111 protein-coding genes, 1 other RNA gene and 1 riboswitch (2 of these 113 cut by a window edge) are annotated in these 108225 nt (G+C 67.4%); of the genes, 61 read left to right on the top strand and 51 right to left on the bottom strand.

What is annotated here, in order from left to right; translation table 11 throughout:
* Positions 1-164, top strand: partial view of a DUF1269 domain-containing protein gene (locus ACWIGM_RS28030; RefSeq protein ID WP_454029248.1) — the end only. Its footprint begins 391 nt before the window's first position; 164 of the gene's 555 nt are visible here — the last part of the coding sequence; its start codon lies off the left edge, out of view; it ends in the stop codon at positions 162-164.
* An 18-nt stretch (positions 165-182) separates the two neighbouring features.
* On the opposite strand, the gene ACWIGM_RS28025 is transcribed toward ACWIGM_RS28030, so the two are convergent.
* Together ACWIGM_RS28025 and dapD are read right to left on the bottom strand one after the other, a co-directional pair.
* On the bottom strand, positions 183-776 hold the full coding sequence (locus tag ACWIGM_RS28025) for a hypothetical protein (RefSeq protein WP_454029247.1): 594 nt from the start codon (positions 774-776) through the stop codon (positions 183-185).
* 11 nt (positions 777-787) lie between these two features.
* Positions 788-1630 carry a 2,3,4,5-tetrahydropyridine-2,6-dicarboxylate N-succinyltransferase gene (gene dapD / locus ACWIGM_RS28020; protein WP_454029246.1) on the bottom strand — a complete coding sequence of 281 codons (843 nt, stop codon included), beginning with the start codon at positions 1628-1630 and terminating at the stop codon, positions 788-790.
* Between the two features lie 208 nt (positions 1631-1838).
* Between dapD and ACWIGM_RS28015 the strand changes: the two genes are divergently transcribed.
* A complete protein-coding gene (locus tag ACWIGM_RS28015) occupies positions 1839-2126 on the top strand; it encodes a hypothetical protein (protein ID WP_454029245.1) in 288 nt (95 codons plus the stop codon).
* Positions 2127-2133: 7 nt separating this feature from the next.
* On the opposite strand, the gene recR is transcribed toward ACWIGM_RS28015, so the two are convergent.
* The 4 genes from recR to ffs form a co-directional block, all read right to left on the bottom strand.
* Positions 2134-2739, bottom strand: coding sequence for a recombination mediator RecR (gene recR / locus ACWIGM_RS28010; protein ID WP_454029418.1), 606 nt, complete (start codon positions 2737-2739; stop codon positions 2134-2136).
* 106 nt (positions 2740-2845) lie between these two features.
* Positions 2846-3166: a YbaB/EbfC family nucleoid-associated protein gene (locus ACWIGM_RS28005; protein ID WP_454029244.1), complete on the bottom strand. Its 321-nt coding sequence runs from the start codon at positions 3164-3166 to the stop codon at positions 2846-2848.
* Between the two features lie 15 nt (positions 3167-3181).
* Positions 3182-5035: a DNA polymerase III subunit gamma/tau gene (locus ACWIGM_RS28000; protein WP_454029243.1), complete on the bottom strand. Its 1854-nt coding sequence runs from the start codon at positions 5033-5035 to the stop codon at positions 3182-3184.
* Positions 5036-5141: 106 nt separating this feature from the next.
* Positions 5142-5238, bottom strand: an RNA gene (ffs, locus tag ACWIGM_RS27995) — signal recognition particle sRNA small type.
* 234 nt (positions 5239-5472) lie between these two features.
* Between ffs and rpmH the strand changes: the two genes are divergently transcribed.
* From rpmH to ACWIGM_RS27965, 6 genes are all read left to right on the top strand, one after another.
* A complete protein-coding gene (gene rpmH / locus ACWIGM_RS27990) occupies positions 5473-5607 on the top strand; it encodes a 50S ribosomal protein L34 (protein ID WP_038364779.1) in 135 nt (44 codons plus the stop codon).
* Positions 5608-5662: 55 nt separating this feature from the next.
* Positions 5663-6046 (top strand): ribonuclease P protein component, encoded by a 384-nt coding sequence (gene rnpA / locus ACWIGM_RS27985; RefSeq protein ID WP_454029242.1) that lies wholly within the window; start codon positions 5663-5665, stop codon positions 6044-6046.
* 40 nt (positions 6047-6086) lie between these two features.
* Complete coding sequence (gene yidC / locus ACWIGM_RS27980; RefSeq protein ID WP_454029241.1) at positions 6087-7973, top strand: membrane protein insertase YidC; 1887 nt, start codon at positions 6087-6089, stop codon at positions 7971-7973.
* A 137-nt stretch (positions 7974-8110) separates the two neighbouring features.
* Positions 8111-8743: a CatB-related O-acetyltransferase gene (locus tag ACWIGM_RS27975; protein ID WP_454029240.1), complete on the top strand. Its 633-nt coding sequence runs from the start codon at positions 8111-8113 to the stop codon at positions 8741-8743.
* A 9-nt stretch (positions 8744-8752) separates the two neighbouring features.
* Positions 8753-9418: a ribosome biogenesis GTP-binding protein YihA/YsxC gene (gene yihA / locus ACWIGM_RS27970; protein ID WP_454029239.1), complete on the top strand. Its 666-nt coding sequence runs from the start codon at positions 8753-8755 to the stop codon at positions 9416-9418.
* Positions 9419-9453: 35 nt separating this feature from the next.
* Complete coding sequence (locus ACWIGM_RS27965; protein ID WP_454029417.1) at positions 9454-9738, top strand: hypothetical protein; 285 nt, start codon at positions 9454-9456, stop codon at positions 9736-9738.
* 13 nt (positions 9739-9751) lie between these two features.
* Here ACWIGM_RS27965 and ACWIGM_RS27960 read toward each other — a convergent pair whose 3' ends face one another.
* Entirely contained in the window at positions 9752-10822 is a 1071-nt protein-coding gene (locus tag ACWIGM_RS27960; protein ID WP_454029238.1) for a LacI family DNA-binding transcriptional regulator, read from the bottom strand.
* 112 nt (positions 10823-10934) lie between these two features.
* Here ACWIGM_RS27960 and ACWIGM_RS27955 point away from each other — a divergent pair, with 112 nt between their 5' ends.
* From ACWIGM_RS27955 to ACWIGM_RS27935, 5 genes are all read left to right on the top strand, one after another.
* On the top strand, positions 10935-11951 hold the full coding sequence (locus ACWIGM_RS27955) for a TRAP transporter substrate-binding protein (protein ID WP_137882857.1): 1017 nt from the start codon (positions 10935-10937) through the stop codon (positions 11949-11951).
* A 33-nt stretch (positions 11952-11984) separates the two neighbouring features.
* On the top strand, positions 11985-13862 hold the full coding sequence (locus ACWIGM_RS27950) for a TRAP transporter large permease (protein ID WP_454029237.1): 1878 nt from the start codon (positions 11985-11987) through the stop codon (positions 13860-13862).
* A 22-nt stretch (positions 13863-13884) separates the two neighbouring features.
* A complete protein-coding gene (locus ACWIGM_RS27945) occupies positions 13885-14424 on the top strand; it encodes a VOC family protein (RefSeq protein ID WP_454029236.1) in 540 nt (179 codons plus the stop codon).
* A gap of 130 nt (positions 14425-14554) precedes the next feature.
* Positions 14555-15829 (top strand): ribulose-bisphosphate carboxylase large subunit family protein, encoded by a 1275-nt coding sequence (locus tag ACWIGM_RS27940; protein WP_454029235.1) that lies wholly within the window; start codon positions 14555-14557, stop codon positions 15827-15829.
* A 2-nt stretch (positions 15830-15831) separates the two neighbouring features.
* Positions 15832-17118, top strand: a complete 1287-nt coding sequence (locus tag ACWIGM_RS27935) for a four-carbon acid sugar kinase family protein (RefSeq protein WP_454029234.1) — start codon at positions 15832-15834, stop codon at positions 17116-17118.
* A gap of 12 nt (positions 17119-17130) precedes the next feature.
* Here the strand turns inward: ACWIGM_RS27935 and ACWIGM_RS27930 are convergent, their stop codons facing one another.
* Positions 17131-17454, bottom strand: coding sequence for a hypothetical protein (locus ACWIGM_RS27930; protein ID WP_454029233.1), 324 nt, complete (start codon positions 17452-17454; stop codon positions 17131-17133).
* 222 nt (positions 17455-17676) lie between these two features.
* On the opposite strand from ACWIGM_RS27930, the gene ACWIGM_RS27925 reads away from it, so the two are divergent.
* The 3 genes from ACWIGM_RS27925 (at position 17677) to ACWIGM_RS27915 (ending at position 21088) form a co-directional block, all read left to right on the top strand.
* Complete coding sequence (locus ACWIGM_RS27925) at positions 17677-19200, top strand: serine hydrolase domain-containing protein (protein ID WP_454029232.1); 1524 nt, start codon at positions 17677-17679, stop codon at positions 19198-19200.
* A complete protein-coding gene (locus tag ACWIGM_RS27920) occupies positions 19197-20780 on the top strand; it encodes an ABC transporter substrate-binding protein (protein ID WP_454029231.1) in 1584 nt (527 codons plus the stop codon). Before ACWIGM_RS27925 ends, ACWIGM_RS27920 begins: the two co-directional genes overlap by 4 nt.
* Before the next feature lie 86 nt (positions 20781-20866).
* Complete coding sequence (locus tag ACWIGM_RS27915) at positions 20867-21088, top strand: hypothetical protein (protein WP_454029230.1); 222 nt, start codon at positions 20867-20869, stop codon at positions 21086-21088.
* Positions 21089-21090: 2 nt separating this feature from the next.
* Here the strand turns inward: ACWIGM_RS27915 and ACWIGM_RS27910 are convergent, their stop codons facing one another.
* Entirely contained in the window at positions 21091-21468 is a 378-nt protein-coding gene (locus ACWIGM_RS27910; RefSeq protein WP_454029229.1) for a hypothetical protein, read from the bottom strand.
* A gap of 120 nt (positions 21469-21588) precedes the next feature.
* On the opposite strand from ACWIGM_RS27910, the gene ACWIGM_RS27905 reads away from it, so the two are divergent.
* From ACWIGM_RS27905 to ACWIGM_RS27885, 5 genes are all read left to right on the top strand, one after another.
* Entirely contained in the window at positions 21589-22710 is a 1122-nt protein-coding gene (locus ACWIGM_RS27905; protein ID WP_454029228.1) for an anhydro-N-acetylmuramic acid kinase, read from the top strand.
* A 33-nt stretch (positions 22711-22743) separates the two neighbouring features.
* Positions 22744-23322, top strand: a complete 579-nt coding sequence (gene rfbC, locus ACWIGM_RS27900; protein ID WP_454029227.1) for a dTDP-4-dehydrorhamnose 3,5-epimerase — start codon at positions 22744-22746, stop codon at positions 23320-23322.
* Entirely contained in the window at positions 23319-24374 is a 1056-nt protein-coding gene (rfbB, locus tag ACWIGM_RS27895; protein ID WP_454029226.1) for a dTDP-glucose 4,6-dehydratase, read from the top strand. The genes rfbC and rfbB overlap by 4 nt, the downstream gene beginning before the upstream one ends.
* A gap of 81 nt (positions 24375-24455) precedes the next feature.
* Positions 24456-26615 carry a protein-disulfide reductase DsbD family protein gene (locus tag ACWIGM_RS27890; RefSeq protein ID WP_454029225.1) on the top strand — a complete coding sequence of 720 codons (2160 nt, stop codon included), beginning with the start codon at positions 24456-24458 and terminating at the stop codon, positions 26613-26615.
* 44 nt (positions 26616-26659) lie between these two features.
* Positions 26660-27298: a redoxin domain-containing protein gene (locus ACWIGM_RS27885; protein ID WP_454029224.1), complete on the top strand. Its 639-nt coding sequence runs from the start codon at positions 26660-26662 to the stop codon at positions 27296-27298.
* Between the two features lie 163 nt (positions 27299-27461).
* Here ACWIGM_RS27885 and ACWIGM_RS27880 read toward each other — a convergent pair whose 3' ends face one another.
* From ACWIGM_RS27880 to ugpB, 5 genes are read right to left on the bottom strand one after another with little or no spacing between them, the layout of a single operon-like run.
* Positions 27462-28541: a sn-glycerol-3-phosphate import ATP-binding protein UgpC gene (locus ACWIGM_RS27880; RefSeq protein WP_454029223.1), complete on the bottom strand. Its 1080-nt coding sequence runs from the start codon at positions 28539-28541 to the stop codon at positions 27462-27464.
* 7 nt (positions 28542-28548) lie between these two features.
* The gene (gene ugpE, locus ACWIGM_RS27875) at positions 28549-29397 is read right to left on the bottom strand and encodes a sn-glycerol-3-phosphate ABC transporter permease UgpE (protein ID WP_454029222.1); all 849 of its coding nucleotides are present in this window, start codon (positions 29395-29397) and stop codon (positions 28549-28551) included.
* The gene (locus ACWIGM_RS27870) at positions 29397-30155 is read right to left on the bottom strand and encodes a creatininase family protein (protein ID WP_454029221.1); all 759 of its coding nucleotides are present in this window, start codon (positions 30153-30155) and stop codon (positions 29397-29399) included. Before ACWIGM_RS27870 ends, ugpE begins: the two co-directional genes overlap by 1 nt.
* The gene (gene ugpA, locus ACWIGM_RS27865; protein WP_454029220.1) at positions 30155-31036 is read right to left on the bottom strand and encodes a sn-glycerol-3-phosphate ABC transporter permease UgpA; all 882 of its coding nucleotides are present in this window, start codon (positions 31034-31036) and stop codon (positions 30155-30157) included. Before ugpA ends, ACWIGM_RS27870 begins: the two co-directional genes overlap by 1 nt.
* A gap of 60 nt (positions 31037-31096) precedes the next feature.
* Positions 31097-32413 carry a sn-glycerol-3-phosphate ABC transporter substrate-binding protein UgpB gene (gene ugpB / locus ACWIGM_RS27860; RefSeq protein ID WP_454029219.1) on the bottom strand — a complete coding sequence of 439 codons (1317 nt, stop codon included), beginning with the start codon at positions 32411-32413 and terminating at the stop codon, positions 31097-31099.
* Positions 32414-32616: 203 nt separating this feature from the next.
* Between ugpB and ACWIGM_RS27855 the strand changes: the two genes are divergently transcribed.
* The 3 genes from ACWIGM_RS27855 to ACWIGM_RS27845 are packed head-to-tail and all read left to right on the top strand — an operon-like array spanning position 32617 to position 35757.
* Positions 32617-33795, top strand: coding sequence for a fumarylacetoacetate hydrolase family protein (locus ACWIGM_RS27855; RefSeq protein WP_454029218.1), 1179 nt, complete (start codon positions 32617-32619; stop codon positions 33793-33795).
* Positions 33792-34727, top strand: a complete 936-nt coding sequence (locus ACWIGM_RS27850) for a carbohydrate kinase family protein (RefSeq protein ID WP_454029217.1) — start codon at positions 33792-33794, stop codon at positions 34725-34727. Before ACWIGM_RS27855 ends, ACWIGM_RS27850 begins: the two co-directional genes overlap by 4 nt.
* A 10-nt stretch (positions 34728-34737) precedes the next feature.
* Positions 34738-35757, top strand: a complete 1020-nt coding sequence (locus ACWIGM_RS27845; RefSeq protein ID WP_454029216.1) for a proline racemase family protein — start codon at positions 34738-34740, stop codon at positions 35755-35757.
* A gap of 5 nt (positions 35758-35762) precedes the next feature.
* On the opposite strand, the gene ACWIGM_RS27840 is transcribed toward ACWIGM_RS27845, so the two are convergent.
* Positions 35763-36158: a hypothetical protein gene (locus ACWIGM_RS27840; RefSeq protein WP_454029215.1), complete on the bottom strand. Its 396-nt coding sequence runs from the start codon at positions 36156-36158 to the stop codon at positions 35763-35765.
* 126 nt (positions 36159-36284) lie between these two features.
* Here ACWIGM_RS27840 and ACWIGM_RS27835 point away from each other — a divergent pair, with 126 nt between their 5' ends.
* A complete protein-coding gene (locus ACWIGM_RS27835) occupies positions 36285-37991 on the top strand; it encodes a hypothetical protein (RefSeq protein ID WP_454029214.1) in 1707 nt (568 codons plus the stop codon).
* Here ACWIGM_RS27835 and thiE read toward each other — a convergent pair whose 3' ends face one another.
* From thiE to ACWIGM_RS27760, 15 genes are all read right to left on the bottom strand, one after another.
* Positions 37992-38660, bottom strand: a complete 669-nt coding sequence (gene thiE, locus ACWIGM_RS27830) for a thiamine phosphate synthase (RefSeq protein WP_454029213.1) — start codon at positions 38658-38660, stop codon at positions 37992-37994.
* Entirely contained in the window at positions 38657-39424 is a 768-nt protein-coding gene (locus tag ACWIGM_RS27825) for a hydroxyethylthiazole kinase (protein ID WP_454029212.1), read from the bottom strand. The genes thiE and ACWIGM_RS27825 overlap by 4 nt, the downstream gene beginning before the upstream one ends.
* Before the next feature lie 39 nt (positions 39425-39463).
* Complete coding sequence (locus ACWIGM_RS27820; protein WP_454029211.1) at positions 39464-40435, bottom strand: HesA/MoeB/ThiF family protein; 972 nt, start codon at positions 40433-40435, stop codon at positions 39464-39466.
* Between the two features lie 13 nt (positions 40436-40448).
* Positions 40449-41219 carry a thiazole synthase gene (locus tag ACWIGM_RS27815; RefSeq protein WP_454029210.1) on the bottom strand — a complete coding sequence of 257 codons (771 nt, stop codon included), beginning with the start codon at positions 41217-41219 and terminating at the stop codon, positions 40449-40451.
* A gap of 4 nt (positions 41220-41223) precedes the next feature.
* The gene (thiS, locus tag ACWIGM_RS27810; RefSeq protein ID WP_454029209.1) at positions 41224-41421 is read right to left on the bottom strand and encodes a sulfur carrier protein ThiS; all 198 of its coding nucleotides are present in this window, start codon (positions 41419-41421) and stop codon (positions 41224-41226) included.
* Positions 41390-42391 (bottom strand): glycine oxidase ThiO, encoded by a 1002-nt coding sequence (gene thiO, locus ACWIGM_RS27805; RefSeq protein ID WP_454029208.1) that lies wholly within the window; start codon positions 42389-42391, stop codon positions 41390-41392. Before thiO ends, thiS begins: the two co-directional genes overlap by 32 nt.
* A 5-nt stretch (positions 42392-42396) precedes the next feature.
* The gene (gene thiC, locus ACWIGM_RS27800; protein ID WP_454029207.1) at positions 42397-44274 is read right to left on the bottom strand and encodes a phosphomethylpyrimidine synthase ThiC; all 1878 of its coding nucleotides are present in this window, start codon (positions 44272-44274) and stop codon (positions 42397-42399) included.
* A 77-nt stretch (positions 44275-44351) separates the two neighbouring features.
* Positions 44352-44456, bottom strand: a riboswitch (TPP riboswitch).
* Between the two features lie 103 nt (positions 44457-44559).
* A complete protein-coding gene (locus ACWIGM_RS27795; protein WP_126114324.1) occupies positions 44560-44760 on the bottom strand; it encodes a hypothetical protein in 201 nt (66 codons plus the stop codon).
* A gap of 67 nt (positions 44761-44827) precedes the next feature.
* Complete coding sequence (locus tag ACWIGM_RS27790; protein WP_454029206.1) at positions 44828-45118, bottom strand: hypothetical protein; 291 nt, start codon at positions 45116-45118, stop codon at positions 44828-44830.
* 117 nt (positions 45119-45235) lie between these two features.
* Positions 45236-47356 carry an OmpA family protein gene (locus ACWIGM_RS27785; protein ID WP_454029205.1) on the bottom strand — a complete coding sequence of 707 codons (2121 nt, stop codon included), beginning with the start codon at positions 47354-47356 and terminating at the stop codon, positions 45236-45238.
* 118 nt (positions 47357-47474) lie between these two features.
* The gene (locus ACWIGM_RS27780; RefSeq protein WP_454029204.1) at positions 47475-48368 is read right to left on the bottom strand and encodes a polysaccharide deacetylase family protein; all 894 of its coding nucleotides are present in this window, start codon (positions 48366-48368) and stop codon (positions 47475-47477) included.
* Between the two features lie 14 nt (positions 48369-48382).
* Positions 48383-50092, bottom strand: a complete 1710-nt coding sequence (locus ACWIGM_RS27775; RefSeq protein ID WP_454029203.1) for a dipeptide ABC transporter ATP-binding protein — start codon at positions 50090-50092, stop codon at positions 48383-48385.
* A gap of 127 nt (positions 50093-50219) precedes the next feature.
* Entirely contained in the window at positions 50220-51098 is an 879-nt protein-coding gene (locus tag ACWIGM_RS27770) for an ABC transporter permease (protein ID WP_454029202.1), read from the bottom strand.
* Positions 51098-52069 carry an ABC transporter permease gene (locus ACWIGM_RS27765; RefSeq protein ID WP_454029201.1) on the bottom strand — a complete coding sequence of 324 codons (972 nt, stop codon included), beginning with the start codon at positions 52067-52069 and terminating at the stop codon, positions 51098-51100. The genes ACWIGM_RS27770 and ACWIGM_RS27765 overlap by 1 nt, the downstream gene beginning before the upstream one ends.
* 23 nt (positions 52070-52092) lie before the next feature.
* A complete protein-coding gene (locus ACWIGM_RS27760; RefSeq protein ID WP_454029200.1) occupies positions 52093-52794 on the bottom strand; it encodes a creatininase family protein in 702 nt (233 codons plus the stop codon).
* Between the two features lie 94 nt (positions 52795-52888).
* Between ACWIGM_RS27760 and ACWIGM_RS27755 the strand changes: the two genes are divergently transcribed.
* The 11 genes from ACWIGM_RS27755 to ACWIGM_RS27705 all read left to right on the top strand — a co-directional run bounded on the left by ACWIGM_RS27755 (position 52889) and on the right by ACWIGM_RS27705 (position 64883).
* Positions 52889-53440 carry a MarR family winged helix-turn-helix transcriptional regulator gene (locus tag ACWIGM_RS27755; protein WP_454029199.1) on the top strand — a complete coding sequence of 184 codons (552 nt, stop codon included), beginning with the start codon at positions 52889-52891 and terminating at the stop codon, positions 53438-53440.
* Positions 53437-55041, top strand: a complete 1605-nt coding sequence (locus ACWIGM_RS27750; RefSeq protein WP_454029198.1) for an ABC transporter substrate-binding protein — start codon at positions 53437-53439, stop codon at positions 55039-55041. The genes ACWIGM_RS27755 and ACWIGM_RS27750 overlap by 4 nt, the downstream gene beginning before the upstream one ends.
* Before the next feature lie 154 nt (positions 55042-55195).
* Positions 55196-56143: an isoaspartyl peptidase/L-asparaginase family protein gene (locus tag ACWIGM_RS27745; protein WP_454029197.1), complete on the top strand. Its 948-nt coding sequence runs from the start codon at positions 55196-55198 to the stop codon at positions 56141-56143.
* Positions 56140-57180 carry a ketopantoate reductase family protein gene (locus tag ACWIGM_RS27740; protein WP_454029196.1) on the top strand — a complete coding sequence of 347 codons (1041 nt, stop codon included), beginning with the start codon at positions 56140-56142 and terminating at the stop codon, positions 57178-57180. The genes ACWIGM_RS27745 and ACWIGM_RS27740 overlap by 4 nt, the downstream gene beginning before the upstream one ends.
* Entirely contained in the window at positions 57153-57908 is a 756-nt protein-coding gene (locus ACWIGM_RS27735; RefSeq protein WP_454029195.1) for an SDR family NAD(P)-dependent oxidoreductase, read from the top strand. The genes ACWIGM_RS27740 and ACWIGM_RS27735 overlap by 28 nt, the downstream gene beginning before the upstream one ends.
* 125 nt (positions 57909-58033) lie before the next feature.
* Positions 58034-59164, top strand: a complete 1131-nt coding sequence (locus ACWIGM_RS27730; RefSeq protein WP_454029194.1) for a TIGR03364 family FAD-dependent oxidoreductase — start codon at positions 58034-58036, stop codon at positions 59162-59164.
* Positions 59161-60000 (top strand): phosphonoacetaldehyde hydrolase, encoded by an 840-nt coding sequence (gene phnX, locus ACWIGM_RS27725; protein WP_454029193.1) that lies wholly within the window; start codon positions 59161-59163, stop codon positions 59998-60000. The genes ACWIGM_RS27730 and phnX overlap by 4 nt, the downstream gene beginning before the upstream one ends.
* A 215-nt stretch (positions 60001-60215) precedes the next feature.
* Complete coding sequence (locus ACWIGM_RS27720) at positions 60216-61424, top strand: ABC transporter substrate-binding protein (RefSeq protein WP_454029192.1); 1209 nt, start codon at positions 60216-60218, stop codon at positions 61422-61424.
* Positions 61425-61534: 110 nt separating this feature from the next.
* Positions 61535-63424 (top strand): ABC transporter permease, encoded by a 1890-nt coding sequence (locus ACWIGM_RS27715; RefSeq protein ID WP_454029416.1) that lies wholly within the window; start codon positions 61535-61537, stop codon positions 63422-63424.
* The gene (locus ACWIGM_RS27710; protein ID WP_454029191.1) at positions 63421-64182 is read left to right on the top strand and encodes an ABC transporter ATP-binding protein; all 762 of its coding nucleotides are present in this window, start codon (positions 63421-63423) and stop codon (positions 64180-64182) included. Before ACWIGM_RS27715 ends, ACWIGM_RS27710 begins: the two co-directional genes overlap by 4 nt.
* Positions 64179-64883 (top strand): ABC transporter ATP-binding protein, encoded by a 705-nt coding sequence (locus ACWIGM_RS27705; protein WP_454029415.1) that lies wholly within the window; start codon positions 64179-64181, stop codon positions 64881-64883. Before ACWIGM_RS27710 ends, ACWIGM_RS27705 begins: the two co-directional genes overlap by 4 nt.
* A gap of 193 nt (positions 64884-65076) precedes the next feature.
* On the opposite strand, the gene ACWIGM_RS27700 is transcribed toward ACWIGM_RS27705, so the two are convergent.
* The 5 genes from ACWIGM_RS27700 to ACWIGM_RS27680 are packed head-to-tail and all read right to left on the bottom strand — an operon-like array spanning position 65077 to position 68136.
* On the bottom strand, positions 65077-65874 hold the full coding sequence (locus ACWIGM_RS27700) for a MetQ/NlpA family ABC transporter substrate-binding protein (RefSeq protein WP_454029190.1): 798 nt from the start codon (positions 65872-65874) through the stop codon (positions 65077-65079).
* Positions 65875-65919: 45 nt separating this feature from the next.
* On the bottom strand, positions 65920-66585 hold the full coding sequence (locus ACWIGM_RS27695) for a methionine ABC transporter permease (RefSeq protein WP_126114307.1): 666 nt from the start codon (positions 66583-66585) through the stop codon (positions 65920-65922).
* Entirely contained in the window at positions 66575-67684 is a 1110-nt protein-coding gene (locus tag ACWIGM_RS27690) for a methionine ABC transporter ATP-binding protein (protein ID WP_454029189.1), read from the bottom strand. Before ACWIGM_RS27690 ends, ACWIGM_RS27695 begins: the two co-directional genes overlap by 11 nt.
* A gap of 7 nt (positions 67685-67691) precedes the next feature.
* Positions 67692-67886, bottom strand: a complete 195-nt coding sequence (locus tag ACWIGM_RS27685; RefSeq protein WP_454029188.1) for a hypothetical protein — start codon at positions 67884-67886, stop codon at positions 67692-67694.
* Positions 67887-67896: 10 nt separating this feature from the next.
* Positions 67897-68136: a hypothetical protein gene (locus ACWIGM_RS27680; RefSeq protein ID WP_100959978.1), complete on the bottom strand. Its 240-nt coding sequence runs from the start codon at positions 68134-68136 to the stop codon at positions 67897-67899.
* A 469-nt stretch (positions 68137-68605) separates the two neighbouring features.
* On the opposite strand from ACWIGM_RS27680, the gene ACWIGM_RS27675 reads away from it, so the two are divergent.
* Positions 68606-69319: a hypothetical protein gene (locus tag ACWIGM_RS27675; protein ID WP_454029187.1), complete on the top strand. Its 714-nt coding sequence runs from the start codon at positions 68606-68608 to the stop codon at positions 69317-69319.
* Positions 69320-69322: 3 nt separating this feature from the next.
* Here ACWIGM_RS27675 and ACWIGM_RS27670 read toward each other — a convergent pair whose 3' ends face one another.
* A complete protein-coding gene (locus tag ACWIGM_RS27670) occupies positions 69323-69538 on the bottom strand; it encodes a hypothetical protein (RefSeq protein ID WP_454029186.1) in 216 nt (71 codons plus the stop codon).
* Positions 69539-69661: 123 nt separating this feature from the next.
* On the opposite strand from ACWIGM_RS27670, the gene ACWIGM_RS27665 reads away from it, so the two are divergent.
* From ACWIGM_RS27665 to ACWIGM_RS27650, 4 genes are all read left to right on the top strand, one after another.
* On the top strand, positions 69662-70048 hold the full coding sequence (locus ACWIGM_RS27665) for a SpoIIAA family protein (RefSeq protein ID WP_454029185.1): 387 nt from the start codon (positions 69662-69664) through the stop codon (positions 70046-70048).
* A gap of 91 nt (positions 70049-70139) precedes the next feature.
* Positions 70140-70436 carry a hypothetical protein gene (locus tag ACWIGM_RS27660; RefSeq protein WP_454029184.1) on the top strand — a complete coding sequence of 99 codons (297 nt, stop codon included), beginning with the start codon at positions 70140-70142 and terminating at the stop codon, positions 70434-70436.
* Between the two features lie 645 nt (positions 70437-71081).
* Positions 71082-71546 (top strand): GIY-YIG nuclease family protein, encoded by a 465-nt coding sequence (locus tag ACWIGM_RS27655; protein ID WP_454029183.1) that lies wholly within the window; start codon positions 71082-71084, stop codon positions 71544-71546.
* A 324-nt stretch (positions 71547-71870) separates the two neighbouring features.
* On the top strand, positions 71871-72401 hold the full coding sequence (locus tag ACWIGM_RS27650) for a hypothetical protein (RefSeq protein ID WP_454029182.1): 531 nt from the start codon (positions 71871-71873) through the stop codon (positions 72399-72401).
* A gap of 129 nt (positions 72402-72530) precedes the next feature.
* Here ACWIGM_RS27650 and uvrB read toward each other — a convergent pair whose 3' ends face one another.
* Positions 72531-75191 (bottom strand): excinuclease ABC subunit UvrB, encoded by a 2661-nt coding sequence (uvrB, locus tag ACWIGM_RS27645; protein ID WP_454029181.1) that lies wholly within the window; start codon positions 75189-75191, stop codon positions 72531-72533.
* 140 nt (positions 75192-75331) lie between these two features.
* On the opposite strand from uvrB, the gene ACWIGM_RS27640 reads away from it, so the two are divergent.
* On the top strand, positions 75332-78772 hold the full coding sequence (locus tag ACWIGM_RS27640) for a class I SAM-dependent DNA methyltransferase (protein ID WP_454029180.1): 3441 nt from the start codon (positions 75332-75334) through the stop codon (positions 78770-78772).
* Between the two features lie 5 nt (positions 78773-78777).
* Here ACWIGM_RS27640 and ACWIGM_RS27635 read toward each other — a convergent pair whose 3' ends face one another.
* Both ACWIGM_RS27635 and ACWIGM_RS27630 read right to left on the bottom strand, forming a co-directional pair.
* Entirely contained in the window at positions 78778-79122 is a 345-nt protein-coding gene (locus ACWIGM_RS27635; protein ID WP_454029179.1) for a hypothetical protein, read from the bottom strand.
* On the bottom strand, positions 79119-79340 hold the full coding sequence (locus ACWIGM_RS27630) for a hypervirulence associated TUDOR domain-containing protein (protein WP_454029178.1): 222 nt from the start codon (positions 79338-79340) through the stop codon (positions 79119-79121). Before ACWIGM_RS27630 ends, ACWIGM_RS27635 begins: the two co-directional genes overlap by 4 nt.
* Positions 79341-79414: 74 nt before the next feature.
* Between ACWIGM_RS27630 and ACWIGM_RS27625 the strand changes: the two genes are divergently transcribed.
* The 3 genes from ACWIGM_RS27625 (at position 79415) to ACWIGM_RS27615 (ending at position 81877) form a co-directional block, all read left to right on the top strand.
* Positions 79415-79861, top strand: coding sequence for a tetratricopeptide repeat protein (locus tag ACWIGM_RS27625; RefSeq protein ID WP_454029177.1), 447 nt, complete (start codon positions 79415-79417; stop codon positions 79859-79861).
* 93 nt (positions 79862-79954) lie between these two features.
* Positions 79955-81313, top strand: a complete 1359-nt coding sequence (locus ACWIGM_RS27620) for an esterase-like activity of phytase family protein (protein ID WP_454029176.1) — start codon at positions 79955-79957, stop codon at positions 81311-81313.
* A gap of 201 nt (positions 81314-81514) precedes the next feature.
* Positions 81515-81877, top strand: coding sequence for an SPW repeat protein (locus tag ACWIGM_RS27615; protein WP_454029175.1), 363 nt, complete (start codon positions 81515-81517; stop codon positions 81875-81877).
* 48 nt (positions 81878-81925) lie between these two features.
* On the opposite strand, the gene ACWIGM_RS27610 is transcribed toward ACWIGM_RS27615, so the two are convergent.
* From ACWIGM_RS27610 to ACWIGM_RS27585, 6 genes are all read right to left on the bottom strand, one after another.
* Positions 81926-83158, bottom strand: coding sequence for a COG3904 family protein (locus tag ACWIGM_RS27610; protein ID WP_454029174.1), 1233 nt, complete (start codon positions 83156-83158; stop codon positions 81926-81928).
* Between the two features lie 153 nt (positions 83159-83311).
* Positions 83312-84250: an aldo/keto reductase gene (locus ACWIGM_RS27605; RefSeq protein ID WP_454029173.1), complete on the bottom strand. Its 939-nt coding sequence runs from the start codon at positions 84248-84250 to the stop codon at positions 83312-83314.
* A gap of 113 nt (positions 84251-84363) precedes the next feature.
* Positions 84364-84921, bottom strand: a complete 558-nt coding sequence (locus tag ACWIGM_RS27600; RefSeq protein ID WP_454029172.1) for an ATP-binding protein — start codon at positions 84919-84921, stop codon at positions 84364-84366.
* An 8-nt stretch (positions 84922-84929) separates the two neighbouring features.
* Complete coding sequence (typA, locus tag ACWIGM_RS27595; protein ID WP_454029171.1) at positions 84930-86753, bottom strand: translational GTPase TypA; 1824 nt, start codon at positions 86751-86753, stop codon at positions 84930-84932.
* A 135-nt stretch (positions 86754-86888) separates the two neighbouring features.
* On the bottom strand, positions 86889-87545 hold the full coding sequence (locus ACWIGM_RS27590; RefSeq protein ID WP_454029170.1) for an SdpI family protein: 657 nt from the start codon (positions 87543-87545) through the stop codon (positions 86889-86891).
* Positions 87542-87847, bottom strand: coding sequence for an autorepressor SdpR family transcription factor (locus ACWIGM_RS27585; RefSeq protein WP_454029169.1), 306 nt, complete (start codon positions 87845-87847; stop codon positions 87542-87544). The genes ACWIGM_RS27590 and ACWIGM_RS27585 overlap by 4 nt, the downstream gene beginning before the upstream one ends.
* 137 nt (positions 87848-87984) lie before the next feature.
* Here ACWIGM_RS27585 and ACWIGM_RS27580 point away from each other — a divergent pair, with 137 nt between their 5' ends.
* Together ACWIGM_RS27580 and ACWIGM_RS27575 are read left to right on the top strand one after the other, a co-directional pair.
* Positions 87985-88443, top strand: a complete 459-nt coding sequence (locus tag ACWIGM_RS27580) for an Rrf2 family transcriptional regulator (protein ID WP_454029168.1) — start codon at positions 87985-87987, stop codon at positions 88441-88443.
* Entirely contained in the window at positions 88421-89323 is a 903-nt protein-coding gene (locus tag ACWIGM_RS27575) for an NAD(P)/FAD-dependent oxidoreductase (RefSeq protein ID WP_454029167.1), read from the top strand. The genes ACWIGM_RS27580 and ACWIGM_RS27575 overlap by 23 nt, the downstream gene beginning before the upstream one ends.
* Before the next feature lie 7 nt (positions 89324-89330).
* Here the strand turns inward: ACWIGM_RS27575 and ACWIGM_RS27570 are convergent, their stop codons facing one another.
* Positions 89331-89666, bottom strand: a complete 336-nt coding sequence (locus ACWIGM_RS27570) for a hypothetical protein (RefSeq protein ID WP_454029166.1) — start codon at positions 89664-89666, stop codon at positions 89331-89333.
* A 72-nt stretch (positions 89667-89738) separates the two neighbouring features.
* The gene (locus tag ACWIGM_RS27565) at positions 89739-90992 is read right to left on the bottom strand and encodes a TAXI family TRAP transporter solute-binding subunit (protein WP_454029165.1); all 1254 of its coding nucleotides are present in this window, start codon (positions 90990-90992) and stop codon (positions 89739-89741) included.
* Positions 90993-91122: 130 nt separating this feature from the next.
* On the opposite strand from ACWIGM_RS27565, the gene ACWIGM_RS27560 reads away from it, so the two are divergent.
* The 11 genes from ACWIGM_RS27560 (at position 91123) to ACWIGM_RS27510 (ending at position 100440) form a co-directional block, all read left to right on the top strand.
* Complete coding sequence (locus tag ACWIGM_RS27560; RefSeq protein WP_454029164.1) at positions 91123-91806, top strand: phosphoribosylanthranilate isomerase; 684 nt, start codon at positions 91123-91125, stop codon at positions 91804-91806.
* Positions 91803-93020: a tryptophan synthase subunit beta gene (trpB, locus tag ACWIGM_RS27555; RefSeq protein WP_454029163.1), complete on the top strand. Its 1218-nt coding sequence runs from the start codon at positions 91803-91805 to the stop codon at positions 93018-93020. Before ACWIGM_RS27560 ends, trpB begins: the two co-directional genes overlap by 4 nt.
* 29 nt (positions 93021-93049) lie before the next feature.
* Positions 93050-93772 carry an SIMPL domain-containing protein gene (locus ACWIGM_RS27550; protein ID WP_454029162.1) on the top strand — a complete coding sequence of 241 codons (723 nt, stop codon included), beginning with the start codon at positions 93050-93052 and terminating at the stop codon, positions 93770-93772.
* Positions 93773-93908: 136 nt separating this feature from the next.
* Positions 93909-94646: an SIMPL domain-containing protein gene (locus ACWIGM_RS27545; RefSeq protein WP_454029161.1), complete on the top strand. Its 738-nt coding sequence runs from the start codon at positions 93909-93911 to the stop codon at positions 94644-94646.
* An 87-nt stretch (positions 94647-94733) separates the two neighbouring features.
* Entirely contained in the window at positions 94734-95417 is a 684-nt protein-coding gene (locus ACWIGM_RS27540; RefSeq protein ID WP_454029160.1) for a winged helix-turn-helix transcriptional regulator, read from the top strand.
* Positions 95414-95800 carry a DUF488 domain-containing protein gene (locus ACWIGM_RS27535; RefSeq protein ID WP_454029159.1) on the top strand — a complete coding sequence of 129 codons (387 nt, stop codon included), beginning with the start codon at positions 95414-95416 and terminating at the stop codon, positions 95798-95800. The genes ACWIGM_RS27540 and ACWIGM_RS27535 overlap by 4 nt, the downstream gene beginning before the upstream one ends.
* Before the next feature lie 81 nt (positions 95801-95881).
* A complete protein-coding gene (locus ACWIGM_RS27530) occupies positions 95882-96817 on the top strand; it encodes a PLP-dependent cysteine synthase family protein (RefSeq protein ID WP_454029158.1) in 936 nt (311 codons plus the stop codon).
* 44 nt (positions 96818-96861) lie between these two features.
* Entirely contained in the window at positions 96862-97710 is an 849-nt protein-coding gene (gene trpA / locus ACWIGM_RS27525) for a tryptophan synthase subunit alpha (protein WP_454029157.1), read from the top strand.
* Positions 97711-97745: 35 nt separating this feature from the next.
* On the top strand, positions 97746-98645 hold the full coding sequence (gene accD / locus ACWIGM_RS27520) for an acetyl-CoA carboxylase, carboxyltransferase subunit beta (RefSeq protein ID WP_454029156.1): 900 nt from the start codon (positions 97746-97748) through the stop codon (positions 98643-98645).
* Between the two features lie 34 nt (positions 98646-98679).
* The gene (locus tag ACWIGM_RS27515; RefSeq protein WP_454029155.1) at positions 98680-100002 is read left to right on the top strand and encodes a bifunctional folylpolyglutamate synthase/dihydrofolate synthase; all 1323 of its coding nucleotides are present in this window, start codon (positions 98680-98682) and stop codon (positions 100000-100002) included.
* 24 nt (positions 100003-100026) lie between these two features.
* Positions 100027-100440, top strand: coding sequence for a hypothetical protein (locus ACWIGM_RS27510; protein ID WP_454029154.1), 414 nt, complete (start codon positions 100027-100029; stop codon positions 100438-100440).
* An 8-nt stretch (positions 100441-100448) separates the two neighbouring features.
* On the opposite strand, the gene ACWIGM_RS27505 is transcribed toward ACWIGM_RS27510, so the two are convergent.
* Entirely contained in the window at positions 100449-101282 is an 834-nt protein-coding gene (locus ACWIGM_RS27505; protein ID WP_454029153.1) for an alpha/beta hydrolase family protein, read from the bottom strand.
* Between the two features lie 109 nt (positions 101283-101391).
* On the opposite strand from ACWIGM_RS27505, the gene ACWIGM_RS27500 reads away from it, so the two are divergent.
* Positions 101392-102237: an aldo/keto reductase gene (locus ACWIGM_RS27500; RefSeq protein WP_454029152.1), complete on the top strand. Its 846-nt coding sequence runs from the start codon at positions 101392-101394 to the stop codon at positions 102235-102237.
* On the opposite strand, the gene ACWIGM_RS27495 is transcribed toward ACWIGM_RS27500, so the two are convergent.
* Both ACWIGM_RS27495 and ACWIGM_RS27490 read right to left on the bottom strand, forming a co-directional pair.
* Complete coding sequence (locus ACWIGM_RS27495; RefSeq protein WP_454029151.1) at positions 102234-103169, bottom strand: acetamidase/formamidase family protein; 936 nt, start codon at positions 103167-103169, stop codon at positions 102234-102236. The two genes, ACWIGM_RS27500 and ACWIGM_RS27495, sit on opposite strands and share 4 nt — an antisense overlap.
* Before the next feature lie 20 nt (positions 103170-103189).
* Complete coding sequence (locus ACWIGM_RS27490) at positions 103190-104284, bottom strand: DMT family transporter (RefSeq protein WP_454029150.1); 1095 nt, start codon at positions 104282-104284, stop codon at positions 103190-103192.
* A 243-nt stretch (positions 104285-104527) separates the two neighbouring features.
* On the opposite strand from ACWIGM_RS27490, the gene ACWIGM_RS27485 reads away from it, so the two are divergent.
* Positions 104528-105622 carry an AbrB family transcriptional regulator gene (locus tag ACWIGM_RS27485; RefSeq protein WP_454029149.1) on the top strand — a complete coding sequence of 365 codons (1095 nt, stop codon included), beginning with the start codon at positions 104528-104530 and terminating at the stop codon, positions 105620-105622.
* Between the two features lie 59 nt (positions 105623-105681).
* Here ACWIGM_RS27485 and ACWIGM_RS27480 read toward each other — a convergent pair whose 3' ends face one another.
* Positions 105682-106482: a WecB/TagA/CpsF family glycosyltransferase gene (locus ACWIGM_RS27480; protein WP_454029148.1), complete on the bottom strand. Its 801-nt coding sequence runs from the start codon at positions 106480-106482 to the stop codon at positions 105682-105684.
* Positions 106483-106851: 369 nt separating this feature from the next.
* Between ACWIGM_RS27480 and ACWIGM_RS27475 the strand changes: the two genes are divergently transcribed.
* Positions 106852-108225, top strand: the 5' portion of a protein-coding gene (locus ACWIGM_RS27475) for an undecaprenyl-phosphate glucose phosphotransferase (RefSeq protein WP_454029147.1). It continues 84 nt past the right edge of the window; only the first 1374 of its 1458 coding nucleotides appear in the window; the start codon lies at positions 106852-106854; its stop codon lies beyond the right edge, outside the window.

Here is a 108225-nt window from a genome sequence, read left to right as displayed (position 1 = left end):
TCGAGGCGATCACGGGCACCGGCGGCGTCGTGCTCAAGACCTCGCTCGATCATTCGCAGGAGCAGAAGCTGCGCGACGCGCTCGCCGCCTCGCCAGCGGCCCAGCGCCAGGAACTGCCGTCCGCTTCGACCGAGCCGACCCCGAATCCGATCCCCGGCGCCTGAGGCTAGGCTCGGCTTCCGCTATCGCCGCTTGAAGCTCTGCTTGGCGATGGTGAGCGTGACGGTGCGGCCGGTCTCGGCCGACCCTTCCATGCTGTGGGCCTTGAGCTCTGCGCCGACGCCGGTGAGCCGCAGCCCGGCCGGATCGTCGGGCAGGCTCCAGCTCTGCGTGTCGGCATGGAAGGTCAATGGCAGGTCGAAGCGCCCGCTGGCGCCGGCCAGGAAGGCGTTGATCTGGCCGACCGTGCCGGCCTTGGTCTGGTCGAGCCTGACGCGATAGAGCGCGCGCCGGCCGATCAGATCGAGCTCGACACCGACGACGAGATGCTCGGCCGGATGGCGGGTGAAGATGCTGGTCGAGGAGACGCTGCGGCGGTCGATCGTGGCTTCAGCGCTCATGCGCGCGACGCCGCCGGCATCGGTCGACAGGCGCTGGCCTGCGTCCGGGGCGCTGGCTTCGGCCTCAGAGCCGATCGCAACCCTGACAGCATGGCCGGCGAGCGGCTTGCCGGCCTCGTCGACGAGCTTCAGGGTGAGCTTGACCGGCTCGGCCCGCACCGTCGCTGCCGTCAGGGAGAACAGGGCGAAGGCGGCGGCGCTCAGGGCAATCTTCATCACCCGGCGTTTCAGTCGCGCAGCAATTCGTTGATGCCGGTCTTGGCGCGGGTCTGGGCGTCGACCGTCTTGACGATCACGGCGCAATAGAGCGAGGGGCCAGGCGTGCCGTCGTTCAGCGGCTTGCCGGGCAGCGAGCCGGCGACGACTACCGAATAGGGCGGCACCTTGCCGACATGGACCTGGCCGGTGGCGCGATCGACGATCTTGGTCGTGGCCGAGATGAACACGCCCATGGCCAGCACCGAGCCCTCGCCGACGACGACGCCCTCGACCACCTCGGAGCGGGCGCCGATGAAGCAATTGTCCTCGATGATCGTCGGGTTGGCCTGCAGCGGCTCGAGCACGCCACCGATGCCGACGCCGCCGGAAAGGTGCACGTTCTTGCCGATCTGGGCGCAGGAGCCGACCGTCGCCCAGGTGTCGACCATGGTGCCGGAATCGACATAGGCACCGATGTTGACGAAGGACGGCATCAGGATGACGTTCGGCCCGAGATAGGAGCCCTTGCGCGCCGCAGCCGGCGGCACGATGCGGAAGCCGGCGGCGCGGAAGCGGTTCTCGCCCCAGCCGGCGAACTTCGAGGGCACCTTGTCCCAGAACACGCCCTCGCCGGGGCCGTGCGCCATGATCTCGTTGTCGGCGAGGCGGAAGGAGAGCAGCACCGCCTTTTTCAGCCATTGATGCGTGACCCATTCGCCGCCGATCTTCTCGGCAACGCGCGCCTGCCCGGAATCGAGCAATTCGATCGCCTGCTCGACCGCCTCGCGGACCGCGCCCTTGGTGCTGATGCCGATCTCGGCCCGGTTCTCCCAGGCGGCGTCGATGGTGGCGGCGAGATCGGTCAGGGACATGGGCGGCTCTCTCGTCACGGTCGGCCTTGTGCCGACTATCCACGTCTTGCGGCGTGGATGAAAAGGGGAAGATGTGGGTGCCCGGGACGGGCCCGTGCATGACGAGGGTGAGCGATGGCGGAAGCCTGCGGCTCCGTCAAGGCAAAGCGGAACGCGAGCGGCCCAGGCATGTTACAATGCTGAGTGGCTAACCGTACTGGAGGCGAAGATGACCCGGATCCTGATCGCTCTTCTCGCCCTCATCCTGATGGGAACCGCGCTCGCCCAGGCACGGCCGCAATCGCCAGCGCGCAGTTGCGCCGCCAATCGCCAGAGCGTCATCGCCAATGGCGCGATCGTGCTCGGCACCGGCGGCTATACCTATGACCGCTTCGTGGCCCATCGCGGCTTCTGCCAGTTCGATGAAATTGCCGATCCGGCCTGGGTGCCCGCGCGCGATACGCCGCAATGCTTCGTCGGCTATCGCTGCAAGAACGCCTCGCCTTGGGACGACTGAGACGGGTTCAAAAGCCCGTGCGCTGACGGATCGCCGCCGCCAGCGTGCCATCGTCGAGATAGTCAAGCTCGCCGCCAACCGGCACACCGTGGGCGAGCTTGGTCACCTTGACCTCGAGATGCGCCAGGAGGTCGGTGATGAAATGCGCCGTGGTCTGGCCTTCGACCGTGGCGTTGAGCGCGAGGATGACTTCCTTGATCGCCGGATCGGAGGCACGCGCGACCAGCGCATCGAGCGAGAGGTTCTCGGGCCTTATGCCGTCGAGCGCCGAGAGCACGCCGCCGAGCACATGATAGCGCCCGCCGACCGCGCCGGAGCGCTCCAGCGCCCAGAGATCGGCGATATCGGCGACGACGACGATCAGGCTCTCGTCGCGGCGCGGATCGCGGCAGAGCCCGCACGGGTCGCTGGTATCGACATTGCCGCAGGTCGAGCAGACGACGATGCGTTCGCGCGCCACCGCCATCGCTTCGGCCAGCGGGCCGAGCAATTGCTCGCGCTTCTTGACGAGGTGGAGCGCGGCGCGCCGGGCCGAGCGCGGACCCAGGCCCGGCAGCTTGGCCAGGAGCTGGATCAGGCGCTCGATCTCGGGGCCGGCGATGGTTTTCGACATGGCTCTATAGGGCGTCATGGCCAGCCTCGGGCCGACCATCTCGGGACAAGAGGGTTCGTCTGCGAGAGATGCTCGGGTCAAGCCCGAGCATGACGGTGCTACCGGCTCAGAACAGCTTCATGCCGGGCGGGATCGGCAGGCCGCGGGTGACCTCGGCCATCCGCTCCTGCACCGAACGCTCGGCCTTGTTGCGAGCGTCGTTGCTGGCGGAGATGACGAGGTCCTCGAGGATCTCCTCCTCGCCCTGAACCATCAGGCTCGGGTCGATCTTCACCGATTTCAGCACGTTCTTGGCGGTCATCACCACCTTGACCAGCCCGCCGCCGGCCGAGCCCTCGAATTCGAGTGTCTCGAGCTGGGCCTGCATCTCGGCCATCTTCTTCTGCATGTCCTGCGCCTGCTTCATCAGGCCCATCATGTCGCGCATGGCGGCGCTCCCTTATCAGTTGTCGGTCCAGAATTCGACGCCGTCGAAATCGGGCTCGCTGTCGTCGAAAAGCGGCTCGATTTCGGGCAGGTCATCGTCACCGCCTGCGGCCGCTGCAGGCGCTTCAGCCTCCGCCGCGCGCGGATCGCGGACGTCGATGATGCGCGCGCCCGGGAAGCGCTCCATCACGGCGCGCACGGCCGGATGGTTGGCGGCGTCGTTCTCGCGCTTGTCGCGTGCTGCCGCCGCCTGCTCGCGCAGGGTCGCCGTACCCTCGGCGTTGACGACGGCGACCAACCAGGTCTGGCCGGTCCACTCCTTCAGCCGCTTCGACAGATCGTTGGCGAGCATGCGGTTGCCGTGCTCGGCGAGCGCGAACTCGATCCGTCCCTGCTCGAAGCGCACCAGGCGGACATCGCGCTCGAGCGCCAGCTTCATGGTGATGTCGCGCTGGCGCGAGGCGAGTGCGACGACCTCTTCGAAGCTCTGCGGCTGCGGCAGGGCGCTGGCGCGCGTCTGCGCGACAGGCGCCGCGGCGAGCATCGGATTAGCGCTGGCGAGCACGGGGCGGGCCGCCAGCGCGGTCGCGCCGCCGCCAGAGGGCGGGCGCGGCGCGGCGGAGCCGTTTCCACCGACGGCCCCGCTGCCGTCGCGCAGCATCCTGAGCGCCTCGTCGGGCGTCGGCAGGTCGGCGGCATGGGCGAGACGCACCAGCGCCATCTCGGCCGCCATCACCGGCCGATCGGCCTGGCGGACCTCACTGACCGCCTTCAGCAGCATCTGCCAGGCCCGCGCCAGCACGCGGACCGACAGGCGCTGGGCAAAGTCGGCGCCGCGCACGCGTTCGGCCTGCGAGAGGCTGTTGTCCCTGGCGGCCTCAGGCACGAGCTTGAGGCGGGTCACCAGATGGCTGAACTCGGCGAGATCGGAAAGCACGACGGCGGGGTCGGCGCCGGCATCGTATTGCGCCCGAAGCTCGGTCAGCGCTCCGGCGATGTCGCCCTTCATCACCAGTTCGAACAGATCGATGACGCGCGCCCGGTCGGAGAGGCCGAGCATGTTGCGGACTTCGTCCAACGTGATCCTGCCGCCGGCATGGGCGATCGCCTGGTCGAGGATCGAGAGCGAATCGCGCACCGAGCCCTCGGCGGCCCGCGCCACCGCGGCGAGCGCCTCCTCCTCGGCCTCGATGCCCTCCGCCCGGCAGATCCTGTCGAGATGCCCGACCAGGAGCGCCGCATCGACGCGGCGCAGGTCGAAGCGCTGGCAGCGCGACAGTACCGTGACCGGAACCTTGCGGATCTCGGTGGTGGCGAAGATGAACTTGGCGTGCGGTGGCGGCTCCTCCAGTGTCTTCAGGAAGGCGTTGAAGGCGCCTCCCGAAAGCATGTGGACCTCGTCGATGATGTAGACCTTGTAGCGCGCGCTGGTCGGCGCGTAGCGCACCGCGTCATTGATCTGGCGGACATTGTCGACGCCGTTGTTCGAGGCGGCGTCGATCTCCATCACGTCGATGTGGCGGCCCTCGACGATCGCCTGGCAATGCACGCCGAAATTCGTGAGATCGGTGGTCGGCGCGCCGCTGCCGTCGGGGTTCTGGAAATTCAGGGCCCGGGCCAGGATGCGCGCCGTCGTGGTCTTGCCGACGCCGCGCACGCCGGTCAGCATCCAGGCCTGCGGGATGCGGCCGGCCGCGAAGGCATTGGTCAGCGTCCGGACCATGGCGTCCTGGCCGATCAGGTCGCCAAAATGCGCCGGCCGGTACTTGCGCGCCAGGACGCGATAGCCGGCGGGTGCTGCGGCCGGGGCTGGCGCCGGAGCCATGCCGGGGAAACCCGGCTCGTCGGCGGGGACGGTCTCGTCGGTCATGCCCCTGCTTTCGCCAATCGCGGCGCGGCGGTCAACGCCGCATCTGCCGCAGGCGGCGCGAACACGTCAGCAATGTGAGAATAAGGCGCTTCGCGAGCGGCGCTGAAGTAGGAGGTTGGACGAAGACCCGTTCGGTCTCGTTACGGCTGCTTCCTTCCGGACCTGACCGGGTTGGCGAGTGAGACGTCCCTCGCCAACCTCCCGAGCGCTATATCGTCGCTTTGGCGGGCGAGCGCAAGTCCGCGGCAAAATGCGCCGCTGCGACGGCGCGGCGCAGGCGTTTCGGCATTGACTTGGGCTGTCCCATCCGCCATAAGCCCGCGACCTGCGCTGCCTACCGGGCTGCGCGGACCCTTTTTGCATGACAGGCCTGGCTGGCATCGGCTTTCCTGCGAAAGCTGTGCTCGCCCTGCCGATCAAGGCCCCGGAGACGGACCGTGAAGAGAACCTATCAACCCAGCAAGCTGGTGCGTAAGCGCCGCCACGGCTACCGCGCCCGCATGGCGACCAAGGGCGGCCGCAAGGTCATTGCCGCCCGTCGCGCCCACGGCCGCAAGCGTCTGTCGGCCTGATGAGCTCAAGGCGCGCGGTCAAGGCGCGCCCGTTCCGGAAGACTGGCCAACCGCCATGCGCCTCGCCCGTCTGACGCAACGCAAGGACTTTCTCGCGGCGGCCGAGCACGGCCGCCGTTTTCGTTCGTCCGCCTTCACCGCGCAAGTCCTCGACAAGCCGGAGCAGGAAAGCCTGCGCCTCGGGCTGACCGCCTCGCGCAAGACCGGCAACGCCGTGGTGCGCAACCGCATCCGCCGGCGCCTGCGCGCTGCCGCCGCGCTCGCTTTGGCGGAGCAGACCGGCAAGCCCTGCGACCTCGTGATCGTCGCGCGGCCCGAGACCGTGAACGCAGCATTCGCGGTCATGGTCGACGACATTGCGGTCGCGCTCGACCGTGCCCGCCCGAGCAGCGGCAAGCGCCGCCCCGATCGGCGCTCATCTCCGCGCCAAGCCTCATAAGGCCCGCCAGGGCCGCCAGCGAGACCGTTTTCAGACGATGATGAAAGAAGACAACCGCAACCTGCTGCTGGCGATCACGCTCTCGGTCGTCGTGCTGCTCGGCTGGCAGTATTTCTACGGCCTGCCGCAGGCCGAGAAGCAGAAGCAGATCGCCCAGCAGAACCAGCAGACGCAGAGCCAGCAGGCGACGCAGCCCTCCGGGGCGCCGACCGCCTCCGGCGCCGCTCCGGCGCCCGGCACTGCGCCGGCGCAGCCCGGCCAGGCTCCGGTCACGGCGGCCCCTGCCGCCGCGACCCGCGAGGCGGCGCTCGCCGCCGGTCCGCGCCTCAAGATCGACACGGGGAAGATCGCCGGCTCGCTCTCGCTGACCGGCGCGCGCATCGACGACATCTCGCTCAAGGCCTATCACGAGACGGTCGACCCGAAGAGCCCGATCATCGTGCTGCTCTCGCCGGCCGGCGGCCCGAACGCCTACTATTCCGATTTCGGCTGGGTCGCCGGGCCGGGCGCCAATGTCCCGCTTCCGAACGCCAATACGGTCTGGAGCGCCGACAGCGATGTCCTGACCTCGGCCAAGCCGGTGACACTCACCTGGGACAACGGCCAGGGCCTCACGTTCAAGCGCACCATCGCGGTCGACGACAACGCCATGTTCTCGATCCGCGACGAGGTCGAGAACAAGGGCACGAACCCGGTCTCGCTCTATCCCTATGGCCAGGTCGTGCGCGTCGGCAAGCCGGCGACGCTCGGCTACTACGTGCTGCATGAGGGCATGATCGGCTCGCTCGGCGAGCAGGGCCTGCAGGAATACACCTACGACGCCATCGACAAGGAGCCGGCGCTCGGCTCGGCGACGCATGGCAAGGCCTGGAAGGATGTCGTCGGCGGCTTCGTCGGCATCACCGACAAGTACTGGGCCGCCGCCGCGATCCCGGACCAGGGCAAGAAGTACGAAGGCCGCTATTCCTCGGTGCAGACCGGCTCGGTGCGCACCTACCAGGCCGATTTCCTCGGCGAAGCCGTCAATGTCGCGCCGGGTGCTTCGGCCAGCGCCTCCTCGCGCCTGTTCGCCGGCGCCAAGGAAGTCGCGGCGATCGACGGCTACGAGAAGAACCAGGGCATCAAGCGCTTCGAGCTGATGATCGACTGGGGCTGGTTCTATTTCATCACGAAGCCGATGTTCTACGTGATGGACTGGGTCTACAAGCATGTCGGGAATTTCGGCATCGCGATCCTGGTCGTGACCGTCCTGCTGAAGGGCCTGTTCTTCCCGCTCGCCAACAAGTCCTACGCCTCGATGGCGAAGATGAAGGCGGTTCAGCCGGAGATGATGGCGATCCGCGAGCGCTATGCTGACGACAAGATGAAGCAGCAGCAGGCGCTGATGGAGCTGTACAAGACGCAGAAGATCAACCCGCTCGCCGGCTGCTGGCCGGTGCTGGTGCAGATCCCGGTCTTCTTCGCGCTCTACAAGATCCTGTTCATCACCATCGAGATGCGGCACGCGCCGTTCTACGGCTGGATCAAGGACCTCGCCGCGCCCGATCCGACCAATCTCTTCAATCTGTTCGGCGCCCTGCCGTTCACGCCGCCGGCCATGCTGCATCTCGGCATCTGGCCGATCCTGATGGGCATCACGATGTTCGTGCAGATGAAGATGAACCCGGAGCCGCCGGATCCGGTCCAGAAGATGATGTTCACCTGGATGCCGGTGTTCTTCACCTTCCTGCTCGGTTCGTTCCCGGCCGGCCTGGTGATCTACTGGACCTGGAACAACCTGCTATCGGTGACGCAGCAAGGCTTCATCATGAAGAAGCACGGCGTCAAGATCGAGCTCTGGGACAACATCAAGGCCATGTTCGGCAAGAAGCCGGCCGCGGCTGGCGCCGTAACCGCGCCCAAGCCGGCGAACAGCAACAAGAAGTGAGGTGGCGGGGCGAGAGCCCCGACCGCACGACATGAAACGCCGGATCCCTCCTGGGCTCCGGCGTTTTGCGTTTGCTGCCAGGCTTGCGCCGCCTCGCGGCTTGTCCCTGATGATGGCGATGTGCTTAGTGCCGGGCCATGCCTCTTCCCGACCCGAAAACACGCCATCCGATCGCCGGCTGGAAGGGCACGGCCTTCCTCAAGGCCGTCGTCGACCATCCGCTCGTCGAGGTCGGCGACTACTCCTACTATGACGACTCGCGCGGCCCGGAGCATTTCCTCGCCCGCTGCGTGCGCTATCATTTCGACTTCATCGGCGACCGGCTGATCATCGGTAAATTCGTCGCCATCGCCCAGGCGGCGCAATTCATCATGAACGGCGCCAACCATCCGATGGGCGGCTTCTCGACCTATCCGTTCGGCATGTTCGGCTTCGAGAACGTGCCCGACTTCACCCGCGACGGCCTGGCCCTGCGCGGCGACACCGTGATCGGCAACGATGTCTGGATCGGCCGCGAGGCGGTGATCATGCCCGGCGTCAGCATCGGCGACGGCGCGATCATCGGCACCCGCGCCCAGGTTTCGCGCGACGTGCCGCCCTATGCCGTGGTGGTCGGCAATCCCGGCCGCGTCATGAAGCTACGCTTCCCGCCGGATGTCATCGCAGCACTGCTCGAGATCCGCTGGTGGGACTGGGAGGCGGAAAAGATCGCGCGCAACCTGCCCTTGATCGCCGGCGCGGACATCGACGCGCTGCGCGCCGCCGTGTAGGCAAAGGCGATGACCTCAGATCAGACCACGCCCTTCAGCGACGACGAACTCGAATCCGCCCGAAAACTGTTCGAGGGCCCATGGGACTTCGTCTGGGCCTCGACCCGGATCGACGACCTGCCGCCCATGGTCGGGCAGGAGATCGCCTTCGCCGGCCGTTCCAATGTCGGCAAGTCGAGCCTGATCAATGCGCTCACCCGCCGCAACGCGCTGGCGCGGACCTCCCACACGCCGGGCCGCACCCAGCAGCTCAACTTCTTCCGCCAGGTCGGCCATGACGAGCGGCTGACCATCGTCGACATGCCCGGCTATGGCTATGCCGCCGTCGGCAAGGAGAAGGTCGCGGCCTGGACGAAGCTGATCCACGATTATCTGCGCGGCCGCGCCAATCTGATGCGCGTCTACGTGCTGATCGACGCCCGCCACGGAATCAAGGATGTCGACGGGGACGTGCTGGAAACGCTCGACAAGGCCGCCGTCTCCTATCAGGTGATCCTGACCAAGGGCGATGCGCTCAAGAAGTCCGAGCAGGAGGCGGTGATCGAGGCGACCGCCGCGACGATCAAGCGCCGGCCCGCTGCCTTCCCTGAGGTGCTGCTGACCTCCAGTGAGAAAGGTCTCGGCATCCCCGAGTTCCGGGCGGCGATCGCAAGGGCGCTGGCCGAGCGGGCATAGCTATCCGCCGATCCCCACTGATTTCGGAGGAGGATATCCTGAAGGCGGTGACAGACAGCGCGGCAGCGGCAGATGGCGGCTCGCTCGCCTTGTTCGTCGAGCATGCGGACGGGACGGCCGAGACCTTCGTCATCAATCGCTCGATCGCGAGCCGCGGAACGGCCTCCTACAACAAGGTGTCGTCGAACCTGCGTGTTCTCACTCCGGCCGATTGCCTGGGTATCGCGGTCGCACTCGAAGCGCTGTTGCACGAAACACCGGACATTCACCCGGTCGGCGAATTCATCGGCGCATTGAGGGCGATGGGACGAGCGGAGTAGAGCCCGGACCGCTTCAAGGCAGGTTCTCGCGCAGCACGATCTCGATGCCGGGCCGGGCCGTGCCCTCCGCCGCCGGCCGGCCGGCGCGTAAGTTTGCGAAGATCGCAACGCAGCTCATCAGCGTCGCCAGCGGCTGCTGGGTGATCACCGCGTCCATGGTGCCGTCGACGAGCAGGCCGCGCGTCTCCGGCGTCAGGCCATGGCCGACGAAGACCACGTCCTGCCGCCCGGCTTCCTTCAGCGCCCGGGCAATGCCCTCCGGCCCGCCGCCGATATTGTAGATGCCGGCCAGGTCCGGATGCTGGCCGAGCAGGGTCTTGGTCTGGCGGTAGTTCTTGGCCTCGTCGTCATGGCCTTCGCGCAAGCCGACGACCTCGATGTCCGGATAGAGTTCCTCGAACAGGTGCAGGAAGCCCATCTCGCGCTCCTCGTGGGCGCGATAGCTCAGGCTGCCGGCGATCATCGCGACTTTCGCCCGGCGCGGGCCGATGAAGCGGGCGATGAGCTGGCCGGCGGTGCGCCCGGCAGCGCGGTTGTCGAGGCCGACATAGGCGGCGCGGGCGGTGTTGGCGATGTCCGAGATCAAGGTGACACTCGGCACGCCGCGCTCGGCGAGGGCATCGACCGCCTCGCGCACGGTTGGGTGCTCCAGCGCCATGAAGGCGATGCCGTCGACCTCGCGGCCGATGCGCCGGAGCTCATGGGCGAGCAGTTCCGGCTTGAAGCTCTCGATATGCTCGACCCGGGCCCGCATGTTGAACGAGGCCAGCTGGTCCTGCGACCCCGCGATCAGCCGGCCGAGCAGGCCGAGGAAGCGATTGTTTCCGGCCGGCAGCAGGAAGGCGAGCCGCAAGGGGCGGAGCGCGCTCGCCGGCAGCGTGCCCTCCATGACATAGCCGAGCTCGCCCGCCGCCTTCAGTACGCGCTGGACGGTCGCAGGCCGCACGCCCGGGCGCTGGTTCAGCACCCGGTCGACGGTCGCAGTCGAGACCCCGGCGAGGCGCGCGACATCCTCGACCCGCGCCATCTGGCGGCGGCGGGGGAGCGCGTTCTCCTCGTCAGGATTGCGGATCGGCGCATTCATTCAATCAAAAACCATCAGAAAATGAGCTTGAAGACCATCAGACGCGATTTCTATGCTGGGCGTCAAGCACTCAAGAGCGATCAACTCGCATCAGCCGTCCAGGGAGGACATCATGACCGGACCGAGCCGCCGCACGCTCATCAAGGGCCTCGCCGCCGCCCCCGCCGCATCGCTGATCGGCATGCCGATGATCGCGCGGGCCGCCGAGATCGAGCTGAAATACGGCAACAACCTGCCGCTCAGCCATCCGCTCAACATCCGCGCCCAGCAGGCGGCCGAGCGCGTCGCCAAGGAGACGAACGGGCGGGTCGAGATCAAGATCTTCCCGAACAACCAGCTCGGCGGCGACACCGACATGCTGAGCCAGGTCCGCAATGGCGGGATCACCTTCTTCACCCCGTCGGCGCTGGTGATCGCGACGCTGGTGCCGGTCGCGGCGATCAACGCGGTCGGCTTCGCCTTCGCCGATTACGACCAGGTCTGGAAGGCGATGGACGGGCCGGTCGGCGCGCATGTCCGCGCCGCGATCGAGAAGGTCAATCTCTATGCCTTCGAGAAGATGTGGGACAACGGCTTCCGCCAGATGACCACCTCGGGCAAGGCGATCGAGCAGGCGGCCGACATGGCCTCGCTCAAGATCCGCGTGCCGGTCTCGCCGCTCTCGATCTCGATGTTCAAGGCGCTCGGCGCTGCCCCGGCCAGCCTGCAGTTCTCCGAGGTCTATTCGGCGCTGCAGACCAAGGTGGTCGATGCACAGGAGAACCCGCTGCCGATCATCCAGGTCGCCAAGCTCTATGAAGTCCAGAAGAGCTGCGCGGTCTCGAACCATATCTGGGACGGCTTCTGGTTCATCGCCAATGGCCGCGCCTGGAAGGGCCTGCCGGCGGACATCCAGAAGATCGTGGCGTCCGCGATCAACGACGCCGGCGTCGCCCAGCGCGGCGACATCAAGAGCCTCAACGATACCGTGCAGGCTGATCTGCAGTCGAAGGGGCTTGCCTTCAACAAGACCAACCCCGACAGCTTCCGGGCCAAGCTCCGCGACGGCGGGTTCTACAAGGAATGGCAGGAGCGCTTCGGCGCCGAGGCCTGGAGCCTGCTCGAGGGAGCGGTCGGCAAGCTCGCCTGAGGCTTGCCGGAACCGACATCCCGGGGAAACACCATGGACGCTCACGCCGCCACTTTGCCGCCGCCGGCCGCGCCGGCGACCGGCCTCGGTCGCCTCGCGGACAGGCTCGACCGCGCCGTCGGCACGGTGGTCGAGCTCGTCGCGGCTGTGCTGGTCCTCGCCGAGATCATCATCCTCGGAGCGGGCGTCACCGCCCGCTACGCCTTCCACGCCCCTTTGGTCTGGTCGGACGAGCTCGCTTCGATCCTGTTTCTCTGGCTCTCCATGCTCGGCGCGGTCGTGGCCCTGCGCCGCGGCGAGCATATGCGCATGACCGGGCTCGTCACCCGCGTCGGCCCGCAGGCGCGCCTCCTGCTCGAAGCACTCGCGATCACCGCGGCGATCGCCTTTCTGGTGATGATCCTGCCGGATGCGCTGGACTACGCCGAGGACGAGCGTTTCATCGTCACCCCCGCGCTGGAGATCGCCAATTCCTGGCGCGCCGCCGCGCTGCCGATCGGCATCGTGCTGATGCTGTTCGCCGCCTTCTGCCGGCTGCTGCGCTTCGGCGCCTGGAAGACGGTCGCGCTGGCGATCGGCACCACCGTGGCCCTCATCATCCTGTTCTGGCTCCTCGGGCCAGTGCTTAAGCCGCTCGGCAAGCTCAACCTTGTGATCTTCTTCGTCGGCGTCGTCGCGGCGAACGTCTTCGCGGGGGTGCCGATCGCCTTCTCCTTCGCGCTCGCCACCTTCGGCTACCTCTCGCTGACGACCTCGACGCCGATGGTGGTGATGGTCGGCCGACTCGACGAGGGCATGAGCCATCTCATCCTGCTCGCCGTGCCGCTGTTCATCTTCCTCGGCGCGCTGATCGAGATGACCGGCATGGCCCGCGCCATGATCCAGTTCCTGGCCTCTCTGCTCGGCCATGTCCGCGGCGGCCTGTCCTATGTGCTGGTCGGCGCGATGTACCTGGTCTCGGGCATCTCAGGCTCGAAGATCGCCGACATGGCCGCGATCGCGCCGGTGCTGTTCCCGGAGATGCAGAAGCGCGGCGCCAAGCCCGGCGACCTCGTCGCGCTGCTCTCGGCGACCGGCGCGCAGACCGAGACGATCCCACCCTCGATCGTGCTGATCACCATCGGCTCGGTCACCGGCGTCTCGATCGCGGCGCTCTTCACCGGCGGCATGCTGCCGGCCGTCGTGCTCGGCATCGCGCTCTGCTTCGTCGTCTGGTGGCGCAACAGGGGCGAAGATCTCAGCCACGTCACCAAGTACTCGAAACGCGAGATCGGCAGGCTCTGTCTAATCGCGGCGCCGGCGATCGCGCTGCCCTTCGTCATCCGCGCCGCCGTCGTCGAGGGGGTCGCCACCGCGACCGAGGTCTCGACCATCGGCATCGCCTATGCGGTGCTGGCGGGCATCCTGATCTACCGGCAATTCGACTGGCGCCGGCTCAAGCGCATGCTGGTCGACACGGCATCGCTCACCGGCGCGATCATCTTCATCATCGGCTGTGCCACCGCTATGGCCTGGGGCCTGACGCAATCGGGTTTCTCGCAGGACCTCGCCAAGGTCATGGCGGCAGTTCCCGGCGGCACCTGGGGCTTCCTCGCCATCTCGATCGTCGCCTTCGTCATCCTCGGCAGCGTGCTCGAAGGCATCCCGGCGATCGTGCTGTTTGGGCCGCTGCTCTTCCCGATCGCCAAGCAGATCGGCGTGCACGAGGTGCATTATTCGATGGTCGTGATCTTCGCGATGGGCATCGGGCTTTTCGCTCCGCCCTTCGGCGTCGGCTATTACGGCGCCTGCGCGATCTCGAAGATCAATCCCGACGAGGGGCTGAAATACATCTGGGCCTATGTCGCGGCCCTGCTGGTCGGCCTCGTCATCGTCGCCGCCGTGCCGTGGTTCTCCATCGGCTTCCTCTAGGCATTTTCGCAGGAAAGCACCCATGAGCCGTCATTTTGGCCAGATCCGTCAGGCCGGCTATGTCGTCCCCGATATCGAGGCGGCAATGGACTATTGGAGCCGGGTGCTCGGCGTCGGGCCGTTCTTCTACAATCCCAAGGTTCCGATCAGGAACTACCGCTACAAGGGTGAGGCCTATGAGCCGCACAACTCGGTGGCGCTCGCCAATTCCGGCCCGCTGCAGATCGAATTGATCCAGTGCCGCAATGCAGTGCCGTCGATGTACAAGGACTTCACCGATGCCGGCCATAGTGGCCTGCAGCATGTCGCCTACTGGACTTCGGACTATGACGCCGACCTGGAGCGGCTGCTGGCCGAGGGCTTCCAGCCGGTGATGTCGGGCGAGGTCGGCGAGCGCGGCCGCTTCATCTATTTCGACACGCATTACCACCCCGGCACGGTGATCGAGCTCTCTGAGGTCGCCGGCCCCAAGGGCGAGATGTTCCGGCTGATCCGCGAGGCGGCCGAGAGCTGGGATGGCAAAGATCCGGTGCGGCCGTTCCCCGACCTCAGCAAGCTCTGAGCGATCATGGCGCCCTCCCGTCATTGCGAGGAGGCGAAGCCGACGAAGCAATCCAGAAGGATTGCGCGAGACCTCCTGGATTGCTTCGCTACGCTCGCAATGACGGGGGCGGCGACTTCGGAACATGACCATGTCTGCTGAACGGTTCGACGCCACCTATCTGATCGAGACGCCGCTCGATCCGCGCAAGGTCGCGGACGTCATGGCCGGCGAGCAGTCGAGCGGGACCTTCACCCGCGTCGCCGGCGAGACCGACGAACTGCGCGACCGCACCCGCGCCGCCGTCGTCGCGGTCGAGGAACTCGATAGCGCAGCCGAGCCAAGCCTGCCCAATGCCTGGCTGGTGCGGAAGGGCGTAGAAGGTCCGTGGCGCCGCGCCAGGATCACGCTCTCCTTCCCGGTCGACAATGTCGGGGCCAACCTGCCGACGCTGGCCTCGATCGTCGCCGGCAACCTGTTCGATCTCGGCGAGGTCACAGGCCTCAGGCTCGAGAGCATGGCTCTGCCCGCCGCCTATCGCCGCCTCTTCCCGCTGCCGACCCGCGGCATCGCCGGCACCCGTCGGGCGACCGGCGTGATTGATGGCCCGATGATCGGCTCGATCATCAAGCCCAATGTCGGCCTGCGCCCCTATGAGACTGCAGAATTGGTCGGCCGGCTCTGCGCCGCCGGGCTCGACTTCATCAAGGATGACGAGATCTCGGCCGATCCGGTGCATGCGCCACTGGCCCAGCGGGTGCCTGCGGTGATGGCCGCGGTGCGCCGCCATCAGGACCGCACCGGCAAGGCGGTGATGGTCGCCTTCAATATCACGGCCGAGACCGACCAGATGCGCCGCCATGCCGAGCTGGTCGAGCGTGAGGGCGGCTCCTGCGTCATGGTCAGCCTGAACTGGTGCGGTTTTTCGGCGGTCGAGACCCTGCGCCGCTCGACCAGCCTTGCCCTGCACGGCCACCGCAACGGTTTTGGCGCGCTATCGCGCCATCCGCTGCTCGGCATCGGCTTCCAGGCTTACCAGACGCTGTGGCGACTGACCGGCGTCGACCACATGCATGTCCATGGTTTGCAGGGCAAATTCGCGCAGGAGGACGAGGAGGTGGTGACCTCCGCCAGGGATTGCGTGACGCCACTGACTGACGGAATCGACGACCGCGTCCTGCCAGCCTTCTCCTCCGGGCAATGGGCCGGCACGGCGCAAACGACCTGGGACGCGATCGGCCATGACGACCTCCTGTTCATGGCCGGCGGCGGCATCCTCGCCCACCCCGCCGGGCCGGCGGCCGGCGTCGCCAGCATCCGCCAGGCCTGGCAGGCGGTCGCGGCCGGCGTGCCGCTGAGCGCGGCAGCGAAGGAGCACGACGAGCTCGCGCAGGCGCTCGCCTTCTTCGGCAAGGGCAGCGGCTGAACATGGCGAATGAGGCGCCCCGCTACGGCTGGTATGGCGACGACTTCACCGGCGCGACCGATACGCTCGCCACGCTGGCGGAAGCCGGACAGCGCGCTCTGCTCTTCCTGCGCATCCCGACGCCCGAGCAACTCGCCAGTGCCGGAGCGCTGGACGCGGTCGGGATCGCCGGGGCGACGCGGGCGATGGCGCCCGACGCCATGGCACTGGAGCTGGACGAAGCCGGGCGCTTCTTCGCCAGGCTCGGCATCGACCTGCTGCACTATAAATGCTGCTCGACCTTCGACAGCGCGCCCGAGGTCGGCAGTCTCGGTGCGGCGGCGCGCGCCTTGCGGCCGCATTTCCCCAATCCGCTGCTGCCGGTGATCGGCGGCCAGCCCAATCTCGGGCGCTATTGCCTGTTCGGCACTCTCTTCGCCGCGGCGGGAGCGGGCGGTGCCGTCCACCGCATCGACCGCCACCCGACCATGAGCGTCCACCCGGTGACGCCGATGGGCGAGGCCGATCTGCGGCGGCATCTTGCAGCGCAAGGACTGGAGCGCGTCGCGCTCGTCGACTATCGCAGCCATGAGACCGATGGAGCCGGGCAGACCCTTGATGCCGCCTTGGCGTCGCGGCCCGAGGCCGTACTCTTCGACGTGTCGCGCCCGTCGGATCTCATCGCGATCAGCGCGCTGCTGCACGAGCGAATGAGCGCAGGGCCGATGCTCGCAATCGGCGCGAGCTCGGTGGCACAGGCCTTCGCTGGCTTCCCGCAAGCTGCAAAAGCCGAGATGCCGAAGCTGGCGCGCAGCGAGTCGGGCGGGAACCTGCTCGCTCTGGTCGGCAGCCTGTCGCCGGTGACCCGCGCCCAGGTCGAGCTTGCGGAGGGCTATGAGCGGATCACGATCGATCCGGCGCGACTGACCGGCGAGCCCGCCTATCTCGAGGCGTTACGCTGCGAGGCGCTCACCCGCCTGGCCGAGCGCAATGTCATGCTGATCACCGACCGACCGGCCGGCGCTCCCGCCGACACCAGCAAGGTCGCGGCCGCGACCGGAGCACTGCTGCGCGCGATCATGAGCGAAGCGCGGATCGCGCGGCTGGTCGTCGCTGGCGGCGACACCTCGACGCTGGCGATCCGCTCGCTCGATCTCTGGGGCCTGTCCTACCGCTCGCCCTGCACGCCGGGCGCGCCGCTCTGCCGCGCCCATAGCGACGATGCCAGGCTCGATGGCCTCGACATCGTGCTGAAGGGCGGCCAGATGGGCACGCCCGACTTCTTCAACCGCGTCGCCGAGACAGCTTGAGCCGGTCCGCGCTCACGGGCAGACGAAGCCGCCCTGATTGTCGGGCACGCAGCGCGAGCCGTTCGGCAGGTTGAGCGCGCCGGAGCGGTCACGCCGGACATAGGCGCCATTGGGCAGGCTGAAGCCGCCGCTCTGGTCAGTCTGCACGCGCGTTCCATCCGGCAATTGCAGGCCGCCGGCGCCGTCGCTGACGATTCGCTTGGTCATCACGGTGGCGCCGGGCGCAGGGCTTGGCGCCAGGCCGGGAGGCGGGGCGCCGAAGCGCTGCGGCTGGGAGCAACCTGCCACAATACCGGCGAGGCCGATAGCTCCGGCCACGATGAATGCGCGTCTCATACCAATCCGCCTCCTCAATATGCCTTCATCAAATCCGCAGTCTCTGACAGGTCCGGACTGCGGTCCAGCGCACCGCCGCGTGCGCAGAGGCAGGATCGACCAGTGATTGTGCCACTTTCATGACGAGTAGGTCGGCTTCCGACGCATGGCCAGGAGGATTGCCTAGCCGCACCGATATCCGCGACAGTTCCATCCGGGACGGACGCCGGAGAATAAAAGGGCATGGTCGACTGGACGAAGGGGCGGGCCGAGGCACAGGCGATCGCCGAACCCTGGACGCGACAGGGCGGGCCGGGCGGCGCCATCGTGCTGTTCGACCGCGACGGCGTGCGCGAGAGTGCGAGTGGCGGCTTTGCCGTGATCGAGCATCGCCTGCCCTTCACCGCCGACACGCAGAACCGGCTGGCCTCGATCAGCAAGCATATCTGCGCTTCCGTGCTGCTGATAGAGGGCGTGCCGCTGGAGGAAACACTCGGCAGCTTCATCCCAGAGCTGCCGGACGCGCTCGGCGCGGTGCCGCTCGGCCGGGCGCTCGACATGACCGGCGCGCTGCCGGACATGATGGAGGCGCTCTGGCAGCAGGGCACGCCGTTCACCGCGAGCCTCAGCGCCGCCGAGATCTTCGCCTCCGCCTGCCGCCTGCCCGGGCTCAATGCCGAGCCCGGCACGGAGATGGCGTACTCCAACACCGGCTGGCGCCTGGCCCAGGCGATCCTCGAGCGCCGGACCGGCAAAAGCGCAGCGCAGCTGGTGGAAGAGCTGATGGCGCCAGCCTCACTGCCGATCCGCTTCGTCTCCGACGAGAGCGAGGTCGTCCCCGGGCTCGCCACCGGCTACTGGCATGACGGGCAGGCGTGGCGGCGCGGCTTCTATGGCTTCAACTTCTCGGCCTCCGGCGGCATGGCCGGCAGCGCGGCGGGGCTGGCGCGCTGGGCTGCCGGCCTGATGGCCGGGCGCGGCTCTCAAGCCGGGCTGCTCGACCAGCTCACTGCTCCACGCCAGTTCAGCGATGGCAGCCAGAGCCTCTACCGGCTGGGCCTGGTCGCGACCGAGCTCGGCGGAACCTGGATCATCGGCCATGGCGGCTCGCTGACCGGCTATCGCAACCACATGCTGATGGCCCCGGAGCAGGGCGTCGGCGTCGTCGTCCTGACCAATCGCGAGGAGGATGCGCTCTGGCCGGCCCTGCGCGTGCTGGCGGCGCTGACCGACGAGGCCTTGCCGGGCGATCCTGAGCATATTCCCAACGGACTCTACGCCACAGAGGACGGGCCGTTCTGGGCCGAATTCGCTGGCGGCGCCATCAGCGTCATGGGCGGCTATGAGAAGCTCGTCTCGGATGGCGAAGGCGGTCTGCGCAGCCTGCCAGCCTATCTCGATATTCGGCTGAAGGAAGAGACCGACGGCGCGCTGACAGGCAGGATCGGCGGGGTATCGCGCCGGCTGCTGCCGGTGCCGGCCGAAGCAGAACTTGACCTGCGCCTCATCGGGCGCTGGCGCGACAACCAGCTCGGCGTCGAGATCACGATCCGCGCTGACGGCACGGCGTCCTGGCCCTGGGCCGGGACGATCGGCCGTGAGACCCGGCTGACGCCGTTGCCCGGCGGGCGGGCGCTGGCCGATCTCATGCATGGCCCGTGGCGACACCGGCCTTGCCTCTGGCTGCAGCCGGACGGAAGCTTGCGGCTCGCCGGCCATCGTTCGCGCATCCTGCATTTCCAACGCATCGAGGAAGGCCAATCATGATCCGTTCCCGTCTTGCCGCGACACTCATCGGCACGACCGCGCTGCTGCTCGCCGCCGGCGTGCAGGCCCAGCCGGCACCGAAGAATGTGCTGCGGGTCGCGCCGCACGCCGATCTCAAGACGCTGGACCCGGTCGCAGCCTCGATCGTCATCACCCGCATGCACGGGCTGATGATCTACGAGACGCTGTTCGCCTGGGACGCCAACCTCCAGCCCAAGCCGCAGATGGTCGAGAGCTTCTCGACCTCGGACGACAAGCTGAGCTGGACATTCACCTTGCGGCCGGGCCTGAAATTCCATGACGGCCAGCCGGTGACGACGCGCGATGTCATCGCCTCGCTGACACGCTGGATGAAGCGCGACACGATCGGCGGCAAGCTCGGCGAATACACCGAAGGGATGGAGGCGAAGGACGACAAGACCTTCGTGCTCAGGCTGAAGAAGCCGATGGCGCTGGTGCCCTTCGCGCTCGGCTCGGCCGTCGGCCAGATCCCGGTGATCATGCGCGAGGCCGATGCGACCACCGACCCGATGAAGCCGGTGACCGAGACGATCGGCTCCGGCCCGTTCAAATTCAACCGCGCGGAATGGCGCAGCGGCGCCAAGGTCATCTACGACAAGAATACCGACTATGTGCCGCGCGCCGAGCCGGCCGACGGGCTTGCCGGCGGGCGCGTCGTCAAGGTCGACCGGGTCGAGTGGCTGATCATGCCGGACGCGGCGACAGCCGCAGCCGCGCTGCAGACCGGTGAGATCGACATCTGGGAGCAGCCGAGCCAGGACCTGATCCCGGTGGTCGCAGCGGCAAAAGACGTCAAGGTCGAGCGCTATTCCAACCTCGCCAACCAGGTGATGCTGCGGCCGAACAGCCTGCATCCGCCCTTTGACAACCCGAAGGCGCGGCTCGCCCTCGCCTATGCCACCGACCAGGCCGAGTTCCTGGCCGGCGGCTTCGGCGACGAGGAATGGTGGAAGCGCTGCGCCGCCTACTTCATCTGTGGTGCGCCCAACGGCACGCAGGCTGGCACGGAAGCTTACGCCAAGCCCGATCTGGAGAAGGCGAAGCAGTTGCTGGCGGAGGCCGGCTACAAGGGCGAGAAGCTGGTGCTGACCACCAGCAACGACATCGCCGCGATCGGCCGGATGGCCGAGGTCGCTGCCGCCCAGCTGAAGAAGGCCGGCGTCAATGTCGACGTCCAGTTTTCCGACTGGGGCACCGTCACCACGCGCCAGCAGAACAAGAGCCCGCCGGACCAGGGCGGCTGGAACCTGTTCGTGACCTATGCCTCGGGCGCGACCATGCAGTCGCCGATGACCAATATCGGCACCAACATGGCCTGCGAGAAGGCCTGGGCCGGCTGGCCCTGCGATGCCGAAGCCGAGAAGCTGCGCGGCGCCGTGGTCGATGCGCCCGACGACGCGGCCCGCAAGGCGGCAGTCGAAGCGCTGCACAAGCGGCTCGCCGACATGCAGCCCTATCGCGTGCTCGGCCAGTTTGACCAACCCTATGCCCGGCGCGCCACTGTCTCGGGCGTGCTGGCAGCACCGGTGATGCTGTTCTGGAACGTCGAGAAGAAATGAGGCCGAGGCGGCGTTAACCGGTTCCTGACCGATTGCGGACGAGACTCAGGCGGAACGATTCGCCTTCTTAGTCTCGTGAGAGCGTAATGGGTCAGGTCCTGATGGGTCAGGTGTTGCAGTTCCGTTTGAAGCCGCCCGCCGTCGAACACGACGGCGAGGCGCTCGATCTCATGTCGGCGATCGACTTCGCCCTGCGCGACCTCGCCGACATCACTCCGCACATCCTGCACGAGCCCAGCCGCGAGCAGGCCCGGCAATGCCGGCAAATGCTGCAGGACGCCTTCGACGCGGCGCTGCGCGTCGGCTGAACTCAGTCGCGCCTGACGTCGACGACATAGCCCTCGTCATTGATGACGACGCGGATGTCTTCGCCCTCATCGTCGGTGCCCGAGACAATCCAGAGGCCGCGACGGCGACCGACGTTCTCGACATCGACGACGCCGCGACGGCGGGCAATGCGGACAGCATCGCGTCGGCTGATGCCGTAGTCATCGTCCTCGTCATAGGTCGGCGCCGGCCCCCGGGGCGGGCGCGGCGGCGCGATAGGCACCTCGGGCGGCGGAACCTCGATCGGTGGCGGAACGGCGCGTGGCGGCGCGCCAACCCCGCCGCTTAACGCCTGCGCAAGCGCCGGCGCGGCGGGAACGAGGCCGAGGCAGGCGGTCAGGACGAAACGACGGGTCAGCATGGCCGATCTCCAGCGGAGGTTCGCCTTTGCGTAGGCAGAGATTGGGTCAGAATCTGGTCGGGATTGCGGGCGAACCTTGCCTGTGACAGGCATCGCTCGGGGCGAGAGGAGATGCGTTGCATGCAGCCAGCCTGGGCGATCGGCCTGATGACCGGAACGGTCCTCGATGGCAATATCGACATCGCCGCCATCCGGACCGATGGCACGGCGGTCGCCGAATTCGGGCCGTGGCGGCTCTCGCCCTATCGCCAGGAGGTTCGCGATTTGCTGGCGGAGGCCGTGCAGGCGGCGCTCGGCTGGCGTTTCGAGGGACCGGAGCCCGCGATCTTCGCCGAGGCCGAACGTGCCCTGACACTGGCGCAAGGCGAGGCCGTCGCCGAATTCCTCGCCGCTGAAGGAATCGCGGCCAGCGATGTCGCGGCCATCGGCTTCCATGGGCAGACGGTGCTGCATCGCGCCCCGACCAGGGAACGCCAGGGCGACACCCGCCAGCTCGGTGACGGCGCGCTGATGGCCGGGCAACTCGGCATCGATGTCGTCTATGATTTCCGCACCGCCGATGTCTGCGCCGGCGGCCAGGGCGCGCCGCTGGTCGCGAGCTATCACGCCGCGTTGATGCGCAGCCTCGGGGCCGGGCAGGAGACCGCCGTGCTCAATCTCGGTGGCGTTGGCAATCTCAGCGCCTTCGCCGACACGACCCAGGTGCTCGCCTTCGACACCGGGCCGGGCAACGCGCCGCTCAATGACTGGATCAAGCAACACGGCAAGGGCGAAATGGATCGCGACGGCGCCTTCTCGCTTGCCGGCAGCGTCGATGAAGAGAGGCTCGCGCGGCTGCTCGAGCACCGCTACCTCTTCGCGCCTTATCCGAAATCGCTCGATCGCCATGATTTCACGGCCGCAATGGCCGAGGGCCTCTCCTTCGCCGACGGGGCGGCGACGCTGACCGCCTTCACCGCCGGCGCGGTCGGACGCGGGCTCGATCTGCTCCCGATCAGACCGCAAAGGCTGATCGTCTGCGGCGGCGGCCGGCGCAATCCAGCGATCATGACGGCGCTCAATGCGCGCACCGGCACCGAGGCCATTCCGGCAGAAGCTGTCGGCTGGCGTGGCGATGCGATCGAGGCGGAATGCTTCGCCTTCCTCGCCATGCGTCGCAAGGCCGGCCTGCCGATCTCCTTCCCGCTGACCACCGGCGTGCCAGCGCCGATGACAGGAGGGAAAATTGCCCACGCGGATTGACAGCAATGTCATCCCCGACGTTTAGAGAGGGCCATGAGCAAGTTCGCCTTCGAGCCCCTCGCCATCCCTGCCGTCGTGCTGATCAGGCCGAAGAAGTTCGGCGATGCGCGCGGCTACTTCATGGAGACCTATAGCTCCGAGGCCTTCGCGGCGGCCGGCATCGATGCCGTCTTCGCCCAGGACAACCAGTCGCTCTCGGCATCGCGCGGCGTGGTGCGCGGCCTGCATTTCCAGAAGCCGCCGGCGGCGCAGGCCAAGCTCGTCCGGGTGCTGAAGGGCGCGATCTTCGATGTTGCCGTCGATATCCGCCTGGGATCGCCGAGCTATGGCAGATGGTGCGCAGCGACGCTCACGGCCGAGGGCGCCGAGCAGCTCTTCGTTCCCCGCGGCTTCGCCCATGGCTTCTGCACGCTCGAGCCCGGCACCGAGGTCACCTACAAGGTCGATGGCCCCTACGCGCCCGAGACCGAGGGCGGCATCGCCTGGAACGACCCGGAGCTTGCGATCGACTGGCCGGTCGCGACGGCCGAGGCGCAGCTCTCCGGCAAGGACGCCGTCCTGCCCGGCTTCGCCGGCTTCGCCAGCCCATTCCGCTGCGAGGCCCAGCCATGAAGCGCTATCTCGTCACCGGCGGCGCCGGCTTCATCGGCTCGGCCGTGGTGCGCCATCTCATCCGGCAGACGCCGCATCAGGTGCTGGTCGTCGACAAGCTGACCTATGCCGGCAATCGCGACAATCTCAGCTCCGTCTCGAACGATCCGCGTCTCGCCTTCCTGCAGGCCGATATCGGCGATGCCACGGCGATGCGGCAGGCCTTCGCCGAGTTCAGGCCCGACATCGTCATGCATCTCGCCGCCGAGAGCCATGTCGACCGCTCGATCGACGGGCCGGCCGCCTTCATCGAGACCAACATCGTCGGCTCCTTCGTGCTGCTGCAGGAGGGGTTGCGGCACTGGCGCTCTCTTGCGCCGGCGGAGCAGGCGGGCTTTCGCTTCCACCAGATCTCGACTGACGAGGTCTTCGGCTCACTCGGCGAGGACGGGCTGTTCAGCGAAACCTCGCCCTATCAGCCGAACTCGCCCTATTCGGCCTCGAAGGCAGCCTCGGACCATCTCGCGCGCGCCTGGCACCACACCTATGGGCTGCCGGTCGTGCTCTCGAACTGCTCGAACAATTACGGGCCCTATCACTTCCCCGAGAAGCTGATCCCGCTGATGATCCTCAACGCGCTCGAGGGCAAGGCATTACCGGTCTATGGCTCGGGCGCCCAGGTCCGCGACTGGCTGCATGTCGAGGACCATGCCCGCGCGCTCGCTGTGATCGCCGAGCGCGGCCGGATCGGCGAGAGCTACAATGTCGGCGGCTGCGCCGAGCGCAGCAATCTCGAAGTTGTGCAGGCGATCTGCGCGCTGATGGATGAGCTCGCGCCCGATGCCGCGCTCGGCCCGCGCGAGCGCCTGATCCGCTTCGTCGCCGACCGGCCGGGCCATGACCAGCGCTATGCGATCGATGCCAGCAAGATCGAGCGCGAGCTCGGCTGGCGGCCGCAGGAGAGCTTCGACAGCGGTCTCAGGAAGACGGTCGCCTGGTATCTGGAGAACCGCGACTGGTGGAGCCGGATCCGCTCCGGCGTCTATCGCGGCGAGCGCCTCGGGGCCGGCTGACTGCTCCGAGGCCTGCGACCTCGCGCCGCTATCACCCGCTTGTCATTGGCTTTTCTCGACGGAAGCGGGCATCTGATCGACATGACCGCGACGAGCCTTCCGCGCCGGACCGCATTCCGGCTGTTGCAGTGCGCCTCATTGGCGCTGGCCCTGCTGGCGCCTGCGTCGCTGCTCGCCGCCGAATCCGCCGCCGTGACCTCGGCGCGCGTCAACGCCACGCTGCTGTCGAGCCGCGACGCCGTCGCCCCGGGCGAGCGCTTTCAGGTCGCCCTCACCCAGAAGCTGGCGCCGGGCTGGCACAGCTACTGGCAGAACCCCGGCGATTCCGGCGAGGCGACGCGGATCGAGTGGACGCTGCCGGACGGTGTGAGCGCCGGCGCGATCCAGTGGCCGGCACCGAAGGCGATCCGGGTCGAGCCTCTCGTCAATTTCGGCTTCGAGGACAATGTCCTGCTGCCGGTCGAGATTTCCGTCCCAGCCAATGCCAAGCCGGGCGAGACGCTGACGCTCTCGGCCAAGGCGACCTGGCTGGTCTGCGAGAAGATCTGCATTCCCGAGGAAGGCGCCTTCACCCTCGATCTACCGATCGCGCCGGCTGGCATTGTCGACACGGCTGCCGAGGCGCGGATCGATGAGGCGCGCGCTGCCCTGCCGAAGCCAGCCGGCTTCACCGCCAGGCTGACGGCGAAGGGCGGGGACAAGCTCGCGCTCGCTTTGCCGGGCCTGCCGGCTGGCGCCAGCGATGTCCGCTTCTTCCCGATCCTTGATACGCTGATCGAGCATGCGGCCGAGCAGCCGCTCGCGAACGGCGCACTCACCCTCACACGCTCGACGGCCTTCAAGGTCGGCACGCCGACGACAGAAGGCGTCCTCACCTTCGACGATAGCGGCACCAGGCGCGCGCTGGCGCTCAACGCCGAGGTCGAGCCAGCTCTGCTGCAGATGGTCGCCGCCCCGGCGCAGGCGCCGGCGAAGGTCGTTCTGCCGCCGCCTCCGGCCGAGGATCTCTCACTCCTTCTGGCGTTGGCCTTCGCTTTCGCCGGTGGCCTGATCCTCAACCTGATGCCCTGCGTGCTGCCGGTGCTGTTCATCAAGGCGCTCGGCTTCGCCCAGGTCGCGCAGGCGAGCCGCAGTGAAGTGCGCCAGCAGGGCCTGCTCTTCCTCACCGGCGTGCTTGCGACCTTCTTCGTGCTGGCGTCGCTGGTGATCGCGCTCGGCGCCGGCTGGGGCTTCCAGCTGCAGTCACCGCCGCTGGTCATCCTGCTCGCCGTGCTGATGACGCTGATCGGCTTCAACCTGATCGGCGCCTTCGAGATCGGCGGCCGCCTGCAGGGTGTCGGCGACGGGCTCGCCAGCCGCAGTGGCCCGGTCGGCGCCTTCATGACCGGCGCGCTCGCTGTGGTGGTGGCGACGCCTTGCACTGCCCCGTTTATGGGCGCGGCGATGGGCTATGCGCTGACCCAGCCGCCGGCCGCGGCGCTGTCGATCTTCATGGCGCTGGCGCTCGGCTTCGCCGCGCCGGTGGTGGCGCTCTCCTTCGCGCCCGGGCTGCTGCGACTGCTGCCGAAGCCCGGCCGCTGGATGCTCATCCTGAAGCAGGCCTTCGCCTTCCCGATGTTCGCGACCGCGATCTGGCTGGTCTGGGTCGCGACCATGCAGGCCGGCGCCGATGGTGCGCTCGCCGCGCTCGTCGCAATCCTGGTCGCCGGCTTCGCGCTCTGGCTGGTCGGCGTCACCCGCGGCAGCGGTCGTGGCGTGCGCGCCGTCGCGGCGGCGGCGGCCATCCTGCTCGTCGGTGCGACTTCGGCCTTCGTCATCGAAAGCGCGACACCGTCTCCGCAGCCGACCGCGCAGGCCGGGACAGATGCGCCGGGCGTCTGGTCGCCGGTGCGGGTTGCTGAATTACAGGCGCAAGGCAAGCCGGTCTTCGTCAACTTCACCGCGGCCTGGTGCATCACCTGCCTCGCCAATGACCGGGTCGCGCTGTCGCGGCAGGAGGTGAAGGACGCCTTCACCAAGCTCGGCGTCACCTATCTCAAGGCCGACTGGACCAATCGCGACGCGACCATCGCCGCGACGTTGGCGGAGTATGGCCGCGCCGGCGTGCCGCTCTACCTGTTCTATCCGGGAACGAAGGGCGCGCAGGCGGAGGTGCTGCCGCAATTGCTGACACCCGAAACCGTGGTGAGCGCGGCCCAGCGTGCCGCTGGCCGCGAGGTGAAGACCGCGTCCAGCCAATAGTGAGGCCGAGCCCCGACATTTCAACCTCAGCAGGGAGACTGAAGATGAAAGCCGTGAGCAGACAGACCTTCATCGCCGGCATTGCCGCCACCGCACTGGCGCTCGCCTCCGGCGCCGCCTTCGCCCAGAGCGCGGCCAAGCCCGGCGCCAAGGCGCCCGATTTCTCCGCCGTCGACGTCGACGGCAAGCTGCAGAAGCTCTCGGACTATGCCGGCAAGACGGTGATCCTCGAATGGACCAACCATGACTGCCCCTATGTCCGCAAGCACTACAACAGTGCGACCATGCAGACCCTGCAGAAGGACATGGCCAAGGACGGCATCGTCTGGCTCTCGGTGATCTCTTCGCCGGTGGGCGAGCAGGGCCATGTCGACGCCGCCAAGGCCAAGGACCTCGGCAGGACGCGCGACGCCGCGCCGGCCTCGATCCTGCTCGACCCGAAGAGCCAGCTGGCGCGTGCCTATGGCGCCCAGACGACGCCGCACATGTACATCATCGATCCCAAGGGCACGCTCGCCTATGCCGGCGCGATCGACGACAAGCCCTCGTCGAGCGCCTCGAGCCTCAGCGGTGCGAAGAGCTATGTCCGCCAGGCAGTGGCCGAGCTCAAAGCCGGCAAGGCGGTCTCCGAGCCGGCGACCAAGGCCTATGGCTGCGTGGTGAAATACGCGCCGGTGAGCTGAGTCTTCCCTTCTCCCCTTGCGGGAGAAGGTGGCGCGCAGCGCCGGATGAGGGGGCGCACTGCCGTTTCCAGCATCGCCGCTTGCCAATCCTGAGACGTCGCGAGACCCCTCACCCCAACCCTCTCCTGCAAGGGGAGAGGGGGCAGGTCGCGGCTCCTCGCGCTCAAGCCTTCCCGAGCCGAACGCCGCTCTCCGCGTCGAAGACATGGACCTTGTCGGGGTCGACCGAGATCCAGAGCCGGCCCGCCTGGGCCGCGACCTCCCCGGTCGCCGCCTGCATGACGAAGGGCTTGCCGGCGAGCTGGCCGTGGAAGAGCTGGGTCGCGCCGAGCTCCTCGATGAACTCGACGTCGAAGGGCAGCGAGCCGGCCGCACCTTCCGAAGCGATCTCGATGTCCTCAGGCCGCAGGCCGACCTCGACCGCGGTGCCAACAGGCAGATCCTCGCGCAGATCGCGCGCCTGCAGCAGGGCATCGCCGAGCGCGATGATGCCGTGCCCGTCGACCTTGGCCGGCAGCAGGTTCATCGGCGGCGAGCCGATGAAGGTGGCGACGAAGCGGCTCGCCGGCTTGCGATAGACCTCGGCCGGCACGCCGATCTGCTCGACCTGGCCGCCATTCATCACCACCAGCTTGTCGGAGAGCGTCATCGCCTCGACCTGGTCATGGGTGACGTAGATCGCGGTGACGCCAAGCGCGCGCTGCAGTTTCTTGATCTCGACGCGCATCTGCACGCGCAGCTTGGCGTCGAGATTGGAAAGCGGCTCATCGAACAGGAAGACCTGCGGCTTGCGCACGATGGCGCGGCCCATGGCGACGCGCTGGCGCTGGCCGCCGGAGAGCTGGCGCGGGCGACGCTGCAGGAAGGGCTCGATGGCGAGGATGCGGGCGGCCTCGGCGACGCGCTTCTCGATCTCGTCCTTGGGCGTGCCGCGATTGCGCAGGCCATAGGCCATGTTGTCGTAGACGCTCATATGCGGATAGAGCGCGTAGTTCTGGAAGACCATGGCGATGTCGCGGTCGGCCGGCTCGACCTGGTTGACGACACGGCTGCCGATCGCGACCTCGCCGGCCGAGATCGTCTCGAGCCCCGCGACCATGCGCAGCAAGGTCGACTTGCCGCAGCCGGACGGGCCGACGAGGACGCAGAAGCCGCCATCGGGAATGTCGAAGGAGACGCCCTTCACCGCCTCGACGCCGCCGGCATAGATCTTCTTGACGTTGTTGAGCGTGACCTGAGCCATTGGCGGGCTACTTCTCTGTCTCGACGAGGCCCTTCACGAAGAGCCTCTGCATGGCGATGACGACGAGGACCGGGGGCAGCATGGCGAGCATGGCGGTGGCCATGGCGAGCTGCCATTCGGTCAGGGCGTCGGAGGTGGTGATCATCTTGCGGATGCCGATCACGATGGTCTGCATCGAGTCCTTGGTCGTGATCAGCAGCGGCCAGAGATACTGGTTCCAGCCATAGATGAACTGGATGACGAAGAGCGCCGCGATCGTGGTCAGCGAGAGCGGCAGCACCGTGTCCTTGAAGAACTTGAACGGGCCGGCGCCATCGATCTTCGAGGCCTCCAGCAATTCGTCCGGAATGGTCATGAAGAATTGCCGGAACAGCAAGGTGCCGGTCGCCGAGGCGATCAGCGGCACGGCCAGGCCCTGATAGCTGTCGAGCATGCCGAGATCGGAGACGACCTTGAAGGTCGGGAAGATGCGGACCTCGACCGGGAGCATCAACGTGACGAAGATGATCCAGAACGCCGCCATCCGGAACGGGAAGCGGTAATAGACGATGGCGTAGGCCGAGAGCACCGAGATGAAGATCTTACCCAGCGCGATCGTCATCGCCATGATGAAGGAGTTCAGCATCATGCTCGCCACCGGCTCGCGGGTGGAGCCCGAAGTGCCGACGAAGAGGATGCGGTAGTAGTTCTCCAGGAAGTGCGGGCCGGGATAGAGCGGCAACTGCCCGTTGATGATGGTGGCGTTGTCCCAGGTCGAGGCGACGAAGGTCAGCCAGACCGGAAAGGCGCAGATGAGCACGCCGATCGTCAGGATGATGTAGGCGATCGCATCGCCCAAGCGGCGGTCCTCGACCATCAGCCTTGCCCTCCGCGCTCACTCAGAAGCTTCGCCAACGCATCTGCCGAAGCGTCGAGGAAGGCCTTGCCCTTTTCCGGCGTGGCCTTGCGGGCATCGCCGATCACACCGGTTCCGGTCATCTCGCGGAACGGCTTGTACTGGCCGACGGTCGGCCGGGTCAGCGCGGTCAGGTCGGCACCCAGCATGCCGAACGCTTCCGGGAGACGGTCCTGCCGCACCGTCTCCGGCGCCAGCACCATCATCATCGAGGTCTCGACCTCGCAGGCATGCAGCACGCTGACCTGATCGTCCATGAAGGGCGCCATCGCTTCCTGCGCCAGCAGGAAATAGGTGGTGGCGCGGATCTGGAGCGAGGTCTCCCTGGCGAAGTCCGGCAGGAAGGCGGCGAGCGCGGCGATGTTGCCGCCATGGCCGTTGACGATGACGACACGGTGGAACCCGTGGCGTTCCAGGCTCTTGAGGAGCGCGAGCAGAACAGCGCGATAGGTCGGGATGTCGAAGGTGAAGGTGCCGCCAAAGGCCATGTGGTGCTCGGCCATGCCGCACCAGAGCGTCGGAGCGACGACGACCTCGACATCCCCGGCGCGCTCGGCCGCAAGCTTGCAGACGCCGCTGCACAGGATGGTGTCGACGCCAACCGGCAGATGCGGGCCGTGCTGCTCCATCGAGGCGACCGGCAGCACGACGACGGCATCCTTCGCCGCCTTCTCGCGCAATTCCTCGGCGGTGAGCTCCTGCCAGAGTACGGACGCCATCAGTAGTTCACCTTCCGCTCGATGAAGCGGAACTGGAAGGCGGTCATGCCGATGACCATGATCAGCAGGATCACCGACTGCGCTGCCGAGCCGCCGAGATTGGTGCCGCCCTTGCCGTCGGAATAGACCTTGTAGACCAGCGTCTCGGTCGCACCCGACGGACCGCCGCCGCTGATGGTATCGATGATGCCGAAGGTGTCGAAGAAGACGTAGACGAGGTTGACGACCAGCAGGAAGAAGGTCGTCGGCGAGAGCAGCGGAAAGACGATGGTCCAGAAGCGCCGCATCGGCCGGGCGCCGTCGATCACCGCTGCCTCGATCACGCTCTTGGGGATCGACTGCAGGCCGGCGAGGAAGAACAGGAAGTTGTAGGAGATCTGCTTCCAGGTCGCGGCCAGGATGACCAGCGTCATCGCATCATTGCCGTTGAGGCGCGGATTCCAGGCGACGCCAAGGCTCTGCAGCCCCCGCGCCAGCATGCCGAGCGAGGGATCGAACATGAAGATCCAGAGCACGCCGGCGATGGCCGGCGCGACGGCATAGGGCCAGATCAGCAGCGTCTTGTAGATCTCTGCGCCGCGGATCTGCCGATCCGCCATCACCGCGAAGAGCAGCGCCAGCGAGAGCGAGAGCAGCGCGACGAAGACCGAAAAGATGCCGGTGTTGATCAGCGCCTTGTAGTATTCGGGCTTGGCGAACAGGTCGCGATAGTTCTCGAACCAGACGAACTCGGTCGAGATGCCGAAGGCGTCCTGCAGCAGGAAGCTCTGCCAGACGGCCTGGCTCGCCGGCCAGTAGAAGAAGACGAGCGTGATCGCGAGCTGCGGCAGGAGCAGCAGCAGCGGGATCGTCAGCCCCTTGAAGTGAGCATATTTCTGCATCGGCCAGCCCGGCGGCAAGGAAGGCCGGGATTATGGTCCCGGCCTCCGATCAGTCTTGTCTTACTTGGCGGTACGCTCGAACTGGCGCAGCGCCTGGTTGCCACGCTCATTAGCCGCATCGAGTGCCGCCTTCGGCGTCTTCTGGCCGTTCAGGGCCGCCTCGATCTCCTCCGACCAGATGTCACGGATCTGGACGAGGCCGCCGAAACGGACGCCGCGCGAGTTGTCGGTCGGCTCCTTGTTGTTGAGTTCGAGCAGCGGCGTCTCGAGATAGGGGTTCTGCTTGTAGAAGCCCGACGCCTTGACCTTCTCATAGGCCGCCTTGGTGATCGGCAGATAGCCGGACTCGGTGTGCAGCTTCACCTGCCGGTCGACGTCCGAGAGGAAGGTGAAGAACTTGGCGACGCCCTTGTACTCGTCGGCCTTCTTGCCGCCCATGACCCAGAGCGAAGCGCCGCCGATGATCGAGTTCTGCGGGGCGCCGGCGACATCCGGATAATACGGCATCGGCGCATTCGACCAGTCGAACTTGGCGTTGGCCTTGACGTTGCCGAAGAAGGCCGAGGAGGTCAGGAACAGCGGGCATTCGCCCGAGGTGAAACGGCCTTCGCCGGTGTTGGTGCGGCCGGAATAGGAGAACACGCCTTCCTTCTGCAGATTGGCGAGGTTGGTCAGATGCTTGACGAAGAGGTCGCCGTTGATCTTGAACTCGGTGTCGAAGCCGTCGAAGCCGTTGGCCTTGGTGCCGACCGGCACGTTGTGCCAGGCACCGAGCTGCTCGATATTGGCCCAGGTCGTCCAGGCGGTGGAAATGCCGCACTTGTCCCAGCCGGCGGCCTTCAATTTCCTGGCGGCTTCGAACGCTTCCGGCCAGGTCTTCGGCGGGGCCTCCGGCAGGCCGGCCTTCTTCAGCGCGTCCTTGTTGTACCACATCACCATCGAGGACGAGTTGAACGGGAAGGAGAGCATCTCGCCCTTCGTCGTCGAATAGTAACCGGTGATCGCCGGCAGGTAGCTCTTCGGATCGAACTTCTCGCCCGCGTCCTTCATCACGTCGGCGACCGGCTTGATCGCGCCCTTGGCCGACATCATCGTCGCGGTGCCGACCTCGAACACCTGCATGATGTGCGGCGCGTTGCCGGCGCGGAAGGCGGCGATGCCGGCGTTCAGCGTGTCGGGATAGGAACCCTTGTAGGCGACGACGACCTTGTAGTCCTTCTGCGAGGCGTTGAACTCCTCGGCCAGCTTGACGACGACGTCGTTGTTGGCGCCGGTCATGGCGTGCCACCACTGGATTTCGGTCTGCGCCATAGCCGGCGAAGCAGCGGCGAGTGCGAACACGCCGGCCGCGGTCAGGGTCTTGAATTTGAAGGTCATGATCAGCTCCCTCTCAGCCCCCGGTATGCGCGGGCGTTCTTGTCGTTGGTGCGCAAGCTAGCATGAAGCCGGGGCGACAGTTCAATGACAAAACGATGACATTTCCGCCCCGCTGTGGACGCGCATCCGCGCACTTGCGATTTCCTGCGGAAGCGGCTGTTCTTCCCACCCGTCTTGTACACTGCACACAACCTGGATCAGCCATGGCCTCGCTTTCGCTCACGCCCGCCAACACTTTGCCGGCCGATGCCGACCGCGCCGCGCTGGCCGGCCGGGTCTGGCGGCCGGATCTCGCCGGGCCGTCGGTGGTCAAGCTCCAGGGCGACACGGTGATCGACATCACCGCGACCTTCCCGACCATGCGCGACCTCTGCGAGACCGCCGATCCGGCAACGGCACTGCGCGCCGCTGATGGCGAGAATCTCGGCTCGCTCGCCGATCTCCTCGCCAACAGCTCTGCCGCCACGCGCAATGACGGCAAGCCCTGGCTGCTCGCCCCGGTCGACCTGCAGGCGGTCAAGGCCGCCGGCGTCACCTTCGCCGTCTCGATGCTGGAGCGCGTCATCGAGGAGAAGGCGCGCGGCAACCCGGCCGCTGCCGCCGCGATCCGCACCGAGATCGGCAAGCTGATCGGCGACGACCTCTCCAAGCTCAAGCCCGGCTCGCCCGAGGCGATGAAGCTCAAGGAGGTGCTGATCGCCCAGAACAGCTGGAGCCAGTATCTCGAGGTCGGCATCGGGCCGGACGCCGAGATCTTCACCAAGGCGCCGCCGATGTCGGCGGTCGGCACCGGCGCCGATGCGGGCCTGCATCCGGCATCGAGCTGGAACAATCCGGAACCCGAGATCGTCCTGGTCGTCGCCTCGGACGGCCGCATCGTCGGCGCCAGCCTCGGCAATGACGTCAACCTGCGCGATGTCGAGGGGCGTTCGGCGCTGCTGCTCGGCAAGGCCAAGGACAACAATGCGGCCGCCGCGATCGGCCCGTTCATCCGCTTCTTCGACGGCGATTTCTCGCTCGACCATGTCCGCAGGACGACGGTGAGCCTGACCGTCGCGGGCGAGGACGGGTTCACGCTCGAAGGCTCGTCCTCGATCGCGAGGATCAGCCGCGACCCGGCCGACCTCGCGGCGCAGATGATCGGCCCGCACCACCAGTATCCGGACGGGGCGGTGCTCTATCTCGGCACCATGTTCGCGCCGATCAAGGATCGCGACGCGCCGGGCGGCGGCTTCACCCACAAATACGGCGACGTCGTCACCATCTCGGCGCCCGAGCTCGGCGCGCTGGTCAACCGGATGCGTCGCACCGACGAATGCGAGCCCTGGCGTTTCGGCGCCTCGCATCTGATGCGCAACCTCGCCAAGCGCGGGCTGCTGTGACGGGCAGGGGCGTCCTCGTCTATGGCGAGGCGCTCGTCGATATTGTACCCGGCCGTGCCGGGCACAAGCGCGAGGCCGTGCTCGGCGGCTCTGGCTTCAACACGGCCCTGGCGCTGGCTCGCTGCGGCGCGCCGGTAGCCTACAATGCAAGCCTCTCACAGGACACGCTCGGCCGGTTTTTCCTCCGACGCCTGACAGAGGAAGGCATCGATCAGCGTTTCGTCGGAATCTGCGATGCACCGACGCCCTCCGCCACGGTCACCTCGCTCGACGCAGACAGTGCCGCGACCTATCGCTTCTCGCTGAACGGCACGGCCTTCGATACCGCGCCGCCCGCGCCGGCGGATCTCGACGATTTCGCGCATCTGCACGTCACCTCCTTCGGCGCGACGCTCGGCGTCTCGGGCCAGGCGGCGCTGGCGCTGATGCGGCGTGCACGTGAAGCCGGCCTCAGCGTCAGCTATGATCTCAATGTCAGGCCGGCCGTGCCGCCGGCGCTTCCGGAGACGCGCCGTGCCATCGAGGAGCGAGCCTCTCTGTGTGACCTGATCAAACTCAGCTCGGACGACGCCGTTACCGTCTTCGACATCGGCTATGGCAAGGTCTTCAAGCGATGGTTCGCCGGGGGCTTGCCGCTGGTGCTGGAGACCGAAGGCGATCACGGCGCGAATCTCCACCATCCGTCGGGCAGAATGATCTCGGGGTTCGTGCCAGCCCCGGACATCGTCGATACGATTGGAGCCGGTGATAGTTTCATGGGCGCCTTCCTCGCTTCGCTCTGGCAAAACGGCGGCCTCGGACCGACACTGCGCGACCTGCCGGAGGAACTCTCGGCCTCAGCGATGGACTTCGCTTGCGCCATCGCGGCCGAAACCTGCGGCGAGAGGGGCTGCAATCCGCCACGGGGCAAGCCGCCGATGGCTTATGATTGACGGGATGCCCATGCGCCTGAGCTATATCGACTACCACACCTGCGGCGAGCCGGTGCGCATCGTCACATCAGGCTATCCAGAGCTCACCGGCGCAAGCATTCTCGACAAGCGCCGGCAGGCCCGCGAGCAGCATGACAGCTTGCGTCGTGCGATGATGCTGGAGCCGCGCGGCCATGACGGCATGTACGGTGTCATCCCGGTCAGGCCGAGCCATCCCGAAGCCGCCTTCGGCGTGCTGTTCACGCATAATGAGGGCTATTCGACCATGTGCGGCCACGCGACCATCGCGCTCGGCCGCTATGCGATCGAGCAGGGGCTGGTGAAGGCGAGCGAGCCGGTCACCCGCTTCGCCATCGAGGCGCCCTGCGGGCTTCTTCGCCTCGCCTGCGAAGTCGAAGGCGGCAAGGTCGGCAATGTCAGCTTCGAAAGCGTGCCGGCCTTCGTCGAGGCACGCGATCTCGTGGTTTCCGTGCCGGGTCAGGGCGATGTCGTCACCGACATCGCCTATGGCGGCGCCTATTACTGCATCCTGCCGGCCTCGCGCTTCGGGCTCGACCTGATGCAGACACCGGTCGAAGAGATCGTCGCCGCGGCGGGCGCGCTGACCGACCAGGTCCGGGCGAGCCGCGCGATCACCCATCCGACCGAACCCGACCTCGGCTTCCTCTATGGCACGATCGTCACTGACGAGGCCGGGCCGGATCAGGACAGCTTCAATCTCTGCGTCTTCGCCGAGCGCCAGATCGACCGCTCGCCGACCGGCTCAGGGGTCACCGCCCGGATGGCGCTCGACCATGCCAAGGGGCTGATCCCGATCGGCCGGAACCGCAGAATCCGCAGCATCACCGGCGGCACCTTCACCGGCAAGGTGATCGGCCCGGTCGATTTCCCTGCCGCTGGCACCGTCACCGTCGAGGTGGGCGGCCGCGGCCATCTCGCCGGCGAAGGCAGCTTCGCCATCGAGGCGGACGATCCGCTCGGCTATGGCTTTGCCCTGCCGAAGCGCTTCGCCGAGATCGCAGGCGCCTGAGCCGCCTATTCGGGCTGTCGGAAGTTCAGGACGATTTCACGCCAGCGCCGATAGAGCGCGCCGTGCCGCTTCAGCCCGTCATAGGGGGCGCAGCGGATGATGGCACGCCGCGCGCTCTCGGCCAGTCGCGCAGCACCTGTTTCCAGGGGCTGATCGAGCACGACTGGCTCGCCGACCACTGCGCCGGTGCGATCGAGCTCAAAACGGATGCGCACGATCGTGCCCGCCGGCGCTGCGCCGGGAGCAACGTTCCAGCACGAGACGACCTTGTCGTGCACATAGCGAGCGGCATCGGCGAAGGCACGATCCTCTGCCACAGCGGCAGCCGCTGCGAACAACGCCAATGCCGAGCCCAGGAGCCCGGCGGCTGGTGGCAGTCGGCGCACCGGCTGTCTTGCCATCAGGATGACCCTCGCAATCATTGCAGAGCGGGTGGCCCGGTCGAGGTAAACCCCCTTTTCATCTTGTCGGGAAGGGCCCGGTAAGATTCTTCTGCTACTTCGCGCTACGTGACGCGAGAACGGATCATGGACGCGAGCCCGGACCAGCCGGTCGCCGCAAGAGACGCGAAGGAGCTCGTCTCCACGCGTCCCTGGACTGCTCCGTCGATCTGGCTCGCGGCCTTCCTCGCCTTCGTTCTCGCCGGGCTGCTGCTGCCGCTGCGCCTGCCACTGGGACCGTATTACTGGGACACGGCGGTCTATTTCGACGCGGTCCAGCGCATCCGCGACGGTCAGGTTCCGAACATCGACTTTTTCGCGCCGGTCGGCCCGCTCGGCTATTATCTCGTCTCCGGCCTCGACCGGCTGTTTCCGGACGCGCACCCGCTGCTGACCGCGAACTGGGCCCTGCTGCCGCTCGCGCTGCCACTGCTGGCGATCCTCGTCTTCCATATCGCGCAGCGCTCGCAAGGGCTTGCGCTGGCGCTGCTGCTGCCCTTCCTGCTCTTCGCCTCGCTGCCGATCAACCTGCACGAGGTCTACCCGCTACCGGGCTTCGACGGCTACGGCCATTACAACCGGCACGTCGCGCTGCTGCTCTACATCCTGATCGCCGTGCTGATGTTCGTACGCGAGCGCGCGCTGACGATCTGGCTCGTCGCGGCACTGATGCTGACGCTGTTCCTGGTCAAGGTCACCGGTGCGGTCACCGGAGCGATGCTGATCGGCTACGCAGTGCTGACCGGGCAGATGCGCCTGCGCGACGCCTGCCTTGCCGCCGTCGCAACGATCGCAGCCCTCGCTGCCATCGATCTGGCGAGTGGTGGGCTGACCCAGGCCTATGTCGACGACATCCTGATCCTGCTCAGGCTCAATACGGGGGCATTGCTGCCGCGTTTCCTCACCGTGGCCTCGTTCAAGTTCGAGGTCATCGGGCCAACACTCGCCCTCATCGGTCTGCTCACCTATTCGTCCTGGCAGGCGAGACCGGCCGGCACCCTGTCCTGGCTGCGCGAGCTCGCCATCTCGCCAGTAGGCTGGCTCGCCATCGCCTTGCTGGCTTTGACCTTCTTCGAGACGCAGAATACCGGAAGCCTCGAATTCATCGGACTCTGGCCGATCCTGCTCGTGCTCCTGCTCGACTGGCGTCAGCGCAATGACAGGCTGCGGCCAGCGGTGCTGCTGCTGATCTGCGTCATCGCGGCGCCCTCGGCCGTGAACTTCATCGAGCGCGGCGCCCGTGCCGCCTTGGGCGCCCCGACCTATCTGCCGCTCGCGGTCGACGATGTCGGCAAGCTCGGACGCGTCAGCGTCAAACCCGAGATCGCCGAGCGGGCTCCAACCATGCTGCAGCACTATGCCAGGCATCAGCCCGCCTATGCCGATCTCGCCGCGATGGGCCAGCAGCCCTCGCTGACGCTCTATTCGGAGATCGACCATCACGCGATCTGGCTGCTCGAAGTCGAGCAGGCCATCATCGCGATCACGGCCTGGGAGCACGCCAATAAGCGCGCGCTCAACGGCCTCTTCACGCTCGATTTCGTCGACGTGCTCAACTACCTCCTCGACCGCAGGCCACCGCGCCATGTGCCGATCGGCATTGATCCGACGCGGAGCAATCCGAAGCTGGAGGCGCAGATGATCGATAGCCTGCGCCAGACCGATGCGATTCTGGCGCCGAAATGTCCGCTGACCTCGATCCGCGCAGCGATTTTCAAGCACTTCGCCAAGGCGCTCGAGGGCCGCAACAAGGTCGCTCTGGCGCCTTGCTGGGATCTGTACGTGAAGTCTTGATCAGGCGCTCGCGGCGACCCGCTCCGACAGGGCGGTCTCGACCGCCAGCCTGAGATCGCGCGCCGCAGCCAGGATATCATCGCCACCGAAAAGCGCGCCGATCACGGCAACGCCGTCGGCGCCCGCCGTGATGACCGAGCCCGCATTGCCGGCGGTGATGCCGGCAATGGCGCCGATCGGCAGAGCGCCGAGCGCGCGCGCCGCCGCCTGGCGCAAGGCGGCGAGCCCATCGACGCCGAGCGCGGTGCCGGCATTGTCCTTGTGCGCGGTCGGAAAGACGCCGCCGATGCAGGCATAGTCGATCTTCGCCGAGGCCAACTCCGGCAGCTCGCTCTCATGCTTCAGCGTCGCGCCGATGATGGCGCGCGGGCCGAGCAAGCGGCGCGCATCGACCAGCTTCATGTCGTCGGCGCCGAGATGGACGCCGTCGGCGCCGGACGCAAGCGCAACGTCGACGCGGTCGTTGATCAGCAGCGGCACATTGGTGCCGTGCAGGGCCGAGCGGATGGCGCGCGCCTCGCGCACCATCTCGCGCGTCGTCTCGGTCTTGGCGCGGAGCTGGATCAGCGTCGCGCCGCCCTCGACCGCAGCGCGCGCCATATCGGCCATGGAGCGGCCATTGGCGATCTGCGGATCGACGATGCCGTAAAGGGTGATGTCGACGCTCATCGTCCGGTTTCCATTCGTGCAGCCAGCGTCGCCGCGTCCATCGCCGCGACCGCGTCGATCAGCTCGACCTCGAAGCTGCCGGGTCCGCGGCAGCGCTCGGCCGCGATTTCGCCGGCAATGCCATAGGCGGTCAAGGCCGCCGCCGCCGCGACCGCCTTGTCGGCCTCGACGGCGCAGCAGGCCGCGATCAGCGCACCGGCAGCGCAACCGATACCGGTGACCTTCGTCATCAGCGGGTGGCCATGCGCGATGGAGAAGTTCGCCGAGCCGCTCTCGATCCGGTCGACCTTGCCGGTGGTGACGCGCGTGACACCTTGCGCGGCGGCGAGATCAAAGGAGAGCGCCGCCATCTCGGTGGCGTTGCCGCGCACCAGGATGTCGGCCAAGCGCAGCACCTGCCCGGCGATGTGCCGGCGCAGCGGCGAGAGCTCGACGAAGACCGGATCGAACACCAGGGGCTTGCCGCGATCGCGCGCCACTTCGAGCAGCTTGGGGATGGCAAGTTCGCTCTCGGCGTTGATCGTGCCGATATTGATCAGGATCGCGCCGGCGCCCTCGGCCATCGCCGCGACCTCGTCGACATGGATCGCCATCGAGGGGATCGCGCCGAAGGCCAGCAGCATGTTGGCGGTGAGGTTCTGCGCCACCGTATTGGTCAGGCACTGCACGCGCGGGCGCACCTCCGCCACGCGGGCGAGAACGGAGGCGACCTCCTGCGGCTGCAGGGTCCGCGCCAGCGTCATCTCGGTGGTGTCGCTCGTCATCTTGTCTCCATCGGGCTCGCCAGGGATATGGGGAAGAATCTAGCCCAGCGCCATCAGGGCCAGATCCCCGGCGCCACGCGCTGCAAGCCTGCCGGCGGCCCGCGCCGCCCTGATGCCGCTCCGGCAGCAGAGCACCACACGCCGGCCGTCGGTTTCATCCAGCGACAGCCGGTCGATCTCATCGACCGTCAGCCTGATCGCATCCGGAGCAGCCGGAACAGGCGCCTCATCGACGCCGCGCAGCTCGACGACGATATCGCTGGCAGAAAGCTGCGAGGGCGCGATGAAGGGGAAGGAACCGGCGAGCGGCTCCGGCGCCCCGGCGAAGGAGAATCCGCCGAAGCCGAGGCGGCGGGCATCGAAGCTGATCACGCGGCCAAGCGGTGACGGCTCGAGGCCTAGCGCCAGCAGCAGGGCCATCTGCGCCTGCAGCAGGCCGAGGGTGGCAACGGCCGGACCGAGTACGCCGGCCGTGGCGCAATCGGCGGCGCGCGCCGGCATTTCCGGAAAGACGGCACGATAGCTCGGCCCACTACCGCAGAAGGCGCCGACATAGCCGGCGGTGCCGACGATCGAAGCGCTGACCAGCGGTTTGCCGGCCTCGCGGCAAGCATCGCTCAGGGCGTAGGTCGCGGCGAAGCTGTCGGCGGCATCGATGACGATATCGGTCCGCGCCACCAGTTCCGCGACATTGTCGGGCGCGAGCCTGAGCGCCAGTGCCTCGATCCCCACGCCAGGATTATACGCAGCGAGCACCTCACGCGCCGCCTCGACCTTCAACCGCCCGACATCGCTCATCCGGTAGAGCGGCTGGCGGTGCAGGTTGCTCTCCTCGACCCGGTCCGAATCGACCAGCAGCAACCGGCCGATGCCGGCGCCGACGAGATAGGAGGATACGGGGCAACCGAGGCCACCGGCCCCGACAACGAGGATGCAGGTGCGGGCTAGCCGCGCCTGTCCCTCGGGGCCGATCTCCGGCACGACCATCTGGCGGGCATAGCGATCGGTCATTGCTCCCTCCTTGTCAGCCGAGCAGGGCCCGGCCCAGCACCGGGGTCGAGGGCGCAGCCATGTCGCGGGGCTCCATCGGTCCCGCTTCGAAGGCGAGACGCCCGGCCTCGACCGCGCGGGCAAAGGCGGCCGCCATCGCGGCGGGGTCGCCGGCCTTGGCCACCGCGGTGTTGAGCAGCACCGCATCGTAGCCGAGCTCCATCGCCGCGGCGGCATGCGAGGGCAAGCCGATGCCGGCGTCGACGACCAGCGGGATATCGGGGAAATGCGCCCGCAGCGCTCGCAGGCCGTAAGGGTTGTTCAGGCCCTTGCCGGTGCCGATCGGAGCACCCCAGGGCATCAGCACCCGGCAGCCGGCCTCGACCAGCCGTTCGGCCACGACGAGATCCTCGGTCATATAGGGGAAGACCTCGAAGCCCTCGGCGCAGAGGATGCGCGTCGCCTCGACCAGGCCGAACACATCCGGCTGCAGCGTGTCGGCCTCGCCGATCACCTCCAGCTTGATCCAGGGCGTACCGAAGACCTCGCGCGCCATCTGCGCCGTCGTCACCGCTTCCTTGACCGAGTGGCAGCCGGCGGTGTTGGGCAGCACCCTGACGCCGAGGCCGCGGATCAGGGCCCAGAAATCCTGGCCACCGCCGAGCCGGCCGGCCTCGCGGCGCAGCGAGACGGTGACGACATCGACGCCGGCCGCCTCGACCGACTTTTGCAGCACGGCCGGCGAGGGATACTGCGCCGTGCCGAGGAAGAGGCGCGAGCGCGGGGTGAAGCCGTAGAAATTCATCGACTCAGCCTCCCTGCATCGGCGCGAGGATTTCGAGCCGGTCGCCGTCCGCGAGGATCGTTTGCGCCCGCGTGCCGGCGGGCACGAAGGCTTCGTTCACGGCCGTGGCGACGACCGCGCCGGCATAGCCCAGCTCGGCCAGCGCCTCGGCCAGGACGGGGGCCGCGACCTCACGCGTGTCGCCGTTGACGATGATGCGCATCGGACAACTCCCTGGATGCGAGGAGACGATCGGCCGCCTGCCCGGCCAAAGCCGGCGAGAGCAGGAAGCCGTGGCGGAACAACCCGTTGAAGCGTAAGGTCCGGCCCTCCTCGACGATGCGGGGCAGGTTGTCGGGAAAGGCCGGGCGGACATCGGCGCGCAATTCGACGATCTCGGCCTCGCCAAAGGCCGGATGCAGCGCATAGGCGGCGCTGAGCAGTTCGATGGCCGAGCGGGCGCTGACGTCGCGGCGATCATCGCTCTCGATCATCGTCGCGCCGATCATGAAATGCCCGTCGGCGCGCGGCACGACATAGAGCGGAATGCGCGGATGCAGCAGCCGGACCGGACGGCTCAGCCTGATCTCATCGGTGCGCAGCACCAGCATCTCGCCGCGTACGCCCCGCAACCCGTCGATCCGGTCGCGGGCGGCAAGGCCACGGCAATCGACGATGCGATCGGCATCGAGCGCCGTCTCATCGGCCTCGACGCCGTAGTGGATCGGCACGCCGGCCGCCTGCAGCGCCGCGGCTAAAGCCGCCATGGCGCGGCGCGGGTCGAGATGAGCCTCCTGCGCGAAGAACAGGCCCTGTCGGAAGCGGCCGGCGAGGTCGGGCTCCAGCGCAGCGACGCCATCGCCATCGAGCCGCTCGAAGCCGCTCGTCCGCGCCGCGAACCGCGTCAGCTCGCCGGCATCGCGGGCCGGGGCGAGCACGAGCGTGCCATGGGAGAGCGTGCCGGGATGATGGCGCGGCCACCAGTCGAGGGCCTGCCGGCCCAAAGTGACGACCGCCTCTTCGGCGCTCTCGCGCTCGCACCAGGGCGCCAGCATGCCGCCGGCAGCCCAGGAGCAGGCCCGCTCGCCAAGGGCGGCACTGCGTTCGAACACTTCGACCGCGACACCCCGCTCGGCCAGCTCGAGCGCCGTCACGAGGCCGGCGACGCCGGCCCCGATCACAGCGACGCGCATGGTCCCTACTCCGCCGCCGGCAGATAGAGATTGCCGCCCTTCTTCAGGAACTCCTGCGACTTCTCCGCCATGCCCTGTGTGGCCATGGCTTCGAGCGCCGCGCGCTCATTGTCGCCCATCGCCTGCACCTCGGCGCGCAGATCCTGAGTGATCTTCATCGAGCAGAATTTGGGCCCGCACATCGAGCAGAAATGCGCGACCTTGTGGGCGTCCTTCGGCAGCGTCTCGTCGTGGAAGCTACGCGCCGTGTCGGGATCGAGCGCCAGGTTGAACTGGTCCTCCCAGCGGAAGTCGAAGCGAGCGCGGGAGAGCGCATCGTCCCTGAGTTTCGCCGCCGGATGGCCCTTGGCGAGGTCGGCGGCATGGGCGGCGATGCGGTAGGTGATGACGCCAGTCTTGACGTCGTCGCGATCGGGCAGGCCGAGATGTTCCTTCGGCGTGACGTAGCAGAGCATGGCGCAGCCGAACCAGCCGATCATCGCCGCGCCGATGCCGGAGGTGATGTGGTCATAGCCCGGCGCGATGTCGGTGGTCAGCGGTCCGAGCGTGTAGAACGGGGCTTCGCCGCATTCACGCAGCTGCTTGTCCATGTTCTCCTTGATCTTGTGCATCGGCACATGGCCGGGGCCCTCGATCATTACCTGGCAACCCTTGTCCCACGCGACCTTGGTGAGTTCGCCCAGCGTCTCCAGCTCAGCGAACTGGGCGCGGTCATTAGCATCGGCGATCGAGCCCGGACGCAGGCCATCGCCGAGCGAGAAGGAGACGTCATAGCGCCGCATGATCTCGCAAATCTCGTCGAAGCGCTCGTAGAGGAAGCTCTCCTTGTGATGTGCCAGGCACCAGCGCGCCATGATCGAGCCGCCGCGCGAGACGATGCCGGTGACGCGGCTGGCGGTCAGCGGCACGTAGGGCAGCCTGACGCCGGCGTGGATGGTGAAATAGTCGACGCCCTGCTCGGCCTGCTCGATCAGCGTGTCCTTGAACACCTCCCAGTCGAGCTTGATCGGGTCGCCGCCGACCTTCTCCAGCGCCTGGTAGATCGGCACCGTGCCGATCGGCACCGGCGAGTTTCTGAGTATCCAGGAGCGGATGTTGTGGATGTTGCGTCCGGTCGAGAGGTCCATGACCGTGTCGGCGCCCCAGCGGATCGCCCAGACCAGCTTCTCGACCTCCTCGGCGGCGCCGGAGGTGACAGCCGAATTGCCGATATTGGCGTTGATCTTGACCAGGAAATTGCGGCCGATCGCCATCGGCTCAAGCTCGGGATGGTTGATGTTGGCGGGGATGATGGCGCGCCCGCGGGCGATCTCATCGCGGACAAATTCGGGGGTGACGAATTCCGGCACGGAGGCGCCGAAACTCTCGCCGTCGGCATGGCGCTCGCGGGCACCGTCCAGCATGGCGGCGCGGCCGAGATTCTCGCGATGGGCGACATAGATCATCTCGGGGGTGACGATGCCGGCTCTGGCGAACTCGTATTGCGTCGCCATCTGACCCGACCTGGCTTCGAGGATCGGGCGCTCGGCCGGACAGGCCGGGACGAGTTGTGCTTCGCTGATATGGCCGTTGTCGGCGGCGGTAACGGCGCGGCCAGGCACAGTCTCGAAACCACGGGCATCGAGCCAGGCGCGGCGCGGCTGGATCAGGCCAGCGTTGAGGTCGATCGTCGCATCGGTCTCGGTATAGGGGCCGGAGGGGTCATAGATGCGCACCGGCGGCTCGGCATCGGTCGTCAGCGTGACCTCGCGGAAGGGCACGCGCATGTCGGGATGTTCGGGCGCCGCGACATAGATCTTGCGCGAGCCGATGATCGGGCCGGTCGTCACCGTCTGCGGTGCAGCCTTGACGCTGTTCTTCTGGGGCTTGGTGTGGGCGTTCATGTCAGGATCTCCTCCCTCTCAGGTTCAGGAGATCCGGGGCGTCTGACGGTCCAGTCGCTGTCTGCGGATGCACTTGTGGCGCAGCCGCGTTCCAGTCCCTCCGCCGGTATGACCCGGATCAGGTTCGATGGGTTCGGCCGTCAGGCCATCTCAGCTCTTATCGAGCACCCCTCGGAACGAGGCGGAGGTTAGAACTGTCGTGATCTTCACGCAACCGGCAAAGAACCGCCGGCCGACGCTGCGCCGGCATGCGCCAGCAGCATTACACGCTGGTGAGGATGGGGTTCAGGCGGTGATGTCGAGGTTGCCGCCCTGGCCGGCGGGGAGCGTGGCCTGCTGCTGCTCGGCAGCCTGCTGGAGCATGGCGACGAGCGCCTGATCGGAATCGGCGTTCTGCTTGACCATTTCGAGCTGCAGCGCTTGCTGCGTCGCAGCCGACTTCATGCTGACCAGGCTCTGGGCGATCGCGACCGACATCTCACTCATGACATGACTCCTCGCCGCCACCATAGGTGGCGAGCCTTACCTGAATCTAAACCCCAAGCGGTGGGCTCTAGCGAGTGGGGGCGATGATCGACGGTACCGGCTTCGGCATCGGGATCTCGCGGTTCGGCTCCGGCGGCGCGGAGCGATCGCGCGCCAGCTGCTCACGCTCGCGCCGCGCCTCGAGACGGTCGGAACGTGGCTCCAGCTTCTGCACTTCGCCCGCATTCGGCGCCATCGGCACGCCAGGTGCGCGCTGCTGACGCTGCGTCTGCGGGAGAGAGGATTGCGCGGCAGCAGCTTCCGCCGCCAGCAACCCCACGGCGAGCAGTCCTAGCAGGACCCACGAGTTCTTGCGCATGGCACTCCTCCAGTCCAGTCAGGCGGGCGCAAGACGGGCCCACCCGCTAGAACAACAGGGGCGGCCAGCGATTGTTCCGGCCGCCCATCGAGAAATGCGCTGCTGCTCAGGCCGAGATCACTGCTGGTTCTGACCGGTGAGCAGCGGCGTGATCCGGCGCAGCGTCACGCGACGGTTCTCGCGCGAATCGCCCTGTGTCTGGACCTTGGGATACTGCTCGCCATAGCCCTGCGTCGTCAGGTTCTCGGCCGGGATCGCGAAATCGCGGGTCAGGATTTCAGCGACAGACTGGGCCCGGCGATCCGACAGCGAGAGGTTATCGACATCGGAGCCGACCGCGTCGGTATGGCCCTCGACCATGAAGACTTCGTTCGGCGCCCGCTCGACCGCCTGGCGCACCGCCTGCGCGATCACCCTGAGGCGCCCCGCCTGATCCTGCGTGACTGTCCAGGAGCCGGAATCGAAGTTGATCGTGTCGATGTCGACGCTGCGCATATGGGCGCGCAGATCGCGCGAGTAGCGGACCTCGTCGAGCGTGTAGCGGCGCGGCACCGGGGCGACCGGCGGAGCGGTGATCGTCTCGTAGATCAATCGCTCGTCGGCGCGCTCGGCATCGACGATGTAGCGCTCGCGCGGGATGCGCAGCGGCGGCGGCGGCAACTCGACCACCTCCTCGGCGAAGCGGGCTTGCGGCCCGTCGCGGCGGACATTGTCGATGATGACGAATTCGCCGCCGTCGCGCTCGCGCCGCGAGCGGCGGATCAGCCGACCCTCGGCATCGGTTACGGTTACGATCTGCGTGCCGTCGGGGCGGTCATAGACCGTGACCGTCTCCTCGCCGCGGCGCTCGCTGCGAGTGTCGAGGCCGAGATCGCGGAAGCGCTGGGTCTCGTCGCGCCGGATGATGACGCGGTCATCGTCGCCGCGGATGATGGTGCGGCCGGGCTCGCGGATGATGGTGACGTCGCCCTCGCGACGCTCCTCGCGCCGGCTGCGGATGTCGTCGAGCCGGCTCGCGCCCTGCGTCGCCATGATGCCGCCGATCGCGGCGGCGCCGAGGCCGATCGCGGCCGCGCCGCCGAGGCCGATGCCGCCGCGGCGGCCCTGCCGGTCAGGCACGGGCTGGCCCGCCTGACCCGGAATTCCAGGTTGGGTCGGCTGCACCTGGCCGGGAACTGCGCCCGGTTGCGACAGGGCACCGGGCTGCTGGCCGGGAACCGGTGCGGGTTGCGCCGGCGCGGCTCCGGGCTGCGACAGAGCGCCGGGAGCGCGGCCGGCATTCGGAGCGGGAGCAGGCTGGGCGGGATTGGGTTGAACCCCGCCGCCGAGCGCGCCCTGGCCGGGAGCAGGCTGCGCAGGCGCGGCCTGACCCGGAGCCGGCTGGCCGGGCTGGCGCGTCAAGCCGGGCTGCGGTTGCGACGGAGCAGGCTGGGGCGGAGCCGTCCCAGGCTGCGACAGCGCCCCCGGCGCGCGGCCGGCGGGCGGCGCAGCGGAAGGCTGCCCGGGCGCCGCCTGGCCAGGCTGACGATTGAGGCCAGGCTGCTGCGACGGCGCCGTACCGGGCTGCGACAGGGCTCCTGGCGCACGGCCGGCCGGCGGCGCGGCGGAAGGCTGGCCGCTGCTGCCCGGTGCGGCCTGGCCTGGCGCTGGGCGAGCGGGCGCCGTCGGCGCCGAGGGAGCGGTGGCCGGCGGCTGGCTCGGGGCCGTCTGGGAAGGCGCCGGGCGGCGCTGGCTGTCGCCGGACGGAGCTCCCGAAGCATTGGGCTGGGCCGGCGGCGCGCTTGGCCGAGCCGGTGACGGCTGCGGGGCGATCTGACCCGGGGCCGGCCGCTGCGGCACGCCCGGAGCCGTCGAAGGAGCACCCTGGCCGGGCGCAGCGCCCGCAGGCGGCGTCGGGCGACGCGGTTGTTCGGGCTCGGCCCGGTTGGCCGGAGGGGCGGCCTGCGGCGCGGAGGGTGGGCGTGGCGCATTCGGGTTCACCCCGGCCGGACGTTCCGGCGCTGCCGGACGCGCTGCTGGTGGCTGGCCGGGTGCCGGGCGGGCGCCGGGCCGTTCCTGCCCGCCGCGATCGGGGCGCTCCTGCCCGCCGGAACCGCGCGGGCGGCGCGGATCGGGCCTGTCGTCGTCACCCGACTGGGCCTGGGCCAGCTGGAGCGATGGAGCGGCGAAACTACCCTGCGACAGCACGATGGCGGGGATGAGGGTGCCGAGCAGGAGCAGGTTTTTCGTGCGCGTCATGACATCCGTTTCCAGTTGTTCTTCCGGAGATGAACGCCCCCGCGCCCTGAATTCCGAATGAACCGAAAACGGCCGAAATCGGGCAGGGTTCCACGACCGGCCCGATTCTACGCGGGTCTCAGAGCCCCCCCTGCGCCTTCACATAGGCCGCGATCTCAGCATGCGTCGCGAACCAGACATCGCCCTTGGCCTTGGCGTGGCGCACCAGCTCCTCGAGGATCCAGAAGCGCGAGCGATAGGTGATGACATGCGGGTGCATGGTCAAAAGGAAGAGCCCGCCTTCGGCATAAGCCCCGTCAAACTCGCGCTTGAAGATGTCGAACACCGCCTCGGGCGCCGTATAGGGCCGCAGCGCCTGGAAGCGGTTCATGTTGAAATAGACCGCATCGTCGCGGATCCACTCGACCGGCAACTCGACCATGCCGGTCGGCTCGCCCTTCTCGATCAGCTCATAGGGATCGTCATCGGCGAAGAGCGAGGAATCATAGATCAGACCGAGCTCACGCTCGACGGCGAGTGTCACCTCGGAGAAATCCCAGGACGGCGTGCGCATCCCGACCGGCCTGACGCCGGTGATCTTCTCCAGCGTGTCGGCCGAGCGCAGATGCAGCTCCCGCTCCGCCTCGGGCGGCACCGCCGTGTTGACCTCGTGGATCCAGCCATGGAGGCCGATCTCATGGCCTTCCGCAACGACGCGGCGCTGCTCGTCGGGATAGAGCAGCGCGGTCACCGCCGGCACGAAGAAGCTCGCCTTGATCTCCTCGCGCGCCAGCATGGAGAGGATGCGCGGCATGCCGGCGCGGTTGCCGTACTGGCCCCAGGAGAGCCGGCCGACCGACTTGCCGCCATCGCGCAGCTCGTTTGTCTCATGGTCGACGTCGAAGGAGAGCGCCACGGCGCAGCGCGCCCCGCCCGGCCAGGTCTTCGGCTTGAGGTTGCGGCCGGCGCGGACCTGCTCGACCTTGCCGCGCCAGGTCTCCTCCGGCCATTGCCAGGGCTTGAGTTCGGTCATGGCGTCCCTCCTGTTCAGGCTGCCGCTTCGGGCAGCACCGGCACGGCTGCGAGCAGCCGCTTGGTGTAGTCATGCTGCGGGTTGTCGTAGACCTCTGCCGCCGCCCCCTCCTCGACGATGCGGCCGCGATACATCACCGCGACCCGGTCGCAGAGATGCCGGACCACCGAGAGGTCGTGCGAGATGAAGATCAGGGTCAGGCCGAGCTCGGCTCGCAAGCGCATCAGCAGGTTGATAATCTGCGCCTGGATCGAGACGTCGAGCGAGGCGACCGGCTCGTCGCAGACCACGAGGTCGGGCTGCATGGCGAGCGCGCGGGCAATGGCGACGCGCTGGCGCTGGCCGCCGGAGAACTGGTGTGGGTAGCGCTCGGCGAAGGCCGGATCGAGCCCGACCGCGGCAAGCCAGTCGCGGACGTAGTCGCGGGCGCCAGCCTTGCCGACGAGCCCATGGGCGAGCGGCCCCTCGGCGATGCCGTCGCCGATGCGCATGCGCGGATTGAGCGAGGCGAACGGGTCCTGGAAGATGGTCTGGATGCGGGTGGTGAGCTTGCGCGGCTCCTGCCCCTCGCTCATCACCGGCCAGCCCTCGAAACGAACGGTGCCCGAGGACGGCGCGTAGATGCCGGCGGCCATGCGCCCGAGCGTCGACTTGCCCGAGCCGGACTCGCCGACCAGCCCGAGCGCCTCGCCGCGCGGCACGGTCAGGCTGACCTCGTCGACGGCCATCACGGCGGGAAGCGGCCGCACGAGGCCGAGTTTCTGGCCTAGCCCGCGCAGCGCGCCGGGCCGCGATTCGAAGCGCTTGCTGACGCGATCGGCGACGAAATAGGCCGCGCCAGGCACCGGCGCAGCAACGGTCGTCGTCGGCTTGCGGGCGGGTGGAGCGGCATCGGGCACGCCGCCACCGCGCAGCAGGAATTCACCGGGCCTGGCCCGCGACGGCAGCGCGTCGAGCAGAGCGCGGGTATAGGCGTGCTGCGGGCGCGTCAGCACGTCGAGCGTTGGGCCAGCTTCGACGATCTTGCCGAGCCGCATCACCGCGACGTGCTGGGCGATCGAGGCGACGGTGGCGAGATCATGGCTGATCCAGATCAGCGCCGTGCCGAGCTCGGCGACGAGCTCCTTCATCTCGGCCAAAATCTCGGCCTGGATCGAGACGTCGAGCGCCGTCGTCGGCTCGTCGCAGATGATCAGCTTGGGATGGTGCAGCAGCGCGATCGCGATCGCGACGCGCTGGCGCATGCCGCCGGAGAGCTGGTGCGGATAGTAGTCGACCGTCGCCTCCGGGCGCGGAATCCGGACCTGGGCGAGGCCGGCGATGGCGCGCCGGCGCGCCTCGGCAGCGGAGGTGAGCTGATGCGCCTCCAAGGCCAGCCTGATCTGCTCGCCGATGGTCAAAACCGGGTTCAGCGTCATCAGCGGGTCCTGGAAGACCATCGAGACGACGCGGCCGCGCAGCTTTCGCAATTCGTCCGGCGACAGCCCGACGAGCTCGCGGCCATCGAGCTTGACCGAGCCGCCGGCGACGCGGCCGGGTGGATCGATCAGGCCGATGATCGAGAAGCCGGTGACGCTCTTCCCCGAACCGGACTCTCCGACAAGCCCCATCACCTCGCCGCGCCGAAGCGAGAAGGAGACGCCGTCGACCGCCTTGACCACGCCGGCGCGGGTGAAGAACTGCGTGGTGAGGTCCGCGACTTCAAGGAGGGGGGCGTCGGTCATGGGCGCGCCTCCCCCGTCATGCTCGGCCTTGTGCCGAGCATCCACGTCTCGGACACCACCCTCGATCGATGAAGGCGTGGATGGTCGGGACAAGCCCGACCATGACGGAGAGGGCTCGCTCCCACCCTCATCGCTTCAGCCTCGGATTGACCTGGTCGCGGATCTGGTCGCCAACCAGGTTGATCGCCACGATCAGCAGGATCAGGGCAAGGCCGGGGTAGATCGAAATCCAGTAGCGGCCCGAGAGCATGTACTGGAAGCCGTTGGCGATCAGCGAGCCCAGCGAGGGCTCGGTCACCGGCAGGCCGACGCCGAGGAAGGAGAGCGTCGCTTCCAGCGCGATCGCGTTGGCGACCTGCACGGTCGCGACCACGATCAGGGGCGGCAGGCAGTTCGGCAGGATATGGCGCCAGATCACCTGCCGCGCCGGCAGCGGCGTCGAGAGCGCCGCCTCGACATAATCCTTGCCGCGCTCGGCCGAGGCCGCGCCATGAGCAGTGCGGGCGAAATAGGCGTATTGCGCCGCGACCAACGCAGCGATTAATTGTGCCTTGCCCTGGCCGAGCAGCGCCGAGATCACCAGCGCCAGCAGGATCGCCGGGAAGGCGAGCTGCAGATCGATGACGCGCATGATGAAGGCCTCGCGCCTGCCACCAAGATAGGCGGCGGCAATGCCGAGCGTGACGCCGATGGTGAAGGCGATCGCACCGGCGACCAGCCCCATCTGCAGGGAGATGCGCAGGCCGTAGAGAATGGCCGAGAGCAGGTCGCGCCCCTGCGCGTCGGTGCCGAGCCAATGAGTGTAACCGGCGGAGCCGACATAGCCGGGCGGACGGCGGGCATCGGAGAGGACGAGATTGGCGAGGTCGTACGGGTTCTGCGGCGCGATCAGCGGGGCGAGCAGGGCGACGCCGATCATCAGCACGACGATGACAAGTGCCGCCACCGCAACCCGGCTCTCCCTGAACTCGCTCCAGAAGCGGGCGATCGGCGTTTCCGTCCGCATCACGCCCGTCCCTTCCGCAGGCGCGGGTCGAGCGCGAAATAGGTCAGGTCGACCAGGAAGTTGATCATGATGAAGACGAAGGCGACCAGCATCAGGTAGGCGACCATCACCGGCCGGTCGAGCGACTGGATGGAGTCGATGATCAACTTGCCGATGCCGGGCCAGGAGAAGATCGTCTCGGTGACCACCGCGAAGGCGAGCGTCGAGGCGAATTCGAGGCCGAAGACGGTGACGAGCGGGATCGAGATCAGGCGCAGCACATGCCGCCGCAGGATGACGCCCTCTGAGATGCCCGCGGCGCGGGCGAACTTCACGGTGTCGGTCAGCATCACCTCGCGCGTGCCGGCCCGCGCCAGGCGCGTCATCAGCGCGAGCTTGAAGAAGGCGAGGTTCAGCGCCGGCAGGAAGAGGTGCGAGAGGCCGTTGAGGGTCAGGAAGCTCCATTCGACGCCGAAGAGCCGGGCGGTCTCGCCGCGCCCCCCGGCCGGCAGCCAGGAGAGCTCGACAGCGAAGGTCATGATCAGGACGAGGCCGATCCAGAAGGTCGGCACCGAGAAGCCGAGGATGGACAGCGCCATGATCGTCTTCGAGATCAGGCTGTCCGGCCGATAGCCGGCATAGATCCCAGCGGGGATGCCGATCAGCGCCGCGCCGAACACGGCCGCGAGCGTCAGCTCCAGCGTCGCCGGCAGGCGCGACAGGATCAGCTCCAGGACAGGCATGCCGAAGACGAAGGAGCGGCCGAAATCGCCATGCAGCACGCGGCCGAGGAAGGTGAAGTACTGCTCCCAGAGCGGCTTATCGAGGCCGTAGCGGGCGATGGTGTCGAGCCTGATGTCCTGGCTGACATCGGGGCCGATCAGCACGTCGATCGGGTTGCCGATCGCATAGACGCCAACGAAGACCAGTGCCGACATGACGAGCATGACGGCGAGCGCCTGCAGGATGCGCTCGATGACATGGGTCAGCATCTATGCCGTCCCATAGGCGGGTCTCACGGCCAGCTCTCGACCATCACCGCCCGCGTTTCCTCGACACCGACAGCCCAGAGCGCCAGCATCTCTTCATCCGGGCGCTGATAGCGGCCATGGAAATTGCCGTCGCCGAGGATCTCGCGCTTCCGCTGCGGATTGGCGGCCTGGTAGAGCGCGGCGTCGAAAGGCGGCTTCACCGCGTCCGGCAGGGTCACGCCCTCGAGCCGGGTCCAGGGGAAGTTCTCCATCCAGGAGGCATGCGAAGCGGCCATGTCGACTGCCCTGACCGCCTTCTGGAAGCGCGTCCCCGCCCACCAATTGTGCATCTTGACGCTGGCGTCGGGGCGCTTGCCCATCCATTCGGTCACCGCCGTCATCACCGGCGCGTTGCCGCCATGGCCGTTGACCAGCACGATGCGGCGGAAACCGGAGCGGTAGACGCCTTCGAGCAAGTCCTCGATCAGCGCGATATAAGTGGTCATCCTGAGCGAGATCGTGCCGGGATAGGCGGTGAAGCCGGGGGTCATGCCATAGGCCAGCACCGGGAAGACCGGGATGCCGAGCGGCTCGGCCGCCTCCGCCGCAACGCGCTCGGACAGGATCGCGTCGGTGGCGAGGCTCAGATAGGCGTGCTGCTCGACACAGCCGAGCGGCAGCACGCAGCGATCATCACGCTTCGCCTGTTCCTCGATCTGCATCCAGTTCATCCGGGCGACGAGCACGGTCTGATCCTTGCGTTTCGGCGAAACCGCGTCATCCTTGACAGTCGCATCAGCGACCGTCAAGTTCCATATGGAACTAAATTGGATGTCTGAGATGGCACGCGCCCCGACTTCCTTGTCCAAGCTCGATCGGGAGCGCGAAGCGGCGCTGCGCGAGCTCGATCCGCTGACCGTCACCAAGCTCTGGGACAATCCCTGCTGGCTATCGTTCCGGCTCAATTTCATCGCCTTCCGCTTCAACGATCCGGTCTATCGCTGGATCGAGACGCGCTACGGGCTGGTGCGGCCGGAATTCGTCGCGCTTTATGCCGTCGGACTCAAGGGCGGCGTCGCGGCCAAGAACATCGTGTCCTCCTCAGGCCTGCCGAAAAACACGCTCTCGCGCGCAATCCAGAAGCTGCTGCAGCGGCGCCTGCTCAAGCGCGAGACTGATCCGGAGGACCTGCGCAGCTATGTGCTGGCGCTGACGCCCGCCGGGCGCGCCATCTTCGATGAAACCATGCCGATGATGGTGGGACAGCAGACCGCGATGCTCTCAGTGCTGACCGAGGCCGAGCAGCGGCAGCTCTGCGAGCTGATGGACAAGATGGTGATCGCCTCCCCGAGCTGGCCTGCCGATCTCGAACCTGAAGGGACCTCAACATGACCAAGCCGCTGTCGCATCGGTCCCCGCTCTGGCGGACCGCCGCCCTCGCCGCGCTCGTCGGGCTGCCGCTCTCCGGCGCAGTCTCGGCGCAGACGCTGACCATCGGCGTGCGGGCCGGGCCTGAATCGATCGACCCGCATTTCACCGCGACCGGCACCCATGCCGAGGCGCTGAAGCACGTCTTCGACACGCTGACCTGGTCGGGCGACAAGCTGCAGATCGAGCCGCGGCTTGCGACGAGCTGGAAGGCGATCGAGCCGTCCGTCTGGGAGTTCAAGCTGCGCCCGGGCGTCAAATTCCATGACGGCTCCGACTTCACCGCCGAGGACGTCAAGTTCTCGATCGAGCGCATCCCGGTCGTCGCCGGCCCGAACCCGACGACGATCTATGTCCGGCGCGTCAAGGAAGTGAAGGTCGTCGATCCGCTCACCGTCCATATCGTCACCGACGGGCCGGCGCCGAACCTGCCGAACGATTTCATCCGGCTGTTCATCGTCTCGCACAAGGCGGCTGCCGGGCTGACCAAGGACAATGCCAACGACGCCTTCAACACCGGCAAGGCGGCGATCGGCACCGGTCCCTACAAGTTCGTCTCCTGGACGCCGAAGGACCAGCTCGTGCTCGAGCGCTTCGACGGCTATTGGGGCGAGAAGGAGCCGTGGCAGCGCGTGCTGCGCAAGGAGCTGCCGAACGACGCCGCCCGCGTCGCCCAGCTCAAGGCCGGCCAGGTCGACATCATCGTCCGCGCCCCGGCCTCCGATGTTGCGACGCTGAAGCGCGACACCAAGCTCTCGGTCGCCACGATCGACACGGTCTACGTCTTCAACATGGAGCTCGACATGCGGGACAAGTCCCCGCAGGTCAGCGCCAAGGACGGTTCGGCGCTGCCGAAGAACCCGCTGCAGGACGCCAAGGTGCGCGAGGCGATCGACCTCGCCATCGACCGGCCGGCGCTGGCCGAAGTCGCGATGGAAGGGCTCGGCGCCCCGGTCAACCAGCTGGTGACGCCGGATATCGCCGGCTACAACAAGAGCCTGCCGCCGCTGAAGCCGGATCTCGCCAAGGCCAAGAAGCTGATGGAAGAGGCCGGCTATCCCAATGGCTTCAAGATCTCGTTCTCCTTCACCAATGACCGTCTGCCGGGCGACCGCCAGGTCGGCACCTCGATCGCCCAGATGCTGGCGCGCATCGGCATCGAGGTGAACGCCAATGCCCAGCCCGGTGCCGTCTTCTTCCCGGCGCGCCTGCGCGGCGAGTTCTCGATGTCGATGTCTGGCTGGGGCACGCTGACCGGCGAGGCGAACTACACGCTCTCCTCGGTGGTGCACTCGAACGACCCGGCCAAGAAGCTCGGCGCCTTCAACGTGCTCGCCTACAAGAACGCCGATCTCGACAAGCTGATCGAGGACGCAGCCATCGAGATGAACGAGGCCAAGCGCAACGACCTCTTGGCGCAGGCCAACGCCATCGTCGCCAAGGACCGGCCGCGCCTGCCGATCGTCGCGGTCGGCTCGGCTTGGGCGATGCAGAAGGCCAAGGTGACGATCCAGCCGCGCGTCGACGAGGACACGCTGGCGATGGACATCAAGCCGGCGAAGTGAGCTGAGTCAGGACCGTCGTGCTCGCCCTTGTGGCGAGCATCCACGTCTTGAACATCGGACTGCCCAGACGAAGACGTGGATGGTCGGGACAAGCCCGACCATGACGGTGCAGCGCACGCTCGCGACGACCTACCTAAAGCCAGGATAAGCACACATGACTATCGCCCTCGCCATCCATGGCGGCTGCGGCACCTTGCCCAAGGCCGAGATGACCGACGCCGAATGGGCCGAGGCCAAGGCCCATCTCGCCAAGTCGCTGCGGGCCGGCTGGGCGATCCTCGCCAAGGGCGGCAGCGCGGTCGACGCAGTCGAGGCCGCCGTGCTGGTGATGGAGGATTCCGTTCATTTCAACGCCGGCCATGGCGCTGCCTTCAATGCCGATGGCGAGCATGAGCTCGACGCCTCGATCATGGACGGCTCGACGCTCGCCGCCGGGGCGCTTTGCGCGGTCAAGCGCATCCGCAATCCGGTCAGTGCCGCCAAGGCGCTGATGCATCGCGGCGACCCGCTGCTGCTCACCGGTCCGGCCGGCGACGCCTTCGCCCAGACCGAGGGGCTCGACATCGTCGATAACGCGTATTTCTCGACCGAGCGACGCCGCAAGAACCTGGCATCGATGAAGATCCGCGAGCTCGTCGGCACGGCCGGCGAAGCGAGCGAGGCCGAGAAGCACGGCACCGTCGGCGCGGTCGCGCTCGATGCCAACGGCCATCTGGCGGCGGCGACCTCGACCGGCGGCTACACCAACAAGCCGCCGGGGCGTGTCGGCGATTCCCCGATCATCGGCGCCGGCACCTATGCCCGCGACGGGCGCTGCGCCGTTTCGGGAACGGGCAAGGGCGAGTTCTTCATCCGCTACTGCATCGGCCACGAGATCGCGTCGCTGATCGGCTATGCCGGCCTCTCGTTGAAGGACGCATCCGACCGCGCCATCGCCGAACTGACCGCGCACAAGATCGGGGCCGGACTCGTCGCCATCGGGGCCGATGGCGCGATCGTCGCGCCTTATAATTCCGAGGGCATGTATCGCGGCTGGGTGACGCCGGACGGGCTCGTCCATGTCGGAACCCATGCCGATGTCGAGGTGATGGGGCAGGCATGAGCAGCGAACCCATCCTGATCTGGGGCGCCGGCGCGATCGGCGGCACGCTCGGCGCCTATTGGGCGCGGGCCGGGGTGCCGGTGCTGCTGGTCGACATCGTTGCTGAGCATGTCGAAGCCTGCCGGACATCGGGGCTTGCGATCACCGGGCCGGTCGAAGAGTTCCGGCAGGTCGTGCCGGCGATGACGCCGCAGGAGCTGACCGGCACCTATTCGCGCATCGTGCTGGCGGTGAAAGCGGGCGCGACGGAAGCCGCCCTCGCAGCCCTGAAGCCGCATCTCGCCGAGGGCGGCTATGTGCTCTCGGCCCAGAACGGGCTCAACGAGATCACCATCGCCAAGGCGGTCGGCGCGGAGCGGACCATGGGCTGCTTCGTCAATTTCGGCGCCGACTGGCACGGGCCGGGCGAGATCCTCTACGGCAATCGCGGCGCCGTGGTCGTCGGCGAGCTCGACGGGGCGATGAGCGAGCGCGTGCGCGAGATGCACCGGCTGCTCGCGATTTTCGAGCCGGACGCGATCCTGACCGACAACATCTACGGCTACCTCTGGGGCAAGCTCGCCTATGGCGCGATGCTGTTCGGCACCGCCCTGACCAATGATTCGATGTCGGCGAATTTCGCCGATCCGGAGCGGCTGCCGGTCTGGCTGGCGCTCGGGCGCGAGGTCGGCGCGGTCGCGGCGGCGCGCGGCGTCACCTCGCTGGGCTTCGGCGCATTCGACCCGAGCGTGTTCGCGCCCGGCGCACCAGAGGGTCCGCAGGTCGAAACGATCGCCTGGCTCGCCGACTACACCTCGAAGACGGCCAAGACCCATTCCGGCATCTGGCGCGATCTTGCCGTGCGCAAGCGCAAGACCGAAGGCCAGGCGCAGATCGGCATCATCTCGACGCTCGGCCACGAGGTCGGCGTCGCCACGCCGGCGCTTGAGCTCTTGGTATCCCTGATCCAGGACATCGAGGAGGGCCGCCGCCCGATGTCCCTGGACACGCTGAAGGTCCTGATCGAGCAATGCAAATCCGCTTCGACAATCGCGTAGCTCTCGTCACCGGCGCCGCCCAGGGGATCGGCCGCGCCATCGCTGCGGCCCTGGTCGAGGCTGGCGCCCGCGTCCATATCGCCGATCTCGACGCGGAAGGCGTCACCGCCAGCGCAAATGCGCTCGGTGCGAGCGCCCATGTCGCCGATCTCGGCAGCCCGGAGACTGCGAAGGAGCTGACGGCTGCGATCCTCGCCGCCGAGGGCCGGCTCGACCTGCTGGTCAACGCCGCCGGCGGCGTGCGCGGCCAGGTCGGTCGGCCGATCGAGGAGATCTCGGAGAGCGACTGGCGTGCGGTCTTCGCCGCCAATGTCGACGCGGCCTTCTTCCTGTCGCAGGCGGCCGCGCCGGCGATGAAGCAGGCAGGGTATGGCCGCATCGTCAACATCTCATCTGGCGCCGGCCTGCGGCCGAGCCTGACCGGCATCCAGGCTTATGCCAGCGCCAAACATGCGCTTGTCGGCCTGACCAGGCAGCTCGCCTGGGAATTCGGGCCGCACGGCATCACGGTGAATTCGGTCGCCCCCGGCTTCGTCCGCTCCAACCCGGCGACCGAGCGGCAATGGGAATCCTATGGTCCCGATGGCCAGAAGCGGCTGATCGAGGGCATCCACACCCGCCGGCTCGGCACGCCCGAGGACATCGCCCATGCCAGCCTGTTCTTCCTCTCCGAGCAGGCGGGCTGGGTGACCGGGCAGATCCTTTCGGTCGACGGCGGCCGCTCTTGACAGGGCAGCGATGCACGCATTGCGTGCAGTAAGCCGGCTGCGAACCGCGCTTCGTCACAGTTCTGCATTGCAAGGGCCTTAAGCGGCCCGGATTGGACAGGCGCGAATCGACGGCGCCGGGAGGAATGTTCGTGGAGCGCAGTTTCGATCTCGCCATCGTCGGCGCCGGCATTGTCGGCCTCGCCCATGCGCTCGCAGCGGCGCGGCGCGGGCTGAAGGTGGTGGTGATCGATCGCGACGCGCAGGCGAACGGCGCCTCGATCCGCAATTTCGGCTTCATCACCGTGACAGGCCAGCAGGCCGGCGAGACCTGGCGGCGGGCGAAGCGTTCGCGCGACGTCTGGGCCGAGATCGCGCCGAAGGCCGGCATCGCCATCGCCCATGCCGGGCTCTGCACGACCTCGCGCCGGCCAGAGGCGACCGCCGTGCTCGAAGCCTTCCTCAAGACCGAGATGGGCGAGGGCTGCGAGCTGGTGAGCGGCGGCGCACTGTCACAGCGCTTCCCCTTCCTCGCCGGCCAGGAAGCGGCGCTATGGAGCCCGCACGACCTGCGCGTCGAATCGCGCGAGGCGATCCCGCTGCTCGCCAACCATCTCGAACGCGACTGGGGTGTCACCATCCTGCGCCGGACGACGGTGCGGGGCGTGACCTTGCCGGTGATCGAGACCTCGGCCGGCCCCTTGCGGGCCGATGCCGCGATCATCTGCCCGGGCGATGATTTCACCGGGCTCTATGCGGACGAGCTCAAGGCCGCCTATCCCGCATTGACCCGCTGCAAGCTGCAGATGCTGCGCGTGCGGACCGCCTCCTCCGGCCCGGACCTGCCATGCGCCGTGATGTCCGATCTCTCTTTGGTGCGCTATCTCGGCTATGCCGAACTGCCGGAAGCCGCAGCCTTGCGCGCCCGGCTCGAGCGCGAGCAGCCGCAGCAGCTCGCCAACGGCATCCACCTGATCACCGTCGCTTCGGCCGACGGCACCCGCGTCGTCGGCGATTCCCATCACTACGCCGCGACGCCCGACCCCTTCGGCGACACCCAGGTCGATGAGCTGATCCTCGACGAATACGAGGCGGTGTTCGGCGCCCGGCCAGTGGTCGAGGCACGCTGGCTCGGCACCTATGCCAGCCTGCCCGACCGGCCGATGCTGCGCGAATGGGTCGCCGACCGCGTCGGCCTGGTCATCGTCACCTCGGGGACGGGTGCGTCCACCTCCTTCGCCATCGGCGAAGAGACCATTGCGGAGATGTTCGGATGAGCGCGCTGTCCCTGCTTCCCTTCCAGACCGTCAGGGCCGTGGTGCTCGACTGGGCGGGCACCGTCGTCGATTTCGGTTCGCGTGCGCCGATGGGCGCCTTCGTCGAGGTCTTCGCCCGCTTCGGGGTCACCATCTCGATCGCCCAGGCGCGTGGCCCGATGGGCCTGCCGAAACGCGCCCATATCGCGGCGCTGATGGCGGAGCCCGCAATCGCGCAGGCCTGGCGCGCCGCTCATGGCGAAACGCCGGGTGAAGCGGCGATCGACGCCGTCTACGAGCAGTTCGTGCCGCTCAACGCCGCCGTCGTCACCGACTATGCCGATCTCATCCCGGGCGCGGCCGACAGCATCGCCAACCTGCGCCGCCGTGGCCTCAAGATCGGCTCGACCACGGGCTATACCCGCGAGATCATGGAGCGGCTGCTGCCGGTCGCAGCAGCGCAGGGCTATCAGCCCGACAATCTCGTCTGCGCCGGCGATCTCGCCGAAGGCCGCCCGGGCCCGCTGATGATGTATCGCTGCTTTGCCGATCTCGGCGTCTATCCGCCCTCCAGCGTGATCAAGGTCGACGATACCGAGCCGGGAATCGCCGAGGGCGTCGCCGCCGGCACCTGGACGGTCGGGCTCGCCATCTCCGGCAATTGCGTCGGCCTGTCCCTGGCCGAATGGAACGAATTGCCGCTGCTCGAGCAGCAGAAGCTGCGCGGCGAGGCGGCGGCGCGCTTGCGGGCTGCCGGCGCCGACTATGTCATCGACAGCATCGCCGAGCTCGTCGGCGTGGTCGAGGCGATCGAGGCGACGCTCGCGGCCCGGCAAAGCGCGAAGCAGTCCGCCTGACGAGTTTTCCGCCCGTCTTCACTGCTACCGGATGCGTCAGCCCGCGCCTAATTTTGAATGATTGACAAACAAAAATCCGCGGCTGACAATTCATACGCATACAAACGAATTTCCACCTCGACTTGGCGCCCTGCGCCCGGCCAGCCTACGGTAGGAAATCGCGCAGCGAGGGGCTGTGGATGCGTAAGGCCAGCGAGTCACGGGAGAGCCATCGAATGGACCGTCGCCAATTCGTCAGCGGAGCTGCGCTCGGCGCCGTTGCGCTGACCACGCCGTCGCTGCTGCGCGCCCAGGGCGCGCCGATCAAGATCGGCGAGATCAACAGCTACACCTCGCAGCCGGCCTTCCTGAAGCCCTATCGGCAGGGCTGGGAACTGGCGCTGGAGCAGGTCAATGCCGGCGGCGGCGTGCTCGGCCGCAAGATCGAGACCCTGTTCCGCGACGATGCCGGCAAGCCCGAGGATTCGGTGCGTCTCGCCGGCGAGTTGATCAACGCCGAGAAGGTCGACCTGCTCTCGGGCGGCTTCCTCTCCAATGTCGGCCTCGCCATCGCCGACTACGCCCTGCAGAACAAGCGGCTCTATGTCGCCTCCGAGCCGCTCTCTGACGCGATCGTCTGGGCCAAGGGCAACCGCTACACCTTCCGCCTGCGGCCCTCGACCTACATGCAGGCGGCGATGCTGGTCGAGGAAGCGGCCAAGCTCCCGGCCAAGAAATGGGCGACGGTGGCGCCGAACTACGAATACGGCCAGTCGGCGGTGAAGTGGTTCAAGGAACTACTGAAGAAGGCCAAGCCGGACGTCGAGTTCGTCGCCGAGCAGTTCCCGGCGCTCGGCCGCATCGATGCGGGGGCGACGGTGCAGGCGCTCGAGGCCGCCAAGCCCGACGCGATCTTCAACGTCACCTTCGCCGCCGACCTCTCGAACTTCGTGCGCCAGGGCAATACCCGCGGGCTCTTCGAAGGGCGCACGGTGGTCTCGATGCTGACCGGCGAGCCGGAATATCTCGACCCGCTCGGCGCCGAGACGCCGGTCGGCTGGATCGTCACCGGCTATCCGCATGCCGACCTCCAGACGCCGGATCACGTCAAGTTCCGCGACGCCTACAAGGCGAAGTACAACGACTATCCGCGTCTCGGCTCGGTCGTCGGCTTCGACACCATGAACGCCATCGCTGCCGGCATCGCCAAGGCCGGCACGACCGACAACGAGAAGCTCATCGACGCCATGAAGGGGTTGAAGTTCACCTCGGCCTTCGGCCCGGTGGAGTTCCGCGCCTCCGACCACCAGGCGACGCTCGGCGCCTATGTCGGCAAGACCGCGGTCAAGGACGGCAAGGGCGTGATGGTCGACTGGCGCTATGCCGACGGCGCCAAATACCTGCCGTCTGATGCAGAGGTGAAGACGCTTCGCCCGGCGGGCTAAGCGCCAGGCTTCGACCTGATCTAGACTATGGCTGACCCGGCCGCGGCAGAGCGCTGCGGCCGCGGGAAGACTGCGCCCTTTTTTCGGTTGTTTCGACGGAACCTCGCATGATCGATCTGATCTTCGCGCAGACGCTCAACGGCCTGGCCTCGGCCTCGTCGCTCTTCCTCGTCGCCTGCGGGCTGTCGATCATCTTCGGCGTGACGCGGATCGTGAACTTCGCGCACGGCTCCTTCTACATGCTGGGCGCCTATCTCGCCTTCACGCTGGTCTCCTATTTTGGCGGCTCCGATGCGCTCGGCTTCTGGGGTGGCGTCCTGCTCGCAGCGCTGGTCATCGCGGTGCTGGGCGCCATCGTCGAGATCGTGATCCTGCGCCGGATCTACCAGGCGCCGGAGCTGTTCCAGCTGCTCGCCACCTTCGGCCTGGTGCTGATGGTGCAGGACATCGCACTCGGCATCTGGGGGCCGGAGGACAAGCTCGGCCCGCGCGCGCCCGGCTTCAAGAGCTTCGTCGTGCTGATGGGCAGCCGCTTCCCGAGCTACGAGCTCTTCCTGATCGTGGTCGGGCCGATCATGCTCGGCCTGCTCTGGTTCCTGTTCCAAAAGACGCGCTGGGGCACGCTGGTGCGTGCCGCGACGCAGGATCGCGAGATGGTCGGCGCGCTCGGCGTCAACCAGCGCCTGCTCTTCACCTCGGTCTTCGCCTTCGGTGCCGGCCTTGCCGCGCTCGGCGGGGCGCTGCAGCTCCCGCGCGAGGCGGTGAACCTGCATATGGACCTCTCGATGATCTCGGAGGCCTTCGTCGTCGTGGTCGTCGGCGGGCTCGGCAGCGTCACCGGCGCCTATCTCGCCGCCGTGCTGATCGGCATCATCCACGCCTTCGGCATCCTGATCTTTCCGAAGATCACGCTGGTGCTGGTCTTCCTGGTGATGGCCGTCGTGCTCGTGATCAAGCCCTACGGGCTGATGGGCAAGCGCCCGGTCGGCAGCGCCCATGCGCACGGCCCGGTCGAGCCGCTGCTGCTGCCGGCCAGCGCCAACGTCAAGCTGATCGGCCTCGCGGCGCTCGCCGTGCTGCTGCTCGCGCCTTTCATCATTGCCGATCACTGGCTGCTGACGCTGACCGAGCTCTCGATCTTCGCGCTGTTCGCGGCGTCGCTGCACTTCATGATGGGCCCGGGCGGCATGGCTTCCTTCGGCCACGCCGCCTATTTCGGACTCGGTGCCTATGGCGCGGCGCTGGCGGTAAAATGGCTGGGCATGCCAATGCTGCCGGCGCTCGCTTTCGCGCCCTTCCTCGCCGGCATCGCCGGTTTCGTCTTCGGCTGGTTCTGCGTGCGGCTGTCGGGCGTCTATCTGGCCATGCTGACGCTCGCCTTCGCCCAGATCGCCTGGGCGACCGCCTTCCAATGGGTCGATGTCACCGGCGGCGACAACGGCATTCTCGGCGTCTGGCCGGCAGCCTGGGCGAGCTCGAAGCTGGTCTATTACTATCTGGCACTGGCGATCTGCGTCGCCGCGATCATCTGCCTTCGCGTCGTCGTCTTCGCGCCCTTCGGCTATGCATTGCGGGCCGGACGCGACAGCCCGCTCCGGGCCGAGGCAATCGGCCTGCCGGTGATGCGGATCCAGTGGATCGCCTTCATCATCGCGGCCTTCGCCGCCGGCATCGCCGGCGCCCTGTTCGCCTTCTTCAAGGGCTCGGTCTTCCCGACCTATATGGCGATCCCGCGTTCGGTCGACGGCCTGCTGATGGTGCTGCTGGGCGGCGTCCAGACCGTCTCTGGCCCGATCGTCGGCGCCTTCGCCTATATGGGCCTGCAGGAGCAATTGATGAAGGCGACGATGTACTGGCGCTTCGTGCTCGGCGCCTCGATCGTCCTGCTGGTCATTCTGTTCCCGCGCGGCCTCGTCGGCACTGCCCTTGCCTTCTCCGAACGGCGTCGCGAGGCCGAGCCCGCTCCGCCCGTCACAGCCACGCTGGAGCCCGCCCGATGAGCCCGGTCCTCGAAGTCCGCAATCTCGGCAAATCCTTCGGCGGGGTACGCGCCGTCGACGATGTCAGCTTCTCGGTCGAGGCCGGCAAGCTGCTGGCGCTGATCGGCCCGAACGGCGCCGGCAAGACCACCTGCTTCAACATGCTGAACGGCCAGCTGCCCTCCGACCGCGGCGAGGTGATCTTCGACGGCCGGACGATCACCGGCCTGAAACCCCGCGAGGTCTGGCGGCTCGGCGTCGGCCGCACCTTCCAGATCACCGCGACCTTCGCCTCGATGAGCGTGCGCGAGAACGTGCAGATGGCGCTGATCTCGCATGCCGGCGAGACCTGGACCCTGTTCGGCCGGGCCAAGGACCGCCATGTCGCCGAGGCCGACGCCTTGCTGAAACAGGTCGGCATGCTCGACCAGGCCGAGCGCGCCTGCGGCGTGCTCGCCTATGGCGACCTGAAGCGGGTCGAGCTCGCGGTCGCGATCGCCAATAAGCCAAAACTCCTGCTGATGGACGAGCCGACCGCCGGCATGGCGCCGCGCGAGCGCATCGCCCTGATGGCATTGACCGCCGAGATCGCCCGGGAACGCGGCATCGCCGTGCTGTTCACCGAGCACGACATGGACGTGGTCTTCGCCCATTCCGATGCGATCCTGGTGCTCGACCGCGGCAAGCTGATCGCCAAGGGCCGGGCCGAGGAGGTCCGCAACGATCCGGCCGTGCGTGCGGTCTATCTCGGTTCCGGCGCGACCTCGGGAGGGCACTGATGCTCGAGATCGAAGGCCTCAACGCTTATTACGGCCGCGCCCATATCCTGCACGGCGTCGGCTTCTCGATGGGGCGCGGCGAGGTGCTGGCCCTGATGGGCCGTAACGGCGCCGGCAAGTCGACGACGATGAAGGCGGTGATGGGCCTGGTGCCGCCGCAGGCCGGCCGCATCACCTTCGAGGGGCAGATGATCGTCGGGCGCGAGCCGTTCGAGATCGCCCGCCTCGGCATCGGCTATGTCCCGGAGGAGCGCCGCGTCTTCTCCGAGCTCAGCGTGATGGAGAACCTCTCCGTGGCGCAGCGGCCGAAGCGCGAGGGCGCGCCGCACTGGACGCCGGAGCGGCTGTTCCAGCTCTTCCCCAATCTCGGCCGCATGCGCGACCGGCCGGGCGGAGCGATGTCGGGCGGCGAGCAGCAGATGCTGACCATCGCCCGCACGCTGATGGGCAATCCCAAGCTCGTCCTGCTCGACGAGCCCTCGGAAGGGCTTGCTCCCGTGATTGTCGAGGAGATGGCCAAGACCATCCTGGCGCTGAAGGACGAAGGGCTCTCGGTGCTGATCTCCGAGCAGAACCTGCACTTCGCCGGCTCTGTCGCCGACCGCGCCACCATCATCGAGAAGGGCCTGATCCGCTTCACCGGCACGATGGACGAGCTCAAGGCCGACGACGCCGTGCGGGCGCAGTATCTGTCGGTGTGATCCGCTTACCGTCATTGCGAGGAGCGTTAGCGACGAAGCAATCCAGGAGCGGCAGAGCGAACCCTCCTGGATTGCTTCGCTTGCGCTCGCAATGACGGCAGCGCTTGAGCCAACCGGAAAACTAAAAACCCCGGAAGCTTGCGCTTCCGGGGCAGGTGCCCGACCAGGACCGTCCAGCCGGGAGGGAGGAACGTTACCAGCCGGCGAGGACAGAGCCCTTGAAGCGCTCGGCGACGAAGGCCTTGATCTCGGGGGTGTGATAGGAGGCGAGCAGCGCCTTGACCCAGGGCTTGTCCTTGTCGGCCTCGCGCACGGCGATCAGGTTGACATAGGGGCCCTTCGGATCCTCGCGCAGGATCGCCGAGGTCGGCTCGATCTTGGCGTCGACCGCATAGTTGGTGTTGATCGCGGCGGCGGCGACGTCGGCCAGCGAACGCGGCGTCTGGGCGGCCTCGATCTCGATGATCTTCAGCTTCTTCGGGTTGCTGACGATGTCGGCGACGGTCGGCTTGAAGCCGACGCCGTCCTTGAGCTTGATCGCGCCCTTGTCCTGCAGCAGCAGCAGCGAGCGGCCGCCATTGGTCGGATCGTTCTGGATCGCGACGGTGGCGCCATCAGGCACCTCGGCCCAGCTCTTGTACTTCGAGGAGTAGATGCCAAGCGGGAAGTTCACGGTCAGGCCGACGCTGACCAGCTTGAAGCCGCGATCCTTCACTTGGTTGTCGAGATAGGGCTGGTTCTGGAAGGAGTTCGCCTCGAGCTCGCCGGCGGCCAGCGCCTGGTTCGGCACGACATAGTCGGAGAACTCGATGATCTTAAGGTCGAGGCCGTTCTTGGCGGCGATCGGCTTCACCTTCTCGAGGATCTCGGCATGCGGGCCGGGCGAGGCGCCGATGCGGACGACCTGGTTCTGCTGGGCGAGTGCGGGGGCAACGAGGACGAGCGAGGCGGCAAAGCCGAGCGCGAAGCGACGGCTGAAGAGAATGGACATGATGACTCCTTAGTGAACTGAACGGGTGTTGGAAACGGAAAGGGCTCAGGCGTGGCGCAGGCGCTTGTTGAGGCGGCGCGAGAGACGGTCGCCGACGCTCTGCACGGTCTGGACGAGAACGATCAGCACGGCGACGACGATCGCCATCACATCCGGCATGAAGCGCTGATAGCCGTAGCGGATGCCGAGATCGCCAAGTCCGCCGCCGCCGACTGCGCCGACCATGGCGGAGAAGCCGAGCAGGCTGACGAGAGCCAGCGTCAGGCCGAGCACGATCGCCGGCAGCGCCTCGGGCACCAGCACCTTGCGGACGATCTGCAGCGGGGTGGCGCCCATCGAGCGGGCGGCCTCGACCAGACCCTGGTCGACCTCGCGTATGGCGCCCTCGATCAGGCGGGCGATGAAGGGCGTCGCCGCCACGGTCAGCGGCACGGTCGCGGCGAAGGTGCCGATCGAGGTGCCGGCGATCAGCCGGGTGAAGGGGATGATCGCGACGACCAGGATGATGAAGGGCGTCGAGCGGGTGGCGTTGACCAGCGCGCCGAGCACCGCGTTCACCGCGGGTGCGGCGAAGAGCTCGCCTTTCTTGCTGGTGGCGAGGAAGACGCCGAGCGGCAGGCCGAGCGCGGTGCCCAGCCCGGCCGCGATCGCGACCATCAGCAGCGTGTCGCCGGTCGCCTCGATGATCAGACGGATGAGTTCAGGAGACATGGCCGACCAGCTCCGCCTTGAGATCGAGGGATTTCAGCGCGCCGAAGACGGCGGCGAGCTCGGGTTCGCTCGCCGGCACCGAGACCAGCAGACTGCCGAAGGGCTTGTCGCCGATCGCGTCGATGCGGCCGGCGAGGATGTTGACGTCGACGCCGATCACGGCGCTGAGGCGGCTGATCACCGGCGTCGTCGCATTCTCGCCGGTGAAGGCGATGCGCAGCACGGCGCTGTCGCCGGCCAGCGCCTGCTTATGGATGCGGCCGGCGAGATAGTCCGGCACCTCGACGCCGGTCACCGCCTCGACGAAGCTCGCCGTGGTCGGATGGCGCGGCCGGGTCATCACCTCGAAGGTCTCGCCCTCCTCGACGATGTGGCCGCCCTCGATCACGGCGACGCGGTCGCAGATCTCCTTGATCACCGGGATCTCGTGAGTGATCAAAAGGATGGTGATGCCGAGCTCGCGGTTGACCTGCTTGAGCAAAGCGAGGATCGCGCGGGTCGTCTCGGGATCGAGCGCCGAGGTCGCCTCGTCGCAGAGCAATACCTTCGGCTCGGTCGCCAAGGCACGGGCGATGCCGACGCGCTGCTTCTGGCCACCGGAGAGCTCGGCCGGATAGCGCTCGCGCTTGTCGGCGAGCCCGACCAGAGCGAGCAGGCGAGAGACCTGCGCCTCGATCTTCGCCTTGGGCACGCCGGCGATCTCCAGCGGCAGCGCGACATTGTCGAACACCGTGCGCGACGACAGCAGGTTGAAGTGCTGGAAGATCATGCCGGTGGCACGGCGGCGCTCGCGCCAGCCGGCCTCGGTCAGATTGGTGACATCCTCGCCCTCGATCAGGATGCGGCCGGAGGTGGCGCGCTCCAGCCCGTTTACCAGGCGGATCAGCGTCGACTTGCCGGCACCGGAACGGCCGATCACGCCGACGATGCTGCCGCGCGGCACAACGAGATCGATGCCGGCGAGCGCCGTCACCGGCTCCTGGCTGTCACGGCCGGCGAAGGTCTTTCCGACCGCCTCGAAGCGAATGATCGCGTCAAGCGGCGGCACTGGAAGGAGGGCCTCGACGCGAAAGGCGTCGGGCTTCACGGGGGCGTTCATCATGACCTCAGAAATGCGTGTGGCACGACCAGTGCGCAATGCCCAATTGCTCGAGCGTGACCTCGCGGATCGAGCGGCGTCGCTCCTCGGCGCCAAGCTCCGCGAGGGAGCGCTCCAGCCAGCGCGGCTCGCCAGCTTCGGCGAGCACGGCCCGCTCGAACCAGGACGCGAATGCCGCGCGCAATGTCTCGAACAAAGTCACCGGCCCGCTTTCAGGCTGCCAGCCGCAGGCCGGGACGCGAGCGGACGAGCTGGCGCGCCGCGAGCTCCGCCGCGACCGGCGTGGCGAAACGCTGGCCCTCGAGCCGGTCGAAGGCCGCCGAGGCGGAGATGAAGGTGAAGAAGCGCTCATCGGCGCCGCGGGCAACGAGGCCCGCCTGGGTTTCGCCGATCTCGATGACATAGGCCTGGCGGGCCGGCGGGCTGGAAATGACCTGGGACTGGAACGACATGATGATCTTCGCCGCGTTGCGGCGCCCTGTATTGCGGTGATGTCGGAGGTGATGCCGCGGAACGGCGTCAGCGCTGGCTCAGCGGCGACAACAACACATCATCGAACGGACGATCGGTTCGACAGGGCGGAGAACGGAGCCGGTCATGTTCATCTCCTCAAGCTGGGGAGCCCACGACCACGTCGTGGCGCTTTAGCGTTTGGTGACGCGGCGCAAGCTGCTCGCTCAAATCTCCGCGGCCATCGGTGACCCGACGACATCCGCAATCTAGGAAATCCCGTTCTGCATGTCAATCCAAACGTTCTTTTAAAGGTACGCGCCGATCAGGAAGAGCTTTCCGCCGAACGGGCGGAGAAGGAAATTTTCTTTTCCGGCGCAGCCCATTCCTCCCTCGGCGTAGAACAACATGCCATTCTGGCGTCGCCGGCCCGACCTGCTATCGTCCGCACCGACTCAACGTGGGGATGGGATGAACGACAGGACGGACAGCGCCAGCATCGTGGACGGGCGGATGACACTGCCGGGCGTGGCCGGCGCCTTCGTTCAGGACGTCGCGAAGCCGCTCGCCTTCACGGCGGACGGGCTCGTCGCGATCGCCGGGCATGAGTGGCGCGATGGCGCGCTGCACGACGCCACCCGGATCGAGGGCCATGCCCGGCCCGATGGCGCGACGCTCGCGCGGATCAACCAGCCGGACCCGGCGCAGGAGCTGTCGCTGACGATCCGCTCCTTCCCAGGCGAGAGCGCGCCGCTGCTGCGGCTCAGCTTTCCCGCGGGGGCACAGGGCGATCTCGACGACCGGCTCGCCGCCGAGCTCTTCCTGCCGCAACCACTGTTCGCGAGCCTGCAGCAGGACCTTGCCGAGGGCCGCGCCGGCAGCCTCTCCTTAACCGCGACGACCAATCTCTGGCTGCGCGAAGGAGTCGTCGATGAAGAACCGCCGGTCTTCCATCTCGCGCCAGAGGCCGATGGCCGGCCGGCGCAGGCGCATGGCCGGGTGCAGAGCATCAGTTGGCGGCCGGCGGAGCCAACTGCCGAGGGTTTGCTCGCGCCCGGCCAATCCGATCAGGACGTCGAAGAGCCGGAAGACCCGGTCGCCGAGCAGCTCCGGCGGATCAACTGGAGCCTGAAGCAGGTCCTGATCATCCTCGTCTTCCTGATGCTGATCATCGCGCTGAAATAGCGCTCACTCCTCCGGCGAGCGCCGGTTCGCTTGCGTCTCGTAGACCTGCTCGTTCTCGATCCATTTGCCGTCGAGGCCACGACCGCGGTTGAGCTGCGTCTTGTCGCGGTTGGAGAGCACCTTGTGATCGGGCAGCGAGGCCGGCCGCGTGCTCGTCGCGCCGGTGCCGTCGCCCTTGCCCTTGATGCTCGGACCGAGCTTCCCGCCAGCATTGGCCATCATCGTCTCCTTTGCGTGCGTTGAGCCCCCACTCTCAAGCCAACGCCTCGCTCCGGAGATGGTTCGCCTGCGAACTTCGTCCGCAGGGCTGCGTTGTTCCAATTGCAAAGCCAGGAGCCCGCCATGCTCGACATCCTCCCCGCGCCCGACCATGTCGCGGCCTTCCGCATCACCGGCACGCTCGACGAGCCCGATTTCGACAGGCTGATCGCCGAGATCGAGGGCAAGCTCGAGCGGCATGAGAAGCTCGGTATTCTCGCCGACCTCACCGGCTTCGAGGACATGACCTTCCGCGCCGGCCTCAAGGATGCGCGCTACGGCTTCGGCAAGATCCTGCAATGGCACCGTTTCCCGCGCGAGGCTGTCGTCACCGACAAGGGCTGGATCGAGACGCTGGTCGCGGTCGCGAGCCCGCTCGTGCCGTTCGTCGAGGTCAGGAGCTTCAAGCCAGACGCCTTCGACGCGGCATTGGCCTGGGCGAGCGAGATCGAAGGCGGGCCGAACGCCTGAGCACAGCGAAGATGAACGCCGGCGAACAATTTCGTTCAGGCGGAGTTCCGGACAGGACCGCTTTTATCGCGGCAACCAAAGGAGATGCCCTATGCGACACCTTCTCATCGCCGCAGCGATCGCGCTCGGCGCCGCCGTGACCCCGGCGGCCGCCAGCGAGAGCTTCAGCGGCGCGGCCGCCCTCGACAAGGTCGAGGCGACCTATGTCCGCCACAACCGCGAGCACCGGATGTGGGAGATCCAGCGCAATATGGAGCGCCAGCAGCGCTACGGCTATCGCGATCGCGGCTATGACCGCGGCTATGGCTATCGCCGCCACCATGGCGGCCCGCCGCCCTGGGCCCCGGCCCATGGCCGCCGCTATCACGACCGTTACGACCGCTTCTGAGCGGTCGCCGCGCCCTTCGCCTCCCTGTCCCCCAGGGCGAAGGGCGCGGGAGTTTTTCAGCCTCCTTCTCCCCTCGGGGGAGAAGGTCCGGCAGGGGATGAGGGCGGGACGACCGGGTGAGACGTCAGTCTCTCGCCCTGCATAACGGGCCCTCATCCGTCAGCGCTGCGCGCTGCCACCTTCTCCCCCGAGGGGAGAAGGAAAGCGCCCAAGCTTTTCCCCGCCCGCAGGCTCACCCTGCGGGCGTTGTCGTATCTGAGGGGCAGCGGAGCGCCGCGAGGCGCTGGTTTGGTATCCGCTTCCGTGAGCTACGGACGCGGCGCGGATGGATTGAGCCACCATCCGCACGCCCCGTGGCGCTCCGCCGGGCGGCGATTTGAAAACTCCGGGCCGCGCTTCTGTCACGCCGGTGTGAGCCGGCGCGGTCTAGCGAGCTCCTCGCGCAGGGATCGTAGTGTCCCCAGGTCGGTTCCCGAAGCCTCCCGGGAGCGAGGCGCAACCCTCGCCCGCAGGCGCCGCACCCACCCCGCCAAACGACATGCCTCCAGTCGGCCGCCCCTCGGGGATGGGATGCACGGCATTATACGGGAGGTTCGGAGGGTGGGGATTGTTCAGACGCTTATCCCCGCATTCACCCAGCCCGTCATGGTCGGGCTTGTCCCGACCATCCACGTCTTTACACCCGAGCGACCGGGCACCGCGCCGGCCAGCATGCCATCAGCGCCGCAAGACGTGGATGGGCGCCACAAGGGCGACCATGACGGGAGCGGCGTCGGCGCTCTTGCCGGTAGCTGGACCGCCCGCCATCCTGCCGGCATGAGGCGCAAGGGTGGCTGGGTCTACATCATGACCAACCGGCCGAACGGCACGCTCTATCTCGGCGTGACGAGCGATCTGGCGCGTCGCGTCCACGAGCATCGCGAAGGGCTGCTCGCCGGGTTCACCAGGACGCACGGCCTCAAGCGGCTCGTCTGGTACGAATGGCACGATGAGATCGCGGCTGCGATCCAGCGCGAGACCTCGATGAAGCGCTGGTACCGGGCCTGGAAGACCCGCACGATCATGGCATGCAATCCGGACTGGAACGACCTCTACGACGAGCTGGCGTGAGCGCGCGCCCGTCATGGTCGGGCTTGTCCCGACCATCCACGTATTACACCAGTTACGCTTGGCTAGGCCGCCGCCAGAACCGCGTCATGGTCGGGCCTGTCCCGACCATCCACGTCTTTGCTCGATAGCGATCAGCCGCGATGCCCGCAGCGAAGAGCCCGTCATCAGCGCCGCAAGACGTGGATGCTCGGCACAAGGCCGAGCATGACGGTGGAGGCACTGAAATTTCGCCCCTTTGGGCAATCGCGACGACACTCGTATCCCTCTTGCGAATCGTCGATGCACAACTCTAAATTTAAATGACGTAGAGGGAGAATATGAACTGTGGCGATTCATAAAAAGAACCTCCGCAATTTTCTTCAGCTATTTTATGCCCCCGAACGGCTTAGGCTACGGCTGCTCCGTGACGACGTAAAGCAGGAGATCAAGAAGGCAGAAGGAAGTGGCGGCGGAGGGCCGTTCTTTTACGGGCCATTCTGGGCGGACGCCAAGGACCATGCTGCTGGCCTGAAGGATTTGGCGACTGAAACAGAGCTAAGAATTGCAGATAGCAAATCTAGGCGGAAAACTTATCCGCTTTTACGAGATGGTTTTCTTCAATGGTGGAATGAAAAACGGCGCTGGCGAAACGAGCCATTTGAAATTATTCCCTATACCATACCGGTGCAAGCAGCCATCCACGAAAGCGGCTGCGTTGTAAAAATCGAAAATATGTTCAGCGTTAAAATCGATGAGAATAATAGGCGCCTAATATATCCTTATTTTTCAGAAATTCCTTCGATATCGACTGAAGCTGCTAGGCTTGGAATATCCATCATCGGACAGGCAATGCCACGGAAGAGGTGCGCATCTTAGATGTCAGGCGAGGCATTGCCTATGGTACGATAGACGCTCCTCTTAAAGGTGACGAGCGGCAGTTATTCTTATCATATTACAGGTGTGCCTTAGCAGATTGGGAAAAGATCAAAAAAGAGCTGGGATAGATTACCTCCGCCTCCCCCTTCTCTCCCCCGCCCCTTTCGGCCGCGCCTCCGGCACCGGGCCCATCTCGTCCAGTGTCGGCTTGCGCGGCCTCGCGACGCTCGCCTTCGGCCGCCCCTCGCCCCCACCCCAGTTGTGCGGGCCCATGTCGGCGTCGGTCGGCTTGCGGGCGCGGGTCGGCAGGTTGGCTGAGGCGCCATAGCTGCGCTCGCCCCGGTATTTGCCGGCCGAGGACTCGACATCGCTCTGGCGGGCGAGCGGATCGTCGGCGATGGCGAGCTCGGTCGCCTGCAGGCGCTTGATCTCGTCGCGCAGGCGGGCGGCGGTCTCGAATTCGAGGTCGGCGGCAGCCTCGCGCATGCGCTTTTCGAGATCGGCGATCGCGGCCTTGAGGTTGTGGCCGGCGACCGGCCCCTCGACCAGCCCCTTGTCGACGGTGACATGGTCGCGCTCGTAGACCGAGCCGAGGATGTCGCCGATGGCGCGCTTGATCGTCTGCGGCGTGATGCCGTGCTCGGCGTTGTAAGCCTCCTGTTTCTCGCGCCGGCGATTGGTCTCGGCCATCGCCCGCTCCATCGAGCCGGTGATGTGGTCGGCATAGAGCACGACCTTGCCGTCGACATTGCGGGCGGCGCGGCCGATGGTCTGGATCAGCGAGGTCTCGGAGCGCAGAAAACCCTCCTTGTCGGCGTCCAAGATGGCGACGAAGCCGCATTCGGGGATGTCGAGGCCCTCGCGCAGCAGATTGATGCCGACGAGGACATCGAAGGCGCCAAGGCGCAGATCGCGCAGGATCTCGATGCGCTCGATCGTGTCGATGTCGGAGTGCATGTAGCGCACGCGCACGCCGTTCTCGTGCAGGTATTCGGTCAAATCCTCGGCCATGCGCTTGGTCAGCACGGTGACGAGGGTGCGATAGCCCTTGTCGGTGACCTCCTTGACCTCGTCGAGGAGGTCGGCGACCTGGTGCTTGGCCGGGCGGATCTCGACCGGCGGGTCGATCAGCCCGGTCGGGCGGATGACCTGCTCGGTGAAGACGCCGCCGGTCTGATCCATCTCCCAGCCGCCGGGCGTGGCCGAGACATGGATCGAGGACGGGCGCATCGCATCCCATTCCTCGAAACGCAGCGGCCGGTTGTCCATGCAGGAGGGCAGGCGGAAGCCGTATTCGGCGAGCGTCGCCTTGCGGCGGAAGTCGCCTTTGTACATCGCGCCGATCTGCGGCACGGTGACATGGCTCTCATCGGTGAAGACGAGGGCGTTGTCGGGCAGGTATTCGAACAGGGTCGGCGGCGGCTCGCCCGGCTTGCGGCCGGTGAGATAGCGCGAATAGTTCTCGATGCCGTTGCAGGAGCCGGTCGCCTCGATCATCTCGATGTCGAAGGTGCAGCGCTGGTCGAGCCGCTGCGCCTCGAGATAGCGGCCCATGCGGTTGAGCTCGTCGAGGCGGCCCTTCAGCTCCTCCTTGATCGACTTGACTGCCTGGTTCAGCGTCGGGCGCGGCGTGGTGTAGTGCGAATTGCCGTAGACTTTGATGAATTCGAGCTCGCCGGTCTTCTGGCCGGTGAGCGGGTCGAACTCCGAGATCGACTCGACCTCGTCGCCGAACAGGCCGATGCGCCAGGCGCGGTCCTCATAGTGGGCCGGAAAGAGCTCGACCGTGTCGCCACGCACGCGGAAGGAGCCGCGCGAAAAGTCGTGCTGGGTGCGCTTGTATTGCAGCGCGACGAGGTCGGCGATCAGCTGGCGCTGCTCGATGCGCTCGCCGAGCTTCAGCGAGAAGGTCATCGCCGTATAGGTCTCGACCGAGCCGATACCGTAGATGCATGAGACCGAGGCGACGATGATGACGTCGTCGCGTTCGAGCAGCGAGCGCGTCGCCGAATGGCGCATGCGGTCGATCTGCTCGTTGATCGAGGATTCCTTCTCGATATAGGTGTCCGAGCGCGGGACGTAGGCCTCCGGCTGGTAATAGTCGTAATAGGAGACGAAGTACTCGACCGCGTTGTCGGGGAAGAAGCTCTTGAACTCGCCGTAGAGCTGGGCCGCCAGCGTCTTGTTCGGGGCGAGGATCAGCGCCGGGCGCTGCGTCTCCTCGATCACCTTGGCCATGGTGAAGGTTTTGCCCGAACCGGTGACGCCGAGCAGGACCTGGTCACGCTCCTGCCGGCGGACGCCATCGACGAGATCGCCGATCGCAGTCGGCTGGTCGCCTGACGGAGAGAACTCCGACTTCATCTGGAAGCGCACGCCGCCTTCCGATTTCTCGGGGCGCTCGGGCCGGTGCGGCGTCCAGGGCTTGCCCGGCTCGATGAAGGGGCTGCCGGTCTCCAGCAGAGCCTGCAGCGACTTCGCCGTCAGCGAGGCGGCGCTGTCGCTGTCGGGGTCGAAGGCCGAGTCGGCCTTCTTCGAGAGTTTGCGCGGCTTCGCCTCGCCGGCATCGCCCGGCCGCACCTCATAGCCGGCCTGCGGCGTGTCGCTGAAGCCGGAAGCGCCGCCCGGCACCGCCTTGCCGCGGTTGATCGCCGGGTTGAGCAGGTCGGCGAGATAGCCGTCGAGCGGCTTGAGCTCGGGCTTGCTCGCCTTGGAGTTCGGCGTGCGGGTCGCGGCGGACTTCTTCGCCGCCTTGGGCTTGGCGGAGGTCGTGTCGGGCGTCTTTGGCATGGCCGCAATATGGGCGCGATTTGCGGCGGATGCGAGAGGGTGCAGCGCTGGCAATGGCGCGTTGGTGACAGGAGTTGACAGGAGAAATGATTTCAACTTTAACGTGAGTCTGCCATATAATACACTCGAAAGAAGTGAACATGGTGGGGGACCGGAGCTCGCCCGATGCGACGGAGGTCGACGCCTTCATCGCGCGCTGGCGCATGTCGGAAGGGGCGGAACGGGCATCGTTCCCGTCCTTCATCAACGAACTCTGCATCCTATTGCGGATGGAACGCCCGCAGCCGCCGACCAGTGATCCCGAGGCGGTGACCTATCGCTTCGAATACCCGGTCCGGCAGTTCGGGCCTGACGGCTCAGCGACGACCGGCTGGATCGATCTCTACCGGAAGAGCTGCTTCGTCGCCGAGGCCAAGCAGCTACGGCTGAAAGGCCAACCCAAGGAAATCCTGCCGGCCGGCAGCGGGGATGACGTGCCGACCAATGCGCCACGTGGACGCCGCGGCGCGGATCGCGGCCTCGACGTGATGATGCTGAACGCCAAGCGCCAAGCGGAACAATACTGCCGCGCTTTGCCCGCCTCGCATGGCTGGCCGCCCTTCATCATCCTCTGCGATGTCGGTCACTGCTTCGAGTTCTATGCGGACTTTTCCGGACAGGGGAAGAACTACGCCCAGTTCCCGGACAGGCACCGCTTTCGCATCTATCTCGAGGACCTGCGCGATCCCGCCATCCGCGCCTGGATCGCACGCATCTGGAGCGATCCTGCCTCGCTCGACCCGTCCCGCCAGGCCGCCCTGGCGACGCGCCAGATCGCCCAGCGCCTCGCTCTGGTCTCCAAGGCCCTGGAGCGCCGGCACGATCCGGAGGACGTGGCGCTGTTCCTGATGCGCTGCGTCTTCACCATGTTCGCCGAGGATGTCCGGCTGATCCCGGCCGACAGCTTCAAGCGGCTGCTGCGCGAGTGCCTGGAGGCGCCGAAGAGTTTCAAGCCGCTGGTCGAGGACCTCTGGCGCGCCATGGATCTCGGCCGCTATTCCTCCGCTGTCCGCGCCGAGCTGAAGCGCTTCAACGGCCGCATGTTCGCCGAGCCGCAGGTGTTCGCGCTCGGCAGGGGCGGCATCGCCGAACTGCTCGTAGCGGCAGAGCATGACTGGAGCCTGGTCGACCCCGCCATCTTCGGCACCTTGCTCGAACAGGCGCTGGAGCCGGCCGAGCGGGCCCGGCTGGGCGCACACTATACGCCGCGCGCCTATGTCGAGCGCCTGGTGGTGGAGACGGTGATCGCCCCCCTGCGCGACGACTGGCGGAACGTCCTGGCAGCGGCACAGCAGGCACGCGACGGCGGCAGTCTTAAAAGCGCGCTCGCACTGGTCCAGGCCTTCCACGAAACGCTTTGCGCGACACGCGTTCTTGACCCGGCCTGTGGAACCGGAAACTTCCTGCACGTCGCGCAGGACCTGATGAAGCGGTTGGAGGGCGAGGTCCTCGAGGCCGCTGCCGAGCTCGGGGCAGCAGAGCAGCTCGGCGGCTTCGGCGCGCGCGGCGTCGGGCCCTGGCAGTTCTTCGGCATCGACGCCAATCGCCGGGCGGTGGCTATCGCCGACCTCATGCTCTGGATCGGCTATCTGCAATGGCATCTGCGCACCCGTGCCTTTGCACCGAGCGAGCCGATCCTGGAAGAGCTGACGCACGTCTTATCGGGCGATGCGCTGCTCGTCTGGGACGACTGGCCAGTGCCGCTCGTCGAAGGCGGGCGCGAGGTCACACCACGCAATCCGCGCCGGCCCGACTGGCCGCAGGTCGAGTTCATCGTCGGCAATCCGCCCTTCATCGGTGGCAAGGATCTGCGCGGCCGGCTGGGCGATGGCTATGTCGGGGCGCTGCGCGCCGCCTATCCGCAGATGAACGAAAGCGCCGATCTGGTGATGTACTGGTGGGACCGGGCGGCTGAGCTGTTCGCCCTGCCCGGGACGAAGCTCCGGCGCTTCGGCTTCGTCACCACCAATTCGATCACGCAATTGTTCCAGCGCCGCGTAGTCGAGCGGCATCTCAACGCGAAGAAGCCGGTCTCGCTGCTATTGGCGATCGCCGATCATCCCTGGACCAAGGCTGGCAAGGATACGGCCGCAGTGCGGATCGCGATGACGGTCGCGGAAACCGGCCGGCAGGAAGGGCGCCTGCTCGAGGTGATCGCGGAATCCGGGCTCGATACCGACCAGCCGCGCGTGGAGGTGCGCGAGCGGCAGGGGGTGATCAATTCCGATCTCAGCATCGGCGTCGACGTCACCCGGACCACGCGCCTGCTCGCGAACGAGGGTCTATGCTCGCCGGGCGTGAAGCTGCACGGCGCCGGCTTCATCGTCACGCCGGCCGAAGCCGAGACGCTCGGGCTCGGCCAGCGGCCGGGGCTCGACGATCATATCCGCCGCTATCGCAATGGCCGCGACCTCACTGCGCGCTCGCGCGATGTCCTGGCGATCGACCTGTTCGGGCTCTCCGCCGCCGAGGTGCGCGAGCGCTTTCCGGAGGTCTACCAGCATCTGCGCCTGACCGTCGAGAAGGACCGCCAAGCTCAGTTCGAGCGTTCGCCGACCGTCGACGCCCGCTCCTATCTTGCCAATTGGTGGCTGTTCGGAAAGCCGCGTCAGGAACTCCGTCCGGCTCTCGACGGCCTTCAGCGCTACATTGCGACCGTCGAGACAACCAAGCACCGGGTCTTCCAATTCCTCGACGCCGGCATCCTGCCCGACAACATGCTGGTCGCCGTCGCATTGTCGGACGCCTTCCATCTCGGCGTGCTGTCGTCGCGCATCCATTGCGTCTGGGCCTTGCAGTCCGGCGGCTGGCTCGGCATCGGCAACGACCCGCGCTACTCCAAATCGCGCTGCTTCGATCCCTTCCCCTTCCCCGAGGTCGCGGAGACACAGAAGCAGGCGATCCGCGAGGCCGCCGAGGCGCTCGACGCGCTGCGCAAGGAGGTGCTGGGGCGGCATCCGGACCTGACGCTGACAAGGCTCTACAATGTGCGCGAGGCGACCCTCGCCGGCCGGCCGCTCTCAGCCGCCGAGGCCGATATCCGCGATCGCGGGCTGGTGCTGATCCTGAACGAGCATCATGAGGCGATCGACGCTGCGGTCGCGGCGGCCTACGGGCTCCCGGCCGATGCGGGAGACGAGACGATCCTGGCGATGCTGGTGGCGCTCAACCGCGACCGGACCCGCGAGGAAGAGCGCGGGACGGCGCGCTGGCTGCGGCCGGACTATCAGCGGCCGCGCTTCGGGCGGGAGGCTGCGGTCGGCGAGCAGATCGAGGCTGCCGAGCTGCTGTCGCTGCCGGCTCCGGGCGGGGCAAAGCCCGTCTTCCCGACGCAGCCGGTCGAGCGGGTGGCGGCCGTGCTCGCGATCCTGGCGACCTCGCATATGCCGCTCGGCGCAGATGCGGTCGCGTTGCGCTTCAGCCAGGGCCTCAGGGTCAGGTCGTCAGTGCGCGCAATTCTGATATCGCTTGCCCGCGTCGGCGAAGCCTCGACCAGGGATGGCGGGGCGAGCTTCGCACGCCGCTTCCTCGCGACCGGCTGACAGGCTCACGCCCGCCTGCGCTCGGCCAGCCCGGCGATCTCGTCCAGCTTGCGCTGGGCCCAGTCGCGGCCTTCATCGCCGCCCCAGAGCAGCCAGGCGATGTAGCCGGCAGACGGCTCCTTGCTGTCGCCGAAGCCCTTGGCCTGCTTGTCGACGGCGTGGCGGGCGAAGTAGCTGACCATACGCTCGACCGTCTCGGCACTGAGCTTGCGGCGGTTGCTGAGGTCGCGGGCGCGGGCGACGCCGATCACGGTGCCACCGCGGCTGAATTCCCGGCGCAGACGCAGGCCCTTGCCGGCGTTCTCGGCGACACGGTGCGGCGGGGTCAGGTCGAGATGGGCGATGTTCATTGCTCTTCCTCGAGTTCGCTGTGCGATTTCAGCGCGTAGCCGCCGCGTGGTTGCGTCACCAGATAGGCCGGGTTTTCTGACGAGGCCTGACGGCGGACTTCCGTGCCCTTGATCGTGCGGGTCACCGGTTCGGTGAAGACCTGCTCGACGCGGCCCCTGGCGGTATGGGCGCCCCAGCGCCAGGTCACCCTGGTGCCGGTCCTGAATGTCGTCGTCACGTTGCAGCTCCGTGCTCTGCTGGTGGAAACGCCGGGGCCGTGCTTTGGTTTCGATTGGAAGCGGGGAGGATGGAATGCGCGGCGGTTTTGTCGGCAGCGCTCTGGCGCTGCTTCTCTCGTTCGGAACGGCGCAGGCGGTCGGTCCGGACTGGACCCATCTCGACGAAGATCCCGATTACCGCCAGGCAAGACGCTGGATCGAGGAGAAGAACTACGAGCCGGCGATCGAGAAGCTGATGACCCTGCTGAAGCATCAGCCGGATTCGCCGGTGCTGCTCAACTGGATCGCCTTCTCGCAGCGCAAACTGAAGAACTACCCGGTCTCGAAACAGTTCTACGACGCCGCGCTGCTGCGCGACCCGACCTATCTGCCGGCGCTGGAATACCAGGGCGAATGGTTCATCGAGACCGGCGACATGGCCTCGGCCAGGACCAATCTCGACAAGCTCGCCAGGCTCTGCGGGCGCTGCCATGAATGGCAGGATCTCGATGAGGCGATCCGCAAGGCAGAGGGCAAGTAGCACCGTCACGCAAGCGTCACGCGGCTGTCGCGCGACTGCAAACTCCGGACGCGAAGCGGGACCGTCCCGCTCTTCCCTGAACCGGAGTGTCCCATGCGTCTGCGCCTCGCCGCCGCCCTGCTTCTGTCGTCCACCATGCTCGCCGGCGCGCAGGATGCGCCCAAGGAATTCCCGGCCAAGCTGGTCGGCCATGCCCTGCTGCCGGCCAACACCATCATCCCGGCCCCGGCCGATGCTCCGGCCGACCTCAAGGTCTCCGGCAAGTTCACCACGCCGGGCAAGCGCGTCGAGCAGGTCGGCTCGGTGATGGGCACCTCGGGCGGGCGCCCGACCGGCCTGTCCACCCCCTTCGCCGGCCAGCCGGTGCAGGGCTTCTCCGGCATCCGATCGCTCGGCAATGGCGAGTTCCTGGTGCTGACCGACAACGGCTTCGGCGCCAAGGCGAACTCGCCGGACGCGATGCTGTTCTTCCACCGTCTCAAGGCCGATTTCGAGGGCGGCAAGATCGAGCGCACCGCGACGACTTTCCTGCACGATCCCGACAAGAAGGTGCCGTTCCGCATCGCCAATGAAGGCACCGAGAAGCGCTACCTGACCGGCGCCGATTTCGACCCCGAGTCGATCCAGCCGATCGGCGGCAAGTACTGGATCGGCGACGAGTTCGGCCCTTACCTGATCCGCGTCGACGCCAACGGCAAGGTCGAGGCCGTCTTCGAGACCACGGTCGACGGCAAGCCGGCCCGCTCGCCCGACCATTATGCCGTGACCACGCCGGCTGCGCCCAACCTGCCGGTCGAGTTCAATGTCCGCCGCTCCAAGGGCTATGAGGGCATGGCGCAGTCGCCGGACGGCCGCTTCCTCTACCCGCTGCTGGAAGGCCCGCTCTGGAACGCCGAGACCAAGGGCAATGAAGAGGTCGACGGCAAGGAAGTGCTGCGCATCCTCGAATTCGACGTGCAGGCCGAGAAGTGGACCGGCCGCTCCTGGTTCTTCCCGCTCGAGCAGAAGGGCCTCGCCATCGGCGATTTCAACATGATCGACGCCACGACCGCGCTGATCATCGAAAGGGATAACGGCGAAGGCACCGCCGACCGCGCCTGCGCCGCCGGCCAGAAGGGCCCGGACTGCTTCCACGACCTCGCCAAGTTCAAGCGCATCGTGAAGATCGAGATGACCGACGCCAATGTCGGCAAGCCCGTGCGCAAGGTCGGCTATATCGACCTGATGAAGATCGCCGATCCCGACAAGAAGGCCAAGCAGGGCGCGATCGACGGCGTGCTGCCCTTCCCATTCTTCACCATCGAGAACGTCGACGTGGTCGATCTCGCCAACGGCATCATCGTCGTCGGCAACGACAACAACCTGCCGTTCTCCTCGTCGCGCGATCCGAAGAAAGCCGATGACAACGAGCTGGTGCTGCTGCAGGTCAAGGAGCTGCTCGCGGCGAAGTGAGCCGCCGGCTCACCGAAGTCACGCGAAGTCGAATCTCGGCTACGCCAAGTTGTCAGGTGTCATCATGGCCGGCTCACGCCGGCCATGTCCGTTTTTCGGCCAGTTCTTGAGCGGTTTCGACTACAGGCGTATAATGATCGCGACCAAGCGCCTCGTGCGCGAGGCGCCGTGGTTGGATGATCTTCACCGATGGAGGTGATCATGTTGACCGCGAATATGAGTGGAAAACGGCCGCAGGACTGGCTCAACCTGATCCTCGGCGCGCTCCTGTTCATCTCGCCCTGGATGATAGGCTTCCTGGCCGACACCATGCCGACCCGCAATGCCTGGCTGGTCGGGGCCGTGCTCGCCCTGATCGCGATCGCGGCGCTCACCGCCTTCGCCGAATGGGAGGAATGGGTGAACCTTGCGCTCGGCCTCTGGCTGATCGCCGCGCCCTGGGTGCTCGGCTTCACCGGCAATACCGGCGCCTTCCGGACGCATCTGGTCCTTGGCCTGCTGACGGCGTTCGTCTCGGCCTGGGCGGTCTGGAACTACCGGCACGAGCCGCACGCCACGGCCTGAACGGCTGGCCGGGTCCGCCGGACCGGCGGGCCCGGCCGCAAGACGGCGCTAGCGGCAAAGTGCGCTACGCAGGGCCGGCAGGCGCAGCACCTCGGCTGCGGTTCCGGTCCGTTGCCAGCTGGCCGAGGCGCTGTCCTCGGCCGGTGGATCGACCCGAAGGAAGACCGAGCTGCGGTCCGTCAGCCGGCAAATGAACTCGCGCTGGACCTCTGCCGTCATCGGCCCTTCTGGAGTCGCGCCATCCTCGTTCGAGGCGACGATCAGCGGACTTCCCGGCAGGGTTATCGTGACAGTGCGCAGCCGGGTCGGCAGAGCCGCCTGGCCGACGAAGAGATGGAACTGCAGGGCGGCCGTCTGCTGGTAGCGCCCTTCCGCAACCGAGAGCGCCAGCCGCAAGGTGCCGCCCCGGTGCGGGCCGAGCTCGACCGAGCCGATCGGGGTCGCCGGCGCAACCAGCGTCGCCGGAAGCACCGGCGCCGCGTTGAGGCTCGCCGGCGCTGCCGGCGCCAGTCCCGACCGCAGGCTGGAGAAGGCGAGCGAGGCCGAACCGAGCTCGGTCGCGATCGTAGTCGCCAGCATCTCCTCGGGCTTGAGGTAGCGCATGGTGTCGGCCGGCGTCGACACGGTCACCTCGATGAAGGAGCGATCGAGCCCCATGGCGTCGAGATAGCGCCTCATCTTGGCGTCGATTTCGCCGGTCGCCTGCTCCTGCTTGACTGTCCGCGTCTCGGTTCTCTCGTCGACCAGTTCCCGGCGCCCGCGCACGATCCTGTAATCGCGCACCGTCGTCGTCTCGGTCTCGACAATGGTCTGCTGGTGCACGCCGATGCGCGATTGCGACGGGATGATCCGGCGCTGCCCTCCGGCGAGGAAGAGCGTGCAGGCCGAGGCGCAAAGCGGGCTGCGTTCGTCGATGGTGCCGATGGCAGGGTCGCGCTGGCTGAAAGCGGTGCGGGCGACGGCGATATCGAGGCCGCTCTTACGGGCGAGTTCGCCCATGGTGATCGCAGCCTCGACCGTGCCGCCGGTCGAATAGACCAACAGCGGCACTTTGCGCCCGCTCAGCTCGGTGAGCGCCCGGCGCAGTTCGGCCGGCGTGTCCTTGGTGATCGCGCCCTGGGCGGCGAGCCATTCGCGGCAATCGCGTTCGCACGGCTCGGCGCTGCGCGTCAGCACGATGCGCATAGGCTCCGGCGCAGGCGCAGCGGCGGGCTTGTCCTGCGCCGCCACCGGCCATGCAGCCAGGGAGAGAATGAACGCCAGAAAAAGGGCGATGCGCATCACGAGGCCAGCGATCTCCGCCGCGTTTGCGCAAGGGAAACCCAGGCGCAGGGATTTGACAACAGCTTCCCTGCCCCGTCGCGAGGGCAGGGAGACAAGGTTAATGCTTTCGCTGTGCCGTTGGGCGTCTTTGAGGCGCTCTCGCGGCGGATTTCAGCGCGTGATCGCGTCGATCTCGGCCAGCTCCTCGGAGGTCAGCGCCCAGTCAGCCGCCTTGACGTTGGCGGCGATCTGTTCGGGCTTCGTTGCACCCGCGATGACACTGGAAACCACCGGTTGCGCGGCGAGCCAGGAGAAGGCGAGTTCCAGCAGCGTCTTGCCGCGCGCCTCGCAGAAGGCGGCGAGCTTCTCGGTCTTGGCCCAGTTCGCCTCGGTGAGCACCTCGCCGGCGCGCTGCGCCTCGCGGGTCATGCGCGCGCCCTCCGGCATCGGGGCGCCACGCTGGTACTTGCCGGTGAGCAGGCCGTTGGCGAGCGGGAAATAGGGCAGCAGCCCCATGCCGAAATGGTTGAGGGCCGGGATCAGCTCCTTCTCGGCACCGCGGACCAGCAGGCTGTACTCGTCCTGGGCCGAGGCGAAGCTCTCGATGCCCAGCGTCCTGGCCGTCCAGTGGGCGTCGGCGACCTGCCAGGACGGCAGGTTCGAGCAGCCGATATAGCGGATCTTGCCCTGGCGGATCAGGTCCTCGAGCGCGCGCAGCGTCTCGGCGATCGGGGTCAGCGGATCGGGCCGGTGGATCTGGTAGAGGTCGATCCAGTCGGTCTTCATCCGCTTCAGCGAGGCCTCGACCGCCTCGATGATATAGCGCCGCGAGCCGCCCTTCTTCACGCCCTCCTCGTCCATGTTCATGCCGAACTTGCTGGCGAGCACGATGTCCTTGCGGCGGGCGCCGAGCAGTTCGCCGAGCGCGAGCTCCGAGCCGCCGCGATTGCCGTAGATGTCGGCGGTGTCGAACAGGGTGATGCCGTGCTCGATCGCGGCGTCGACGACCTTGCGCGCTGCCTCCAGATCGATCCTGCCACCGAAATTATTGCAGCCGAGGCCGACGAGCGAGACGCGCAGGCCGGAGTGGCCGAGATTGCGGAACTGCATGGTGACTTCCTTCCCCTCTATAGCGGAGCGCAAGGGAGCAGAGCCGCAAGCGAGAGACAATGGCGCTTGCTGCAGGGCGGGCCCGCGATGATCGAACAGCCTGACCTTGGCGGTCAGGAGACCGGCAGCCAACCGGCCTTGCCGAGCACTTCGCAGGCCAGCTCCTGCGGGGACCGGCCGTCAGTCTCGACGGCCAGGAACGCCGCGGCATCCTCACTCGCCATGCGCTTCGCCTGGCGCAGCGAGCGCTCGACCTGCGCGTCGCGGCCGGCTCCCGCCTCGCGGCGGTCGATGCGTTCGAGCAGGCTCGCGTCACCGGCGCGCAGGCGCACCACGGTGATGCGGGCTTCGGGGATCGCGGCGAGGATCCAGCTCTTGTCGAAGCCGACATGGAGCATCACGCCCGACATGATCAGCCGGCTGTGGCCAAGCGCGCGATAGGTGCCCCAGAGCGCGGCGAGATTGAGCTGGCTGACATCGCGGGCGCCGGGCGCCAGCGGAGCCAGCTCCGCCACGCCGGGCTTGGGGAAGACGCGGTCGAGCTCGTCGCTCTCGATCGCGACATGGGCGATGCCAGCGTCAGCCAGCACCGCACTCATCTCCCAGCACAAGGTCGACTTGCCGACCCCGGCCGGACCGGTGATCAACAGGATCTCGACCGGGGCGATCAAGGCCGTGCTCAGGCGACCTCGGCCTTCTGCTTCTGCGAGCGCTTGCGCTCGTTCGGGTCGAGGATACCCTTGCGCAGGCGGATCGACTTCGGGGTGACCTCGACCAGCTCGTCGTCGTCGATCCAGGCGAGCGAGCGCTCCAGCGTCATCCGGATCGGCGGAGTGAGGCGAACGGCCTCGTCCTTCGAGGTCGTGCGGATATTGGTGAGCTTCTTGCCCTTGAGCACGTTCACCTCGAGATCGTTCTCGCGGGTGTGCTCGCCGACGATCATGCCCTGATAGACCTTCCAGCCGGGCTCGATCATCATCGGGCCGCGATCCTCGAGGTTCCAGAGCGCATAGGCGACAGCCTCGCCGGTCTCCATCGCGATCAGCACGCCGTTGCGGCGGCCGCCGATCTCGCCCTTATAGGGCAGGTAGTCGTGGAAGAGCCGGTTCATGATCGCGGTGCCGCGCGTATCGGTGAGCAGCTCGCCCTGATAGCCGATCAGGCCGCGGGTCGGGGCGTGGAAGACGAGGCGCAGGCGATTGCCGCCGGAGGGACGCATCTCCAGCATGTCGGCCTTGCGCTCGGACATCTTCTGCACGACGACGCCGGAATGCTCCTCGTCGACGTCGATCACGACCTCTTCGATCGGCTCGAGCAGCTGGCCGGCCTCATCACGCTTCAGCACGACGCGCGGACGCGAGACGCCGAGCTCGAAGCCCTCGCGGCGCATCGTCTCGATCAGGATGGCGAGCTGCAATTCGCCGCGGCCGGAGACGATGTAGCTGTCCTTGTCGGAGGCTTCCTCGATCTTCAGCGCGACATTGCCCTCGGCCTCCTTGAACAGGCGGTCGCGGATGACGCGGGTGGTGACCTTGTCGCCTTCGGTGCCGGCGAGCGGCGAGTCATTGACCATGAAGGTCATCGACACGGTCGGCGGATCGATCGGCTGGGCCGTGATCGGCGTCTCGACCGACGGATCGCAGAAGGTGTCGGCGACGGTGCCCTTCACCAGGCCCGCGATCGAGACGATGTCGCCGGCGACCGCTTCCTCGATCGGCTGGCGCTCGAGGCCGCGGAAGGCGAGGATCTTGGTGATGCGGCCGGTCTCGACGGTGGAGCCGTCGCCGGAGAGCACCTTGACGGTCTGGTTCGGCTTGGCGCTGCCCGAGGTGACGCGGCCGGTGATGATGCGGCCGAGATAGGGGTTGGCTTCCAGCAGCGTGCCGATCATGCGGAACGGGCCGTCCTCGACGGTCGGCGCTGGCACGTGCTTCAGGATGAGGTCGTACATCGGTGCCAGGCCCTGGTCCTGCGGGCCTTCCGGCGAGGGCGCCATCCAGCCCTGCTTGCCCGAGCCGTAGAGGATCGGGAAGTCGAGCTGCTCATCGGTGGCGTCGAGCGCGGCGAAAAGGTCGAAGACCTCGTTGATCACCTCGGTGACGCGGGCGTCGGGCTTGTCGACCTTGTTGATCGCGACGATCGGGCGAAGGCCGAGCTTCAGCGCCTTGGAGACCACGAACTTGGTCTGCGGCATCGGGCCCTCGGCGGCGTCGACCAGCACGATCGCGCTATCGACCATGTTGAGGATGCGCTCGACCTCGCCGCCGAAATCAGCGTGGCCGGGGGTGTCGACGATGTTGATGCGCGTGTCCTTCCAGACCACCGAGGTGGCCTTGGCCAGGATGGTGATGCCGCGCTCCTTTTCGAGGTCGTTCGAGTCCATCACCCGCTCGGCGACGCGCTGGTTCTCGCGGAAGGCGCCGGACTGCTGCAGCAGCTTGTCGACCAGCGTGGTCTTGCCATGGTCGACGTGGGCGATGATGGCGATGTTGCGCATGGACATGCGGAAAGGGCCTTGTGTCATGACCGGAAGCCGGCAGGGAAACCCCGGCCGGCTCAGCCTGTGCCTTGAGTGAATCTGGAATTCGTTGCGCTGCACATAAACGCTTGATGGCGTTTGGGCAACCGCAACGCCGCTTCAGCTCGCTCTATTCTCTCGCCAGAGCCACCAGGAATAGGCCGTGCTCGCCGTGACCAGAAGGGCCAGACCACCCAGAGTGGCGGTGGCGAGCATGACAGGCGGCGCCGCGGTGAGGGCGAGCACGACGAGGCTCAGCCCGAGAGCGACGGAGGCCCGGCCATAGAGCCTGTGGGTCTTCCGCCAGACTCCCTCGTCGGCCAGCGTCCAGGGAGTCCGCACGCCGAAGAACAGCATCGGCCGCGTCTTGCCTGCGACATTGCCGGTGGCCACCAGGACCAGTCCGAGCAATGCGGTCATGAAGCCGGGCACCTCCCGGACGAGGCCGAGCGCATGGCCGATGAGAAGCGCGTGACAGGCGGCCAAGAGCAGGATGACAGCCCGCCAGGTCGCCGCATAGGCCACGCGGGAGCGGGCGAGGTTTTCGGCGAACGGCTCCAGCCTCGGCAGAAAGGCGAAGAGCGCGCTCATCGCCATGGCGACGGCCGGCATGGCCAAGAAGGCGGTCACGGGATCGGCGAAACCATCGGGCTGGCCGGTGACATCGAAATGGATTGCGATGCGCGCATCGGGCGGAACCTGTCCGAGCGCAACGATGGACGCCGCAAGCATCGCGCCGACGACGATGCCGCTTTCGAGCAGCGAGGGGCGGATCACGACTGGCCCTCCACGGATTTGGTTGAGCGCGAACGGGCTTCCAGCGAGAAGCCGAAATGGTCGAGGAAGAGGCACATCGCCTCCTCGAGCACGGAGAGGTTCAGGCTGTAGGTGATGGTCGTGGCGTGCTTGCCGCTCTGGACCAGGTCGGCTTCCCGCAGCACCGCGAAATGGCCGGACAGGGTCGGCTTGGCGAGATTGAAACGCTCCGCGATCTCCCCGGCCGTCATGTCCTTCTCCCGCAGCAGCCGCAGGATTTCCCGGCGAGTCGGATCGGAGAGGGCTTTGAAGACCTGGTTCATATTTGTTAATTAGGAAATTACCGAAATAAAGTCAACCGCCGATGACGATGCTCGTTTGTTCGATTGGCGCTGGCGATCTGCCGCGCGCATGGCGGCTCGGGTTGACAGGCGTCCTATCATGTAACATGTAAAGTTACATGAAACAGGACAGCCGCCTCTCAGCCACCCTGCACGTGCTGCTGCACATGGCCGATCGCGGCACACCGATGACCTCGGAAGAGCTCGCCGCCTGCCTCGGCACCAATCCGGTCGTGATCCGCCGTACCATGGCGGGCCTCAGGGAAACCGGGCTGGTGCGCTCCGAGAAAGGTCATGGCGGCGGTTGGACGCTGGCGCGCGCGCTCGATGCGATCACGCTCGGTGACGTCCACCGCGCGCTGGGCGAGCCCGCCTTGATCGCGCTCGGCCATCGCAGCGAGAACCCGCAATGCCTGGTGGAGCAGGCGGTCAATGCGGCGCTGGGCGAGGCCTTCGCCGAAGCCGAGGCGCTGCTCGCCGGTCATTTCGACCGGGTGCGATTGTCCGATCTCGCGGCGGATTTCAGCCGCCGCTTCGACGAACGGAGACAGATCCATGGCAAGCACCAAGCCTTATGACGCGATCATCGTCGGAGGCAGTTTCGCCGGCCTCTCGGCCGGCCTGCAGCTGGCGCGGGCGCGCCGCCACATCCTGGTGATCGACGAGGGCCAGCGGCGCAACCGCTTCTCCAGCCATTCGCATGGCTTCCTCGGCCAGGACGGGCGCGAGCCGGCGGCGATCGTCGCCGAAGCCAAGGCGCAGTTGCTCGCCTATCCGACTGTTGCGTGGCGGGATGCCAGGGCGAGTGACGCTCAAGCCGCAGCCGGCGGTTTCAGCGTTGCCGACTCCGGTGGAGAGCAACATCGAGCGAAACGCATCTTGCTCGCGACCGGGGTGCGCGACGAACTGCCCGCGATCCCCGGCCTGAGGGAACGCTGGGGCAAGAGCGTGCTGCACTGCCCCTATTGCGACGGCTACGAGCTCGGTGGTGGCAAGCTCGGCGTGCTGGCGAGCGGCTCATTCTCGGCCCTGAAGGCGGCGCTCGTCGCCGACTGGGGCGAGGTCACGCTGTTCCTCAACGGCGAGGCCGAGCCGGAAGCCGAGGCGACCGCCCTGCTGGAGCGGCGCGGCGTTGCGGTCGAGCGTGCCCGGATCGTGGCGGCCGAGGGCGAAGGCACTGCAATGGCGGGCCTGCGCCTCGCCGACGGCCGGCTGGCACCGGTCAAGGCGCTGTTCGTCGCCGCCGGCATCTGCCCGGCGAGTCCGCTGGCGGAAGAGCTCGGCTGCGCCTTCGATGACGGCCCCTTCGGTCCGCTGCTGCGCGTCGACGGCATGAAGCAGACGAGCATTGCCGGCGTCTATGCAGCGGGCGATGCCGCAACGGCCCGGCACAGCGTCGCGCTCGCCGTCGCCGACGGTGTCGTCGCCGGGGCCGGCCTGCACATGTCCCTGCTCTAGAGCCGGGTCACGACTTCCGGCAGGCATAGGGCATGAAGGTCGAGGACACCCCGGCATTCATGCCCGCCATCACCATGACGTTGGCGAAGTTGAGCTCCTCGGCGCTGCGCGGGCAGACATCGGGCGGATTCTGGCAGCCGGAGGCGATGAAGGCTTCGTTGCCGGCGATGAACTCCTGTCCGAGCCCTTTCCTGCCGAAGCGCTTGAGCGCCTCGTCATAGGCGCTGCGCCAGCGCTCGCATTTCACTTGCGGCCAGTTTTCAGGCGCTTGGGCCCGGAGCGGCACGGTAGCGGAGAGCGTCAGCAGCGTCCCCAAGGCGAGCGAGGCAAAGGCGGAGGTCATGAGGAGGTCTCGAAGCTGTCGGTGCGGCCGCGCCACCCGCATGAACGCGCTTTGCGGCAGGAATAAAGCTGATCACTCGGCTTCCGCTTCGGCCAGGACGATGCGCCGCTCGGTCGCCGCGCGGCCGAGCTGGTCCATGGCGAAGCGATAGGCGCCGATCCCGCCAGAATCGATGTCGCCACGCGCATAATTCGCCAGCACGCCGGCGAGGATGGCATCGGCCTCGCGCTCCATCGCCGCCAGATCCGGCTCGTCCTCCGCGGTTCGCATCGCGCCGAGCAGGACGACGAGGCGGCTCAGATCCGCCATCGCCCGCTTGCGCCGCGCCGCGCTCTCGACGCCGAACAGGCCGGCAGCACCGGAGCCGACCAGCGAGAGCACCATCACGCCGAGATAGAACCAGTCGCCATAGCGCTCGAAGAAACTCTCCTGCTCGCCATCGATGAAGGCGGCAGCGCCGGTATGCACCGCGAGCGGCGCATCCTTGTCGGTCTCGGGCGTCTCCAGCCCCTGGATCGCCGGAAGATCGGCGGCGAGGGTGACGCGCAGCGACAGGATCGCGCCGACGAGCTCGCCGACCCTGGCATCGTCGAGCGACTGCGCCGCCATCAGACGCGAGGTGATCGAGATGCTCGGCAGGTTCTCGGCCGGCAGCGGCGGGTCGCCGCCGAGCGCGCCGCGGACGATCTCGCCGCTCTCGATGGCGCGGTTGCGGGCGGCGAGCGCATCGGCCTCGCGGATCGGAATGATGGTCGGATTCTCGCCGAAAGCCCGATGGAGGCGCGTGCCGACCTCGGTGACGACGCGGGCATTGAGTACGTTGACGGCGAAGAGCACGTCGATATGGCCATCGGCGATGGCGGCAGCGACGTCCTCCGGCCCGAGCGGAACGATCGTCACCGCCTCCGGCGAGACCTCGTATTGCGAGAGCACGAGCTTCAGGAGGTCGAGATTGCCCGATGGCGCCCGCACCACGCCGATGCGCTTGCCGCGCAAGCCCGAAATCCGGTCGGTGCCGAGATCCTTGGAGCCGATGAAGAAGGGGAAAGAGCGGCGGGTGATCAACGCCGTATCGGCCTTGGCCGGCAGCGCGACATCGGGGCGGACGATGGCGAGGTCGACCTTGCCGGCGTCGATCTTGCGGGCGCTCTCGGCCGAGCCCTCGGTCAGAACGAGGCGCAGGCGCACCGGCTTCTTCTCGCGACTGAGACCCTGGACCAAAGCCGCGGCGAGCCTGGCGTCGTCCGAGCCGAGCGGGCCGACCGCGAGCTTCAGCGTCCGCGGCTGGCTCCACATGTAGACGCCGAGCGCAACGAGGCCGGCCATCAGCAGAAACGCCGCCAGACCTGCAAAGAAACGCCGCCCCATTCCTCGCCCGCTCTCGCCCTATGCTGCCGACCTCGGCAATCATCATGTCACGAGTGCGGCGGGAAGGGCTATGTGCTAGAGCGCCCGCATGACACATGGCGACGCCTTCCCGATCAAGATCTGCGGCCTCTCGACTCCGGAGACGCTGGAAGCGGCGCTCGCCGCCGGCGCGGAGATGATCGGCCTCAACTTCCATCCGAAGAGCCCGCGCTACGTCACGCCTGCGCAGGCCGCCGAGCTCGCCGACCAGGCACGCGACAGGACGCAGATCGTGGCGCTGGTCGTCGACTACGCGCCGGAGCAGGCGGCCGAGCTCGCGCGGATCGTCCGGCCGGACTGGATGCAGTTGCACGGCAAGGAAACGCCGGAGCTGGTCGCCGCGATCAAGACCGCGACTGGTCTGCCGGTGATGAAGGCGCTCGGCGTCGCCAGCGCCGCCGATCTCGACCAGGTCGCGCTCTATCACGGCGTCGCCGACCGTATCCTGCTCGACGCCAAGCCGCCGAAGGATGCCGCCTATCCCGGCGGGCATGGCAGACCCTTCGACTGGGGCCTGCTGGCCGGCCTCGACCCGGCTTTCCGCTTCATGCTATCGGGCGGGCTCGATCCGGCGAATGTCGCGGAGGCCATCCGTATCGCAAGGCCGGACGGCGTCGACGTCTCCTCGGGAGTCGAAAGCGCGCCCGGCATCAAGGATGCCAGGAAGATCGCGGAATTCGTCAGGGCTGCCCGTTCGGCGGCTCCACAGTTGAAGAAGGCAGGCCAGGCATGAACGCGCCGCACGCACCGAACAGCTTCCGGAACGGCCCGGACGAGAATGGCCGTTTCGGCCAGTTCGGCGGCCGCTTCGTCGCCGAGACGCTGATGCCGCTGATCCTCGAGCTGGAGCAGGCCTACAACGCCGCCAAGGCCGACCCGGCGTATCACGCCGAGATGGCGAGCGGGCTGAAGCACTATGTCGGCCGGCCCTCGCCGCTCTATCTCGCCGAACGCCTGACCGAGCATTTCGGCGGCGCCAAGGTCTACCTGAAGCGCGAGGAACTGAACCACACCGGCTCGCACAAGGTGAACAATGTGCTCGGCCAGATCCTGCTCGCCCGGCGCATGGGCAAGAAAAGGATCATCGCCGAGACCGGCGCCGGCCAGCACGGCGTCGCCACCGCGACGCTCTGCGCCCGCTACGGCCTCGAATGCATCGTCTACATGGGCGCGGTCGACGTCGCCCGGCAGGCGCCGAACGTCTTCCGGATGCAGATGCTGGGCGCGACCGTCGTGCCGGTCGAATCCGGCACCAAGACGCTGAAGGACGCGATGAACGAGGCGCTGCGCGACTGGGTGACCAATGTCGCGTCGACCTTCTACTGCATCGGCACGGTTGCAGGTCCCCATCCCTACCCGGCGATGGTGCGCGACTTCCAATGCGTCATCGGCAACGAGACGCGCGTGCAGATGCAGGAACTTGAGGGCCGCCTGCCGGATTCGCTGGTCGCCTGCATCGGCGGCGGCTCCAACGCGATGGGGCTGTTCCACCCCTTCCTCGACGACAAGAGCGTCGAGATCTACGGCGTCGAAGCGGCCGGCCACGGCATCCCGTCCGGCCTGCACGCGGCCTCACTGACCGGCGGGCGCCCCGGCGTGCTGCACGGCAACCGCACCTATCTGCTGATGAACGAGGACGGGCAGATCAACGACGCCCATTCGATCTCGGCCGGGCTCGACTATCCCGGCATCGGCCCGGAGCATTCCTGGCTGCACGATATCGGCCGCGCCACCTATCTCTCGGCGACGGACGAGGAGGCGCTCGAGGCCTTCCAGCTGATCTCCAAGCTCGAAGGCATCATCCCGGCGCTGGAATCGGCGCATGCACTGGCGCGCGTCGCCGAGCTCGCCCCGAAAAAGCCGAAGGACCATCTGATGGTCGTCAACCTCTCAGGCCGCGGCGACAAGGATATTCCGCAGGTCGCGGAGATTCTGGCGGGGCGCTGATCGGGGCGCCGGATCGGTTGGGGGTCTCGATGAAGCGTCTGCTTGCGCTTGCGTTCCTGTGCGTCTTCGCGGGCCCCGGCTTCGCGCAAACGAACGAAACCTCCAAGCAAGGTATCTTCATCAATTCCGAAGGCATCGTGCGGCTGCGGCCGGAGATCGCAATCATCCACGCGGGCGTCGTGACCGAAGGCAAAACGGCCGATGAAGCTCTCTCGAAGAACCGGCCGGCGATCAATCGCGTCATTGAGATCGTGCGGAAGTACGGAATCGCGTCCGGCGATGTCACGACATCGCAGCTCAGGATCAACCCCAAATATACCCAGCCCGCGCTGAACCCGGGCGCGCCGCGTGCAGCGCCGACAATCGACGGCTATGAGGCTCGCACCGAGCTGGAAATCATCGTGAGGGACCTGACAAAACCGGGCCCCCTCGTGGACGACCTCGTCAAATCCGGGTCCAACTCCATTTCGAGCCTGACCTTCGCTTTGACCGAACCGAGCAAGGCCAAGAACGAGGCTCGGCGCAAGGCAACCCAAGCGGCGAAGGAGAGGGCCTCCCTCTATGCCGAGGCGCTGGGTCTGCAACTAGGCGATCTAGTCTCAATTACGGAAACCGAATATTCCCAAGCCGAAGGAGGCTTGGCGGATATGCCTAGCCGGCGAGCCGCCCCGCTCGTGACCCCGTTGATGGTCGAGCCCGGCGAGATCGAGGTGAAGGCTTCAGTCCAGACCGTGTGGCAGATCAAGAAGTAAGCGTCCTCGCCAGCCCGCACTCGAAAAGCCGACGCGCTGACACGCATCGTCCTGATGCTGCCCCAATAGGTTGTGAATGGTCTGATCGCAGGAGCGGTTCCCGCTTCTGCGGACTATTCCCCAGCGAAGGACGATCATGTCGAAGACCAAGAAGGCCCTGCTCATCGCCGCGCTCGCGGCGCTCGCCGCCCCGGTCCAGGCGCAAGCCCCCGGCCCACTCGCCCCGGCGGAAGGCATCGTGATCCAGACCACGGGTGAGGTCCGGGTGAAGCCCGATCTCGCCACCGTCCACGCCGGCGTGGTCAGCGAGGGCAAGACCGCCGCCGAAGCGCTGTCGAAGAACACCCCGGCGCTGGCCAGGCTGATCGAGGCGGTCAAGGCCGCCGGCGTCGTCCAGGGCGACCTCTCGACCTCGCAGATCGCGCTGACGCCGCGGATGACGCAGCCTTCCGCTTCGTCCTCGCCGCAGGCGCGAGCGCCGAAGATCGATGGCTATGAGGCGCGCACCGGCATCACCGTGATCGTGCGCGATCTCGCCAAGGCCGGCCCGCTGATCGATGCGCTGGTCGCCGCCGGCGCCAACGACATGTCCGGCATCAGCTTTGGCCTCGCCGACGAGGACAAGGCCAAGGACCAGGCCCGCGACAAGGCGGCTGAAGCGGCGCGCACCCGGGCCGAGATCTATGCCAAGCGCCTCGGCGTGAAGGTGGGCGAGCTTGTTTCGATCGTCGAGGCGGAGGCCGAGCCGCCGGCCCGGCCGATGGGCGATGTCAGGGCCTATCGCATGGCAGCCGGCGCCGCGCCGGTGCAGGTCGAGCCGGGCGAGGTCACCGTCAGCGCCGCGCTGCGCACGGTCTGGCGGATCGAGAAGTAAATCAGCCTCCCTCCGGGCGGAGGGCGGCAAATGGTGCGGTCCGGATTTCGGACCGCACCGGCATCCAACTCATGCTAGGCTGGCGCCATGACCAGCTATGGCCAGTTCTGCGCGATGGCGCGCGCCCATGAGACGCTCGGCGGGCGCTGGACCCTGCTGATCGTGCGCGAGATCCTCTGCGGTGCGAGCCGCTTCAACGACATCCGGCGCGGCATTCCGCGCATCTCCAAGACGATGCTGTCGGAGCGTTTGCAGGCGCTGGTTCAGGTCGGCGCGCTCCGCCGCAGCGAAGGCGCCGCCGGCCCTGACTACGCACTGACCGAAGCGGGGCAGGAACTCGCCGAACTGGTCAAGGCGATGGGCGTCTGGGGCCAGCGCTGGCTGCTGCGCCATGCCGAGCAGGAAGACCTCGACCTCGAGCCGCTGCTGGTGGACATGCAGCGGCGCGTGCGCTTCGCGGCGCTGCCGGACGAACCATTGGTCATCCGCTTCGAGATCACCGGCCATCCCGTGCGATTTCTGCTGCTCAAATCCTCGGAAGTCTCGTTCTGCAGCCAGAATCCGGGCTTTCCCGAGACGCTCACCTTGCGCGGCCCGCTGCCAGCGCTGGTCGCCTGGTGGCGCGGCGATGTCAGCTTCGCCGGAAGCAGCCGGCTCGGCCTGTCACTCTCGGGGCCGCGCGAGCTGATGCGGGCGTTTCCGGGCTGGTTCGAGCTCTACCTCTTCGCCGGCGTCGCACCGGCGCGCCGCGATGAAAGGGCAAGCGCATGAGCGTCCGTATCGTCCGTCTCGGCACGGAGCGTGATCCCGGTGAGGGCACGCGCATCGGCACGGTCCGGCGCGTGCCGCGCGGCGTGACGAAGGAGCGTTATGCCAGCGAGAACTGGTTCGACGTCTGGTTTCCGGTGCTGTCGCCGACGCCCGAATTGATGGCGCAGGCCAAGGCCGCCGAGAGCGAGAAGGACTGGGCCGGCTTCACGCGCGCCTTCAAGGCCGAGATGGCCGAGCCGGCGCCGCGCCATGCGCTCGATCTGCTCGCGACCCTGTCACATGGCGGCGACTTCTCGGTCGGCTGCTATTGCGAGGACGAGGCGCATTGCCACCGCTCGGTGCTGCGGGCGCTGTTGACCGAGCGCGGCGCCAAGTTCGCCTAAGCGCGGTCCGGATTTCGGACCTGACCAGCTAAGGCTTTCGGGCGAGAAGGCGGACAGCCCCTCGCCTCGAAGGATCGCCGCATGACTCAACCCACCATTCTGGACCGCATCGGCAAGACCGCGCTCGTCCAGCTGCGTCACATCGCGCCGGCCAATGGCGCCCGCATCCTGCTCAAGCTCGAGAGCGAGAATCCGACCGGCAGCATGAAGGATCGGATGGCGCTCGCAATGGTCGAGGCCGCCGAGGCGGATGGACGATTGCAGCCTGGCGGCGCAGTGGTCGAATACACTGGCGGCAGCACCGGTGTATCGCTGGCGCTGGTCTGCGCAGTGAAGCGCCACCCGCTGCACATCGTCACCTCCGACGCCTTTAGCCGCGAAAAACTCGACCATATGGCGATCCTCGGCGCGAAGCTGACGGTGATCGAAAGCGAGAGCGGCAAGATGACGGAGAAGCTGACCCGCGACATGATCGCGACCGCCGGTGTGATCGCCGGGGAAACCGGCGCCTTCTGGACCGACCAAATGAAGAACCGCGACCAGCTCTCCGCCTATGAGGCGATGGCGGCGGAGATCTGGGAGCAGACGGGCGGACACATCGACGGCTTCGTCCAGAGCGTCGGCACCGCCGCCTCGCTCGTCGGCATCGCCGCCGGCCTGCGGAACCGAAATCGGACGATCCACATCACCGCGGTCGAGCCGGCGGAATCGCCGGTGCTTTCCGGCGGCGCCCCGGGCGCACACAAGATCGACGGCATCGGCGCCGGCTTCGTCGTGCCGCTCTGGCAGGACGATGCTGCCGACGCGATCGAGTGTGTCTCGACTGAAGACGCGCGCGCCATGGCGCTCAGGCTGGCGCGCGAGGAAGGCCTGTTCACCGGGCTCTCCACCGGCGCCAACGTCATCGCCGCCCTGCGGCTCGCCGAGAGCCTGCAGCCGGATGCGACGGTCGTCAGCGTGATGTGCGATACCGGCATGAAATACTTCGGCAGCTACCGCGCTGCGCTCGCCGGCTGAACGGCCTCTCGCCAGCCGGGCGCGGCCATGCTAACCGCTCCGGCATGACCGAGACTGGACAAGCCCGTATCCAAGCCCGCTTTGCCGCCTGTGCTGCGGCGGGCCGCGCCGCGCTGGTGACCTATGTCACCGCCGGCGATCCTGATTTCGACACCGGCAGCGCGATCCTCAACGCCTTGCCGGCGGCCGGAGCCGATATCATTGAGCTCGGCGTGCCCTTCACCGACCCGATGGCCGACGGCGTGCCGGTCCAGCTCGCCGGGCAGCGCGCCCTCAAGGCCGGGCAGACGCTGAAGAAGACGCTCGCCATGGTCGCGGCCTTCCGCAAGGCCGGCCACGACACGCCGATCGTGCTGATGGGCTATTACAACCCGATCTGGGCCTATGGCGTCGACGCCTTCCTCAAGGACGCCCGCGCCGCCGGGATCGACGGGCTGATCGTCGTCGACCTGCCGCCAGAGGAGGACGAGGAGCTCTGCCTGCCGGCGCTGGCCGCGGGTGTGAGCTTCATCCGCCTGGCGACGCCGACCACCGACGACAAGCGCCTGCCGCGCGTGCTGCAGAACACCTCCGGCTTCGTCTACTACGTCTCGATGACCGGCGTGACCGGCGGCGCGATCGCCAATTACGACGCGGTCGGTGCCGCGGTCGCCCGGATCAAGCAGCACACCACCTTGCCGGTCGCCGTCGGCTTCGGCGTCAAGACGCCGGCCGATGCGATCGCGATCGCCAGGGGCGCCGACGGCGTCGTCGTCGGCTCGGCCCTGGTCGACCGCGTGCGGCTCTCGCTCGATGCCGAAGGCAAGGCCACGGAAAAGACGGTTTCGGCTGTCACCTCGCTGGTCGCCGAACTCGCGGCCGGCGTCCGCTCGGTCGCCAAGGCTGCGGCTTGAGCCGTTCGCGGCTCACGTAATTCAAGGATGATCCGATGAACTGGATTTCCGAAGTCGTCCGTCCGCGCATCAAGACGCTGTTCAAGCGCGAGACCCCCGAGAATCTCTGGATCAAGTGCCCGGATTCCGGGCAAATGGTCTTCCACAAGGATGTCGAGGCCAATGGCTTCGTCATTCCCGGCTCCGACCATCATATGCGCGTCACCGCGCAGGACCGCCTGCGGCTGACCTTCGACGAAGGCAAGTGGATCGACGTCGCCCTGCCGGAGGCGGTTGCCGATCCGCTGAAGTTCCGCGACGAGAAGCGCTACACCGATCGGATCAAGGACGCCCGCGCCAAGACCGGCGCTGCCGACGCCTTCAAGGTCGGCTATGGCCGCGTCCAGGGCCTGCCGATGACGATCGCGGTGCAGGACTTCCACTTCATGGGCGGCTCGCTCGGCATGGCCGCCGGCGAAGCCTTCATCAAGGGCGCCGAGACGGCGCTGGAGAAGAAGACCCCTTACGTCGTCTTCGCCGCCTCCGGCGGCGCGCGCATGCAGGAAGGCATCCTCTCGCTGATGCAATTGCCGCGCACCACGGTCGCGACCCGCATGCTGCGCAAGGCCGGCCTGCCCTATTTCGTCGTGCTGACCAACCCGACCACCGGCGGCGTCACCGCCTCCTACGCCATGCTGGGCGATGTCCATATCGCCGAGCCGGGCGCGCTGATCGGCTTTGCCGGGCCGCGCGTGATCGAGCAGACGATCCGCGAGAAGCTGCCCGAGGGCTTCCAGCGCTCGGAATATCTCAAAGATCACGGCATGGTCGACATGGTCGTGCACCGCCACCAGATCCCGGCGACTTTGGCGCGGCTCGGCCGGCTCCTGACCAAGCAGCCGCTCCCGGCCGTCAACGCACCGACGCCGGAACCGCTGCCGGCCGCGGCGGTCTGATCATCTCCACCCCGGCCGGGAGGCCGGTGTCCGCATGAGCACATCCGACCTCTTGCTGGCGCGCTTCCTCGCGCTGCATCCCAAGCTAATCGACCTCTCGCTCGGGCGCATCTTGCGCCTGCTCGAGCGGCTGGGCGACCCGCAGAAGAAACTGCCGCCGGTGATCCATGTCGCCGGCACCAACGGCAAGGGCTCGACCATCGCCTTCATGCGGGCGATCCTCGAAGCGGCCGGCCTCTCAGTCCATGTCTACACCTCGCCGCACCTGGTGCGCTTCCATGAGCGCATCCGGCTGGGCCGGCCGGGCGGCGGGCGTTTCGTCGACGAAGCGCTGCTGGTCGACGCGCTGGAGCGCTGCGAGAAGGCCAATGCCGGCGATCCCATCACCTTCTTCGAGATCACCAACGCCGCCGCCTTCCTGCTCTTCTCCGAGCACAAGGCCGATGTCGTGCTGCTCGAGGTCGGGCTCGGCGGGCGCTTCGACGCGACCAATGTGATCGACCATCCGGCCTGCGCGGTGGTGACGCCGGTCTCGCTCGACCACTCCGAATATCTCGGCGACACCGTTACCAAGATCGCCGGCGAGAAGGCCGGCATCTTCAAGCGCGGCGCCCCGGCGGTGATCGCACCGCAGGAGCCGGAGCCGACAGCGGTGCTGGAAGCCGCAGCCGAACGCGTCGGCGCCTCCAAGATCCTGGTCGGGATGCAGGACTTCAACGTCCACGAGGATGGCGGGCGGCTGGTCTATGAGGACGGCGACGGCCTGCTCGACCTGCCGCTGCCACGCCTCGCTGGGCGCCACCAGCACACCAATGCCGGCACCGCGATCGCGGCCCTGCGCGCCGCCGGCTATGGCGGCCTGCCAGCTTCCGCCTTCGAGCGTGGCATGACCGAGGCCGAGTGGCCGGCGCGCCTGCAAAGGCTGGCGCGCGGCAAGCTCGCCGAGCTCGCGCCTGCCGGCGCCGAGCTCTGGCTCGATGGCGGCCACAACCCAGATGGCGGGCGCGTGCTCGCCCAGGCCATGGCCGATCTCGAGGAGAAGAACCCGGCGCCGCTGGTGATGATCGCCGGCCTGCTCGCGACCAAGGATGCGCGGGCGACGCTCGGCCATTTCAAGGGGCTGGCGCAGGGGCTGTTCGCGGTCTCGATCCAGAACCAGCTCGCGGCGCGCTCGGCGGAAGAGGTCGCGACGCTGGCGCGCGAGGCAGGCCTCAAGGCCGAAGTCGCAGGCTCGGTCGAGCAGGCGCTGATGGAGATCGCCCGGCGCGACTGGAAGGCGCCGCCGCGCATCCTGATCTGCGGCTCGCTCTATCTCGCCGGCGAGGTGCTGGCGGCCAACGGCACGCCGCCGGTGTGACCGGCCGGCTCAACGAGGGCTACGATGCCGTTCTCCGAATTGACGACGCTCGGCCTCATCCTGCTCTGTGGGGCGCTTGGCGGCTGCGTGACGCCGGGCGAGAGACCTTCTGACGGTATCGACCGGGTCGCCGCGGGCGAGCCGACCTTCATGCAGCAGACCTACATGACCATGGACAAGCGTTGCCGGCAGGTGAAGCGACCGACCGCGGTGCTGACCCAGAAGCCGCAGCACGGGACGGTCAGGATGCTGACGCGCAAGGCCACCGCGGTCTATGGACCCGGGCCCTATGAGCATTGCAACGGCAAGGTCGGCAATGCGCTCGCCTTCGAATACACCTCCGCGCCGGATTATCGCGGCCGCGACAGCTTCGAGATTCGCGTGCGCTACTCCGATGGCGAGATCCGGAATGGCCGCTACGAGGTCGAGGTCCGCTGAAGCAGCGGTCAGCGGCGGCCGATGAAGCCGACCGCCGCGAGGAAGCCGTCGACCTTGCCCCGCCATTGGTCGATCGCGCGGATATAGCGATGCCCATCCTCGCCGAATGGCGGCGCGGCGACGAATTCGGCCCGGCCACCCGCCTCCTGGAAGGCGCGGTGGAGCCGGCCGGCGATCTCCGGCCCGAAGAAGCGGTCATTGCTGCTGTAGAGCCAGAGCTGCGGCGCGCCTGAGCCGCTGCCAAAACGCGCGGCGGCTGAGACCAGCGCATCCGGAGAACAGACCTCGCCGGCCTTCAGCGAGCCGCGGCCGCCAGCGAAATTGACGACGCCGAGCAGGCCGGGGACGGATTGCGAGGCCGCGGCGATCGAGCCCCAGCCGCCAGCCGAGACTCCCATCAGCACGACACGACGACGATCGGCATCAGGCCGCGACAGGACAGCATCGACGGCTGCACGAACATCGCGGGCACTGTTCAATCCGGCGCTGTAGAAATCGGCGCGATCGCAGGCGCCGTACCCTTCCGCCCAGGCACCGCCCTCGGCGCCATAGCCGCGCCGGATCGGCACCGCGACCATCACGCCACGCGCAGTGAAATGACGCGCGACCGCGGCAAGCGTGCCCTTGCCGAATTCCGCGCGTCCCGCCGCATCGCGCGGGCTGCCATGGGACAGCACCAGAACCGGGAAAGGTCCAGCGCCCTGCGGCCGATGGACGTAGACCGCGATCGGCCGGTCATCGATACGGGCCTGCAAAGCCTCGACCGTCTCCGCCGCAGCGGTGACGGCCGCAAGCATGACGGCTAGGCCGGCCGAAGCCAGTGCCGCAACAGTCCTGCGCATGATCAGCTCCCCAGCCGCAAAGCCCCTATTGGATGGCGGCTTCGTCGCCCGATGGCAAGGAGGCTCGCCGCCATGGCCTTGCCTGAGGAGCGTCGCTAAGGTCATGGGCATGACGACACGAGTTTTTGGAAATGGCGGTCCAGCCGTCTCGCGGATCGGCCAGGGCACCTGGAACATCGAGCGCGCGCCCCGCGGCGAGGCGATCGCGGCGCTGCGGCGCGGGCTCGATCTCGGCCTCTCCCATATCGACACCGCCGAGATGTATGGCGATGGCCTGGCCGAAGAGATCACCGGCGAGGCGCTCGTGGGACGGCGCGACGCGGTCTTCCTGGTCTCGAAGGTGCTGCCGCACAACGCCTCGAAGGCCGGAACGCGCAAGGCCTGCGAGCAATCGCTGCGCCGGCTCAGGACCGATCGGCTCGACTGCTATCTGCTGCACTGGCGCGGCTCGTACGCTTTGGCCGAGACCTTCGCAGCCTTCGAGGAGCTCAGGACCGAGGGCAAGATCTCGTCCTGGGGCGTCAGCAATTTCGACGTCGCCGATCTCAACGAGGCGCTGCGCGTCGCCGGGCCCGGCAGGATCGCCTGCAACCAGGTGCTCTACCACCTGCGCGAGCGGGCGATCGAGCATGCGGTGATCCCGTGGTGCGAGCGCAACGGCGTCGCCGTCACCGCCTACAGCCCGTTCGGACAGGACGATTTCCCGGAAGAGCGCTCGGCACAAGGCAAGCTGCTGGCCGAGATCGCCAGCGCCCATGGCGCGAGCCCGCGCCAGGTCGCGCTTGCCTTCCTGACGCGCAATTCGTCGGTCGTCGCGATTCCGAAGGCCGCCAAGGCCAGCCATGCGCAGGACAATGCCGGCGCGCTCGGGCTTACGCTCGACAATGACGATATCGCCCGGCTCGACGCCGCCTTCCCGCGCGGACCGAAGCCGCGCGGTCTGCCGATGCTCTAGGCCACCAGGCTCTTCGGCAGCATGCAGTGGATGCCCTTGGAGCCGTTGACCGTCTGGGTCACCCTGAGGTCCGCCGCGAGGCTGCAGAGCATATAGGCCTCGTCCCGCGTCAGCTTCGTGCGCGCAGTGATCAGGCCGATCATCTCGCGCAAGGCGTTCTGGGCACAGATATCGAGATCGGGATCGATCCCCATGGTGATGTGGTGGCTCTTCGTCTCGGCGCGCGGCATCGCATAGGATAGATCCTCGCGCAGATGGAACTCGAAAGTGCCTTCGAGTGCCGTCTCGATCGCGGTGATGCAGACCTCGCCATCGCCCTGCGCGCCATGGCCGTCACCGCAAGAGAACAGGGCGCCCTCGACGAAAACCGGCAAATAGAGTGTCGCGCCGGCACCGAGTTCCTTGTTGTCGATATTGCCGCCGAAGGCGCGCGGGATCAGCGAGGTCACCCGGCCCCAATGCGCCGGCGGCGCCGTACCCATAACGCCGAAGAAGGGCGCAAGCGGCAATTCCATGCCCCAGGGCAGGTTGGCGACGTTCCGCTCGCGGTCGAGATGGATATAGCGGAAGGCGTGATAATCGAACTCGTCCGGCAGCGTGCCGCCGAGCGGCCGGAACATGGTGTAGCCGAAATCGGTGCGCGGCCTGACGCTCCTGATCTGCACCTCCAGCACCTGGCCGGGTTTGGCGCCCTTCACAGCGATCGGCCCGGTGAGGATGTGGCCGGGCACCATGCGCTCGGCCTTTTCATGGATCTCGTGGATCTCCGGCGGGATCGTCGCATTACCGTCAGGCAGATGGGCGGGACCGCCGGTGACGGTGCGGATGGTGACGCTGTCGCCGCTCTCGATCTCCAGCACCGGCTTCAGCCCGGCGTCGAAATAGCCCCAATGGCAAGTGGCGAGCGAAGCGTCGAGCTGGTGATGCGCCATGGTCGGGTCTCGTTCGTCGGTCAGGGCGGAGAGGAGAGGTCGGAGCCCGGGCGGCCGCGGGCGTTGCGGCGCATGGTGTAGAGCGTCGCGCCGATGACGATGGCGGCGCCGGCGAGCGTCGTCAGCGACGGCACCTCGGCGAAGAAGACGAAGCCGGTGAAAACGGACAGGATCAGGCGGCTGAAATCGAGCGGCGCCAGAGCCGCGGCCTCGCCGACCTGATAGGCCTTGGTGATCAGCCATTGCCCGGCGGTGCCGAACAGGCTGAGCAGCACCAGCCAAAACCACTGCTCCTGCGTCGGCCAGACCCAGAGCGCCCAGGCCGGCCAGGCGAGGACGACCATCAGCACCAGGCCCTGATAGATCAGGATCGTCTCGGTGCGCTCGCTGGTGCCGAGGATGCGCACGCTGATGGTGATGCCGGCGCCGAAGACCGCGCCACCGAGCGACATCAACGCCCAGAAGTTCAAGCCCTCGCCCGAGGGGTTGAGCATGATCAGCACGCCGACGAAGCCGAGGATGGTCGCGACCCAGCGCGCCGTGTCGACGCGCTCCTTCAGGATCAGCACAGCGGCGACGGTGACGAACAGCACCTGGCTGAAGCTGATCGAGGTCGCCTGGGCGAGCGGGATATGGATGAGGGCGCTGAAGCCGCAGAGCATCGAGGCGAGCGTGATCAGGCCGCGGAAGATCTGCAGGCCGGGCCGATCCGTTTTCAGCGCCAGGGGCAGGCTGCTACCGGCGATGGCGACGACCACCGCGCTCATGATGATCTGGCGGATCATCAGCGTCTGGACCAGCGGGATCGCCGTGCCGAGATGTTTGAAGGCGCCGACCATCACCGCGTAAACCAGGAGCGCGGTGATCATGTAGACGGTGCCGCGCAGATTCGGGCTTGCCCGGCGCCACCACAGGTGGGCGCTATTGCGGCGCGCGGCAACCCAACTCTCGCGAGAGGGGGCGGACAGAACCGGCGGCAGTGGCCGTTCCGGCCGGCGCGATTCGGGAGGTTCCGCCGGACTGCCGTCCTCATCGGCCGAAACCGGCAGCGCTTCGGCCAGGCCGATGCCTTCGCTGCCGCGACCGGTCGCTTCCGAAAGGCGGTCTTCGCTCATGGCTGCCTCGAGCCGGGCGGAAGACGCCGACGGCCTATCAGATATCTGCAGGACTCGACTGTCACCGATTTTCCGCCCGTTCGTCAGTGGCTTGCGAGCATGGCTGGGTTGTTGTGACGGCCGTTCGCTCCGCCGCGAGGGCAGAGGCGGCATGCCGACAAAGCCCTGTCATCGCCATGCGAATGGCGTATAGCAGCGCCGTGGCGCTGCCATCGACATGCGTCCAGGGAGGTGATCGGGGCGATGCGGGATCTGCTGAGGGATGCGGTCAATGGCGTGCGTGAATTGTCGCCGCGACGCTTTCCCTGGCGCCGTTTCCTGTTCGCCCTCGCGCTCGGCACGATCGGGGGCTGGCTCTTCGCGCATTACCGCCTGCCACTGCCCTGGATGCTCGGCTCGATGGTGTTCTGCACCGCCGCCGCGATCGCCCGCACCCCGGTGGCCGCCCCGCCGGTGATCCGTCCGCCCATGTCGGCGGTGATCGGGGTGATGCTCGGCTCCGGCTTCAAGCCGGAGATCATCGCGCAGATGCCGAACTGGCTGCCGACCATCGGCGGGCTGGTGCTGTTCATGGTGGCCTGCGGCCTGTGCTGCGTCACTTACTTTCGCCGCGTCGCCGGCTACGACCCGGTGACCGCCTTCTTCTCCGGCATGCCCGGCGGGCTCGTCGAGATGGTGATCACCGGCGAGGAGAAGGGTGGCGATGCCCGCACCATCGCGCTGATCCATTCCGCCCGCATCCTCTTGGTGGTGATGACGCTGCCTTTCATCGTGCAATGGCTCGAAGGCGTCTCGCTCGGCATCAACCGCAACCAGGGCCCGTCGATGTTCCAGACATCGGCGCTGGGCTGGTTCTGGCTGGCCGCCAGTGCGATCGCCGGGGTGATGCTGGCCCATGCACTGCGCCTGCCGGCCAAGCAGTTGCTGGGGCCGATGCTGGTCTCAGCCATCGTGCATCTCGTCGGGCTCAGCGATTCCGTGCCGCCCTACGAGATCGTCAATGTCGCCCAGCTCATCCTCGGCGTGACCATCGGCTGCCGCTTCGTCGGCACGCCGCCGCAGGCGATCCTGCGCATCCTCTTGCTCTCGCTCGGCTCGACCGTGATCCTGGTGGTGCTGACGCTGGTCTTCGCCTTTGCAGTCGCGCATGTCTCCAGCCACAAGCCGGTGCCGCTGATCCTGGCCTATTCGCCGGGGGGACTTGCCGAGATGAGCCTGATCGCGCTGGCGCTGCACACCGAGGTCGCCTTCGTCGCGGCCCACCACATCATCAGGGTCTTCCTGGTGATGATCGGCGCTGGCCCGCTCTTCGGTTTCATCGTCGGGAAGAAGCCTTAGTGTCGGACCGAAAAGTGGAGTCCACTTTTCGGTCCGACGCGCCAAGGAATTAGGCGCCGTCAGGCGCTCCGCCCTGCCAGCTTCTGGTGCAGCACCCGCATGAGGAAGGCGGGGTTGCCGACGACATAGCGCCGCCAGAGCCGGCGCGGCTCGAGCCAAAGGCGATAGACCCATTCGATCCGCAGGGCGCGGAAGGTCTCCGGCGCCCGCGCCACCTCGCCGGCAAGGAAGTCAAACAGCGCGCCGATGCCGGCTGCGACCGCGCAGTGGCGCGCATCGATCCTGTCGGCGATCCACTGCTCCTGCCGCGGATTGCCGAAGGCGACCAGCAGCAGATCGGGCCGTTCATGCGCGAGCCGCGCCAGCAGGGCCGACTCCTCTGCCGGTTCGAAATAGCCATGGCTCAGCACCGAAAAGCGATGCTGGGGATGGTCGGTGCGCAACCTCGCCGCGGCGCGCTCGGCGACACCCGGCCGGCCGCCGAGCAGCATCACGCGAAGTGGCCGCTTGCGGGCGGAAAGGATGGCCGGCGTGAAATCGGTACCGTTGAGATTGGCCGGGAAGGCCGCGCCGTAGAGCAGGCGCGAGCCGATATCGACGCCGATCCCGTCAGGCAGGATCAGGAAATCGGCAAGGCGTTCACGCAGGCCCGGATCGCGCGCGGCGATGTTGACGAGGTTGGCGTTGCAGTAGGCCAGGCGCAGGTGGCCGCCGCCGTCGAAGGCGTGGTCGATCAGCGCGAGCGCGTCCTCGCGCGTCAGCGCTGCGACCGGGACGCCGGCGATGACGCGGCGCGGCGGTTCGGGCGGGGCGGAAAGCGCAGTCCGTCGCTGCGAAGTCTGGAAGAGAACGACGTTCATCTCGATCGCTGCTGGCGCACGTCGCCCATGCTGACGGCGCAGGTTATTGTCTTCATTGCGTTTCCTGCGCGGGTCAAGCGGAACCCCGTCATAGGATGAACGCGGCCTTTCCCTGATCCGATAGCGCGCCTTATCGCTCCGCCAGCCCCCTGTCCGACGGGCTGTCCCGTAATGGGACACGCCCTGCCCGCGCTGCGTCCCGCCCCGGTTCAGCTGGGCCGAATCCGGCGCATTTTCCGCGAAATCGACCGCATGCCTCTGCGGCATCGCCCTTGCCACCTCGGCAGCCGAGGCGGCTGTCGGCGCATCCCCTGTGCCGATTCCAGACCGCCCGCGACCGGCTTTGCCGGTCTTGGAAGCGAGCGCGGCATGATGAGTGTCAACGACCTGAACTACGAAGTCGCCACGGCAGCCGACCAGCGCGCCAATGCGCTGCGTCACTGGATCGGGCTGATCACCGCGGCGGTCGATGCGATGACCGTGCTGATCGTCGTCGGCGGCACCTCGATCGCCTATCACTTCGTCGCCTACCGCCATCTCGGCAACGACAAGGTCACCGTCGAGCTCGCCTCGATGATCGCCGCGATCTTCGTCTTCACCAATCTGATGCGCGGCCGCTACCGGCTGGAGAACTACCTCTCGACCAAGGGCCAGATCGCCTCGGCCTTCACGGTCTGGAACCTGACGATGATCGCCTTCGTCGCGATCGTGTTCATGGCCAAGGTCAACGACCAGTTCTCACGCGCCGTCGTCCTCGCCACCTATGTCGCCGGCGTCCCGCTGATCGCACTCGCCCGTTCGGCGATCGTGCGCACCATCTCCATGGCCTCGAAGACCGGGCGGATCACCTCCGAGCGCGTCTTCCTGATCGGCCGCGAGAGCGAGGTGATGTCCTTCGTCTCGCGCCACCAGCCCTGGAACATCGGCTTCTCGATCGTCGACGTCGCCTTCCTGCGCAGCAACGATCCGCGCCGGATCAACGATCCGCAGGCGGCGCTCGCCGCCGATCTCGCCACGGCCTCCGCCCGCGCCCGCGACCTCAAGCCGGATGCCGTCTTCATCGCCCTGCCCTGGTCGGACCAGGAGACGATCGATGCCTGCATCGACGCCTTCATGAACCTGCCGGTGGCGATCCATCTGACGCCGGAGCGCGTCATGGACCGGTTCGACAATCCCCATATCGTGCGCATCGGCTCGCTCGCCTCGCTGCGGCTGACGCGCCCGGCCCTGTCCTTCGCGCAGATCATGTTCAAGCGCGTCTTCGATGTCCTCGCCGCGAGCGCAATCCTGATCGCGAGCCTGCCGGTGCTGCTGCTCGTCGCGATCGCGATCAAGTTCGACTCGAAGGGCCCGGTGCTGTTCCTGCAGCGCCGCTACGGCTTCAACCAGGAGCCCTTCCGCATCTTCAAGTTCCGCACCATGACGACGACGGATGATGGTGAGGTGGTCAAGCAGGCGACGCGCAACGATCCGCGCATCACCCGGATCGGCGGCTTCCTGCGGCGCTACAATCTCGACGAGCTGCCGCAGCTGCTCAACGTCATCGCCGGCCAGATGTCGCTGGTCGGGCCGCGCCCGCATGCGCTCGCCCATGACCGCGAGTTCCAGCGCAAGATCGCGCTCTATGCCAGGCGCCACAACGTCAAGCCCGGCATCACGGGCTGGGCCCAGGTCAACGGCCTGCGCGGCGAAACCGATACCGACGACAAGATGGCAAGGCGCATCGCCTATGACCACTGGTAC

Source organism: Allobosea sp. NPDC055332, from assembly GCF_053645455.1.
The sequence above is the reverse complement of the archived record's forward strand: the minus strand, read 5'-3'. Positions and strand labels throughout refer to the sequence as shown.

What these genes read in the sequence shown, in the direction of transcription:
- ACWIGM_RS27570 (WP_454029166.1), bottom strand. Translation starts at nt 89,666, where the DNA reads ATGACCTCCGCCTTTGCCTCGCTCGCCTTGGGGACGCTGCTGACGCTC.
- ACWIGM_RS27910 (WP_454029229.1), bottom strand. Translation starts at nt 21,468, where the DNA reads ATGCTGACCCGTCGTTTCGTCCTGACCGCCTGCCTCGGCCTCGTTCCC.
- ACWIGM_RS27560 (WP_454029164.1), top strand. Translation starts at nt 91,123, where the DNA reads ATGACACATGGCGACGCCTTCCCGATCAAGATCTGCGGCCTCTCGACT.
- ACWIGM_RS27565 (WP_454029165.1), bottom strand. Translation starts at nt 90,992, where the DNA reads ATGGCCGGCCTCGTTGCGCTCGGCGTCTACATGTGGAGCCAGCCGCGG.
- ugpE (WP_454029222.1), bottom strand. Translation starts at nt 29,397, where the DNA reads ATGGTCGAGGACCGCCGCTTGGGCGATGCGATCGCCTACATCATCCTG.
- ACWIGM_RS27945 (WP_454029236.1), top strand. Translation starts at nt 13,885, where the DNA reads ATGAGCCGTCATTTTGGCCAGATCCGTCAGGCCGGCTATGTCGTCCCC.
- ACWIGM_RS27905 (WP_454029228.1), top strand. Translation starts at nt 21,589, where the DNA reads ATGCAGCCAGCCTGGGCGATCGGCCTGATGACCGGAACGGTCCTCGAT.
- ACWIGM_RS27515 (WP_454029155.1), top strand. Translation starts at nt 98,680, where the DNA reads ATGAGCACATCCGACCTCTTGCTGGCGCGCTTCCTCGCGCTGCATCCC.
- ACWIGM_RS27535 (WP_454029159.1), top strand. Translation starts at nt 95,414, where the DNA reads ATGAGCGTCCGTATCGTCCGTCTCGGCACGGAGCGTGATCCCGGTGAG.
- ACWIGM_RS27670 (WP_454029186.1), bottom strand. Translation starts at nt 69,538, where the DNA reads ATGGCCAATGCTGGCGGGAAGCTCGGTCCGAGCATCAAGGGCAAGGGC.
- ACWIGM_RS28005 (WP_454029244.1), bottom strand. Translation starts at nt 3,166, where the DNA reads ATGCGCGACATGATGGGCCTGATGAAGCAGGCGCAGGACATGCAGAAG.
- ACWIGM_RS27605 (WP_454029173.1), bottom strand. Translation starts at nt 84,250, where the DNA reads ATGCAGTTCCGCAATCTCGGCCACTCCGGCCTGCGCGTCTCGCTCGTC.
- ACWIGM_RS27680 (WP_100959978.1), bottom strand. Translation starts at nt 68,136, where the DNA reads ATGTCGTTCCAGTCCCAGGTCATTTCCAGCCCGCCGGCCCGCCAGGCC.
- yidC (WP_454029241.1), top strand. Translation starts at nt 6,087, where the DNA reads ATGAAAGAAGACAACCGCAACCTGCTGCTGGCGATCACGCTCTCGGTC.
- thiO (WP_454029208.1), bottom strand. Translation starts at nt 42,391, where the DNA reads ATGCGCGTCGCTGTGATCGGGGCCGGCGTCGCCGGCCTCGTGACGGCG.
- ACWIGM_RS27795 (WP_126114324.1), bottom strand. Translation starts at nt 44,760, where the DNA reads ATGAGTGAGATGTCGGTCGCGATCGCCCAGAGCCTGGTCAGCATGAAG.
- ACWIGM_RS28015 (WP_454029245.1), top strand. Translation starts at nt 1,839, where the DNA reads ATGACCCGGATCCTGATCGCTCTTCTCGCCCTCATCCTGATGGGAACC.
- thiS (WP_454029209.1), bottom strand. Translation starts at nt 41,421, where the DNA reads ATGCGCATCATCGTCAACGGCGACACGCGTGAGGTCGCGGCCCCCGTC.
- ACWIGM_RS27550 (WP_454029162.1), top strand. Translation starts at nt 93,050, where the DNA reads ATGAAGCGTCTGCTTGCGCTTGCGTTCCTGTGCGTCTTCGCGGGCCCC.
- ACWIGM_RS27840 (WP_454029215.1), bottom strand. Translation starts at nt 36,158, where the DNA reads ATGGCAAGACAGCCGGTGCGCCGACTGCCACCAGCCGCCGGGCTCCTG.
- rfbC (WP_454029227.1), top strand. Translation starts at nt 22,744, where the DNA reads ATGAGCAAGTTCGCCTTCGAGCCCCTCGCCATCCCTGCCGTCGTGCTG.
- ACWIGM_RS27780 (WP_454029204.1), bottom strand. Translation starts at nt 48,368, where the DNA reads ATGACCGAACTCAAGCCCTGGCAATGGCCGGAGGAGACCTGGCGCGGC.
- ACWIGM_RS27885 (WP_454029224.1), top strand. Translation starts at nt 26,660, where the DNA reads ATGAAAGCCGTGAGCAGACAGACCTTCATCGCCGGCATTGCCGCCACC.
- ACWIGM_RS27915 (WP_454029230.1), top strand. Translation starts at nt 20,867, where the DNA reads ATGGGTCAGGTCCTGATGGGTCAGGTGTTGCAGTTCCGTTTGAAGCCG.
- ACWIGM_RS27640 (WP_454029180.1), top strand. Translation starts at nt 75,332, where the DNA reads ATGGTGGGGGACCGGAGCTCGCCCGATGCGACGGAGGTCGACGCCTTC.
- ACWIGM_RS27935 (WP_454029234.1), top strand. Translation starts at nt 15,832, where the DNA reads ATGGCGAATGAGGCGCCCCGCTACGGCTGGTATGGCGACGACTTCACC.
- trpB (WP_454029163.1), top strand. Translation starts at nt 91,803, where the DNA reads ATGAACGCGCCGCACGCACCGAACAGCTTCCGGAACGGCCCGGACGAG.
- typA (WP_454029171.1), bottom strand. Translation starts at nt 86,753, where the DNA reads ATGTCCATGCGCAACATCGCCATCATCGCCCACGTCGACCATGGCAAG.
- ACWIGM_RS27960 (WP_454029238.1), bottom strand. Translation starts at nt 10,822, where the DNA reads ATGAATGCGCCGATCCGCAATCCTGACGAGGAGAACGCGCTCCCCCGC.
- accD (WP_454029156.1), top strand. Translation starts at nt 97,746, where the DNA reads ATGAACTGGATTTCCGAAGTCGTCCGTCCGCGCATCAAGACGCTGTTC.
- ACWIGM_RS27480 (WP_454029148.1), bottom strand. Translation starts at nt 106,482, where the DNA reads ATGAACGTCGTTCTCTTCCAGACTTCGCAGCGACGGACTGCGCTTTCC.
- ACWIGM_RS27575 (WP_454029167.1), top strand. Translation starts at nt 88,421, where the DNA reads ATGGCAAGCACCAAGCCTTATGACGCGATCATCGTCGGAGGCAGTTTC.
- ACWIGM_RS27585 (WP_454029169.1), bottom strand. Translation starts at nt 87,847, where the DNA reads ATGAACCAGGTCTTCAAAGCCCTCTCCGATCCGACTCGCCGGGAAATC.
- ACWIGM_RS27615 (WP_454029175.1), top strand. Translation starts at nt 81,515, where the DNA reads ATGTTGACCGCGAATATGAGTGGAAAACGGCCGCAGGACTGGCTCAAC.
- ugpA (WP_454029220.1), bottom strand. Translation starts at nt 31,036, where the DNA reads ATGCAGAAATATGCTCACTTCAAGGGGCTGACGATCCCGCTGCTGCTG.
- ACWIGM_RS27700 (WP_454029190.1), bottom strand. Translation starts at nt 65,874, where the DNA reads ATGTCCATTCTCTTCAGCCGTCGCTTCGCGCTCGGCTTTGCCGCCTCG.
- ACWIGM_RS27505 (WP_454029153.1), bottom strand. Translation starts at nt 101,282, where the DNA reads ATGCGCAGGACTGTTGCGGCACTGGCTTCGGCCGGCCTAGCCGTCATG.
- ACWIGM_RS28000 (WP_454029243.1), bottom strand. Translation starts at nt 5,035, where the DNA reads ATGACCGACGAGACCGTCCCCGCCGACGAGCCGGGTTTCCCCGGCATG.
- ACWIGM_RS27660 (WP_454029184.1), top strand. Translation starts at nt 70,140, where the DNA reads ATGCGACACCTTCTCATCGCCGCAGCGATCGCGCTCGGCGCCGCCGTG.
- ACWIGM_RS27490 (WP_454029150.1), bottom strand. Translation starts at nt 104,284, where the DNA reads ATGAGCGAAGACCGCCTTTCGGAAGCGACCGGTCGCGGCAGCGAAGGC.
- ACWIGM_RS28025 (WP_454029247.1), bottom strand. Translation starts at nt 776, where the DNA reads ATGAAGATTGCCCTGAGCGCCGCCGCCTTCGCCCTGTTCTCCCTGACG.
- ACWIGM_RS27790 (WP_454029206.1), bottom strand. Translation starts at nt 45,118, where the DNA reads ATGCGCAAGAACTCGTGGGTCCTGCTAGGACTGCTCGCCGTGGGGTTG.
- ACWIGM_RS27975 (WP_454029240.1), top strand. Translation starts at nt 8,111, where the DNA reads ATGCCTCTTCCCGACCCGAAAACACGCCATCCGATCGCCGGCTGGAAG.
- ACWIGM_RS27580 (WP_454029168.1), top strand. Translation starts at nt 87,985, where the DNA reads ATGAAACAGGACAGCCGCCTCTCAGCCACCCTGCACGTGCTGCTGCAC.
- ACWIGM_RS27765 (WP_454029201.1), bottom strand. Translation starts at nt 52,069, where the DNA reads ATGCTGACCCATGTCATCGAGCGCATCCTGCAGGCGCTCGCCGTCATG.
- ACWIGM_RS27785 (WP_454029205.1), bottom strand. Translation starts at nt 47,356, where the DNA reads ATGACGCGCACGAAAAACCTGCTCCTGCTCGGCACCCTCATCCCCGCC.
- ACWIGM_RS27690 (WP_454029189.1), bottom strand. Translation starts at nt 67,684, where the DNA reads ATGAACGCCCCCGTGAAGCCCGACGCCTTTCGCGTCGAGGCCCTCCTT.
- ACWIGM_RS27930 (WP_454029233.1), bottom strand. Translation starts at nt 17,454, where the DNA reads ATGAGACGCGCATTCATCGTGGCCGGAGCTATCGGCCTCGCCGGTATT.
- ugpB (WP_454029219.1), bottom strand. Translation starts at nt 32,413, where the DNA reads ATGACCTTCAAATTCAAGACCCTGACCGCGGCCGGCGTGTTCGCACTC.
- ACWIGM_RS27735 (WP_454029195.1), top strand. Translation starts at nt 57,153, where the DNA reads ATGCAAATCCGCTTCGACAATCGCGTAGCTCTCGTCACCGGCGCCGCC.
- ACWIGM_RS27820 (WP_454029211.1), bottom strand. Translation starts at nt 40,435, where the DNA reads ATGACCGATCGCTATGCCCGCCAGATGGTCGTGCCGGAGATCGGCCCC.
- ACWIGM_RS27635 (WP_454029179.1), bottom strand. Translation starts at nt 79,122, where the DNA reads ATGAACATCGCCCATCTCGACCTGACCCCGCCGCACCGTGTCGCCGAG.
- uvrB (WP_454029181.1), bottom strand. Translation starts at nt 75,191, where the DNA reads ATGCCAAAGACGCCCGACACGACCTCCGCCAAGCCCAAGGCGGCGAAG.
- ACWIGM_RS27675 (WP_454029187.1), top strand. Translation starts at nt 68,606, where the DNA reads ATGAACGACAGGACGGACAGCGCCAGCATCGTGGACGGGCGGATGACA.
- rfbB (WP_454029226.1), top strand. Translation starts at nt 23,319, where the DNA reads ATGAAGCGCTATCTCGTCACCGGCGGCGCCGGCTTCATCGGCTCGGCC.
- ACWIGM_RS27730 (WP_454029194.1), top strand. Translation starts at nt 58,034, where the DNA reads ATGTTCGTGGAGCGCAGTTTCGATCTCGCCATCGTCGGCGCCGGCATT.
- ACWIGM_RS27510 (WP_454029154.1), top strand. Translation starts at nt 100,027, where the DNA reads ATGCCGTTCTCCGAATTGACGACGCTCGGCCTCATCCTGCTCTGTGGG.
- ACWIGM_RS27950 (WP_454029237.1), top strand. Translation starts at nt 11,985, where the DNA reads ATGGACGCTCACGCCGCCACTTTGCCGCCGCCGGCCGCGCCGGCGACC.
- ACWIGM_RS27750 (WP_454029198.1), top strand. Translation starts at nt 53,437, where the DNA reads ATGACCAAGCCGCTGTCGCATCGGTCCCCGCTCTGGCGGACCGCCGCC.
- ACWIGM_RS27530 (WP_454029158.1), top strand. Translation starts at nt 95,882, where the DNA reads ATGACTCAACCCACCATTCTGGACCGCATCGGCAAGACCGCGCTCGTC.
- ACWIGM_RS27540 (WP_454029160.1), top strand. Translation starts at nt 94,734, where the DNA reads ATGACCAGCTATGGCCAGTTCTGCGCGATGGCGCGCGCCCATGAGACG.
- ACWIGM_RS27695 (WP_126114307.1), bottom strand. Translation starts at nt 66,585, where the DNA reads ATGTCTCCTGAACTCATCCGTCTGATCATCGAGGCGACCGGCGACACG.
- ACWIGM_RS27845 (WP_454029216.1), top strand. Translation starts at nt 34,738, where the DNA reads ATGCGCCTGAGCTATATCGACTACCACACCTGCGGCGAGCCGGTGCGC.
- ACWIGM_RS27485 (WP_454029149.1), top strand. Translation starts at nt 104,528, where the DNA reads ATGCGGGATCTGCTGAGGGATGCGGTCAATGGCGTGCGTGAATTGTCG.
- ACWIGM_RS27720 (WP_454029192.1), top strand. Translation starts at nt 60,216, where the DNA reads ATGGACCGTCGCCAATTCGTCAGCGGAGCTGCGCTCGGCGCCGTTGCG.
- recR (WP_454029418.1), bottom strand. Translation starts at nt 2,739, where the DNA reads ATGTCGAAAACCATCGCCGGCCCCGAGATCGAGCGCCTGATCCAGCTC.
- ACWIGM_RS27755 (WP_454029199.1), top strand. Translation starts at nt 52,889, where the DNA reads ATGGCACGCGCCCCGACTTCCTTGTCCAAGCTCGATCGGGAGCGCGAA.
- ACWIGM_RS27920 (WP_454029231.1), top strand. Translation starts at nt 19,197, where the DNA reads ATGATCCGTTCCCGTCTTGCCGCGACACTCATCGGCACGACCGCGCTG.
- ACWIGM_RS27625 (WP_454029177.1), top strand. Translation starts at nt 79,415, where the DNA reads ATGCGCGGCGGTTTTGTCGGCAGCGCTCTGGCGCTGCTTCTCTCGTTC.
- yihA (WP_454029239.1), top strand. Translation starts at nt 8,753, where the DNA reads ATGACCTCAGATCAGACCACGCCCTTCAGCGACGACGAACTCGAATCC.
- ACWIGM_RS27710 (WP_454029191.1), top strand. Translation starts at nt 63,421, where the DNA reads ATGAGCCCGGTCCTCGAAGTCCGCAATCTCGGCAAATCCTTCGGCGGG.
- ACWIGM_RS27610 (WP_454029174.1), bottom strand. Translation starts at nt 83,158, where the DNA reads ATGCGCATCGCCCTTTTTCTGGCGTTCATTCTCTCCCTGGCTGCATGG.
- thiC (WP_454029207.1), bottom strand. Translation starts at nt 44,274, where the DNA reads ATGAACGCCCACACCAAGCCCCAGAAGAACAGCGTCAAGGCTGCACCG.
- ACWIGM_RS27665 (WP_454029185.1), top strand. Translation starts at nt 69,662, where the DNA reads ATGCTCGACATCCTCCCCGCGCCCGACCATGTCGCGGCCTTCCGCATC.
- thiE (WP_454029213.1), bottom strand. Translation starts at nt 38,660, where the DNA reads ATGAGCGTCGACATCACCCTTTACGGCATCGTCGATCCGCAGATCGCC.
- ACWIGM_RS27925 (WP_454029232.1), top strand. Translation starts at nt 17,677, where the DNA reads ATGGTCGACTGGACGAAGGGGCGGGCCGAGGCACAGGCGATCGCCGAA.
- ACWIGM_RS27620 (WP_454029176.1), top strand. Translation starts at nt 79,955, where the DNA reads ATGCGTCTGCGCCTCGCCGCCGCCCTGCTTCTGTCGTCCACCATGCTC.
- ACWIGM_RS27890 (WP_454029225.1), top strand. Translation starts at nt 24,456, where the DNA reads ATGACCGCGACGAGCCTTCCGCGCCGGACCGCATTCCGGCTGTTGCAG.
- ACWIGM_RS27500 (WP_454029152.1), top strand. Translation starts at nt 101,392, where the DNA reads ATGACGACACGAGTTTTTGGAAATGGCGGTCCAGCCGTCTCGCGGATC.
- ACWIGM_RS27835 (WP_454029214.1), top strand. Translation starts at nt 36,285, where the DNA reads ATGGACGCGAGCCCGGACCAGCCGGTCGCCGCAAGAGACGCGAAGGAG.
- ACWIGM_RS27815 (WP_454029210.1), bottom strand. Translation starts at nt 41,219, where the DNA reads ATGAATTTCTACGGCTTCACCCCGCGCTCGCGCCTCTTCCTCGGCACG.
- ACWIGM_RS27655 (WP_454029183.1), top strand. Translation starts at nt 71,082, where the DNA reads ATGGTCGGGCTTGTCCCGACCATCCACGTCTTTACACCCGAGCGACCG.
- ACWIGM_RS27855 (WP_454029218.1), top strand. Translation starts at nt 32,617, where the DNA reads ATGGCCTCGCTTTCGCTCACGCCCGCCAACACTTTGCCGGCCGATGCC.
- phnX (WP_454029193.1), top strand. Translation starts at nt 59,161, where the DNA reads ATGAGCGCGCTGTCCCTGCTTCCCTTCCAGACCGTCAGGGCCGTGGTG.
- ACWIGM_RS27775 (WP_454029203.1), bottom strand. Translation starts at nt 50,092, where the DNA reads ATGACCGACGCCCCCCTCCTTGAAGTCGCGGACCTCACCACGCAGTTC.
- ACWIGM_RS27545 (WP_454029161.1), top strand. Translation starts at nt 93,909, where the DNA reads ATGTCGAAGACCAAGAAGGCCCTGCTCATCGCCGCGCTCGCGGCGCTC.
- ACWIGM_RS27740 (WP_454029196.1), top strand. Translation starts at nt 56,140, where the DNA reads ATGAGCAGCGAACCCATCCTGATCTGGGGCGCCGGCGCGATCGGCGGC.
- ACWIGM_RS27870 (WP_454029221.1), bottom strand. Translation starts at nt 30,155, where the DNA reads ATGGCGTCCGTACTCTGGCAGGAGCTCACCGCCGAGGAATTGCGCGAG.
- ACWIGM_RS27880 (WP_454029223.1), bottom strand. Translation starts at nt 28,541, where the DNA reads ATGGCTCAGGTCACGCTCAACAACGTCAAGAAGATCTATGCCGGCGGC.
- rnpA (WP_454029242.1), top strand. Translation starts at nt 5,663, where the DNA reads ATGCGCCTCGCCCGTCTGACGCAACGCAAGGACTTTCTCGCGGCGGCC.
- dapD (WP_454029246.1), bottom strand. Translation starts at nt 1,630, where the DNA reads ATGTCCCTGACCGATCTCGCCGCCACCATCGACGCCGCCTGGGAGAAC.
- ACWIGM_RS27770 (WP_454029202.1), bottom strand. Translation starts at nt 51,098, where the DNA reads ATGCGGACGGAAACGCCGATCGCCCGCTTCTGGAGCGAGTTCAGGGAG.
- ACWIGM_RS27940 (WP_454029235.1), top strand. Translation starts at nt 14,555, where the DNA reads ATGTCTGCTGAACGGTTCGACGCCACCTATCTGATCGAGACGCCGCTC.
- ACWIGM_RS27495 (WP_454029151.1), bottom strand. Translation starts at nt 103,169, where the DNA reads ATGGCGCATCACCAGCTCGACGCTTCGCTCGCCACTTGCCATTGGGGC.
- ACWIGM_RS27825 (WP_454029212.1), bottom strand. Translation starts at nt 39,424, where the DNA reads ATGACGAGCGACACCACCGAGATGACGCTGGCGCGGACCCTGCAGCCG.
- ACWIGM_RS27745 (WP_454029197.1), top strand. Translation starts at nt 55,196, where the DNA reads ATGACTATCGCCCTCGCCATCCATGGCGGCTGCGGCACCTTGCCCAAG.
- ACWIGM_RS27955 (WP_137882857.1), top strand. Translation starts at nt 10,935, where the DNA reads ATGACCGGACCGAGCCGCCGCACGCTCATCAAGGGCCTCGCCGCCGCC.
- trpA (WP_454029157.1), top strand. Translation starts at nt 96,862, where the DNA reads ATGACCGAGACTGGACAAGCCCGTATCCAAGCCCGCTTTGCCGCCTGT.